This window comes from Oerskovia rustica (genome assembly GCF_014836555.1).
GTDB classification, from domain to species: Bacteria; Actinomycetota; Actinomycetes; order Actinomycetales; family Cellulomonadaceae; genus Oerskovia; species Oerskovia rustica.
The window spans coordinates 72,110-167,710 of record NZ_JACSQQ010000005.1 but is presented as its reverse complement, the minus strand read 5'-3'; the positions used below and the strand labels follow the sequence as shown (position 1 = coordinate 167,710).

Annotated in this window: 76 protein-coding genes and 2 tRNA genes; 28 read left to right on the top strand and 50 right to left on the bottom strand. The window is 73.2% G+C overall.

Translation table 11 applies throughout. The annotated features are described in order from the left end of the window. Window positions 1-42 precede the first annotated feature (42 nt). Both H9652_RS04730 and H9652_RS20210 read right to left on the bottom strand, forming a co-directional pair. Complete coding sequence (locus H9652_RS04730; protein WP_191795131.1) at window positions 43-807, bottom strand: DUF6882 domain-containing protein; 765 nt, start codon at window positions 805-807, stop codon at window positions 43-45. Between the two features lie 106 nt (window positions 808-913). Then, a complete protein-coding gene (locus H9652_RS20210; RefSeq protein WP_191795130.1) occupies window positions 914-1,351 on the bottom strand; it encodes a helix-turn-helix domain-containing protein in 438 nt (145 codons plus the stop codon). A 155-nt stretch (window positions 1,352-1,506) separates the two neighbouring features. On the opposite strand from H9652_RS20210, the gene H9652_RS04720 reads away from it, so the two are divergent. Continuing rightward, window positions 1,507-1,902, top strand: a complete 396-nt coding sequence (locus H9652_RS04720; RefSeq protein ID WP_191795128.1) for a VOC family protein — start codon at window positions 1,507-1,509, stop codon at window positions 1,900-1,902. 16 nt (window positions 1,903-1,918) lie between these two features. Here H9652_RS04720 and H9652_RS04715 read toward each other — a convergent pair. The 5 genes from H9652_RS04715 to H9652_RS04695 form a co-directional block, all read right to left on the bottom strand. Beyond that, a tRNA-Leu gene (locus H9652_RS04715) sits at window positions 1,919-1,992 on the bottom strand. 93 nt (window positions 1,993-2,085) lie between these two features. After that, the gene (locus H9652_RS04710) at window positions 2,086-2,943 is read right to left on the bottom strand and encodes an oxygenase MpaB family protein (protein WP_191795126.1); all 858 of its coding nucleotides are present in this window, start codon (window positions 2,941-2,943) and stop codon (window positions 2,086-2,088) included. A gap of 162 nt (window positions 2,944-3,105) precedes the next feature. Next, the gene (locus H9652_RS04705; protein ID WP_191795124.1) at window positions 3,106-4,665 is read right to left on the bottom strand and encodes an NAD(P)/FAD-dependent oxidoreductase; all 1,560 of its coding nucleotides are present in this window, start codon (window positions 4,663-4,665) and stop codon (window positions 3,106-3,108) included. 175 nt (window positions 4,666-4,840) lie between these two features. Continuing rightward, window positions 4,841-5,446, bottom strand: coding sequence for a hypothetical protein (locus H9652_RS04700; protein WP_191795122.1), 606 nt, complete (start codon window positions 5,444-5,446; stop codon window positions 4,841-4,843). 333 nt (window positions 5,447-5,779) lie between these two features. Then, on the bottom strand, window positions 5,780-6,112 hold the full coding sequence (locus H9652_RS04695) for a PadR family transcriptional regulator (RefSeq protein WP_138823190.1): 333 nt from the start codon (window positions 6,110-6,112) through the stop codon (window positions 5,780-5,782). 280 nt (window positions 6,113-6,392) lie between these two features. Between H9652_RS04695 and H9652_RS04690 the strand changes: the two genes are divergently transcribed. Next, entirely contained in the window at window positions 6,393-7,295 is a 903-nt protein-coding gene (locus tag H9652_RS04690; protein ID WP_191795120.1) for an endonuclease domain-containing protein, read from the top strand. Window positions 7,296-7,353: 58 nt separating this feature from the next. Here the strand turns inward: H9652_RS04690 and H9652_RS04685 are convergent, their stop codons facing one another. From H9652_RS04685 to H9652_RS04640, 10 genes are all read right to left on the bottom strand, one after another. Next, complete coding sequence (locus H9652_RS04685) at window positions 7,354-8,307, bottom strand: Ppx/GppA phosphatase family protein (RefSeq protein ID WP_191795118.1); 954 nt, start codon at window positions 8,305-8,307, stop codon at window positions 7,354-7,356. Window positions 8,308-8,421: 114 nt separating this feature from the next. Continuing rightward, a complete protein-coding gene (locus tag H9652_RS04680; protein ID WP_225227738.1) occupies window positions 8,422-8,877 on the bottom strand; it encodes a DUF501 domain-containing protein in 456 nt (151 codons plus the stop codon). 360 nt (window positions 8,878-9,237) lie between these two features. After that, entirely contained in the window at window positions 9,238-10,149 is a 912-nt protein-coding gene (locus H9652_RS04675; RefSeq protein WP_191795116.1) for an FtsB family cell division protein, read from the bottom strand. A 220-nt stretch (window positions 10,150-10,369) separates the two neighbouring features. Next, window positions 10,370-11,650: a phosphopyruvate hydratase gene (gene eno, locus H9652_RS04670; RefSeq protein WP_191795114.1), complete on the bottom strand. Its 1,281-nt coding sequence runs from the start codon at window positions 11,648-11,650 to the stop codon at window positions 10,370-10,372. A 224-nt stretch (window positions 11,651-11,874) separates the two neighbouring features. Then, window positions 11,875-12,651, bottom strand: a complete 777-nt coding sequence (locus H9652_RS04665) for a MazG family protein (protein WP_191795113.1) — start codon at window positions 12,649-12,651, stop codon at window positions 11,875-11,877. A gap of 255 nt (window positions 12,652-12,906) precedes the next feature. Then, entirely contained in the window at window positions 12,907-13,761 is an 855-nt protein-coding gene (locus tag H9652_RS04660) for an ABC transporter ATP-binding protein (RefSeq protein ID WP_191795112.1), read from the bottom strand. Then, window positions 13,758-14,594: an ATP-binding cassette domain-containing protein gene (locus H9652_RS04655; RefSeq protein ID WP_191795110.1), complete on the bottom strand. Its 837-nt coding sequence runs from the start codon at window positions 14,592-14,594 to the stop codon at window positions 13,758-13,760. The genes H9652_RS04660 and H9652_RS04655 overlap by 4 nt, the downstream gene beginning before the upstream one ends. After that, on the bottom strand, window positions 14,591-15,532 hold the full coding sequence (locus H9652_RS04650; protein ID WP_191795108.1) for an ABC transporter permease: 942 nt from the start codon (window positions 15,530-15,532) through the stop codon (window positions 14,591-14,593). The genes H9652_RS04655 and H9652_RS04650 overlap by 4 nt, the downstream gene beginning before the upstream one ends. Continuing rightward, window positions 15,529-16,497, bottom strand: coding sequence for an ABC transporter permease (locus tag H9652_RS04645; RefSeq protein WP_191795106.1), 969 nt, complete (start codon window positions 16,495-16,497; stop codon window positions 15,529-15,531). Before H9652_RS04645 ends, H9652_RS04650 begins: the two co-directional genes overlap by 4 nt. Before the next feature lie 10 nt (window positions 16,498-16,507). Beyond that, the gene (locus tag H9652_RS04640; RefSeq protein ID WP_191795105.1) at window positions 16,508-18,010 is read right to left on the bottom strand and encodes an ABC transporter substrate-binding protein; all 1,503 of its coding nucleotides are present in this window, start codon (window positions 18,008-18,010) and stop codon (window positions 16,508-16,510) included. Window positions 18,011-18,534: 524 nt separating this feature from the next. Between H9652_RS04640 and H9652_RS04635 the strand changes: the two genes are divergently transcribed. Then, window positions 18,535-19,281: a hypothetical protein gene (locus H9652_RS04635; protein ID WP_191795103.1), complete on the top strand. Its 747-nt coding sequence runs from the start codon at window positions 18,535-18,537 to the stop codon at window positions 19,279-19,281. Window positions 19,282-19,356: 75 nt separating this feature from the next. Beyond that, a complete protein-coding gene (locus H9652_RS04630; protein ID WP_191795101.1) occupies window positions 19,357-20,448 on the top strand; it encodes an acyltransferase family protein in 1,092 nt (363 codons plus the stop codon). Here the strand turns inward: H9652_RS04630 and mfd are convergent. The 3 genes from mfd to H9652_RS04615 form a co-directional block, all read right to left on the bottom strand. Then, on the bottom strand, window positions 20,411-24,115 hold the full coding sequence (gene mfd / locus H9652_RS04625) for a transcription-repair coupling factor (RefSeq protein ID WP_191795099.1): 3,705 nt from the start codon (window positions 24,113-24,115) through the stop codon (window positions 20,411-20,413). The two genes, H9652_RS04630 and mfd, sit on opposite strands and share 38 nt — an antisense overlap. A gap of 168 nt (window positions 24,116-24,283) precedes the next feature. After that, complete coding sequence (locus H9652_RS04620) at window positions 24,284-25,486, bottom strand: GNAT family N-acetyltransferase (RefSeq protein WP_191795097.1); 1,203 nt, start codon at window positions 25,484-25,486, stop codon at window positions 24,284-24,286. A gap of 68 nt (window positions 25,487-25,554) precedes the next feature. After that, window positions 25,555-26,685, bottom strand: coding sequence for a GNAT family N-acetyltransferase (locus H9652_RS04615; RefSeq protein WP_191795096.1), 1,131 nt, complete (start codon window positions 26,683-26,685; stop codon window positions 25,555-25,557). A 251-nt stretch (window positions 26,686-26,936) separates the two neighbouring features. On the opposite strand from H9652_RS04615, the gene H9652_RS20205 reads away from it, so the two are divergent. Continuing rightward, window positions 26,937-27,602, top strand: a complete 666-nt coding sequence (locus H9652_RS20205; protein ID WP_191795094.1) for a phosphatase PAP2 family protein — start codon at window positions 26,937-26,939, stop codon at window positions 27,600-27,602. 32 nt (window positions 27,603-27,634) lie between these two features. Here H9652_RS20205 and H9652_RS04605 read toward each other — a convergent pair whose 3' ends face one another. Next, window positions 27,635-28,840, bottom strand: coding sequence for a glycosyltransferase family 4 protein (locus tag H9652_RS04605; protein WP_191795092.1), 1,206 nt, complete (start codon window positions 28,838-28,840; stop codon window positions 27,635-27,637). A gap of 84 nt (window positions 28,841-28,924) precedes the next feature. Here H9652_RS04605 and H9652_RS04600 point away from each other — a divergent pair, with 84 nt between their 5' ends. Further along, window positions 28,925-30,028, top strand: a complete 1,104-nt coding sequence (locus H9652_RS04600; protein ID WP_191795091.1) for a glycosyltransferase family 4 protein — start codon at window positions 28,925-28,927, stop codon at window positions 30,026-30,028. A 6-nt stretch (window positions 30,029-30,034) separates the two neighbouring features. On the opposite strand, the gene H9652_RS04595 is transcribed toward H9652_RS04600, so the two are convergent. Next, entirely contained in the window at window positions 30,035-33,406 is a 3,372-nt protein-coding gene (locus tag H9652_RS04595; RefSeq protein ID WP_191795089.1) for a hypothetical protein, read from the bottom strand. A 106-nt stretch (window positions 33,407-33,512) separates the two neighbouring features. Here H9652_RS04595 and H9652_RS04590 point away from each other — a divergent pair, with 106 nt between their 5' ends. The 7 genes from H9652_RS04590 to H9652_RS04560 all read left to right on the top strand — a co-directional run bounded on the left by H9652_RS04590 (window position 33,513) and on the right by H9652_RS04560 (window position 40,738). Continuing rightward, window positions 33,513-34,637 carry a glycosyltransferase family 4 protein gene (locus H9652_RS04590; RefSeq protein WP_191795088.1) on the top strand — a complete coding sequence of 375 codons (1,125 nt, stop codon included), beginning with the start codon at window positions 33,513-33,515 and terminating at the stop codon, window positions 34,635-34,637. A gap of 119 nt (window positions 34,638-34,756) precedes the next feature. Next, window positions 34,757-35,965 (top strand): ABC transporter ATP-binding protein, encoded by a 1,209-nt coding sequence (locus tag H9652_RS04585; protein ID WP_191795086.1) that lies wholly within the window; start codon window positions 34,757-34,759, stop codon window positions 35,963-35,965. A 2-nt stretch (window positions 35,966-35,967) separates the two neighbouring features. Beyond that, on the top strand, window positions 35,968-36,786 hold the full coding sequence (locus H9652_RS04580; protein WP_056764177.1) for an ABC transporter permease: 819 nt from the start codon (window positions 35,968-35,970) through the stop codon (window positions 36,784-36,786). A gap of 20 nt (window positions 36,787-36,806) precedes the next feature. After that, a complete protein-coding gene (locus H9652_RS04575; RefSeq protein WP_191795084.1) occupies window positions 36,807-38,003 on the top strand; it encodes a glycosyltransferase family 4 protein in 1,197 nt (398 codons plus the stop codon). Continuing rightward, window positions 38,000-39,160, top strand: a complete 1,161-nt coding sequence (locus H9652_RS20200; RefSeq protein WP_191795082.1) for a GNAT family N-acetyltransferase — start codon at window positions 38,000-38,002, stop codon at window positions 39,158-39,160. The genes H9652_RS04575 and H9652_RS20200 overlap by 4 nt, the downstream gene beginning before the upstream one ends. A 29-nt stretch (window positions 39,161-39,189) precedes the next feature. Then, a complete protein-coding gene (locus H9652_RS04565; protein WP_191795080.1) occupies window positions 39,190-39,378 on the top strand; it encodes a hypothetical protein in 189 nt (62 codons plus the stop codon). Window positions 39,379-39,505: 127 nt separating this feature from the next. Then, the gene (locus tag H9652_RS04560) at window positions 39,506-40,738 is read left to right on the top strand and encodes a GNAT family N-acetyltransferase (protein WP_191795078.1); all 1,233 of its coding nucleotides are present in this window, start codon (window positions 39,506-39,508) and stop codon (window positions 40,736-40,738) included. On the opposite strand, the gene H9652_RS04555 is transcribed toward H9652_RS04560, so the two are convergent. Then, window positions 40,710-45,122, bottom strand: coding sequence for a LamG-like jellyroll fold domain-containing protein (locus tag H9652_RS04555; RefSeq protein ID WP_191795077.1), 4,413 nt, complete (start codon window positions 45,120-45,122; stop codon window positions 40,710-40,712). The two genes, H9652_RS04560 and H9652_RS04555, sit on opposite strands and share 29 nt — an antisense overlap. Before the next feature lie 208 nt (window positions 45,123-45,330). On the opposite strand from H9652_RS04555, the gene H9652_RS04550 reads away from it, so the two are divergent. From H9652_RS04550 to H9652_RS04535, 4 genes are all read left to right on the top strand, one after another. Continuing rightward, on the top strand, window positions 45,331-46,689 hold the full coding sequence (locus tag H9652_RS04550) for a hypothetical protein (protein ID WP_191795075.1): 1,359 nt from the start codon (window positions 45,331-45,333) through the stop codon (window positions 46,687-46,689). 197 nt (window positions 46,690-46,886) lie between these two features. Next, window positions 46,887-47,624 (top strand): BUD32 family EKC/KEOPS complex subunit, encoded by a 738-nt coding sequence (locus H9652_RS04545; RefSeq protein WP_191795074.1) that lies wholly within the window; start codon window positions 46,887-46,889, stop codon window positions 47,622-47,624. A gap of 104 nt (window positions 47,625-47,728) precedes the next feature. Then, on the top strand, window positions 47,729-48,571 hold the full coding sequence (locus H9652_RS04540; protein ID WP_191795073.1) for a polysaccharide deacetylase family protein: 843 nt from the start codon (window positions 47,729-47,731) through the stop codon (window positions 48,569-48,571). After that, window positions 48,568-49,614, top strand: coding sequence for a glycosyltransferase (locus H9652_RS04535; protein WP_191795072.1), 1,047 nt, complete (start codon window positions 48,568-48,570; stop codon window positions 49,612-49,614). The genes H9652_RS04540 and H9652_RS04535 overlap by 4 nt, the downstream gene beginning before the upstream one ends. On the opposite strand, the gene H9652_RS04530 is transcribed toward H9652_RS04535, so the two are convergent. After that, entirely contained in the window at window positions 49,611-50,636 is a 1,026-nt protein-coding gene (locus tag H9652_RS04530; protein ID WP_191795071.1) for a glycosyltransferase family 2 protein, read from the bottom strand. The two genes, H9652_RS04535 and H9652_RS04530, sit on opposite strands and share 4 nt — an antisense overlap. A gap of 78 nt (window positions 50,637-50,714) precedes the next feature. Here H9652_RS04530 and H9652_RS04525 point away from each other — a divergent pair, with 78 nt between their 5' ends. The 4 genes from H9652_RS04525 to H9652_RS20190 are packed head-to-tail and all read left to right on the top strand — an operon-like array spanning window position 50,715 to window position 56,519. Continuing rightward, window positions 50,715-52,862: a glycosyltransferase gene (locus H9652_RS04525; RefSeq protein WP_191795070.1), complete on the top strand. Its 2,148-nt coding sequence runs from the start codon at window positions 50,715-50,717 to the stop codon at window positions 52,860-52,862. After that, a complete protein-coding gene (locus H9652_RS20195; protein WP_191795069.1) occupies window positions 52,859-54,283 on the top strand; it encodes an O-antigen ligase family protein in 1,425 nt (474 codons plus the stop codon). The genes H9652_RS04525 and H9652_RS20195 overlap by 4 nt, the downstream gene beginning before the upstream one ends. Next, the gene (locus H9652_RS04515; protein WP_191795068.1) at window positions 54,280-55,353 is read left to right on the top strand and encodes a glycosyltransferase family 4 protein; all 1,074 of its coding nucleotides are present in this window, start codon (window positions 54,280-54,282) and stop codon (window positions 55,351-55,353) included. The genes H9652_RS20195 and H9652_RS04515 overlap by 4 nt, the downstream gene beginning before the upstream one ends. Then, complete coding sequence (locus H9652_RS20190) at window positions 55,350-56,519, top strand: glycosyltransferase (protein WP_318243977.1); 1,170 nt, start codon at window positions 55,350-55,352, stop codon at window positions 56,517-56,519. Before H9652_RS04515 ends, H9652_RS20190 begins: the two co-directional genes overlap by 4 nt. On the opposite strand, the gene H9652_RS04505 is transcribed toward H9652_RS20190, so the two are convergent. The 10 genes from H9652_RS04505 to H9652_RS04460 all read right to left on the bottom strand — a co-directional run bounded on the left by H9652_RS04505 (window position 56,479) and on the right by H9652_RS04460 (window position 66,967). Then, the gene (locus H9652_RS04505; RefSeq protein WP_191795067.1) at window positions 56,479-57,681 is read right to left on the bottom strand and encodes a glycosyltransferase; all 1,203 of its coding nucleotides are present in this window, start codon (window positions 57,679-57,681) and stop codon (window positions 56,479-56,481) included. The two genes, H9652_RS20190 and H9652_RS04505, sit on opposite strands and share 41 nt — an antisense overlap. Beyond that, complete coding sequence (locus tag H9652_RS04500) at window positions 57,678-59,585, bottom strand: polysaccharide biosynthesis tyrosine autokinase (protein ID WP_191795066.1); 1,908 nt, start codon at window positions 59,583-59,585, stop codon at window positions 57,678-57,680. Before H9652_RS04500 ends, H9652_RS04505 begins: the two co-directional genes overlap by 4 nt. Continuing rightward, window positions 59,582-60,787: a glycosyltransferase gene (locus tag H9652_RS04495; protein ID WP_191795065.1), complete on the bottom strand. Its 1,206-nt coding sequence runs from the start codon at window positions 60,785-60,787 to the stop codon at window positions 59,582-59,584. Before H9652_RS04495 ends, H9652_RS04500 begins: the two co-directional genes overlap by 4 nt. Before the next feature lie 176 nt (window positions 60,788-60,963). Next, entirely contained in the window at window positions 60,964-61,563 is a 600-nt protein-coding gene (gene pth / locus H9652_RS04490) for an aminoacyl-tRNA hydrolase (protein WP_138823097.1), read from the bottom strand. Between the two features lie 144 nt (window positions 61,564-61,707). Beyond that, window positions 61,708-62,310 (bottom strand): 50S ribosomal protein L25/general stress protein Ctc, encoded by a 603-nt coding sequence (locus tag H9652_RS04485; RefSeq protein WP_191795064.1) that lies wholly within the window; start codon window positions 62,308-62,310, stop codon window positions 61,708-61,710. 290 nt (window positions 62,311-62,600) lie between these two features. Continuing rightward, the gene (locus H9652_RS04480; RefSeq protein WP_191795063.1) at window positions 62,601-63,296 is read right to left on the bottom strand and encodes a GOLPH3/VPS74 family protein; all 696 of its coding nucleotides are present in this window, start codon (window positions 63,294-63,296) and stop codon (window positions 62,601-62,603) included. Window positions 63,297-63,358: 62 nt separating this feature from the next. After that, window positions 63,359-64,051: an SIMPL domain-containing protein gene (locus H9652_RS04475; RefSeq protein WP_318243976.1), complete on the bottom strand. Its 693-nt coding sequence runs from the start codon at window positions 64,049-64,051 to the stop codon at window positions 63,359-63,361. Window positions 64,052-64,202: 151 nt separating this feature from the next. Further along, window positions 64,203-65,186, bottom strand: coding sequence for a ribose-phosphate diphosphokinase (locus H9652_RS04470; protein ID WP_138823089.1), 984 nt, complete (start codon window positions 65,184-65,186; stop codon window positions 64,203-64,205). Beyond that, a complete protein-coding gene (gene glmU / locus H9652_RS04465; protein ID WP_191795157.1) occupies window positions 65,183-66,853 on the bottom strand; it encodes a bifunctional UDP-N-acetylglucosamine diphosphorylase/glucosamine-1-phosphate N-acetyltransferase GlmU in 1,671 nt (556 codons plus the stop codon). The genes H9652_RS04470 and glmU overlap by 4 nt, the downstream gene beginning before the upstream one ends. 42 nt (window positions 66,854-66,895) lie before the next feature. Beyond that, window positions 66,896-66,967 (bottom strand) — tRNA-Gln (locus H9652_RS04460). A 255-nt stretch (window positions 66,968-67,222) separates the two neighbouring features. Here H9652_RS04460 and H9652_RS04455 point away from each other — a divergent pair. The 4 genes from H9652_RS04455 to H9652_RS04440 all read left to right on the top strand — a co-directional run bounded on the left by H9652_RS04455 (window position 67,223) and on the right by H9652_RS04440 (window position 70,717). Further along, window positions 67,223-67,834, top strand: coding sequence for a TetR/AcrR family transcriptional regulator (locus H9652_RS04455; protein ID WP_191795061.1), 612 nt, complete (start codon window positions 67,223-67,225; stop codon window positions 67,832-67,834). 86 nt (window positions 67,835-67,920) lie between these two features. After that, window positions 67,921-68,904, top strand: coding sequence for an ABC transporter ATP-binding protein (locus H9652_RS04450; protein ID WP_191795060.1), 984 nt, complete (start codon window positions 67,921-67,923; stop codon window positions 68,902-68,904). After that, entirely contained in the window at window positions 68,901-70,145 is a 1,245-nt protein-coding gene (locus H9652_RS04445) for an ABC transporter permease (RefSeq protein ID WP_191795059.1), read from the top strand. The genes H9652_RS04450 and H9652_RS04445 overlap by 4 nt, the downstream gene beginning before the upstream one ends. 71 nt (window positions 70,146-70,216) lie before the next feature. Then, window positions 70,217-70,717, top strand: coding sequence for a MarR family winged helix-turn-helix transcriptional regulator (locus H9652_RS04440; protein WP_030153375.1), 501 nt, complete (start codon window positions 70,217-70,219; stop codon window positions 70,715-70,717). A 12-nt stretch (window positions 70,718-70,729) separates the two neighbouring features. Here H9652_RS04440 and H9652_RS04435 read toward each other — a convergent pair whose 3' ends face one another. The 12 genes from H9652_RS04435 to H9652_RS04380 form a co-directional block, all read right to left on the bottom strand. Continuing rightward, on the bottom strand, window positions 70,730-72,613 hold the full coding sequence (locus tag H9652_RS04435; protein ID WP_191795058.1) for an ABC-F family ATP-binding cassette domain-containing protein: 1,884 nt from the start codon (window positions 72,611-72,613) through the stop codon (window positions 70,730-70,732). Between the two features lie 89 nt (window positions 72,614-72,702). Continuing rightward, window positions 72,703-73,641 (bottom strand): 4-(cytidine 5'-diphospho)-2-C-methyl-D-erythritol kinase, encoded by a 939-nt coding sequence (locus H9652_RS04430; RefSeq protein ID WP_191795057.1) that lies wholly within the window; start codon window positions 73,639-73,641, stop codon window positions 72,703-72,705. Next, a complete protein-coding gene (rsmA, locus tag H9652_RS04425) occupies window positions 73,638-74,558 on the bottom strand; it encodes a 16S rRNA (adenine(1518)-N(6)/adenine(1519)-N(6))-dimethyltransferase RsmA (protein ID WP_191795056.1) in 921 nt (306 codons plus the stop codon). Before rsmA ends, H9652_RS04430 begins: the two co-directional genes overlap by 4 nt. Window positions 74,559-74,627: 69 nt before the next feature. Continuing rightward, window positions 74,628-75,764, bottom strand: a complete 1,137-nt coding sequence (locus tag H9652_RS04420; RefSeq protein ID WP_225227713.1) for an aggregation-promoting factor C-terminal-like domain-containing protein — start codon at window positions 75,762-75,764, stop codon at window positions 74,628-74,630. Window positions 75,765-76,389: 625 nt separating this feature from the next. Next, complete coding sequence (locus tag H9652_RS20185; RefSeq protein ID WP_318243975.1) at window positions 76,390-77,544, bottom strand: transglycosylase family protein; 1,155 nt, start codon at window positions 77,542-77,544, stop codon at window positions 76,390-76,392. Between the two features lie 587 nt (window positions 77,545-78,131). Beyond that, entirely contained in the window at window positions 78,132-79,319 is a 1,188-nt protein-coding gene (locus tag H9652_RS04410; RefSeq protein ID WP_191795053.1) for an aggregation-promoting factor C-terminal-like domain-containing protein, read from the bottom strand. A 130-nt stretch (window positions 79,320-79,449) separates the two neighbouring features. Next, window positions 79,450-80,379: a TatD family hydrolase gene (locus H9652_RS04405; RefSeq protein ID WP_191795052.1), complete on the bottom strand. Its 930-nt coding sequence runs from the start codon at window positions 80,377-80,379 to the stop codon at window positions 79,450-79,452. 2 nt (window positions 80,380-80,381) lie between these two features. Beyond that, window positions 80,382-82,019 carry a methionine--tRNA ligase gene (gene metG, locus H9652_RS04400; RefSeq protein ID WP_191795051.1) on the bottom strand — a complete coding sequence of 546 codons (1,638 nt, stop codon included), beginning with the start codon at window positions 82,017-82,019 and terminating at the stop codon, window positions 80,382-80,384. Window positions 82,020-82,115: 96 nt separating this feature from the next. Then, entirely contained in the window at window positions 82,116-83,213 is a 1,098-nt protein-coding gene (locus tag H9652_RS04395) for a PQQ-dependent sugar dehydrogenase (protein WP_318243974.1), read from the bottom strand. A gap of 248 nt (window positions 83,214-83,461) precedes the next feature. Next, complete coding sequence (locus tag H9652_RS04390; protein WP_225227711.1) at window positions 83,462-84,658, bottom strand: aminotransferase class I/II-fold pyridoxal phosphate-dependent enzyme; 1,197 nt, start codon at window positions 84,656-84,658, stop codon at window positions 83,462-83,464. A 65-nt stretch (window positions 84,659-84,723) separates the two neighbouring features. After that, entirely contained in the window at window positions 84,724-85,926 is a 1,203-nt protein-coding gene (locus H9652_RS04385; RefSeq protein ID WP_191795049.1) for a DsbA family protein, read from the bottom strand. A gap of 205 nt (window positions 85,927-86,131) precedes the next feature. After that, window positions 86,132-86,659, bottom strand: a complete 528-nt coding sequence (locus H9652_RS04380) for a hypothetical protein (protein WP_191795048.1) — start codon at window positions 86,657-86,659, stop codon at window positions 86,132-86,134. 198 nt (window positions 86,660-86,857) lie between these two features. Between H9652_RS04380 and H9652_RS04375 the strand changes: the two genes are divergently transcribed. Continuing rightward, on the top strand, window positions 86,858-87,463 hold the full coding sequence (locus tag H9652_RS04375; RefSeq protein ID WP_191795047.1) for an isochorismatase family protein: 606 nt from the start codon (window positions 86,858-86,860) through the stop codon (window positions 87,461-87,463). Between the two features lie 76 nt (window positions 87,464-87,539). On the opposite strand, the gene rsmI is transcribed toward H9652_RS04375, so the two are convergent. Continuing rightward, window positions 87,540-88,604, bottom strand: coding sequence for a 16S rRNA (cytidine(1402)-2'-O)-methyltransferase (gene rsmI, locus H9652_RS04370; RefSeq protein ID WP_318243973.1), 1,065 nt, complete (start codon window positions 88,602-88,604; stop codon window positions 87,540-87,542). Between the two features lie 25 nt (window positions 88,605-88,629). Here rsmI and H9652_RS04365 point away from each other — a divergent pair, with 25 nt between their 5' ends. After that, window positions 88,630-90,318 (top strand): dolichyl-phosphate-mannose--protein mannosyltransferase, encoded by a 1,689-nt coding sequence (locus H9652_RS04365; RefSeq protein WP_191795046.1) that lies wholly within the window; start codon window positions 88,630-88,632, stop codon window positions 90,316-90,318. A gap of 36 nt (window positions 90,319-90,354) precedes the next feature. Here H9652_RS04365 and H9652_RS04360 read toward each other — a convergent pair whose 3' ends face one another. The 3 genes from H9652_RS04360 to H9652_RS04350 form a co-directional block, all read right to left on the bottom strand. Then, window positions 90,355-91,818, bottom strand: coding sequence for a family 20 glycosylhydrolase (locus H9652_RS04360; protein ID WP_225227710.1), 1,464 nt, complete (start codon window positions 91,816-91,818; stop codon window positions 90,355-90,357). A 124-nt stretch (window positions 91,819-91,942) separates the two neighbouring features. Continuing rightward, complete coding sequence (locus H9652_RS04355; RefSeq protein ID WP_191795044.1) at window positions 91,943-93,604, bottom strand: hypothetical protein; 1,662 nt, start codon at window positions 93,602-93,604, stop codon at window positions 91,943-91,945. A 108-nt stretch (window positions 93,605-93,712) separates the two neighbouring features. Next, window positions 93,713-94,801, bottom strand: coding sequence for a fatty acid desaturase family protein (locus tag H9652_RS04350; protein WP_225227709.1), 1,089 nt, complete (start codon window positions 94,799-94,801; stop codon window positions 93,713-93,715). Between the two features lie 270 nt (window positions 94,802-95,071). Between H9652_RS04350 and H9652_RS04345 the strand changes: the two genes are divergently transcribed. Continuing rightward, a complete protein-coding gene (locus tag H9652_RS04345; protein ID WP_191795043.1) occupies window positions 95,072-95,560 on the top strand; it encodes a DUF4190 domain-containing protein in 489 nt (162 codons plus the stop codon). Window positions 95,561-95,601: the final 41 nt, after the last annotated feature.

Here is a 95,601-nt window from a genome sequence, read left to right as displayed (position 1 = left end):
CCCCCCCCCCGCCGCCGCTCACCTCCCGTACCCGGGTGCGCCCTACTTCTTGCGGCCGAACCAGCCGCGGCGCTCGGGCTGCTCAGGCGCGGGCGGCGGCGCAGGGACCGGCTCCGGCGCGGCCGCGAGCGACACCGACAGGTCCCTCAGGCGACCGCGCTCGTCGAACGACACGGTCACCTCGCCGTCGCTCGCGCCCACGAGCGCGGTCTGCTCGTCCTGCCACCGGATGTCGAGCCCGCGCAGGACCGCGTAGGCCCGCACGGCCCGGCGGTGGTCGGCCACGGCCGTGCTGCCGATCCCCTCCGGGACCACGCGCGCGACCCGCGCGACCGTCGCGGGCGGCAGCTCGAACCGTGGGTGCGTCACGAGGAACCACGCGCACGTGCCACCGCCCGTCGGACCCGCGAAGTGCGTGAAGTGCCCCGTCACGGCCTTGGCCGCGAGCGCGAGCCGGTACGGGACGGCGTCCGTCAGGAGGATCTCCGGCGTGCTCAGCTCGAAGATGCCGCCCGTCACCCCCCGCTGGTGGACGTGCTCGGCCGCCGCGACGACACCCTCCGGGAAGTGGTTCACGTTGTGCCAGCCCCACAGCCAGCTCTGCGTCGCGGGTGCTGCCGTCCCCAGGAAGTGCGCCCCGCACACGAGCGGGATCTCGCTGTGGAACGTCAGCGTGCCCGCCTCGAGGTCCGCGTCCCACGCCGACTCGCCGCCCAGGTCGGCGAAGTGCGCCTGGTGCTCGGCGGACAGGATCACGGCGCGGTCGACGAGGTCCTGGAGGGTGGGCGCCGGGTTCGTCTGCGACATCCTGACAGCACACCACCGACGGGCGCGCGGCGCGCGGCGAAACGGACAGATCGCCGCCGTGAGCGCAGGGATTCACCCTGGGCGGAACCCAGGGCCGACCGGCCGCTCAGGCAGCGAGCAGCAGGACCGTCGTCGTGGGCGTACCGCTGGTCACGGAGCGGGCCGGTGGAGCGGACCGCCGCGGCGACGCGGCGAGCGCATGCAGCTCGCGCACGGCCCGCGGCTGCGCCGAGCGGCTGCGGCGCTCGGCGCCCGCCCGGCGGTTCGCCTCTGCGTCGAACTCGTCCTGGCTGCGCGCGAGGAGGTCCACCACCCGCAGGCCGAGCGCACGACAGATCGCGGCCAGGACCTCGGACGACGCCTCCTTGCGACCGCGCTCGACCTCCGAGAGGTACGCCGTCGAGACCTGCGCCGCGAGGGCGACGTCGAGGAGCGTGCGCGCCTGCTCGGTGCGCTCGGCACGCAGGATCCCGCCGACGACGTGCCGCAGCAACGGCTCGGCGGTCCGGCGCTCGAAGAGCACCACCTGGCCTGCGGCTGCCATCGCGTGCTCCCTCGTCGCGGGTCGTGGGGCGCGGGTGCGCCGGCCCCTCAAACTAGCGCCGCCCGCGCCCACGGACGCCAGCGGAAGAGGCTCGTCTGCTGCTGGCGTAACGTGGGAACGGCTCCGAGGAGACCTTCGCGAGAGGCGGCCCACCGATGTTCCGCACGCTCTTCCCCATCCTCACCACGACCGACCTCGACCGGTCGCTCGTCTTCTACCGCGACCTCCTGCGCGGCACCGTGACGTACCAGTTCCCCGACGACGGCCCACCCGTCTACGTCTCGGTCGCCGTGGGCGACGCGTCGCTCGGGATCGGGGTCGACCGCGAGAGCCCCGACGTCGGGCACACGCACCTGTGGGTCACGGTCGACGACTGCGACCAGGCCGTCTCCCACCTGGCCGCAGCCGGGGTCGTCGTGGTGTCGCCGCCCGCCGACCAGCCGTGGGGCGAACGCGTCGCCCGCGTGCTCGACCCCGACGGGAACCAGGTGTCGCTCGGGCAGGAAGCAGCCGAGGACCCGGAGCCGGACGGGCCGACGGGGTTGTCGTAGGGCCCCCACGTCGCGGTGCCCCCACTGGGACTCGAACCCAGACTGCGCCGATTTTAAGTCGGATGCCTCTGCCGATTGGGCTATGGGGGCCGGGGGTGAGGATATCCCGGCCGAGGTCGGGCCGACAGGCGGGACCAGGATGCCGGTCCCTGTCTTCGACGCTCTGGGTAGTGCCCCGGGCCCCTACCGCGACCCCGCCAGCGCCCAGCGGATCGCCTTCGTGACCGTCCGACCGCCGGCCCGCACCAGCACCGACTCGCCCCGCATCGGCCACCGCACCGGGATCATGCGCCGCGACCACGGCGGCAGCGACGCGACCGAGGCCGCCCCCAACGCCGCGTACGGGCCCCGGGCGAGGAACGGGAGAGGCGGCTCGGACAGCAGGAAGCGAGCGACGTCGTCGGACTCGGTGGTCCTCGCGAGCTGCGGGCGGAACTCCTCGAAAGCCCTCGCCAGCTCGGCACGCGACCGCGGCGGGTCCACCGCCCCGAGCCGGTGCGCGATCGTCGCGGCCTGGGCCAGGTACTCGTCGCAGCCCGCGGCGTCGAGCGGTCGCTCGCCGTAGCGCTGGTGCGCGGCGAGGAAGCTGTCGGCCTCGGCGACGTGGACCCAGCGCAGCAGCCAGGGGTCGTCGGCCGCGTACGGGCGCCCGTCGGAGGCCGTGCCGCGCACGCGGACGTGCACCGAACGGACGACGTCGATCGCCCGCTGCGCGTGCTCGACCGTGCCGAAGGTGGTGACCGCGAGGAACGTGCTCGTGCGGGCCAGGCGCCCCCACGGGTCGCCGCGGTACCCCGAGTGGGCCGCGACCGCAGCCATCGCGAGCGGGTGCAACGACTGGAGCAGCAGGGCGCGCAGGCCGCCGACGAACATCGACGCGTCGCCGTGCACGCGCGCGATCGCGGAGTCGGGCGCGAACCAGCGCGGACCCGGGGTGTCGTGGATGCGGGACCGCTCGGCGGGGCCGTCGGGGCCCGCGACGCGCTCGAACAGGGCTCGGCCCGCCCGGGACCGCAGGTCGTCGACCACGCGAGTGCTCATCCGTCCATTGTGCGCCGCGGAGGATTCACGTGAAACGGGTGGTCGTCACGGGGTGCCCTCTCGCGGGTCACGCCACGTCGGCCCCGCCGCGAACAGCAGAACGCCGTGCGGGCGGCCCCGTCGGGGACCGCCCTCACGGCGTGCACAGAGCTGCGATCAGGCTCAGGCCTTGGTCGCGGCCTTCTTGGTCGTCTTCTTGGCAGGACCGTGGTTCGCGTCGGCGCCCGCGGCCTCAGCCGGAGCAGCCTTGTCGGCACCGTCCTCGGCACCACCGTGCTCGGCCTCGGCGGCCGAGGACACGGCCTCCTGCTTGACCTTCTCGCCCGCTGCGGCCGGCGGCACGGACGCCTGGCGGAACTCCGCGCGCGGGTCGTGCAGCGAACCGAGCGAGATGATCTCGCGGCCCATCAGGAACTGGCCCATCCAGCCGATCGCGATGCGGATCTTGCGGTTGCCCGTGGGCATCGCCATCACGTGGTAGCTGCGGTGCATGGCCCAGGCGAGGAAGCCCTTGAGCTTGAAGATGCCGAACAGCTCCGCGACACCCTTGTACAGGCCGAGCGAGGCGACCGTACCGACGCTCTTGTGCTTGTACTCGACGGGCTCGTCGCTGTGCAGGATCGCGACCAGGTTGTCGGCGAGGCGCGTGGCCTCACGGATCGCGTGCTGCGCGTTCGGCGGGCAGAACTTGCCGGGGTTCAGCAGGTCCGGGACGGCGGCGCAGTCGCCCGCGGCCCAGGCGTCGGGGACGACGTTGCCGTCCTCGTCCGCGACCTGGAGCGTCGGGAGCACGATGACGCGGCCGAGCTTGTCGACGGGCAGGTCCGAGCTCTCCTTGAGGACCGGGTTCGCCTTGACGCCCGCGGTCCACACGATGGTGTCGGTGTCGAACTCGACGCCCGTCGAGGTCACGACGTGGCCGTCGACGCACGACGACAGGAACGTGTTGAGGTGGAACTCGATGCCGCGCTTCTTGAGCTCCTCGAGCGCGTACTGGCCCATGGGCTCGGAGACCTCGGGCAGGATGCGCCCGGAGCCCTCGATCATCACGAAGCGCAGGTCCTCGGGCTCGATCGTCGGGTAGTTGCGGGCCGCGTAGCGCGCCATGTCCTCGATCTCGGCGATCGCCTCCATGCCGGCGAAGCCGCCGCCGATGAACGCGAACGTGAGCATGCGCTTGCGCAGGTCCTGGTCCCAGGTGGACGACGCGACGTCCATCCGGTTGATGACGTGGTTGCGGACCGCGATGGCCTCTTCGACGTTCTTGAAGCCGATCGCGTTCTCCGCCAGGCCCGGGATGGGCAGCGTGCGCGAGACCGAGCCGAGGCCGACGATCAGGTGGTCGTAGGAGACCGAGTAGTCGTCACCCTCCTCGGGGCGGATCGTGATGCTGCGGCCGGCGTGGTTGATCTCCACGACCTTGCCCTGCAGCACGTCGACGCCCTTGAGGGCGCGACGGTGAGGGGCGACGACGTCGCGTGCGTCGATCGAGCCCGCGGCGGCTTCCGGCAGGAAGGGCGCGTACGTCATGTACGGGCGCGGGTCGACGACCACGATGGCCGCTTCGCGCTTGCCGAGCTTCTTGCGGAGGCGGCGAGCCGAGTAGAGACCGACAGAGCCGCCACCCAGGACGATGATGCGGGGAACCTTGCGGGGACGCGGCGACGCAGCGCTGTCCGCGTTCTGGGCAGGGGCGACCGAGGTCTGGTCATTCAGAGGCATGAAACCAGAGTATTACTGTCTTCAACTTCTTGGTGAAAATCTGTCCGATTGGTGGGCGTGACAACCTTCACAAGCGCCCCGTAGGTCGCCTTTTTGGGGTGTTCCTGCGGTTTGGGAGGTGCTGGACCCGAGGGGGGCCGGGGCGCCTGGCCCCCCTCGGGTCTGGGAGAAACGGTCAGCCGCCCGACGGCGCAGCTCCCGTCGAGGCCTCGAGCACCGGCGTCGCGGTGGCCGGGGAGGGCGTCCCCGGGACGCGCGCGGAGGGTGCGGTCGTGCCGTCGACCGCCTGGTCCGCGGGTGGCTCGTCGCCCGTCGGAGCCTGCGGGGTGGTCGGCGCCCCGGGGCCGGCCGGGGCCGTTCCTGCGTCCGGTGCCGCGTCGGGCGCGGGAGCCGGCGTGCCGCCGGTCGTCGAGGGCACCAGGAGCGGCTGCGCCTGGAGGAAGGGCGACGGCATGGACCGCGGCTGCTCGCCCTCGAGCGGGACGGGACGCTCGGAGCCGTCCCACTCGACCGCATCCTCGGGCAGACCGCGCAACGGGTAGACGTTCCAGCGCTCGCGACCGTCGGTCGAGAACGACGGCTGGAAGTACCACCCCTGCTCGACGTCCGGCAGCGTCCAGGGCTGCGTGGCGCCCTCGGCCGTGATGGTCCGGACGGGGCGCCCCTGGTCGTCGAAGATCTGGACGTCCTGGAGGGCACGGCCGCTCGCGTCGTACACGAACAGGTTGCTGACCGGCGAGCCGTCGACGAACACACCGCTCCCGGACCCGCCCGCGCTCACGCCGCTCGCGCCGTAGCCGTTCGAGGCATCGCTGACGCCCTGCTTCCAGGCCCGCGGCCGACCGGAGCTCGGCGGCGTACTCGCCGGCCGGACCGAAGCGCGCGGCGACGTCGAGGAGGGCGGTCGCACCGCCGTCGGGCACCTTGCTTCCCTGCGGGAGGGGGCGCAGCGTGCCCGGCATGTCGGCGAGCGCCTCCGCGAGGTCCGCCTCGAGGCCGTCGGTGAGGTCGTCGACCTGCTCGGGCGAGAGGTCGGCGAGGTGTGCGCGGACGTCCGCGGCGTAGCGGCGGACCTGGTCGAGGATCACGGCCTCGGGGCTCAGGGTCGTGGACATCACGCAGCTCCTTCCGAGGTCATGAGGAGGCCGGTCAGCGTGCCGGAGAACTCCTGCCACTCCTTGCGCTGGGTGTCGAGCATGGCCCGGCCCTGAGCGTTGATGCCGTAGTACTTGCGGTGCGGGCCCTCGTCCGAGGGGACGACGTAGCTCGTGAGCATCCCGCCCGCGTACAGGCGGCGCAGCGTGCCGTAGACCGACGCGTCGCCGACCTCCTGGAGGCCTGCGGCCCGCAGGCGTCGCACGACGTCGTAGCCGTACCCGTCCTCGTCCGCGACGACGGCGAGGACCGCCGCGTCGAGGACGCCCTTCAACAGCTGTGTGGTGTCCACCCTGACTCCCTGCTCGCCCTGCTCCTGTGCGCCAGACACTACTACGCAACCCGCACTACCGGCCAGAGTGAGCTACCGCGTGTCGTACCTCTGCCGAGCCGCATCGGCCGAGCGCGTCCGCCGAGAAGTGACCTGACGCCCCTCATGCGTGCGATTCAGGGGCGTGAACTCACTTCTCTGCGGGACACGGCGAGTGTCCACAGGTGCGCCGCAGGCGCCCGTGTCCACAGCTCGCGCGCTTCAGCCCCCGCACCCACTCCCGTCGCGGCACAGTGCCCGCATGCGCACCGACGAGCCCTTCACCCTGGCCGAGGGCCAAGCCTCCGGGCTCTCCCCGAAGGCGCTGCGGCACCGGCGCCTCGCGATCCCGACCCGCGGCCTGCGCGTCGCGGCAGAGCAGGCCGACGCTCTCCCGGTCCGGGCCGCCGCCATCTTGCGATGCGCGCCCACAGGCTCCGCGATCAGTCACGGCAGTGCGCTTCGTCTCCACGGCGTCGACCTTCCCTGGCAGGTCACACGCGATGATCGCGTGCACCTGAGCGTCCCCGGCAGCGCCGTCGTCCCACGTCGCACCGGATACGTGGCCCACACGTACGGCGCCGACCAGCTGCCGGTGCGGCTCCTGAACGGGCTGCTGGTCGTCACCCCCGAGCACGCGTGGCGACAGCTCGCCGGAACCCTGCCTCGCGACGAGCTGATCGTGCTCGGGGACTCGCTGCTGCGTCGCAAGTCCCCTGCCTCGACGCTCGGGCAGCTGCGGGAGACCGTGCGTGGCACGCCGGCTGGTGCACGCGGAGTCGCACGGATGCGGACCGCCCTTGACGACCTCCGCACCGGGACCGACTCGCCCATGGAGACGCGAACCAGGCTCGTGCTCGTCCGCGCGGGCCTGCCGTGCCCGCAGGTCAACGTCCCGGTCCTCGACGAGGACGGCCGTTTTGTCGCCCTGTCGGACATGGTCTACGTCGCCGAGAGAGTCGCGATCGAGTACGACGGCGACGTGCACCGCACCGACGCACGGACCTGGCGCCGGGACGTCGCGAAGAGGCAGTGGCTCGAGGACCTCGGGTGGCGGACCGTGGTGGCGACGGCCGACGACGTCTATCGCCACCCATCGCGTCTCGTGGCGCGCGTTGCCGCCCTGCTCAGGTCACGCGCAGTCCCGGGCCGTGCCGAGAAGTGAGTTCACGCCCCTGATTCGTGCGATTCAGGGGCGTGAACTCACTTCTCGGCGACGACGATCACGCGATAGACAGCGCGATCCCGTCGAGGATGTCGTGCTCGCTCGTCACGACCGACGTGAGCTCGCCGCCCGCGGCCGCGACGTCGTCGCGCACCCGGCGCACGACCTCGGCCCACACGAGCGCGCCCGCCCCGATCACGTCGATCCGGCCCGGGTGCATGAAGCCCAGCGCCTCGCGCTCGGCCCGCGTGCGGCCCAGCAGGTCCTCGCACGCGGCCAGCGTCTGGTCGACCGACAGCACCGCGCCGTCGATCCGGTCGCGGTCGTAGCGCTCGAGACCCAGCGCGTGCGCCGTCACGGTCGTCACGGAACCCGCGAGCCCGACGAGCGTCGCCGCCTTGCCGAGAGGGACCGTGAGCGACGCCGTGTCGAGCGCGGCCCGCACGTCGGCCCGGGCCGCCGCGATCTCCTCGCCGGTCGGCGGGTCCGAGCGCAGGTGGCGCTCGGTCATGCGCACGCAGCCCACGTCCATCGACCACGCGGCCTCCGGGGCGTCGGTGCCCAGCACGAGCTCGGTCGACCCTCCCCCGAGGTCCACGACCACGAACGGGCCGGGGTGGTTCGCCGCGACCACGCCCGTCGCGCCACGGAACGACAGCTCGGCCTCCTCCGTCCCCGAGACGACCTCGGGCTCGACACCCAGGCGGGCCAGGACGCCCTCGACGAACTCGCCGCGGTTCTCCGCGTCACGGGTGGCCGACGTCGCCACGAACCGGGTGCGCGTCGCACCGAGCTCCTCGATCACCCGGGCGTACTCGGCCGCCTGGTCGAGCGTGCGCGCGAGCGCCTCCGGGGCCAGCCGGCCCGTCCGGTCCACTCCCTGACCGAGGCGCACGACCTCCATGCGGCGGTCGAGCTCGGTGAGGACGCCCGTCGTGGGGTCGACGTCGGCGACGAGGAGTCGGATCGAGTTGGTGCCGCAGTCGATCGCGGCGACGCGAGAAGAAGTCATGACATCAAGGGTGCCACCCGTCGCCGCCGCGGCGGGCGCGGACGCCGCCCGTGGACGGTCGGCGTCACGAGGGTCACACCGCGACGGCCGCGAGCCCGCCCGCGGGGCGACGGCTCAGCAGGTGCAGCGGTTCGCGCGCCACGACCCCGAGATCATCACGAGCGCCTCGTCACCCAGCGGGTTCACGCCCGGTCCGGCCGCGAGCGCGTGGCCCACGAGGACGTGCAGGCACTTGACGCGCACGGGCATGCCGCCCGCGGAGATGCCCGCGATCTCCTCGACGTGCCCGAGCGACTCGCGCGCCGCGAGGTAGTGCTCGTGCGCGCGGGCGTAGGCGGCGGCGAGGTCCTCGTCCTGGGTCAGGCGCTCCGACATCTCCTTCATCACGCCGTTCGCCTCGAGCGTCGAGGCGCCCGCGACCGCCCCCGGGCTCGTCAGGTAGTACGTCGTGGGGAACGGGGTGCCGTCCGGCAGGCGCGGCGCGGTGTGCACCACGAGGGGGCGACCGCACACGCAGCGCGCCGCGATCCCGACGACGCCGCGGGCCGGGCGGCCGAGCTGCTCGTGCAGGACCTCGAGATCCTCCGGCGTGACCTCGGGGCGCGAACGGTCCGCCTCCGGGACGGCCGGGGCGTCGGCGCTGCGCGCGGGACCACGGTCGGTCACCGGTGCCGCGTCACGGGCTGCGGCGTCGGCTGCGCCATCGCGGTCCGCGGAGTCCGGGGAGGAGGGGGTCGAGTCGTTCACGAGAGTTTCCGTTCTGCGGCGTGCGGTGCTGGTCCGGCGCCGGGAGCCGGCGCCCACCCATTGTCCCCGGTCGAGCGCCCGGATCGGCAATCGGTCCTCCGAGGGGCTCTCCGAGGACGCTGAGGCCGTGACGACCCGAGCGAGGGCGTGGTGCGGGCTCGCCGGGCGGGTGCGGCGGGGGACCTACGGCGTCGGGGCGTCCGTGGCCGGGGGCTCGTCGCCCCCCGGGTCGGCCGGTGCGTCGCCGGGAGCAGGCTGCTCCCCGGCAAGCTGTACCGACCGCCAGAGAGAGGTGTACCAGGGTGCGCCGTCGTTCCCCTCGACGCCGACCGGCCCCTCGGTGACCTTCCGGCCCGTCTCGGGGTCGAGGTCGTCGACGACGATCTCCGGGTCGATGACCCGCCACGCGCGTTCGCCCGGCATCACGTAGCTCAGCCGGTCGCGCGCCTGCGCGATCACGTACGCGTCGTCGTCCCAGCGCCCGAGCTGGACCTGGAGGTCCTCGCGCTCGGCCTCGGCCGCCGCGACCTCGGCACGCAGGGCGCGCAGCTCGCCCGTCTGGTTCACGTAGGCGCGCAGGGTCGGCAGCAGCAGGATGACCGCGAGGAGCACGACGACGGCGATCACCAGCGAACGGACGGTCACCACCTCGGGCAGCAGGAACCCGTTGCGGCTGCGCCGGCGGTCCGCGAGCGCCGGGGCCCGCGTCGAGGTGCTCGGTCGCGGGGTTCGCGGCGTCGAGGACGCCCGGGAGGTCGAGGCGGTGGACCGTCCGCCCGTGCCCGACCCTGCCGCCGAGGTGCTCGAGGGCTTGCGCGGCGCCGCAGGCTTGCGCCCCGCGCCGGTCGCCGGGCTCGAGGCCTTGGCAGCGCTCGCGTCCTTCGACGCCCCCTTCGAGGGACCGGCCTTCGGGGTGCCCGAGCCGGCCCCGGACCTGCCGGACGTGCCCGCGTCCGAGCGCGATGTCGTCGGGCCGGAGGCGCCCCGTGCGCGGCTGGTCGACGAACGACCGTCCCCGCGCGATCCTCCCCCGCTGCGTCCGCCCCCAGGGCGCGGCGAGGCGCCGGGCGTGGACGGGCGACGGTTCGTGGGCATGGAGCCGATTGTGCCGCCCCGCGCCGCTGGTCGGGCGCAGGGTCCACGGCGTGCCGGGGCAACGTGGCCGGATCCACACCAAGCGTTCACAACCCCGCGCGTGTCGGGTGCCTGTGGTGGACGCACGGACGCCCGGTGGTTCCGAGGAACCACCGGGCGTCCGGGTGCCGGCGCCGGTCGGACCCGAGGGTCAGACCGTGCTCAGCGGGGATGCGTCAGCTCACGCCTTCCAGCGCGGGAACGCCGAGGCGCCGGCGTAGCGAGCCGCGTCGTCCAGGGCCTCCTCGATGCGCAGGAGCTGGTTGTACTTGTTGATGCGCTCGCCACGGGCGGGAGCACCGGTCTTGATCTGGCCGGCGTTGACCGCGACGGACAGGTCCGCGATCGTCGTGTCCTCGGTCTCGCCCGAGCGGTGCGAGACCATCGCGGTGAAGCCGTTGCGCTGGGCGAGCTCGACGGCGTCGAGCGTCTCCGTGAGCGTGCCGATCTGGTTGAGCTTCACGAGCAGCGAGTTCGCCGACTTGAGCTCGATGCCCTTGGCGAGACGCTCCGGGTTGGTGACGAACAGGTCGTCGCCGACGATCTGGACCTTGTCGCCGACCTCGGCCACGAGCTGCGACCAGGCGCTCCACTCGTCCTCGGACAGCGGGTCCTCGATCGAGACCAGCGGGTAGTCCGCCACGAGCTGCTTGTAGTAGGCGATGATGTCGTCCGAGCTCGTCGCCTTGCCCTCGAACTGGTACGCGCCGTCCTTGAAGAACTCGGTCGCGGCGACGTCGAGCGCGAGGCCCACGTCGACGCCCGGCTTGAAGCCGGCCTGCTCGATCGCGACGAGGATCAGGTCGAGAGCGTCACGGTTGCTCGGCAGGTTGGGGGCGAAGCCACCCTCGTCGCCGAGGCCCGTCGCGAGGCCCTTGCTCTTGAGCACGGACTTCAGGGAGTGGTAGACCTCTGCACCGGTGCGCAGCGCCTCACGGAACGACGTGGCGCCGATCGGGGCGACCATGAACTCCTGGATGTCGACGTTGGAGTCGGCGTGCGACCCACCGTTGAGGATGTTCATCATCGGGACGGGCAGGACGTGCGCGTTCGGGCCACCGACGTAGCGGTACAGGTCCAGGCCCGAGCTCTTCGCGGCAGCCTTCGCGACCGCGAGCGAGACGCCGAGGATGGCGTTCGCGCCGAGCTTGCCCTTGTTCGGCGTGCCGTCGAGCTCGATCAGCGCCTGGTCGATGAGGCGCTGGTCCTCGGCCTCGAAGCCGAGCAGCTCCGGGGCGATCTCGTCGATGACGGCGTTGACCGCACCCTCGACACCCTTGCCCAGGTAGCGGGACTTGTCGCCGTCACGGCGCTCGACGGCCTCGAAAGCGCCGGTCGAGGCGCCCGAGGGGACGCCGGCGCGGGCAAAGGTACCGTCGTCGAGCACGACCTCGACCTCGACGGTGGGGTTTCCGCGCGAGTCGAGAATCTCGCGTGCTCCAACGGCTTCGATGCTTGCCACGGTTGCTCCTTCAGCTGCTTCCAGGTCCGGAGCGCAGGGCAGGCGACGATGGCGGTCGGGCGCGTCCGGGGTTGTCGCAACCCAGCCTAGTGGTCGGGAACACATAGTGCTTCGGACGTCGCCTCGTGGACACGATCGCCCGCATGTCGGCCGTGGTGCACGCCGGGGGTGACGTGCTGCGGTGCCGAGGGTGACGCCTCGGTCAGCCTCCGCGGGCGTGTCCGTCACCCCCGGCGGGCGGCCACGTCACCCTCGGCGGAGACGATCGCCCGCTCGACCTCGCGCAGCGCGACCCGCAGCGCCGTCTCGGCGTCCACCCCGTCGGCCTGGGCGCGGCGCACGACGTCGAGCAGCTCGTGCCCGTACGCCCGTTCCAGCGCGTCGCCCGGCGTGCCCGACGACGTCGCTCCCCTCCCGTCCCCCGCCTCGCCCGGGGCGACGGGAGGGACCGACGCGACGACCGCCGTCGGGCCGGGACCCGCGACGGCCTCCCCCAGTCCCGCGCGCTGCGCGCGGGACAGGACCTTCTGCGCGCGGGCCAGCGCGCCCTGCGCGAGCGGGATCCCCTCGAGGACCGACTCGCGCTGCTTCTCCTGCTGCTTGATCTCGTCCCACTGCGCGTACAGGGCCGCGTGGCCGTCGCCCGTGGTGACGGCGGTGTCCGCGAACACGTGCGGGTGACGCCTGACGAGCTTGGCCACGAGGTCGGCCGCGACGTCGTCGACCGTGAACGGGGCGACCGGGTCCTCGCTCGCGATGCGCGCATGGAACAGGACCTGGAGCAGCAGGTCACCGAGCTCCTCGCGCATGCCCGCGCGGTCGCCCGTCTCGATGGCCTCGGCGAGCTCGTGCGCCTCCTCGAGGAGGTAGCGGACCAGGGTCTCGTGCGTCTGCTCGCGGTCCCACGGGCACCCGCCGGGCGAGTAGAGCCTGTCCATGACGGTGACGGACTCGCGCAGGGGGTCGACGGGACCGGGGTGGTTCGGCTCGCTCGTGGTCATGCGCCCATCGTAAGGAGGCGACGTCCGTCGCCGGAGGCACGCGAGATGCTGCTCGTCGTGGGCCGGGGGTCGAGGGAATCCACGAGAGAGATCAGATGCCCAAAGAACGTGCGCGCCGACGGAGCGCCGAGAACCGCTGGCGGTTCCTCGCCACCGAAGACCTCATCAGCGCGTACGAGAGCGAAGAAGACCCGGCAAGCGTCCTCGTTGCGACGTCGCTCCGCCGGATCTGCTGGACCTGCCGAGCCTCAACCGTCACGGCAGCGTCGGCACCGCCGCGAGCAGCTCACGCGTGTACGCGGCCGTAGGCCGGGTCAGCACCTCGCGCGTGGGGCCGGCCTCGACGACCTCTCCCCCGCGCAGCACTACGGTCTCCTCGCACAGCTGCCCGACGATCGCCATGTCGTGGCTGACCAGGACGAGCGTGAGCCCGAGCTCGCTCTGGAGCCGGCGCAGCAGGTCCATGACCTGCTCGCGGACCGACACGTCGAGCGCACTCACGGGCTCGTCGCCCACCAGGACCGACGGCGAGGGCGCGAGGGCACGGGCGATCGCGATGCGCTGGCGCTGGCCGCCCGAGAACTGGGCCGGGTACTTCGTCCGGGCGTCGGGGTCGAGGCCGACCCATCCCAGCACCTCGTCGACGCGCGCCGACACGTCGCCGCCGATCTTGAGCGAGCGCAGCGGCTCGGCGACGATCCGGGCGACCGTCATGCGTGGGTCGAGCGACGTGCGCGGGTCCTGGAGGACGACCTGCACCTCGCGCCGGTACCGTCGCATGAGCGCGCGGTCCCGGCGGTCCAGGGGCGCGCCGCGGTAGGAGACCGTGCCGCGCGTCGGGCTGTCGAGCCCGAGCAGCAGGCGCAGCAGCGTCGACTTCCCGGCGCCCGACTCCCCCACGATCCCCACGCTGCGGCCTGACCGGACCGCGAGGTCGACGCCTGCGAGCGCCGCCGTCGGGGGCGTGCGGCGCGATCCGCCGAACTCGCGCCACACCCCGTCGAGCGCGACGAACGGTGGGGCGTCACCCTCGGCCGGGTTCCGGTCACCCTCGGCCGGGTTCCGGTCACCCCCGGCAAGGGCGTCGCCCCCGGCGGCCTGGTCGCTCATCGGTCCTCCTGGGTGGTCGGGTGCAGGGTCGGCAGGTGGGTCACGGCGCGCGCGGCGGCGAGCAGCGTCCGGGTGTACGGGTCCTCGGGGGCGTCGAGGGCACGGGCGACGCTCGTGGCCTCGACGACCTTGCCGTGCCGCATGACGACGAGGTCGCGCGTGACGCGGGCGACGACCGGCAGGTCGTGCGACACGAACACCAGGGCGGTCCCGGTGCGCTCGATGAGGTCGTCGAGCAGGTCGAGGATCTCGGCCTGGACGGTCACGTCGAGGGCCGTGGTGGGCTCGTCGGCGATGAGCACGTCGGGCTCGCACGCGAGCGCCATGGCGAGGCACGCGCGCTGGCGCTGGCCGCCCGAGAGCTGCCAGGGGTAGGACCCGAGGATGCGTTCGGCGTCGTCGAGTCGCACGAGGCGGCACAGGTCGGCGGCGAGCTCTGCGGCGCGTGCACGCGAGACCTTGCGGTGCAGGCGCAGCGGCCCGGCGATCTGCCGACCGATCGTCATGAGGGGGTCGAGCGCCGTGAGGGGCTCCTGGAAGACCATGGCGATGCGCGCCCCGCGCACGCGGCGCAGCGCTCGTTCGCCGAGCGTGAGCAGGTCGGTCCCGTCGAGCAGGACCTGCCCGGTGGCGGTCATGCCGTCGGGCAGCAGCCCGAGGATCGCGGCCGCGGTGAGCGACTTGCCCGAGCCGGACTCGCCGATCACCCCCAGGCGCTCGCCGGGCGCGACGTGCCAGCTCACGTGGTCGAGCAGCACCCGGCCCGACGACGTCGCCACCGTCAGGTCGCGCACCTCGAGCCCGGTGGTGCTCGTCGTGGGAGTCACGGTCATCGGTCCCCTCGCAGGCTCGGGTCGGTCCGTTCGCGGATGCCGTCACCCAGGAGGTTCAGGCCGAGCACGGTCCACGCGATGAGCAGCCCGGGCAGGATCGCCCCGAGCGGCTGGACCGCGACGGACTTCTGGGCGGCGCTGAGCAGCCGCCCCCAGGACAGGGCGGTCGGCGAGCCGAGCCCCAGGTAGGACAGCGACGCCTCGGCGAGGATCGCGCCGCCCGCGAGCAGCATGAGCTGCACCAGCAGGGTGGGGGCCACGTTGGGCAGGACGTGGCGCAGGATCGTCCCCCACCACCCGGTGCCCGACGCCGTCGCGGCCGTCACGTAGTCCTCGCGCAGCACGCGCGCGGCGTTGACCCGCGTGACGCGCGCGATCACCGCGGCCCCGGAGATGCCGATCGCGACGACGGCCGAGGTCAGCGACGCGCCGCGAACGGTCACGATCAGCATGGCCAGCAGCAGGGTCGGGAAGGCGATCATCAGGTCGACGACGTTGAGGAGCGCGACGTCGGGGGGGGGGGGGGGGGCGGCGCCCCCCACGCCGATCGTGATGCCCAGCAGGCCCGCGATGACGACCGAGGCGATCGCCACGGTCATCGCGACCGTGGCCCCGCCCATGAGCTGGCTCAGCAGGTCGCGCCCCAGGCGGTCGGTGCCCGCCCAGAACTGCGCGCTCGGTCCCTCGAGCCGCCCGCCCGTGCCGGCCGCGCCCACGCCCACGTCGTACGGCGTCCAGAAGACCGCGACGACACCGACGAGCGCGACGAGGCCGACCATGACGAGACCCGCGACGAACGACGGGCTGACGCTCCGCCGTCGGGCGCGCGGGGCACCACCGTCCCCGGTCGCGGGCGCGAGCACGCCCTCCTCCCGCGCCGGGGCCAGGCGCCCGGATCCTTCGACGACGGGGATCTCCCCGCCCAGGTCGATGCTCATCGTGCGCCTCCGAGGGCAGAACCGGCACGCAGCCGGGGGTCGATGCCGCGCTGGGCGAGGTCGACCAGGAAGTTCGTGACGAGGACGAGGGCCGTCAGGCCCAGGACGAGGGCCTGCACGACGGGCAGGTCGCGCCCCGCGACCGACGACACCAGGAGCGTGCCGAGGCCCGGGAGCGCGAAGACGTTCTCCACGACCACGGCCCCCAGGAGCGAGGTCGCGAGCTCGATGCCGAGGATCGCGACGACCGGGACCGCTCCGTTGCGCAGCCCGTGACGTGCCAGGGCGTGCCAGCGGCCGTAGCCGAGCGATCGGGCGGTGCGGACGTAGTCCTGGTCCAGGACGTCGAGCGTCGCCGACCGCACGTAGCGCACCATGACGGACGACATCGCGACGGCCACGGTCGCCACGGGAAGCACGAGCGAGCGGACGGCCGCCGCGGGGTCCTCCCAGCCCTGGCGCGGGAACCCGCCGGGCGGCAGGACCCCCGCCTCGAGCGCGAAGACCCACACCAGGATCACGCCGACCCAGAAGACCGGCACCGCGACACCGAGCTGGGACACGGCCGAGACCGCGACCCCCACGACGCCGCGGCGCCGGACCGCTGCGACCACTCCGAGGGGCACCGACACGAGCACCGAGACCGCGAAGGCCGCGAGGCTCAGCGGCAGCGTGATCGGCAGCTTGCTCGCGATCAGCTCCCCCACGGGCAGGCGCGAGACGAACGACGTCCCCGCGCTGCCCGAGAACAGTCCCGCGACCCACTGCCCGTACTGCGTCCACAGGGGCTGGTCGGTGCCGAGGTCGGCACGCAGCTGGTCGAGCTGGTCGCTCGTGGTGCCCACGCCGAGCGACGTGCCCGCGCTGTCGCCCGGCAGGAACCGGAGGACGGCGAAGACCACGACGCTCGCGAGGACCAACGACAGCAGCAGCGTGCCGACGCGCGTCAGGAGGTAGCGGGACATGGGTGCTCGGTCAGCCTTCCCGCACGATGTCGGCGACGTAGAAGCTCTCCGTCACCTGGTTCACCGGGAAGCCCGTGATCTCGGCGCGCGCGACCCGGATCTGCGGGTCGAGGTACAGCCAGGCGCTCGCCGCCTCCTGCCCGATGGTCTCGTTGACCTGGGTCAGCAAGGCCGTCTGCTCGTCGGTCGTGGCCGCCTGGTCGGCGTCCGCGACCCACTGCTGGACGTCCTTGTTGTCGTACCCCCAGTAGAAGTCCGGGTTCGCGTACCAGACGACGTCGCGCGGGTTCACGTGGCCCATGAGCGTGGTCTGGAAGTCGTGGTCCGTGTAGATCTTCTGGTACCAGGTGGCGTCGTCGATCGGGTTGAGCGTGAGCGTGACGCCTACGGCCTTCAGGTCCGCCTGGAGGAGCTGGGCGATGGTCTCGGACGGGTCGCCCGCGACGTAGTCGACCGCGATGCTCAGGTCGCTCACGCCGGCCTGCGCGAGCAGGTCCTTCGCGGCCTGCGGGTCGTAGGCGTGGACGTCGGCCTGGTCGACGAACCACGGGTCGGTCGGCGGGACCATCGAGCCGATGACCTGGCCACGCCCGTCCCACACGGCGTCGAGGATCTTCTCGCGGTCGATCGCCGTGTAGAGCGCCTGGCGGACACGGACGTCGTCGAACGGCGCGACGCGGTCGTTGAAGGCCCAGATCTGCTTGGTCGTCGAGGTGCCCTCGGTGATGGTGAACTCGTCGTTCCCCTCGAACTGCAGGAGCTGGTCCGGGGAGTCCTCCGCGATGACCAGGTCGAGGTCGCCGGTCAGGAGTGCGTTGTTGAGCGCGGTCGTGTCCTGGAAGAAGCGGAACGTGACCCCCGAGTTCTTGGCGGGCTCTCCCCAGTAGTCGTCGTTGCGCTCGATCGTGAGGTGGTCGCCCTGCGTCCACTCGACGAAGCGGTACGGGCCCGTGCCGTTCTCGCTCGTCAGCTCGGTGTCACCGTCCTGCACGATCGTCACGGACGCGAGGTAGAAGGGCAGCGACTGGCTGCGGCGCGACAGGTCGAGCTGGACCGTGGCGTCGTCGGGGGCCGTGATCGCGGAGATGACCGACAGGTCGTTCTTGCGCGCGCTCTTGGACTCGGGTGCGATGGTCTGCGAGATGCTCCACACGACGTCCTGCGCGCTCAGCGCGGACCCGTCGTGGAACGTCACGCCCGGCTGCAGGTGGAACGTGTAGACGAGGCCGTCCTCGGACACGTCCCAGTCCTTCGCGAGCGTCGGGACCACCTCGCCGTCGACGTCGACCGAGGTCAGGCCCTCGAACACGTTGCGCGTCATGGTCTGCGAGACGCCCGAGCTGCCGCCGACGTTGCGGACCAGCCCGGTGGGCTCGTTGGTCGAGCCGATGACGATCTCGGCGTCCGCGCCTGCCGCGGCACTGCTGCTCGCGCTGCCGGACCCGCCCGAGCCGCACGCGGCGAGCAGGAGGGTCGTCGCCAGGACCGCGGCGGCTGCCTTGAGGGTTCTCATGGGGGTTCTTCCGTTCCGGAGGGTGCAGCGGGGCTGCACGGGGACCACCTCGCTCCCGGGACCTGGGTCACGGGACGAGGTGGTGAGGGGTTCGTGGAGCACGGTCGTCCGACGGGTGGCGGGGGCCGGGCGGCGGAGACCGGGAGGGGCTCGGGGCGTCACGAGCGCGGCCGACGGTGCGGGGCGCTGCGATCACCGGGCACGACGACGCGTGCGACGGGAGAGCCGGAGGATCAGACCTGTGCGTCAGGGGCGGTCACGTCGGGGAGCACCCGCGACGGACGCCGCCTGTCAGCGGCTGTTCAGAGACAGCGACAACAGCGGGCGGCGCTCGTCGAGCCGTGCCGTCCGGTGCTGGGGGTGCGCGTGGAAGCGCTCAGGTCGAGAAACATGATGCGACAACTATCTCACCGACCAGGCGGTATGGATGCGCACCGCAGGTGTGGCGGTCGTCACGTCCCCGCCTCCGCTGCTAGGGTCGGCGAGCCGAGCGTGAGCTCGCCTGGGTCGTCGATGGAGCACTCATGCTGCGTGTCACCGTGCCTGTCCGGGTCCTCGTCCGCCGCCTCGCGCTGGCGATCGCGATCCTGGCCGTCCTGCACCTCCTGGCCAACTTCCTCGAGAAGGGCGCCGACCTGCACGGCGGCGTGATCGAGCCGCTCGTCCACTACTTCAGCATGGACGAGGAGGTCAACGTCCCCACCTGGTTCACCGTGGTCCTGCTGGCCTCGACGGGCCTCGTCACGGGGGACCTGCTGCACGTCGAGCCCGTCCCCGCCCGACGGTGGGCCTGGGGGCTCGTCGCGTTCGTGCTCCTCTACCTGTCGATCGACGAGATGACGAGCTTCCACGAGCACCTGGGCACCTCGCTCGAGGAGCACTTCCGGAGCATCGCGGACCTGCCCTTCAACGGCTGGATCGCGTTCTACGGCCCGCTCGCGCTCGTCGTGGCCGCGATCGTCGTCCCGCTCCTGTGGGGACTGCCGAGCAGGTTCCTGCGCCCCATGGCGCTCGCCGGGGTCCTCTACGTGGCCGGCGCCGTCGGCTTCGAGGCGATCGCGGGGCTGCTGGAGGACCAGGGCTTCGACCGGGCGATGTTCGTCGGGCAGCTCGCGGTGCTCGGCGAGGAGAGCCTCGAGATGATCGCGGTGCTCGTGTTCCTCGTGGCCGTCGTGCGGTACCGCGACGCCCTCGACGGAGGCCTCGCCGCCGTCGAGGCGACCTCGACCTCGGCGGGGACGTCCGACGACGGGACCACACTTCATCCTTGACCCCCTCCCGCCCGGGCGCCCACGATGCAAGAGCGGCCTCTCGACGGGGCCGCGCACCAGCGGCAGGGGACCTCGATGACGACTCCGGCGGAGACGGGCAGCGCCCCGCGCCAGCTCCCCTCCCTGACGGCGATCCGCGCGGTCGCCGCCGCGGCGGTCCTGGTGTTCCACCTGGACTACTGGCAGGTGCTCGACATCCCCGGGGCGTACTACGGCAGCACCGGGGTCGCGCTGTTCTTCGTGCTCTCGGGCTTCATCCTGACGTGGACCGCCAACCCCGCGCTCCCCCGCCGCGGCTTCTACCTGCGCCGCGTCGCGCGGATCTACCCCGACCACCTCGTGACGCTGGTCGCGGCCCTCGTCATCGCCCTCGTCCTGGGCAGCCCGCCCGTGACCGGGCGCATCATCGGCGCCAACGTCCTGCTGCTCCAGGCCTGGTCCCTGGACCCGACGGTCGTGTACGGGCTCAACGGCGTCGCGTGGTCGCTGTCGTGCGAGCTCGCGTTCTACCTCGCCTTCCCGTTCCTCCTGCCGCTGCTGCGGCGCTGGACGACCCGGACCCGGCTGGTCGTGACCCTCGTGGCGCTCGCGATCCCGCTCGTCGCGACGGTCGTGGCCCCCGCGACGTACCAGGTGCTCTACCACTTCCCCCTCGCCCGGTTCCCCGAGTTCGTGCTGGGCGTCGTCGCAGGGCTCGCGTTCGTCGAGGGCCACCGGTCACGGGTCCCGTGGGCCGGGGTGCTCGGGATCCTCGCCGCGGTGCTCGTCGCGGCCGAGCTCACGCACGCGACCGAGGCCGTGGCCCGGGTCGCGCTCGTCCTGCCGTTCGCGCTGTTCCTCATGCTCTGCGCCGAGCGCGACCTGCGCGGCCGGCGGTCCGTGCTGACGCACCGCGTCCTGATCGTCGCGGGCTCGGCCTCGTACGCGTTCTACCTGGTGCACGAGCTCGTGATCCGTCGCGTGCTCGACACCCCTCTGACCGGGGTGCTCGCCGCGGCCGTCATCACGGTCGCCGCCGCGGTGCTGGCCTACGCGCTCTACCGGTTCGTCGAGGAGCCCGCCCGCCACCTGATCGTGAACCGCTGGGGGCGGCGGCGCGCCCCGGCCCCCACCGCCGCACCGGCGACGGCTACCGCTTCGACGTCCCCACCGTCGCCGCCGCGCTGACGTCGCCCGTGATGACCGCGTCGATGAGCTGGCGCGCCCAGGCGAGCACCTCCATGCCCCGCAGCGGACGGCCTCCGATGCGCGCCGTCGTCGGGAAGGGGACGAGGAACGCGCGGATCGCGGGCTTGAGCATGGTGCCCGGGTAGAGGCGCTTGAGGCGCAGCTCCGCGGACTCCGGGAGATCGACGGGCGCGAAGCGCACGAACTTGCCCTGCGCCGTGACGTCCGCGAGGCCTGCGCGGCGCGCGTGGTTGCGGAAGTCCGCGACGGCGAACAGTGCCTCGACGACCTCCGGGAGCGCGCCGTAGCGGTCGACGAGCTCGGCCCGCACCTCGGCGAGCGCGGGCTCGTCCTGGGCCGCCGCGATCTTGCGGTACGCCTCGAGGCGCAGGCGCTCGTGCGCGATGTAGTCGTGCGGGATGTGCGCGTCGACCGGGAGCTCGATCGAGACCTCGGGGGCTTCCTCCTCGACCTCGCCCTTGAACGACGCCACGGCCTCCCCGACCATGCGCACGTACAGGTCGAACCCGACGCCCGCGATGTGCCCCGACTGCTCGCCGCCCAGCAGGTTGCCCGCGCCGCGGATCTCGAGGTCCTTCATGGCGATCTGCATGCCCGCGCCCAGGTCCGTGTTGGCGGCCATGGTCGCGAGGCGGTCGTGCGCGGTGTCGGTCAGCGGGCGCTCGGGCGGGTACAGGAAGTACGCGTACGCGCGCTCGCGCCCACGGCCCACGCGGCCACGGAGCTGGTGGAGCTGGGACAGGCCCAGCATGTCGGCGCGCTCCAGGATGAGGGTGTTGGCGTTGGAGATGTCGAGGCCGGTCTCGATGATCGTGGTGCAGACCAGGACGTCGAGCTCCTTCTCCCAGAACGCCGTGATCGTCTGGTCGAGCTGGGCCTCGCTCATCTTGCCGTGCGCGACGCCGATGCGGGCCTCGGGGACGAGCTCGCGCAGGCGCTGGGCCGTGCGGTCGATCGTCTCGACCTTGTTGTGCACGTAGAACACCTGGCCCTCGCGCAGCAGCTCGCGGCGGATCGACGCCGAGATCTGCTTCTCCTCGTACGCGCCCACGTACGTGAGCACAGGGTGCCGCTCCTCGGGCGGGGTCGCGAGCGTCGACATCTCGCGGATGCCCGTGACGGCCATCTCGAGCGTGCGCGGGATGGGGGTCGCGCTCATCGCGAGCACGTCGACGTTGGTCCGGAGCTGCTTGAGCGTCTCCTTGTGCTCGACGCCGAACCGCTGCTCCTCGTCGATGATGACCAGGCCCAGGTCCTTGAACTTGATGGCCCCGGAGATGATGCGGTGCGTGCCGATCACGACGTCGACCGAGCCGTCCTTGAGCCCCTCGACCGTCTCCTTGGACTCGGCCTCGGTCTGGAAGCGCGAGAGCGCCTTGACCGTCACGGGGAACGCCGAGTAGCGCTCGGCGAACGTCTGGAAGTGCTGCTGGACCAGGAGCGTCGTGGGCACGAGGACCGCGACCTGCTTGCCGTCCTGCACGGCCTTGAACGCCGCGCGGACCGCGATCTCGGTCTTGCCGTACCCGACGTCGCCGCACACGAGCCGGTCCATGGGGACGGCCTTCTCCATGTCGGCCTTGACCTCGTCGATCGTGACGAGCTGGTCGGGCGTCTCGACGTACGCGAAGGCGTCCTCGAGCTCGCGCTGCCACGGGGTGTCGGGCCCGAAAGCGTGCCCCTGGGTGGCCATGCGCGCGCTGTAGAGGCGGATGAGCTCGCCCGCGATCTCCTTGACGTGCTTGCGCGCCTGGCTCTTGGTCTTGGCCCAGTCCGAGCCGCCCATCTTGTTCAGGCTGGGCGACTCGCCGCCCGTGTACTTGGTGACCTGGTCGAGCTGGTCCGACGGCACGAACAGGCGGTCGCCCGGCTGGCCGCGCTTGCTGCTCGCGTACTCGATGACGAGGTACTCGCGTGTCGCGGCGTTGCCGCCCGTGCCGAGCGTGCGCTGCACGAGCTCGACGAACTTCCCGACGCCGTGCTGCTCGTGCACCACGTAGTCGCCCGCGCGCAGTGCGAGGGGGTCGACGACGTTGCGCCGCCGCGAGGGCATCTTGCGCATGTCGCGCGTGCTCGACCCCTGGCGTCCCGTGAGGTCCGACTCGCTGAACACCGCGAGCTTGAGCTCTGGCGCGACGAAGCCCGGCCCCACGGGCGCGGGCGTCACGAGCACGACGCCGCCCTCGGGCTCGGTGTCGATCGACGCGACGAGGCGCGCGGCCGTGTCGACCGCGGAGAGCTGCTCGGTCATGCGTCGGGCGGGGCCGTGGCCCTCGGTCGTCAGGACCAGGCGCCAGCCCGCGTGCTGGAGCGAGCGCAGGTCGTCGAGCGCACGCTCGACGTCCCCGCGGTAGGACTCGACGTTGCGCGCGGGCACGGTGAAGGTGGTCACGCCGCCTCCGTACGCCACCTGCCCGGCGGCCGCTCCTTCGCCTCCCGGGAGCGCCTCGCCCGGGTGCGCCTCGCCGTCGGGGGTGGTGCCCTCGTCGAGGCCGAACGGGCTGAGCGTCCACCACCCGAGGCCGCGACGCTCAGCGACGTCGTGGACGTCGGCGAACGTCTCGAACGACGCGGCCGAGAGATTGATCGGGGTCGAGCCGCCCGCCGCGGCGCCGGTCCAGGCTGCGGCGAGGAACTCCTCGGTCGTCGCGACGAGGTCGTGCGCGCGGCGGCGCACGCGCTCGGGGTCGTTGATGACGAGCAGGGAGTCGTCGGGCACGAGCTCCAGGACGGGCAGCATGCGGTCCACGAGGACCGGCGCGAGGGACTCCATGCCCTCGACGGCGATGCCGGCGGCGAGCTTGTCGAGCATGTCGGTCGCGCCGGGGAGCGTCTCGATCAGCTCCGCGGCGCGGGCGCGGACCGCGTCCGTCAGGAGGATCTCGCGGCACGGCGGCGCCCACACGCCGTGGTCCGCGATCTCCAGGCTGCGCTGGTCCGCGACCGCGAACCAGCGGATCTCGGTGACCTCGTCGCCCCAGAACTCGACGCGCAGGGGGTGGTCCTCGGTCGGGGGGAAGACGTCGAGGATGCCGCCGCGCACCGCGAACTCGCCGCGCCGCTCGACCATGTCCACGCGTTGGTAGGCCGCCGCGCTCAGGCGCTCGGCGACGTCGGTGAGGTCGGCCGTCTCACCCGTGCTGAGCTCGACCGGTTCCAGGTCACCCAGGCCCTCGACGACCGGCTGGAGCAGCGCGCGCACCGGCATGACGAGGACGCGTACCGGGCCCGACTGGCTGATCTCGCTGGTCGGGTGCGCGAGGCGCCGGAACACGGCGAGCCGCTTGGCGACCGTGTCGCTGCGCGGCGACAGGCGCTCGTGCGGCAGCGTCTCCCACGCGGGCAGGACAGCGACCAGGTCACCCAGCTCGTCGGGCAGGTACGCGCGCACGCTCGCCGCGAGCTCGTCGGCCTCACGGCCCGTCGCGGTGACGACGACGAGGGGGCGGGAGCCCTGGGCGGGCTCTCCCTGTGCGGCCCCGGCGGCTTCCCCGGTCGCGGTCGCCCCCGCCATCGCGGCGAGCAACGGCGGACGCACACCCACCGGTCCGACGACGTCGACCGCGCCCCGCAGGCGCACGTGCTCGACGACGGCGCGCGCGGTCGGGTCGGCCAGGAGGGCGGGCAGGATTCCGGTGAGGTTCATGAGTTCCTTCGAGCAGGGTCACCGACGGCGTAGGCGTCCACGGGCGCAGGCCCGGGCAGGTGTGGACGTCGTTCGACGCGACCCGCAGCGAGGCGCGGGCGCGCCGGAACAGCACGAGCGGCCCGGACCGAGGTGAAGACGGTCCGGGCTGAGGGTGCGAGCACCAGGTTACGCCGAGGGGGTGACAGGGGGCGCGGTGGTTCGCCCACGGCGGCGCGGCCCCTCGGCCCGCCGCTCCCGCAGCCACCTACGGCCCCGCCCCGCCGCCACGATCGCTGACAGAAGTACGCGCGACGGCCAGCTCCCCACGGCGCACGTGACCGAGACCAGGTCCACGCGGTCGGGGTAGAGCAGCGTCTCGTCGGGGTACCGGCGCGGGTCGATGCAGCTGTCCACGAGCACGGTCCCCGGCACCTCGGCCAGCAGCCGCATCCCGAGCAGTCGTCCCCACGCCCCGGGTGAGTGCGCCGACCAGGCCGGGTCGTAGGCGTCGGAGATCGAGAAGACCACGCCGCCGCGCCGGACGCGCACCGCGAGGTACACCGGTGCCCCGGACGGGCCGACCCGCAGCACGTGCGCCTCACCTCGCTCGCGGTACGCCTCGACCAGCCCCGCGAACCACTCCGCGGCGCCGGGCACCACGCGCCGGGCCTCACCGCCCTTGGCCCGGTCGCCCTTCCAGCCCGCGGCCTCCAGGTCGAGGAACTGCTCGACGATCCCCGGTTCCGCGGTCGCGTCGACGATCCGCAGCTCCTGCCCGAGCTCCTCGACGAGGTGTCGCCGGCCGCGGCGGAGGTTCTTGCGCCGCGAGGCGGACAGCTGCGGACCGAGCACGTCGCCCGCCTCCGCCTCCTGGCCTGGCCCCGGCCCCGGCCCCGGCCCCGGCCCCGGCCCCGGCACGAGCGCACCCCGCGAGATCCGGTCCCACTCCCGCACCGGCATGCCCGCACGCGCGAAGGCCTCCAGCAGCAGCGTCGTCGTCTCCCCCGACGCCCTCAGCAACGGGAGGTCGACCGCCTGGCCGAGCGCTCGCCGTCGGGCATGGAGCGCCGCGACCAGCGACGCGACCGCCAGCCGCGGGCGGGCCGCGTCCACGAGCGGCGCACGCAGCGCCGCGAACCGCTCGACGAACGGCCCGTCGAGGCTCGCGTGCCGCGCGGGCCACAACCGGTCGCGGCCCACCGTCTCGAACGGGAGGAACGCGAGCCAGCCCGACCCGTCGGACACGACGAGCGCCCTGACCGCGCGCCCGCCCCCCATCCCGCGCGCGGCCGCCCCCAGGACGGCGGGCTCGAAGTAGGGGTTGGGTTCGAGCGAGGAGTCCGCCAGGCGCTGCCAGGCCGCGAGGTCCTCGCCGCCCAGGTCGGCCACGCGCACGATCCTGCTCGTCACACCAGCCCCCGTCGCCCGGGCCCGGCCCGGGGCGCCCGCAAAGGTCGTCACCGGACGCGCCGCACCACGCGCGCCGCCGCGCGCATGACCCGCATGGTCAGGCGCGCGACCACGCTCCCCGTGACGACGGTCGACGAGACCATCGTGAGCCGGTCGGGGAACAGGTCCGTCGCGTCCTTGTAGAGCGAGGGGTTCATCGAGCTGTCGAACACCTCGACGTCGGAGTTCTCGTCGAGCCACGACAACGCCATCACGCGCCCGATCGCGCCCGGCCCGTACCGCGCCCACTCCTCGCTGTACACGTCGAAGTAGCCGAACGCCGTGGACCCCGTGCACACGATCACGGCCATGTGCAGCAGGACCCCGCCGGCGACGAGCGCGAACACGTGCGCCCGCCCGGTCTCGGCGAAGCCGGCGAGCATCTGCGTGAACCACTCCTGCCCGCCGCGACGGCTCCGGAACCCCATGCCGCCGCGCGACGCGTCGCCCTTCCACCCCTGCTGCTCGAAGTCGAGGAACGCCTTCGCGATCTCGGGGTCGTCCCCCCTGTCCTCCAGGACCAGGGTCTCGCCCACCGCGCGCTCGAGGCGCCGGCGACCGCGCGCGAGCGACTTGCCGCGAGGCATGCGCTCGGCCCAGCTCCCCGACTCCCCCTCGTCGAACCGGACCGCGCCCCGGGGGTCGCCGCCCCACGAGTGCACGGGGATGCCGCGCTCCCGGCACACCTCCTCGAGGCGCTGGTTGGCCCGCCCGTCGCGGGACAGCAGGTGCAGGTCGATCGCCTGCCCGAGCTCGCGGCGTCGCTCGTGGAACGCGTCGACCAGCGCCTCGACGGCCTCGTCGACGCGCGCGCCGTCGACCAGCGGTGTGCCCAGCGGGCAGTACAGCGCCAGGAAGTCCGACCCGGTCGAGGCGTGCCGCCACGGCCAGTGCTTGTCGCCCGGGACCATCTCGAACGGGAGCGCGGCCCACCAGCCGCCGGGTTCGACACCGCTGAGGTCGCCCTCGACGACCAGGAGCCGCAGGTCGGACCCGCCGCTGAGCTCGCGCACCGCGGGCACCAGCATCTCGGGCTCGAAGTACGGGTTGGGCTCGGCGGCGCGGGCTGCGAGCGCCCGCCACGCCTCGATCTCCTGATCCGTCAGGTCGATGATGCTCAGCACACGGCTCCGTGCCATGAAGGACCCTCTGTCGTCGGGCGATCGCTTTCCCCGGACCTCGCGAGATCGGTGCCCGGGGCATCTGCAGTACGACGGTAGACACCGAACGACGCCGGGGCCACAGTGGGAGCACTGATTTCACCCGACCGGATTCCCCACGCCGCGCCGCCGTCGTCCGACAGTGCCCGTCGGGTGTCCGTGGACGCTCGTCAGCCACCCGTCAGGCGCTCCCCAGGCGCCGCCCGACGCACTCCCAGGAAGGCCTGCCCGTGACCACGGACGCGCTGCACGACGTCGGCACCCGCCTCGGGCGGTCGGCCCGCGTCCCGCTCCTGCTCGCCGGGGCGCTGGTGCTCGGCGCGGTGTTCACCGTGACCTACGTCGTGACCGTCCGCACGCTCGCGGGGCAGCAGCTCGACAACGGCGCGTTCGTCTCGTGGCAGCAGCTCAACCCGTTCCTCGGGTCGTTCGCGCAGGTCCTGCGACCGGCCCTGCCCGTGGCGCTCGGGGTCGTGTGCGCGGTCCTCGGGGTGCTCGCGCTGCGGGCCCGCCGGTGGCGGGACGCCGCGCGTGCCGTGGCCGTCGTGGCCGTCACGGTCCCGCTCGCCCGCTGGCTCCGCGACGGGGCGCTCGACCGGCCGGACCTCGCCGACCTGGCCTACCCCCAGAACACCCTGCCCTCGGGGCACGTCGCGGTGACGGCCGCGCTGTGCGTCGCGGTCCTGTTCCTCTGGCCCCGTCGCTCGGGGGCTCTCGTGGCGTGGGCCGTGGTCGTGAGCCTCGTGGCGTGCGTCGCCTCGCTGCTCGAGCACGCGCACCGCCCGAGCGACGTCGTCGCGTCCCTCGCGCTCGTGGGGGCGCTCACGTGTCTGGTGCTCGCGCTCACGCAGCGCCAGCGCGTGGCTCGCGAGGTAGAACGTCCTGCGTCGAGGTAGTACCCGCAGGGGTCTACCTCGTGCAGGAGGTTCTACCTCGGCGCGCGCGCTCGCCGGGCCGCACGGGATCTCAGGACACGCTCGTAGACGTCGTCGTACCGGTCCACGACGGCCTCCCAGGTGTAGCCCTCGACCTCGCGGCGGCCCGCGGCCCCGAGCGCGGCCGCGACGTCGGGTGCGTCGAGCAGCGACCCGATCGCCCCTGCGAGCGCCGCGGCGTCCCGGGGGTCGACGAGCAGGCCCTCCACACCGTCGGTGAGGAGCGTGCGAGGCCCCCCGAGCACGGTGCCCACCACGGGGCGCCCGGCCCGCCAGGCCTCGAGGACCACGATCGACGCGGCCTCCTTGCGGCTCGGCACGACCACGACCGTGGCCGCCGCGAGCGCCTCGGCGACGGCGTCCGGCCCCAGCATCCCGGGGAAGGACACGCGGTCCTCGACCCCGAGAGCCCGCGCCCGACGCCGCAGCTCCGCGAGCTCCGAGCCGTCGCCCACGATCGTGAGCCGGGCCCGGTCCTTGAGGTCCGACGCCGCGAAGGCTTCGAGCAGCAGGTCGAAGCCCTTGACGTGCTCGACGCGGCCGACCGCGAGCAGCACGGGAGGCCCGACGGCGTCGGGCGGGTCCGCGGGTCCCGTGCGGGGAGCCGGGGGGCGCGCCGGGTCCGTGGCCGGCGCCCCGAGCTCCACCCCGTTCGGCACGACGACGGCGCCCTCGTACCCGAAGCGTTCGGCCAGGTCCTCGGTGACGATCGTCGAGCAGCCCGTCACGGCGTCCGCGCGGGCGAGGGCCGCGCCGAACCAGGTGCGCATCCACCAGGACGTGCCGAGCGCGTCGTGGTCGTCGGCGAACGTCTCACCGTGCGAGCTGACGACGAGCGGCGTGCGGGTGACGCGCCCCAGGGCCGTGGCGTAGACGCCGTTGGGGCCGAAGCACTGCACGTGCAGGACGTCCGGGCGCAGCGAGCGGTACGCGCGGGACCATCGCCAGGCGGCCGCGGGCCAGCGGACCGCGAAGGACAGGACGCCGCGAGCGCCGCGCGAGGGCTGGGGGGTCGGCAGGTAGCGGACCGTGACGCCGTCGAGCACGCGGGTCCCGAGGTGCTCGCCCTGGTCGACGGCCCACACCTCGACCGTCTCGCCGCGGGCGGCGAGCACGCGCGCGACGTGCTGGACGTGGGTCTCGACGCCGCCCGTGCGGGGCGCGTAGGAGCTGGTGACCAGCGCGGTGCGGGGACTCATTTCGCCCCCTGGAGACCGTGGTCGGGGCGCCGCGCGCCGCTAGAGTGGGGCTCTTCCCGTGCCGCGAGAGAACGGACTCCCCGCATGCCGCAGCTGGTGATCGCGACCGTCGCGGTTGAGGTGCCCATGGGCGCGCAAGTTTATCAGGAGGAGGTCGCCACCCGGGCGGCCCGAGCCCTCTCCGCACCCTCCTCGGGCACGGTTTCACCCACCGCGACACAGGCTCCCGCAGGGGCCGAGGACTGGACCGTGCGGCGCACCGTCGCCCGCTCCCTGCGCTCGCCCCTGCCCGGCACGCTCCGCCTCCCGCTCTCCCGCCTCGGCACCGCCTCACCCGCGCTGCGCCGGGCCGCGGGCCGGGTCGTCTACCCCCGCGGCGCCGTCGTGCACCGCGTCGGGCTCGAGCTGCCCCCGCACCCGACGCGCGACGTGGTGACCATCCAGGACGTGGTGTCCTGGCGGTTCGACGACGAGTCCCGCCCGGTGCGCGCAGCCGCCGAGGAGGCCCGGCGCGCTGCAGCCGTCGTCACCGTCTCCGAGTTCAGCGCCGACGAGATCGCCGAGCTGCTCGGCGTCGAGCGCCCGCACGTCGCCTACAACGGGGTCGACGAGCGTTACTTCCACACCCCGCCCCTCGACGCCGCGGCGCTCGACGCGCTGGGCATCACCGGCCCGTACGTGCTGCACGCGGGCGGCGCCTCGCGGCGCAAGAACCTGGAGAGCCTCGCCGCGGCGTGGCCGCTGGTCCACAGCGCCCGCCCGGACCTGACGCTCGTCATGAGCGGTCCGCGAAACGCCCGGCGCGACGCGCTGTTCGGTGCGCTCGCGGGCACGCGCCTCGTGGGCCGCCTGCCCGACGACGTCATGCCGGGTCTGGTCGCGGGCGCCGCCGTCGTCGTGGTCCCCTCGCACTACGAGGGCTTCGGTCTGCCCGCGCTCGAGGGCATGGCCGCGGGGGTGCCCGTGGTCGCGGCACGCACGAGCTCGCTGCCCGAGGTCGTGGGCGACGGCGGGCTGCTCGTGGACCCGACGCCCGACGAGATCGCCCAGGCGACCCTGTTCGCGCTCTCGGACGACCCGGAGGTCGCGGCCATGGTCGAGCGCGGCCGGGTCCGCTCGGCCGACTTCACGTGGGAGCGCAGCGCGGCGCAGCACGCGGCCGTGTGGCGGAGCGTGGCCGCGCGCTGACGCGGGTCAGGCTCCTGGGCCCCAGGCCTGGAGCGCGCTCACGGTCGCGACGTAGGCGCTCTCGGTGGTGAGCGGCAGGAACGACGGGTGCAGCCCGCCCACGACGCCCGAGTAGTTCGCCGCGAGCACGGGCACTCCCCGCTCGGTCGTCATGGGCACCGAGACGCGCACCGCGGTGACCTCGACCGGGTCGATCTCGAACACGGCGACCCGGTCCGCGAACTGGTCCTTCTGCTGGGCGACGTCCTGCCAGGTGCCGTCGGGCAGCTGGACCGAGACCGTGTAGTCCCGCAGACCCATGCTGCAGCACCGGATCCCGGCCGTCGCGACACCGATGCGGTCGATCGTCTGCGGCCCGTCGGTCGTCACGGTCACCGACGGGTTCTCGTCGACGACGTCGTCCGCGAGGCGACCGGAGCGCCACGGGTCACGCACGTCGAACGTCCCGGACGTCACGACCTGGGCGTCGGCCTCCTCGTGGGTCGAGGTGGCCGTGACGGGCCGCCCGGCCAGGAGGGCGGGGCCGAACGGCCGGGTGGCCTCGACCGCGAGCGCCTGGCCCGGCGCACCCACGAGGAAGACGGGCGCTCCCGTGACCGGGAGGTCGGCACCGTCCGCACCGACCTCGACGCTCGTCTCGGCCCCGTACTGGTCGACCATCCGCAGCGTGCCCGGTCCGCCGTCGGCCGTGACGCGCAGCGTGGTCGACAGGTCGTCGCCCCAGACCGCGAGCAGCTTCTCGCCCGCCGGTCCCACGGCCGAGGCCGCGAACGTGCCGGGCGCGCCCGTCTCGACGAAAGTGGGCGCCCCATAAGGGGCGAGCAGGGCCGAGGTCGCGGCGAACGCCGCCCCGGACGGCTTGACGTAGCTGCCGTACTGGACGAGCGACCACGAGTTGCCCGACTCCCCGAAGCCACCCTCGGAGAAGAAGTACGTCCACTCGTCGATCCCCTCGGACCCGTACCAGAGCAGCTTGCGCGCGACGTCCGAGCCGCCCGCCCAGAAGTTCGCGACGCCGTCGGACCACCAGCCGGACTCGGTGTCCCAGACGGGCAGGTCCCCGCACGGGGCGAGGGCCTCGCGCAGCGCGTCCAGGTCGTCGCCCGGCTGCGAGAACCCCTGCTCCTCCCACGAGCGGTTGAGGCCCGTGTAGGGGTGGATCCCGACGACGTCCATCGAGGCGCACCCGCCGGCCTCGACGAGCGCGGCCCACCAGTCGGGCACGATGCCCAGGGTGTTCCCGCCGACGATCCGGACGCCCGGGAACGCCGCGCGCGCCCCGGCCGCGAAGGGCGCACCGATCTGCTCCTCGTACTGCGCGCCGTCGTCGAAGCCCGTGTTGTTGGGCTCGTTCCACGGCTGCCAGGCCACGATCCCCGGCGCCTCCTGAGCGATCGCCGCGACGATCTCGCGTGACCAGCCCTCCCAGGTGCCCGCGTCGACAGCGGCCCGCTCGGCCTCGCCGCCGGACCCGAGCTGCAGCGTCAGCGTGACGCCGGTGGCCTCCGCGAGCGCCGCAGCGGCCTTGAGCTCGGCGAACGGGTCGGGCTCGGCCCCTTCCTCGGGCTCGGGCATGCCGGCGCTCGGGAGCGAGTCCCAGACCAACCCTTCGGCGCTCGGGGTGCCGGTCGGGTCGGCGACGATCGCCCCGAAGTCGAGCTGCCAGCGGAAGCTGCCCACGCCGAGCTGGTCGGCGAGCTGCACCCCGCGCAGGACGGAGGCCCCGCCCCAGTCGGCGCCGTCGGCCAGGCCGGCGAGGTCGAGCGGGGCGCCGGGGGCCCCGACCGTGTAGCGCAGGCACGTCCCCGAGACCGGGTCACCGCTCTCGCGGTCGACCAGCGCCGCGTCGACCTCGTAGACCCCGGGCCGCGTGGCGGGCAGCGTCACGGGCACGTCCCCGCCGTCGGCAGGGAGGTCGACGACCTGCTCGTCACCCACGACCGGGTCGAACACCCGCGGGTCTCCGCGCACCTGGAAGCGCAGCTCGTACCGGTCGGCCCAGCGTCCCCACGAGTCGTCGAGGCTCAGGCGGACCGCGGGCTCCTCGCCCGGCGGGAAGTAGTTGTAGACCTCGTCCGTCACGAGCCCGGCCCCCGCGCCCATGACCGAGAGGAACCCGTCGTTGATCGCGTTGTACTTCACGGGTGCGCCGAGCTGGTAGGCCATGCGGTCGGTCGTGACGGCGGTGAGCGCGACGGCCCCCTCGCTCGTCGTCAGCGCGTAGTACGTGCCGTCGTCGAGCACGAGGGGCGACCCGTCGAGGAGCGTGAAGTCCGCGTCGAGGTCGGCGCGCGCGTCGGGCCACACGCCGCGGCGGACGCCGTCCGCGCCCACGTGCTCGAACCCGAGACCGTCCTCGATCACCACGAGCCCGTCGCCGTCGGGGGCCGGCGCGACGCCGACCACGGAGTCGAACCAGTGCTGCGACGGCTTGGCGAACGCCCACCTGCCGTTCGCGGTCGCACCGAGGTGCAGCTCCTCGGCACCGTCCTGGTCGAGGACCGTCAGGTCGTCGGTGGCCCCCGCGTCCGACTTCCCCGACGACTCGAGCACCAGCCCGCCGTCCGGGAGCTGTCCCAGCACCTGGCCCGGGAAGTCGTCCCGCGTGCCGACGATCTTCCCGTCGGTCCCCACGAGGTGCAGGGTGCGCTCGGTCTCGTGCACCCCGATCACGGGCCGCCCGTCGAGGTCGTCCCACATCGCCATGCCGTACAGGTCGAGGACCCCGCCCTCGGTCTGGTCGCCCTCGGGCAGGTGCGTCGTCCAGGACCGGGTGCCGTCGGGCTCGAAGCGGACCAGGTCACGGCGCTGCATGAGCGTGTCGAGGAAGTAGATCCCGCCGTCGGCGTCGACCTCGAACTGCTCGGGGCTGAACGCCTCGTTGCCCTCGTCGAGCTGCAGCTCGAAGTCCGTCGTGCCCTTCGCCTCGCCCGTCGTCACGTCGTAGCGGGTCACGCGGTAGGCGTTCGACCTGTCCCACTCCAGGACGTAGGCGAGCCCGTCACGGACCCGCATCGAGAGCACCGTGCCGTCCGTCAGGGTCGCGACGTCGTCGACGACGTCCCGGCGACCGCCCAGGTCGGCCGGGTCGACGCCGTCGTGCGTGATCTTGTCGACCACGGGGAACCCGCACACCGGGGCCGCCCCAGGCTCGCTCGCACTGACGACCGTGGGCATGGGCGCCCCGGACGCCCCGGGGTCCGCGGCCGCTCCGTCACCGACCGCGCGGACGACCAGCGCCGCCGCCGTGACGACCACGACCGTCCCCGCGACGCCGACCACCCAGGCCCGGCGTCGTCGGTACCAGGGGGTGGGGTCGATCTGTGCTGGCGGGTCGGTCACGTCGGTGCTCCCGTCGGGCCCGGAAGGGTGGGCCAAGGGTCGATCGTACGTCCGGCACCCCCGTCGGGCGGGGCGATCCCCCGCGGATTTCACCCCCACCGCGGAACCGTCCGGGCAGGGGGCCATCCCCTACGCTGACCGCATGGACACGGACCCGCCCGACGCCGCCCGTGCCCGGGGCTCGGTCCTGTGGCTCAGCAACGAGACCCCCGACCGCGACGGTCAGGGCGGCCAACGACGCCAGTACTTCCAGATCCGTGCCCTGGTCCGCGCGGGCTGGTCGGTCCACGTCATGACGCTCGCCGGGGACCAGGACGACACGACCCTGCGGGAGATCGCGACCGTCGAGCGCTTCGCGCCGTTCCTCCACAAGCGCCTCCCCCACCCGACCCGCTACTTCCTCGCGCGCCGTCGCGCGCGCTCGGGTCGGTACGACCAGGTGATCGTGGCCCACCTCGAGTCCTGGGCGCTGCTGCGCGGAGCAGGGCGCAGGCTCGGCGTCCCCGTCCTGGTCGACGTCCACAACGTCATGAGCCCCTGGCTGTCCCGGTACGGCAGGACCCGTGAGGCCGCCACGTTCCGCCAGATCGAGGACCGCGTCCTGCGCGACGCGTCGGCCGTGTCCGTCTGCTCGCCCGCCGAGCTCGACCGCCTGCCGGACGGCGGGACCGCGCAGCGGATCGTCGCCCCGCACGGGATCGACGAGTCCGAGTGGCCGCGGCCCCCTGCCGCCGCGCCGCCGCCCGTCGTCGGCATGTTCGGCAACTGGTCCTGGACCCCGAACACCGCCGGGATCGCGTGGTTCGCCAAGGACGTGTGGCCCCGCGTGCGCGAGGCCGTGCCCGACGCCGAGTGGCACGTCGCGGGGAACGGCACCCCCGCGCGGTTCGCCGAGATCGAGGGCTTCCGCGCGCTCGGGCGCGTCCCCGCGCTGTCCGACCTCACGGCGGTCTCGCGCGTGGTCGGGGTCCCCGTGCGCGCGGGGGTCGGCGCCCCCGTCAAGTTCGGCGAGGCCCTCGCGACCGGGCGCCCCGTGATCGCCACGACCGACGGTGCGAGCGCGCACCCGGGCTCCCCCGCGCGCGTCACGAACGACACCGACGAGTGGGTCGCCTGGCTCGTCGAACGGCTGGGGCCCGACCCGGCGCTCGCCGACGACGAGGGACGACGAACCTACCGCTGGGCGATGGACGAGCTGCCGTGGGAACGCACGACCGCACCGATCGTCGCGTGGCTGTCGGAGAATTCCACCCGCTCCAGGCCCTGATACGGCGCGCGCCCGCTGATAGTGTGCCCGTGTCGCAGACGGCCCGGTTCTCACCGGTCGAGACGCCTCCGACCACCACTCGATCCGCATCGCGCGGACACCATGCCGAAGGGGACACCGTGGCGGATCCCGCTGTTGCCGTGAAGGGCCTGGGCAAGTCCTACCGCATCGCGAAGAGCGGCTTCCGGCCGACGACCGCTGCCGAGGCAGTGATCAACCGGGTCAAGCACCCGCTGCACAAGCCCGAGTTCGAGGACTTCGAGGCGCTCAAGGACGTCGACTTCGAGGTCCCGTGGGGCGAGGCGCTGGGCATCATCGGGCGCAACGGTGCGGGCAAGAGCACGCTCCTCAAGCTCCTGACCCGGATCACCGCACCGTCGGCGGGCCGCATCGAGCTGGGCGGGCGGGTCGGCAGCCTGCTCGAGGTCGGCACCGGCTTCCACCCCGAGCTCACAGGTCGGGAGAACGTCTACCTCAACGGCACGCTCCTGGGCATGCGGCGCAAGGAGATCCAGCGTCGCTTCGACGAGATCGTGGACTTCTCGGGCGTCGAGAAGTTCCTCGAGACCCCGGTCAAGCGCTACTCGTCGGGCATGTACGTGCGCCTCGCGTTCGCCGTGGCGGCGCACCTCGAGACCGAGATCCTCGCGATCGACGAGGTCCTCGCGGTCGGCGACGCCGAGTTCCAGGCCAAGTCGCTCGCCAAGATGCGCGACGTCGCGCGCGACGGTCGCACGGTGCTGTACGTGAGCCACCAGGCGCAGACCGTCTCCGCGTTGTGCACCCGGGCGATCTACCTCGACCAGGGCAAGCTCACCTACGCGGGCAACGTCGAGGACGCGCTCGCGGAGTACCGCAACAGCTTCACGAGCTTCCACGTCGCCCAGCAGGACGCGTCCCGGCGCGCCGGCACCGGCGAGCTCCGCTTCACCGAGGCGACCATCGCCGAGGAGACCATGGAGCCCACCGAGGACAAGGTCATCGAGTTCGCGGTGGGCGCCAACCCGGACCTGGTCGGCAGCTACTTCGTCTCGTGCCACGTCAACGACATGAACGGGAACATCGTCGTCCAGTGCGACTCCCGCCTCGTCGGCCTGTGGCTCGACCCGAGCGTCCCCCAGCGCGGCGCGCTGACCATCAAGGACCTGTGGCTCAAGCCGGGCAAGTACACGTACGACCTGTACGTCTGCAAGACCGGCATCCTCGACGCCTGGGAGGGCGCGGGAGCCTTCGAGATCCTGCCCAACCCGCCGTACCCCGAGGTCACGTCCGACGAGGCGCTGACCCACGGCATGGTCCTGGCCGACTTCCAGTACGAGAGGTGGTGACGATGAGCAAGACCGTGATCACCCCGCCCGGGCGGTGGGACCTGCCGTCGGTCAAGGAGCTGTGGGAGGCCCGCGAGGTCCTGATCAGCTTCGGTCGGCGCGACGTCCTGCTGCGCTACCGGCAGACCGTGATCGGTGTCGCCTGGGTCATCCTGCAGCCGCTCGCCGCGGCCGGGATCTTCGCGATCGTGTTCGGTCAGGTCGCGGACCTGCCGAGCAACGGCGTCCCCTACTTCATCTTCGCCTTCGCGGGCCAGCTCGCGTGGAACGTGTTCAGCGGCGTCGCGAGCCGCTCGTCGTCGTCGCTCGTGGCGAACCAGTCGCTCGTGTCGAAGGTCTTCTTCCCGCGCATGCTCGTGCCGCTCTCGACGATCCTCGCGGTCCTCGTCGACTACGCCGTCGCGTTCGGGCTGTTCGTGATCCTGCTGTTCGTCTACGGGATCAACCCCGGGTGGCCCATCCTGCTCCTGCCGTTCTGGACGCTGCTGGCCGTGCTGCTGGGCGCTGCGATCGGGGTCGCGAGCTCGGCCGTCATGGTCAAGTACCGCGACGTCGGGTACGCCCTGCCCTGGGTCGTCCAGATCCTCATGTACGCGACCCCCGTCGCCTACTCGTTGGAGGCCGTCCCGGCGAACCTGCTGTGGATCTTCAACATCAACCCGCTCACGTGGCTGCTCGAGGGCTTCCGCTGGTCGCTGCTCGGGCAGGCGGCCCCCGAGGCGTGGCAGGTCGTCGCCCTGGTCGTGGTGTCGGGGCTCGCCTTCACGGGTGGCGCACTGATCTTCCAGAAGCTCGAGCGTGGCTTCGCCGACGTGATCTGACCCGGTCAGGAGGGGTCCCGATGAAGTGGTCCGACCAGACGCCGCCCGAGCGCGGGCACGTCCATGTCCTGACCCCCGGCGACCACTACTCCCCGCGGACCGGGAGCGCGGTGCCGACGGTCGTCGACGGCCTGGTGCAGGGGGCGTCCCCGAGCTCCGCGCCGTCGTCGGTCGTCGTGGCGCGCGGCACCTACCCCGACCGCTACGACGGCGCGCACGTCGTCGAGTACCCGCAGGCCTCGGCGCGAGGTTGGGAGCGCTACACCGACGCGGCCGCCTCACGCGTGGGGCTGCCCCGTCACGGCGCCCGGCGCGCATTCGCGGCGACCGTCCGCGACCAGGCCGCCTGGCCGCCGTCGTACGTGTTCGCGCACAACGCCCCCCAGCTCGTCCCGCTCGTCGACGCCGACCGGCACCTGCCCGTGCTGTACGCGCACAACCAGCTCCTGCGCACCTACGGCCACCGCGAGCTGGCCCGCACGCTCGGGCCGGTCCACCGCATCGTGTGCGTGAGCGCGTTCCTGGCCGACGAGACGACGGCGCTGCTCCCGCCCGGTCTCCGGGACCGCGTGGTCGTGGTCCACAACGGGGTCGACGCGCCGACCGGCGACGCGCCCTCGGCGGGCCGTTCGGAGCGCGGCGGCGCCCTGCACGTGGTGTTCGTCGGTCGCGCCATCCCGGACAAGGGGGTGGACGTCGTCGTGGACGCGGTCCGGCGCCTCGCGCGCGCCGACGTGCGGCTCACCGTGGTCGGTGCGGCGGGCTTCGACGCCGCGGACCCCCTGACGCCCTACGAGCGCGACCTGCGCCGACGCTCCGCGGGGACGACCGTGCCGACGACCTTCACGGGTTTCCTCCCCCGCGGCGAGGTGCGTGAGGTCCTGCGCACCGCCGACGTCGTCGTGGTCCCCTCGCGCTGGGCCGAGCCCTTCGCCCTGACGGCGCTCGAGGGCATGGCCGCGGGCGCTGCCGTCGTCGCCTCCGACATCGGCGGGATCCCCGAGGCCGTCGGCACCGCCGGGATCCTCGTGCCCCCCGGCGACGTCGCCGCCCTCGCCGAGACCCTCGCCGCGCTCGCCGACGACGAGTCCCTGCTCGTCCGCGCCCAGGAGGCCGGGCGCGCGCACGCGGCCGAGATGGACTGGTCTCACGCCCGCGCCCGGCTCGACCAGGCCCTCGGTGGCGCCCGGGCCCACAGCCCCGGGTGGCCGGCGTGAACCCGGCCGGCGCCGTGCGCGCCAGGACGCTGCGCCTGGGCGAGGTGACGCCCGTCGAGGCAGAGCGCTGGGCCGACCTCGTGGACCGCGCGCTCGAACCCAACCCGTTCCTGTCCCCCGCCTACCTGCTCTCGGCGTCCCGGTGGCTCGCACGGACCACCGGCATCGTGCTGCTCGTCGTCGAGCGCGACGACCGGATGATCGCGCTCCTGCCCCTCAGCCGTGACGAGCGGTTCCACGGCACACCGCTGCGGTACGCGACGACCGCGGGCGCCTTCCTCAAGGACGACGCACCGCTGTGCGCACCCCTCGTCGACACGGAGCACGCGGCGACCGCGCTCGACCACCTGCTCGGCTACCTCGCAGACCGGCGCAACGGCTTCCCACCCCTCGTCGAGCTCACCCTGCTGCCCGGCGACGGCGCGTTGAGCGACGCCCTCCATGACGCGTGCCACCGCGCCGGCGTCCCGATGCTCGAACGATCGCGCTTCGAGCGGGCGTTCCTGGACCGTGCGAGCGACGCGCCCGCCCCCCGGGACGCCCTGAGCCGCTCCAAGCGCAAGCAGGTCGAGCGGCTGACCCGCCGCCTCGAGGAGTCGGCCGGACGGCCGCTCGTCATGGAGGACCGCGGGGCGGACCCGCGAGCCTTCGAGGACTTCGTCGCCCTCGAGGCCTCGGGCTGGAAGGGCGACGTCGACCAGGACGGCGGTGCGCTCGACGTGACCCCGGGAGCCGTCGAGTGGTTCACCGACGTGACCGACGGCCTGCGCGACCGCAAGAACCTCCACCTGCTCACGCTCGTCGCGGGCGACGACGTGGTGTACATGTCGATGCTCCTGGGCGCCGGCGGGACGCTGTACTCCCTCATGGACACGTACGACGAGCGCTTCGCGAGGTTCAGCCCCGGCGTGATCGGGCGTGTCGTGGAGCAGGAGTTCGTCCTGGGGAGCACGACCGCGGACCGGTTCGACCCGTGCCTGCACCCCAAGAACGTCGGCCCGAGCGGCCTCTACCGGGACCGCCGGACGCTTGTCGGGGTCGTGCTCGCGACGCGCGGTCTCCTCCCGCGCCTCCTCGTGCGCTCGGTGCCGACCCTGCGCCGACTGCGCGACCGCGTCGTGGGCACGCCGCGCGAGACTGCCGAGGACGCGTCATGATCGGGACGACACCCGGTGGGGGGCGAGCGATGGCATGGAACGACCGCGGCATCCTCGCCGCGACGCTCGGGCACACGGGCAGGGCGTGGACCGACGCGTCCTCCGACCCCGCACCGGCCGCCCCCGTGTACCTCCACCGCACGACCTACCGTGGCCCTGAGCTCGGCCTCCTGCACCCCGGTGAGGGCCCTCCGTCGGGCCTCCCGACGGTTCGCTGACACCTCCTCTCCTCCCCCTCCGGGTCGATCGAGGATCTTCTCTCGCCCCCGCCGCTCCCCCGTGCAGCCCGCAAGGGCTCGCTCCGCCGTGCGGCACGTCGTGCCGCCTCCCCTCGAACGGGAACCCATGCCTTCGAACGACTCGCCCCGCCTGTCCGTCCGCCTCGTCGCGGTCTCCACCCTCGGTCCCGAGGACGTCTCCCGCTGGAGGGACCTCGCCGATCACGCCGCCGAGCCCAACGTGTTCTACGGGCCCCACTTCCTGGTCCCGACCGCCGCGCACTTCGACCCGGACCGCACCCTGCGCCTGGTGGTCGTCGAGTCGGGCGGCTCGTGGCTCGCGCTCATGCCCTACGAGATGGTCCCGGCGAACCGCCGCTGGCCGCACCGGCACGCGTCCAACGACGGGCCGATCCTCAACCAGTTCACCTCGCTCGGCGTCCCGCTCCTGCGAGCGGACGACCCCCGGCGCGCCGCGACCGGCCTCGTGCGGGCGTTCCGGCGGTTCTCGCACGAGCTCGGCGGGAGCATCGAGATGGCGTTCGTCTCGGGCGACGGCCCGGGCGGTGCCGCGCTCCAGCGGGCCTTCGCGGACGAGGGCTCGACGCTCCACGTCTGGGGCGGCGACGAACGCGCCGCGGTGCGCTTCGCCGAGGTCGAGGCCCCGGGGAGCTTCGGCTACCTCCCGAGGTCGCGCGCCAAGGCCGTCCGCCGTCGGGCCCGCCGCCTCACGGAGGCCGCGGGCGTCCCGGCCGAGCTCGACACGCTGACGCTCGAGGTCGTCGAGGACCCGGCCGAGTTCCTCCGGTTCGAGCTCGAGACCTGGAAGGCCGACCCCGACCGCAACGGGGTCGGCTTCTCCCGGCTGCGCGAGGGACCCGAGTGGTTCGTGGACGTCTTCCGGGCGCACGCCGCTGCGGGGCGCGCGACGCTCCTTGCCCTGCGGCCTGCGGGCGAGACCCTCTACATGGCCGCGTTCCTGCGGTCCGGAGGCACCCTGTTCGCCTGGTACGACGAGTACGCCGAGAAGTGGGCGCAGCACGCGCCCGGGGTGCTCGGCCGCCTGCTGACCGTCAAGCGGTTCGCCGCCCAGGGCGACCTCGACCTGCTCGACTCGTGCATGCACCCGTCGCTGTACCCCGACCAGAACGAGCTCTACCCCTCGCGGCTGCGCACGGTGTCCTTCACGGCCGCCCTCGGCCGCTGGCCGGGTCAGCTGCTGCTCCGGGAGATCGTGGCCCTGGGCCACGGCCGACGGGTGCTCGCGAGCCGGGTCCGCGCGGCCCGGGACGAGCGTCGCTCCCGGGCCGAGCGTCCCCCGACCCGGGACGTCAGGCAGGCGGCGGAGTCTGCGTCCTGAGCGTGGCGACCTCGGCAGCGCTCAGCGCCCGGTCGTAGAGCCGCACGCCGTCGACGGCCCCCTTGAGCGGGAGCGTGCCGCCGGGCTGCCCGCCCAGGAGGAGCGGGAGCGTGTTGACCCCGACCGACGCGGGGCCCGCGACGTTCCCCTGCTCGACACCGTCGACGTACAGGCGCATCCGCTGCCCGTCGTAGGTGCCCACGAGGTGCACCCACGTGGTGCCGTCGGACGGGTAGGTCGACGTGGCGTTGACGCGGAAGGTGTCGCCCGACGTCGCCTGGTTGAGCCGCAGGAACGCCTTGCCCGCGCTCGACAGGCCGAGCTCGAACCCGTCGGTCGCGCTCGGTGCGGCCTTCTTGACGACGTACTGCGTCGCGACCTGCTCGGACCGCACCCAGGCGGCGACCGTCAGCGCGGTCGAGACGTCGAGGGCGTTCGCGTCAGGGATCGTGACCTTGCCCGTCGCGCCGTCGAACCGCACGGCGGACCGGCCACCGGCCGTGACCCACGTCGTCCCGCCCGAGAGTGCCCCCGCGTTGCCCCAGCCCGACGAGTCGGCCGCCGCGAGGCCGATGCCCTCGTCGAGGTCCCACGCGCCGCGGAGGCCGCCCGCGGGTGCGACCTGGACGGACGCCGTCGCGACGTTCGACCAGAGCCCGTTCGCGCCCACGCGGAAGGTGAAGCTCGTCGACCCGACGAAGCCCGCGGCGGGCGTGTAGGTGAACGCGCCCGTGGCGGGGTTCGTCACCGTCACCGTGCCCGACGACGGAGCGGCCACCACCTCGAACGTCAACGTCCCCCCGCTCGGTGAGCTGCCCGCGAGCGTGCCCGTGACGGGCGTCCCGCTCACGGTCGACGCGACCACGTCCTGCGCGACGGGCGGGGCGGCCGGCGGCTGGACGGCCTGGACGAGCTCGGCGACCTGGGCCGCGGTGAGCGCCCGGTCGTACAGCCGGGCCTGGTCGACCGCGCCCTGGAAGGGGTACAGGCCGTCGGGCTGCGCGCCGATCGTCAGCGGGAGCGTGTTGACGCCCACCGACGCAGGACCGGCGACGTTCCCCTGCTCGACGCCGTCGACGTAGATCCGCAGGCGCTGCCCGTCGTACGTCCCCGCGAGGTGCACCCAGGTCGTCCCGTTCGTCGGGAGCACCGAGGTGGCGTTGACCCGGAACGTGTCACCGGACGTCTTCTGGTTGACCCGCAGGAACGGCTTCCCGGCGCTCGAGATGCCCAGCTCGTAACCGTCGGCGGACCCCGACACCGCCTTCTTCACCACGTACTGCGTCGCGTGGCGCTCGGGGCGCACCCACGCCGACACCGTCAGCGCCGACGACACGTCCAACCCGTCCGCGTCCGGCACGGACACCGTGCCCGTCGACCCGTCGAGGCGCACGGCCTTGCCGTCGACCCCGGTCACCCACGTGATGCCGCCTGACAGTGTTCCGTTCTGACCCCAGCCCGACGAGTCGGCGGTCGTGGTCCCGGTCCCCTCGTCGAGGCCCCACAGGCCGCGGATCCCCGCGACCGAGGTCACGCGCACGGTCTGCGTCGCGACGTTCGACCACGTCGTCCCGGCCTTGACCCGGAACGTGAAGCTCGTCGTCCCGACGAAGCCTGCGGCGGGCGTGTAGGTGAACGCCCCCGTGGCGGGGTTCGTCACGGCCACCGTGCCCGACGACGGAGCGGCGACCACCTCGAACGTCAGCGCACCGCCGCTCGGCGAGCTGCCCGCGAGCGTGCCCGTGACCGCGGTGCCGGTCGTCGTGGTGGAGGCCCCGTCGGTCGCGACCGGGGTCATGGGCACGGGGCCGCTGCCCTGGACGAGCTCGGCGACCTGGGCCGCGGTGAGCGCCCGGTCGGACAGGCGCACCGAGTCGACCGCACCCTGGAAGGGGTACAGGCCGTCAGGCTGCGCGCCGATCGTCAGCGGCAGCGTGTTCACGCCCACCGACGAGGGGCCGGCGATCGACCCCTGCTCGACGCCGTCGACGTAGATGCGCAGGCGCTGCCCGTCATAGGTTCCCGCGAGGTGCACCCACGTGGTCCCGTTCGTCGGGAGCACCGACGTCGCATTGACCCGGAACGTGTCACCGGACGTCTTCTGGTTGACCCGCAGGAACGGCTTCCCGGCGCTCGAGATGCCCAGCTCGTAACCGTCGGCAGACCCCGACACCGCCTTCTTCACCACGTACTGCGTCGCCGACCGCTCCGGACGCACCCACGCCGACACCGTCAGCGCCGACGACACGTCCAACCCGTCCGCGTCCGGCACGGACACCTTGCCCGTCGACCCGTCGAGACGCACGGCCTTGCCCGCCTTGCCCGTGACCCAGCTCGTCCCCCCGGTCAGCGTGCCCTGGAACCCCCAGCCCGAGGAGTCCGCCGTGAGCACGCCCGCGCCCTCGTCGAGCTCCCACGTGCCCCGGGCCCCGGCCACCGCGGTGACTCGCACGCTCTGGGTCGCGACGTTCGACCACGTCGCCCCAGCCTTGACCCGGAACGTGAAGCTCGTCGCCCCCACGAAGCCCTCGGCGGGCGTGTAGGTGAACGCCCCCGTGGCGGGGTTCGTCACCGTCACCGTGCCCGACGACGGAGCGGCCACCACCTCGAACGTCAGCGCACCGCCCACGGGAGACGACCCCTTGAGGGTCCCGGTCGCGGCGACCCCGACGGACGTCGCGGTGAGACCAGCCGTCGCGACGGGCCCGCGCGGGTCGATCCACGGCAGCCGGGCCGTGCCCGCGGTCGAGCTCGACGCCGCCATGACGAGCGTCGCGCCCTGCACGTTCTGCTTGGCGCCCGTGACGTTGTTGTACGTCCCGTCGAGCACCGTCCTGGCGCTCTGGGAGAAGCTGATCGACGCGAGCGGCGTCACCTTCTCGATGATGTCGTCGAGGACCTCGCTGTGCGTGTAGACGACGCGCAGGAGGCCCGTGACCTCGTCGATCTCGACGATCGGGCGCGTGCCCAGCCGGTCGACCTCGTAGATCGGGTCCCACGTGCCGTTCGGGCGGCGGACGAGGAGTCCGATCACCGTGGCCCCCTGGGAGTCGTACGACGTCTTGACCGCGGCGTAGAGGGTGCCGTCGGACGCGACCGCGACGTTCATGTGGTCGTCGGCCATGCCGTCGCCGAGGTTCAGCGCCGAGGACTGCGCGGGCTTCTCGTCGGCCGTCCACGTCGCGGGAGCGGCACCGTCGACGTGCGTGCGGAAGCCGAATCGCTCGGTGCTCTGGTTGGACCAGAGCACTCCGATCTTCCCGCCCGGCAGCGCCGTGACCATGCCGATGTCGTCGTCGAGGACACCCGAGGCCACCGTGACGGGGGCCGAGAACGACGTGTACGGGGAGTCGGCGTAGCGCGCCTGGATGCTCGTGCTCGTGTCGGAGACCAGCCACAGCCGGCCCGTCGTGTCGACGTCGATCGTGCCCGTCTCGCTGCCCGGCAGCGAGACCGCGGTCGCGGTCTGGCGCTGGGACCACGGCTGGTAGGAGTTCGAGGAGGCGACGTACTCGACCGAGACGAGCGCCGTCGTCGGGCCGTGGAGCAGGACGTGCGCGACGTCCCCCACGACCTTGACGTCCGCGCGCACGTCGGTGCGGTCCGAGATCCGCACGACGTTCGTCCAGGTCCCAGCGGTCTGGTCGTAGCGCCAGACCCACGTCCCCGCGGGGGTCGTGCTCGTCGACGCGAGTGCGGCCCACCACGTGTCGTGCGCGAACCACAGCTTGGACTGCGGCTTCTCCCCCGTGTTGCCGCTCAGCGGGACCGCCGTCGTCGTGAGGGCGGTCTCGGCCAGGGCGCTCGGCCCGCTCGGCGCCGCGTCGAGCGACGGGGCCGGCTCCTGCCAGGCCAGCGTCACGAGGCCCGGCTCGCCGGCCTTGGTGCCGACCTCGACGAGGTACTCCTCGCCCTCGACCGCGTCGAACGTCACCCGGGAGGTCGAGACGTCGCCGTCGTCGTCGTTGGTCGCGACCACGGTCCGGGGTGCCGAGGCCCGGCGCACCGCGACCGTCGTGTCGAGCTCGCTGCCGCTCGTCGAGAAGCTGATGGGGCCCGACGCCGGAGCAGTCCATCGCCACCAGAGCGACTTCGCCACGGTCGACGGCGTCTCGGGGCCGGCGCCGTCGGCCGAGAAGTTGGGCGCGACGTCCTGCCCGACCGTGCCGCCGATGGCGCGGCCCTCCGACCGGCTGTCGCCCTGGACCGCGGTGACCGGGACGGGCGTGGGCGCCGACGCGGACGCAGGCCCCACGTCCCCGGTGACGACCGAACCGGCCGTGGCGAGGACGAGCCCGGCGACCACGAGGGGCGCCACGACGCGCGCGATCCTGCGGCGGGCGGTCGTCGGTCGACGGGGCGGGCCGTCGGGGCGTGCCGTCATGATCGATCCTGTCCGGAGTCACTGGTGGTGGATCCGTACGCGGCGAGCGACGGCTCGCGACGTACCCCCGGAGCGGCCACCACGTCCCATCGAACCATCGGCGCGGAATCCTGCGGAAGGTCGACCGCCAAAGTTCACCCGGGCGAGAGCCCCCTCCCAGCGCGTCGCAGCCCGGCGCCACGCACGAGGTGTGCGTTACTGTCGCGCCATGAACCGTCCCGGCAGCGACCTCGACCCTGCGCGGACCGAGCCCCCTGCCCGGACGCCCGTCTCCTCGTACGACCCCGCGGACCTGACCTACCGGTGGTCACCCGAGGTCGGCGCGTTCGCCCACCAGTACGACCGCGACCTCCAGCTCCTGGTCGTGTGGTCCGGGGGCCGGGCGCACGAGACCGAGATCCTCGAGCGCGTCGCGGCCGACTTCACGATCCTCGCGCAGGTCGAGGTCCGGTGGAGCGCCGAGAAGATGGTCAACGACTTCGAGCGGCTCTACGGGCAGACCCTGTGGGGCACGTCCCCCAAGCACGAGGAGGTGGGCGCCGGCCCGTTCCTCCTGCTGATCCTGGAGGACCACGCCCCGGCCTACTCCTACCGGCAGAACGTCACGGGCTACGTCGAGCTCACCAACGTCAACGTCGCGCGCGTCAAGGCCGCGGCCCGCGCGCTCACGGGTGGGTACCGCATCCACTCGAGCAACAACATCCGCGAGTTCTTCCGCGACGCGACGCTCGTCCTGGGTCCCGAGCGCCTGCGCGAGATCATCGCGCAGGAGGGGCCGGCCGAGGGCGCGTCCGTGCTCGCGGAGGACATCGTGGGCAGCCGCGGGTGGGACAGCCTCGACCAGGTGTTCCGCACCCTGCGCTGGACCTCCCGGTACGTCGTGCTGCGCAACTTCGACGACCTCCCCGGCTCCCTCGAGGACGACCACGAGATCGACGTGCTGTGCGACGACCAGACGGACCTCGCGGCCGTCCTCAACGCCACCGAGGTGTACCCGGGGCCCGAGGGCGCACAGTTCCGGACCCTGGTCGGGGGCGAGGAGGTCTTCTTCGACACCCGGTACGTGGGCGACGGCTACCTCGACACCGAGTGGCAGCGCGAGATCCTCGCGCGCCGCGAGTGGCGGGACGGCCAGGTCGCGGTGCCCCGGCACGACGACCACCTCTTCTCGTTGCTCTACCACGCCAAGGTGCAGAAACCGGCCGTCAAGCCCGCCTACGTCGGGCGGCTCACGCAGCTCGCTCTCGACGTCGGGCTGCCGGAGCAGGTCGCCCGCACCCTGACGCAGGACGAGGTCGCGGCCTCCCAGCTCGACGGGTACCTCGCGGGACACGGGTTCACGGTGCCGCTGCCCGTCGATCCCGCGGTGCACCGCAACGCCGAGTTCCTCGCGCTCTTCCGGCTCACGCCGATGGCCGACCCGCCCCTCAAGGTCGCGACGGCCGAGCTGTGGCAGTCCGCGAAGCGCAGCCCGGTGGCACGGGCCCTGGGCAGGTCCCGCGTGGTGCGGGGCGCGTACCACCGGCTGCGTTCCGCCGTCCACGCGCTCAAGGACCGCCGGGCCTGACGAGGCGTCGCACGCGCCCGCGGTCGGCCTCGCGCACGCCCGCGGCGCGGACCGTCGACACCGACGCCACGCTCGCCCGTGCCGATTTCGCCCGCTCCCGCGGCGTCCTGCCATGGACCCGCCGCAGCGCTCACCGCTACCGTGGCCGGATCGATCGTGGGGGTCCGCGACCGCACACCACCAGTCGAGGAGTCGTCATGAGCATGCCTGCCGTCCAGGCGGAGGGGCCGCCCCGCTCGCTGGTCCGCAGGGTCGTGGACCGGGCGCGGATGGTCTACATCTTCGGCAGCCCCGTCGGCGCGACCTTCGTCAAGGCCACCGACCGCTCGGTGACCGTCTACACCACGACCGGCGGGCGACCCACCGTCTCGAAGTACTTCGCCCGCACCCGGGTCGGCAAGGACGCGTTCCTCGCCGAGAAGGCCACGGGTGACCTCTTCGGCGACCGGCCGTGGCGCATGCCCGTGGTCCGGTGGCACCGCCGCGGGTTCACGGTCCCGCGCCTGCCGGACGAGTCCCGGCTCGACGTCGCCGGGCAGCAGCTCTCGCGGGAGGACCGCGTGGACATGGGGGCGTGGACCCTGGAGGTCCTGCTCGAGATCTACCTCACGGGCAACCTGCACGGCGACCTGCAGCCGCACAACATCTGGATGCTCGACGGCAGGCCCGTCGTGACCGACTTCGAGACCTTCGGGCCGCGGACCCCGGGCATCCCGTTCCTCGACTCGGGGGACATCACGGGCAACGACCCGCGCCCGCGCGACCGGAGCCTCGACCCGGCGTTCGACCCCGAGGACGACTGGTCCTTCCACCACATGCTCGGAGTGAGCCTGCAGGACGCGGTCGACGCCCTCCGGCCCCGGCTCGTGGCCGCGAGCGCCGAGGACCCCGCGGCCCTCGCGAGGCTCGAGGCGCTCGACGGTGTCCGCACCTAGGCGGGACGTGCACGCGCCCGCCCCGTCTCACCCGTAGCATCTGCACCACCCGCCCGGCCGGTCCGGCGCGGGCCCCGTCCCGGACGACCAGAGAGGGTCAGCCGATGTCCGAGTCCCTGCCCGGCGGATCCCGCACCACGGACCGTCGCGCTCCCCGCGGGATCGTGGTCCGTCGCCGCGACATCGAGAGCAGGCCAGCGCCCGTGGGGGGCGGGTTCGCGGAGGTCGCGTACACGCGCCTCCCGCTACCCCGCGCCCTGACGCGCGCGCTCGGCACGTTCTGCGTCAACACGTCGGACCGGGTCGTGTCGATCACGTACGACGACGGCCCGCACCCCGAGCACACGCCTCGCCTGCTCGACCTGCTCGCCGCACGCGGCGAGACCGCGACGTTCTTCGCGCTCGCCCGGCAGGTCCGGGCGCACCCGGAGATCGCCCGCCGGATCCTCGCCGAGGGCCACGAGCTCGCGCTCCACGGGCAGGACCACCGGTCGCTGCTGACGATGGGCGATAGCGAGGCGGTCCGGTACGTGCGGGACGCGAAGGACGAGGTCGAGTCGATCGTCTCGGCGCCCCTCGTCTCGTTCCGGCCCCCGTACGGCGCGCACACGGTCCGTCAGGCGCACGGCATCGCGGGGCTGGGCATGGACGTGCTCATCTGGTCGGGCGACGCGTTCGACTGGGTCGACGACGAGGAGGAGCGGATCGCCGAGCGTGCCCTGTCGACGATCTTCCCCGGGAGCATGCTCCTGCTCCACGACGACCGGGGCGACCCGGAGACGCTCGCTGCCGACGAGGTGTTCCCGGCCTTCGACCGGGCCCGGGTCCTGGGCCTGCTGCTCGATCGTCTCGTGGCCGACGGCTACCGGACCGTGACCGCCCACGACCTGGTGACGACGTACCAGCCCGTCATGAGCATGGCCCGCGAGAGGATGCGTCAGACATGAGCACACCCACCGGTGCGCAGGCCCGCCCGGAGCTCTCGGTGATCATCCCGGCGTACGACGCGGAGGCGACCCTCGGGGTCCAGCTCGGCGCGCTGCTCGCGCAGCGTCCCGCGTGGCCCTGGGAGGTGATCGTGAGCGACAACGGGTCGAGCGACGGGACCCGTCGGCTCGTCCAGGAGTGGACCGGTCGCATGCCCGAGCTCCGGCTCGTCGACGCCTCGGCCCGTCGCGGACCCAGCGCGGCCCGCAACATCGCGGTCGCGCAGGCGAGGTCGCGGGCCCTGGCGTTCTGCGACGCGGACGACATGGTCGCGGACGGCTGGGTCGAGGCGATGCACCGCGCCCTGGCCGAGCACGAGTTCGTCGCGGGCCCGTTCGAGGGGTCCCGGCTCAACGCCGACCTGACGTCGTCGGTCACGTGGACGGCCCAGACGGACCGGTTGACGGTCAAGCCCGGGCTGGAGCAGTTCGTCACGGCGGGCTCGGGCAACATGGGCGTGCGCACGGCGGTCTTCGACGAGGTCGGGGGCTTCTACGAGGGGGCCCGGACCGCGGAGGACGACGACTTCTGCATCCGGGTCCAGCTCGCGGGCCACGACCTGGTGTTCGACCCGGACATCGTGCTGCACGTCCGGCGCCGCGACGGTCTGCGGAACATCGCCCGGCAGTCCTTCGCGTACGGCGCGGGCGAGCGCTGGCTGAGCCACCGGTACGCGCTGCTGTACGCGCAGGCTCCGCGCACGACGGGCGACGACGAGCCGACGGGCGACCACGCACGAGCGGACTCCGCACCGGGGGAGGACACGCTGCCCGCGGGCGTCGTGGGCCGCCTCAGGGGGCTCGCCCGGCGCGGCCGGGTGTTCGCCGTCCGTGGTGGTTCGTTCGTCCGGAAGGCGTTCCGCAAGGCGTCCACGATCCGGCGCCCGGGGGATCTCTCCGACCTGGTGTGGCGGCTGAGCTGGAGCGCCGGGTGGAAGTTCGGGCGGGTCCCGGCGGCTCCGCCGATCGTCCCTCCGCCGAGCTGGCGGCAGGACGCGTCCTAGTCGTTCGTCTCGCCGGGGCCTGCACCCGTCGCCCTGCCTGTCGTCCTGCCAGTCACCCTGCCGACGAGCCGTCGCCCCCGTTCGCGGGCCCAGTCGAGGGGCGCGAGCGGTGCGAACCGCGCAGCCCAGGCGACGTGACCGAGCGCGGCGCGGACCTGACGCTCGGAGAGGTCGGCCCGCGCGGCCCGGGCGGCGCTCCACGCGGCGAAGCGGTCGTTGGCGCGCAGCCGGTCACGGTAGGCCGGGTCGAGATCGGCACGGCCGGCCCGGCCCGCGCTTTCCGCCCGGCGAGCCACGCGGGCCTGCGAGCGCCGCTCGCGCAGGATCACCCGGATGCCCGCGGCGAGGTCGCGGTAGGCCCGCGTCGTGTTGCCGGGGTGGTACCGGTAGTCGACGAGGACCTCGTCGACGAAGACGAACGGCCCGAGCGTCGCGGCCGCGAGGACCAGGTCGAGGTCCTCGCCCTGCCGGTACGCGGGGTCGAACCCGCCCACGGCGTCGAAGGCACCGCGGCGGATCACGAGGTTGGGCAGCATGATCCCCGTCAGGCCGCGGACCACGTCCCGTGCGTCGCGGGCCGGGCGCTGGTCGGCGGCCACGAGCTCCTCGCCCGCCGGGTCGACCGTGCGCATCGCGCAGTAGGAGATCACGGCGTCGGGTCGGGCGGACAGCGCGTCGACCGCGAGGCGCAGCCGGTCGGGATGCCACCGGTCGTCGTCGTCGAGGAACGCGAGGAGCTCGCCGCGGGTGTGCCGGACACCGGTGTTGCGCGCGGTGGAGACGCCCGACGGGTCGAGGCGCAGCACCGTCCCGACGCCAGCCTCCTCGACGAGGCCGCGGATCACGGCCGGGTCGGGCGAGCCGTCGTCGACCACGACCAGCTCGACGTGCGGGTACGTCTGCGCCGCGACCGAGGCCAGCGCCTCGGCCAGGAACGGCCCGCCCCGGTTGGTGGCGACGACGACGCTCACGAGCGGTTCGGCGACGGTCGCGCCCGCGGCGTCAGGACCTCGGTCGGGCACGGCGCTCCTCGGTTCGGTCGGGGTGAATTCGGTGAGATCGCGGGGGCAGGGACCCCTCGCTGGTGGACAATCTCCCACATGAGGATCCTCCGCGTCTCGCACAGCGCCGTGGTCGACGCGTGGCGAGAGCGGGAGCGCGAGCTCCGGGCGACCGGGCTCGACGTCGGACTCCTGTCGGCGCGGGCGTGGGACGAGGGCGGCACGACGGTCCAGCTGACGCCCCGGGCGGGCGAACCCGTCGAGGGCGTCCGGACGTTCGGTTCGCACCCCGCGCTGTTCGTCTACGCCCCGGGCCCGCTCTGGCGCGCCCTGGGCCAGGGGTGGGACGTCCTGGACCTGCACGAGGAGCCGTTCGCGCTCGCGACGGCGGAGATCCTGGCTCTGCGACGGCTCCGCGCCCTCCTGCCGGGACGTCGCCGCCGCCCGGCGCCCCCCTACGTCCTGTACTCGGCGCAGAACATCCCCAAGCGCTACCCCTGGCCGTTCCGTGCCTTCGAGGCCGCGGCCCTGCGTGGCGCGGCCGCTGTGTCGGTCTGCAACGAGGCCGCAGCACGCATCGTCCGCGCGAAGGGCGCGCGGGGCGCGGTCGAGGTGGTCCCGCTGGGCGTGGACCTGTCGGTCTTCTCCCCGGGCGAGGCCGTCTCCCCCGGCCTGTCCGCCCTCCTGCCCGACGGCGTCGCACCCGTCCCCGGTCCGGGTCGCCCCGGGACCGGGCCGGCCGGGGGGCCGGTGCACGTCGGCTACGCGGGGCGCCTCGCCCCGCACAAGGGCGTGGACGTCCTGCTCGCAGCGGCCCGGGACGACGACCGCCTGCACGTGACGCTCGCGGGCGACGGCCCGTCGGCCCGCACGCTCCGCGACCGGGCACGGCCGCTGGGCGACCGGGTCCGGTTCGTCGGACCGCTCGCGGGCGACGACCTGGTCGCGTTCTACCGTTCGCTCGACGTCCTGGCCGTCCCGTCCCTCGACACCCCTGGCTGGATCGAGCAGTTCGGTCGGGTCGCGGTCGAGGCCATGGCGTGCGGCACGCCCGTGGTGGCGAGCGACTCGGGCGCCCTGCCCGACGTCGTGGGCGGCGCGGGCCTGCTCGTGCCCCCCGGTGACGCCGGGGCGCTGCGCGAGGCGCTCGTCCGGGTCGTCGACGAGCCCGGCCTGGCCGAGGCGCTCCGTGCGCAGGGCCTGACGCGCGCCGCCTCGTGCGCCTGGCCCGAGGTCGCACGCCGCTACCTCGCCCTGTACGAGCACGCGACGGCGCACCCCGCGCCCACGACCCCCGCCGGGAACCCGACCCGTGCAGGCGGCGAGCACACCCCGGGAACCGGTGCTCCGCCGTCGGGCGGCGGGCGGCTGCCGCCCGAGGTGGTCCTCGTCGCGTACGGCTCCCCCGACCTGGTGCGCGACGCGCTGGCACCCCTCGTCGGCAAGCTTCCCCTGACCGTCGTGGACAACTCGTCGCTGCCGGAGATCCGGGAGGTCGCCGAGCTCGCGGGCGCCCGCTACCTCGACCCCGGGCGCAACGGCGGGTTCGCCGCGGGCGTCAACCACGCGCTGCGCCACCGCCAGACCCCCGGCTCGGACGTCCTCCTGCTCAACCCGGACGCCGTCGTGAGCCCCGAGGACGTCCTGACCCTCCAGGCCCGGCTCCACGAGGCACCGGACCTCGCGAGCGTAGGCCCGGCGCAGGTGGACGGCGACGGCGAGGCCGCGCGCGTCGTCTGGCCCTACCCGTCCCCGGCCGGGACCTGGATCGAGGCCGTGGGGCTCGGCTCGCTGCGCCGCACCCCGGCCGACCGGTCGTTCGTCATCGGGTCCGTGCTGATGCTCCGGGCCGACGCGCTCGAGCAGGTCGGGCCGTTCGACGAGAGCTTCTTCCTCTACGCCGAGGAGACCGACTGGGCCTACCGGGCGACCCTCCTCGGCAGGCGCCACCTGGCCGTGCCCGAGGTACAGGCGCTGCACCTCGGAGGCGCCACGAGCGGTGACCCGACCCGCCGCGAGACGCACTTCCACGCCTCCCAGGAGCGGTACCTGCGCAAGCACTTCGGCGCGACGGGCTGGCACGCGGCACGCGCGGGTGTCCTCGCGGGCTCGGCCGCGCGAGCCGTCGCGCTCCGGGGCACCGGACGCGACCTGGCCCTGCTCCGGCTCCGGCTGTACGCGCGCGGCCCCCTGTCCGCCGAGGCGGAGATGCTCGCCCGCCCCACCAACCCGGGCCCCACGACGTGATCCGCCGGTCCCTCGCCTGGGCCGCGGGATCGGTCGCGGTCGCCGTGGTCCTGGTCGGGATCGGCCTCCTGGTGCCCGAGTACACCGCGATCTCGGTCGCGGTCGCCGCGCTGGTCCTCGTCGTCGGGATGACGATCTACGAGCCGGCCGCCATGCCGATCCTCGCGATGCCCGCGATGGTGATCGTCCAGCGCGTCGGCGGTGACGCCGTCAACCTCTCGTTGAGCGACTTCGCGCTCTTCGGGGCGTTCTGGTTCGCGCTCTTCTTCACGCAGCGGCCCCTCTCGCGCCCCATGCGCTCGCTCCTGTGGCTCTCGGCGTTCTACCAGGTCGCCACGCTCTTCACCGTCATCGCCAACCCGTACACCGCGAACACCGTCGAGTGGTTCCACGCCTGGCTCTCGGTCGGCGGCGCACTGCTCGTCGGGTGGGCCGTGGGCCGGGCGGGGCGCGCGCGGCTCGGCCTGACGCTGTTCATGATCCCGTGCCTGATCATCGCGGCCCTGACGTGCTTCACGGCCCTGCAGCAGCTCGCCGCCGGCAACACCGGTCCCGTGTACCTGCAGATCCCGTTCCCCATGCACAAGAACTTCGTCGGGTGCGTCCTCGGGAGCGCGGCCCTGCTGGCCTACGCCCGTCCCTGGTGGGTGGGGTGGCCCAAGGCCTTCACCTACCCCGCGTTCTGGCTCTTCGGCCTCGCGATCCTCGCGTCGCAGTCGCGCCAGGCCCTGATCGGTCTCGCGATCGGCGTCGTCCTCATCACCCTGCGCGCGGACCCCGACCGCAAGCGCTCCAAGCTCATCCTGCTCGCCGCGATCCCCGCGGTGTACTTCGTGTGGGCCGCCGTCCAGGAGCAGCTCGCGACCAACGACCAGTTCAACTCGGCCTACCAGCGGCTCACCTGGTACGAGCAGGCCATCGACGTCTGGGAACGCAGCCCGTGGGTCGGCGTCGGGCTGCGCTGGTGGGTCGCGAACCGCACCGAGTACACCTTCCAGCCGCCCAACGCCGAGCTCGAGGTGCTCACGTCGGCCGGGATCGTCGGGCTCGCCGCGTTCATCGTGCTGTTCTTCGGCTCGCTCGTCGTGCTGTGGCGCCTCAACCCGCGCTTCGGGACCCTCGCGTTCTCGGTGCTCCTCATGCGCTTCATCCAAGGACAGTTCGACCTCTTCTGGGTCTCGGTCCAGGTGTCCGTGCCGTTCCTCATCGTGGGGGTCTGCGTGGGCGCCGACGCCTACGCCGAGTCCCGCCGCGCCGCGCGCGAGGAGACCGGCGACACGTTGCCCGTCGACGACCTCCGGTCGGTCGAGGAGATGATCGACGCCACGGGTCCCTCGAAGCACCTGGTGCTCACCCCGTCCGCGATCCCCGCCCCCCAGCCCGAGCCCGTGGGCCGCCACCGGAAGGACCCCACCACGTGAGAGTGCTCCACGTCGTGCACTCCGACGCCTTCGCGGGCGTCGAACGGCACGTCGCCCGGCTGGCGCGCGCACAGTCCGCGCACGGTGACCAGGTCGTCGTGGTCGGCGGCGACGTGCCCCGCATGCGGGCCACCGTCGACGACCCGACCGTGCGGGTCCTGCCTGCGGGATCGCTCGCGCAGGTCGTGCGCACGATCCGCACGACCGCGACGGGTGCCGACGTCCTGCACGCTCACATGACGTCGGCCGAGATCGCGGCCTCGCTCGCGGGCGCGACGCTCCGACGCATGCCGCCCGTCGTCGCCACGCGCCACTTCGCACGGACCCGGGGCAGCGGCCCGGCCGCCGGGCTGACCGCCGCGGTCGCCCGCCGACCGGTGCGCGCGCAGATCTCCATCAGCCGGTACGTCGCCGACCACGTCGACGGCGACAGCGTCGTCGTCCACCCCGGGATCGACGACCGCCCCAGCGCCCCGGTCGCGGCCGGCCGCGACGGGGCCGTCCTGCTCGTCCAGCGCCTCGAACCCGAGAAGCGCACCGACCTGGGCGTGCTCGCCTTCGCCGCGTCCCGCCTGCACGACGACGGCTGGCAGCTCCTCGTCGCGGGCGACGGTTCGCAGCGTGCCGTCCTCGAGGCCCTCGTCGCCCGCGAGGGTCTCGCCGGGCACGTCCGGTTCCTCGGCGCCCGGTCCGACGTCGACGACCTCATGCAGCGCGCGGCGGTCCTCCTGGCACCCTGCCCGGTCGAGGGCCTCGGACTCAGCGTCCTGGAAGCCATGTCCAACGCGCTGCCGGTCGTGGCCGCCGGGGCCGGTGGCCACCTGGAGACGCTCGCCGGGCTCGACCCGCTCGCCCTCTACCCGTCGACCGACGTCGACCGGGCGGGCGAGAACCTCGCGGCCCTGGCCCGGTCCGCGTCCCGGCGCGACGCGTTCGGCGAGGCCGCGCGCACGATCCAGCGGACCCGTTTCACCCCCGAGGCCCAGGTCCAGGGGACGGCAGCGGTGTACCGCGGCGTCGTCCGGCCGGGGGCCAGCCCGCACGACGAGCATCGGAGCCCCACGCCGTGAGAGACCTTCCCCCTGCGGTGCACGAGCTCGTGGTCGTCTCGCTCGAGTCGTGGGACCTCGTGTGGCGACGCAACCAGTACCTCGTGACCGAGCTGCTGCGGGCCGACCCGTCGCTCGTGGTCCTGTTCGTCGAGCCCGCCGCCGACCCGCTGCACGAGGCCCGCCGCGGCTTCCGCCCCCGGGCCGGGCACGGGCTCCGGCGAGCGGAGCCCGTCGAGGGCGTCGGCCCCGACCAGCTGTGGCTCTACCAGCCCACCAAGATCCTGCCGCGCCGCGTCGATCCCCGGGTCGACGCCCGCCTCGCGTCGCTCGTGCGCCGCGCCGCGCGCCGGGTCGGGCTCACGCGCCCCGTGCTGTGGGTCAACGACCCCGCCGCGTCGACCCTGGTCCGGGACACCGACTGGCCGTCGCTGTACGACGTGACCGACGACTGGGTCGCGGCCGACCGCCCGCCCGAGATCCGTCGTCGGCTCCTCGCGGACGAGGCGCACCTCCTCGAGGCGTGCGACGAGGTGACCGTGTGCTCGCCCCACCTCGCCGCGAGCAAGGGCGCGGAACGGGCCGTCACCCTCCTCACCAACGGCGTCGACGTCGACCGCTACCGGCAGCCCAGGGAACGCCCCGCGGACCTGCCCGCCGGACCCGTGGCCCTCTACCTGGGCACCGTCCACCGCGACCGCTTCGACCTCGACCTGGTCGCCCGGACCGCCACGACGACGGCCGAGGCAGGGACGGTCGTGGTCGTCGGGCCCGTGCTCGACCTGACGAGCCAGGAGTACGACGACCTCACCGCCGCGGGCGTTCGGCTCCTCGGCGCGCGCCCCTGGACCGAGGTGCCCGCCTACCTCCAGCACGCGACCGCGCTCCTCGTCCCCCACCTGGTCGACGACTTCACGGACAGCCTCGACCCGCTCAAGCTCTACGAGTACCGGGCCGTGGGGCGACCGGTCGTCGCGACCCCGGTCGCGGGCTTCCGCGACGCCGACGACCCCCGGGTCACGGTCGCCGGGCCCGCGGACTATCCGCAGGCCGTGCGCGACGCGCTCACCGCACCGGCCGCGACCGACACCCACCAGGACGACGACATCCCCACGTGGGACACCCAGGGCCGCGCGATGCGCGACGTCATCGAGCGGGCCTGGCGGCTCGCCGCCACACCTCGCTGACGACCTCCGCGGTGCGCGTCGCCGCGAACCGGTCCTGGGCGACGTCCGCGGCGCGGCGCGCCCTGTCCGCCGCGGCCTCCGGGTCGGCGAGCACTGCCGAGATCCCCCGGGCCAACGACTCGACGTCCCCCGGCTCGACGAGCTCGCCCAGCGGGGCCGGGTCGCCCGGCGTCCCCGCGAGGATCTCCACGACGCCCCCCGCCCGGGTCGCGACGACCGGGACCTCGCGGACCATCGCCTCGACCACGACCTGGCCGAACGGCTCGGGGACGGGAGAGGCGTGCACGCACACGTCGAAACCGTCGAGCTCTGCCGACGGGTCCACGACGAACCCCGCCCAGACGACGCGCTCGGCCACACCGAGCCGCAGCGCCTCGGCGCGGACCTGCTCCGCGTACTCCTGCGCACCGAAGCTCGGCGCGCCCACGACCCGGAAGGTCGCGTCCGGGTGCTCGTCCAGCACGCCGCGCGCCGCGCGCACGAGCTCGAGCTGCCCCTTCGTGGGGCTGATCCTGCCGACCATGCCCACGACCGGCGACCGACCGGCCGACGGGCGCCCGTCCGTGCGCACCTGATCGGCCGCGAACCCCGGATACGCCACGGTCGACGGGCCGGGGAGCGTCGACGCGGTGGCGCGGGAGTTCACGACGACCTCCGCGGGGAACCGCGTCGAGGCCCAGCGGAAAGCCCTCGCGACCGGCGCCGGGAGGTAGTCGTCGGCGATGCGGTCGTGGACGTGCCAGACGAGCGCGGCCCGCGCGACCCTCGCGGGCACCACGCCGAGCACGTCGGCCTTGAGCGACGTCGTGTGCACGACGTCCGGCCGCAGCGCGCGAACCCGGCGCGAGAGCCGCCACGTGAACGGGACGAGCCGCGCCAGCGAGACGAGCTGGGCGAGCCCCGCCCGCCCCAGCGCGCTCCGCGACGTGGACGCCGTCCCGGGGTCGAGCGGCAGGACCTCGACGACCGCCCCCGCCGCACGCAGCCGAGAGACCAGCGGGCCGTCGGAGAACAGCAGCACGCGCACGTCGACGTCCGGGCCCAGCACCTCGAGGAGCCGGACCAGAGCCAGCTCGGCACCTCCGAGCTCACCCGTGTGGTCGAGGACCAGGACGCGCACCGGTCGGCCGGGCTGCGATCCGCCCGGGCGCCCGGACGTCACCAACGGAACGGCAGCCTGCGCCCTGCGCTGCTACCGCCCTGCTCCGACTCGTCGTTCTTGCGGGCCGGGGCCGTGCGGGGACGCGCCTCGCCCTGCCCTCCGGGAACGGTCGTGATCTTTCCCCACTCCGGTGACAGCAGCGGTCCCTGTCGGGCGCCCGCATCCCGCCGGGACGCTGGGGTCGCCCCAGGCTCGGCGCCCTGCCCGGCGACCGCGCCGTCGGGGGTCGCCGACCGGGACCCTGTCCGCGCGTCGGACGAGACGTCCGTGACGACGGCCGCCGCCCGCTCCCGGGCTGCGCGCCGGGGCTCGTCGACCTGCTCGACGCCGCCGTCCCCCGGGGTTCCCGCGTCGGGGCGCTCGGCGGCGAGCGCGGGGGCCTGTGCGACCGCGTCGCCTCCCGCCGACCGGGTGCCCTGTCCGTCGTCCTGACGGTCCGGGTCGCCGTAGGTCGAGGCGTAGAGCATGCGCCGGTCGCTCTTGACGCCCGCGAGCGCGATGCCGACGAGGGGCACGTTGTTGATGCGGAGTCGTTCGGAGGCCTCGGCGAGGACGGCCCGGTCGGTCTTTCCCGCGGAGGCGATGAGCACCACGCCCGTCGCGTAGCGTCCGAGGATCGTCGCGTCCGCGGCGGCGAGCACGGGCGGGGCATCGATCACGACCACCTCGGCGTCGTCGCTCAGGTCGGCGATGAGCGTTCCCGCGCGGGTCGTCGCGAGGAAGTCCGCCGGGTCCATCTCCTCCTCGGGGACGGGGAAGACGCCCAGGTTGGGGATGGTCGTGGGGCGCAGCGTGTGCGGGTCGCCCGACCAGCCCTCGGGCGGCGGAAGGACCCGGTCGAGCTGAGGGCGGCGGAGGTCGCCCGAGACCGCGATGGTCCGTCGGCCGCTCAGCGCGAACGACGCCGCGAGGTTGGCCGCGATGAACGTGCGGGGCGCGTGCGGGTCCGCGGCCGTGACGACCACGACGACGCGGTCCGCCTCCGCGAGGGAGACCTGGACGGCGGTCCTGAGCTCGCGGATCGACTCGGTGAAGGGGGTGGCGACCTTGCGCGAGACGGGCAGCGTGTGCGAGTGGCTGTAGTCACGGTCCGACGACTTGACACCGTAGAGCTCAGCCAGCACGGGGGTCTGCGCGAGGCGGGCCGCGTCGGCCGCACCACGCACCCGGACGTCGAGGCCACGACGCGCGAAGGCCAGCCCGATGCCCGCGACGAGCCCGGCCAGGGCCGCGAGGGCGAGCACCGTGCTCCGCCCCAGCCCCAGCGCCTCGGCGCTCGTGGCGGGCGTCTCGACCTCACCGGGGACGGTGATCGCCCGGAGCGTGTTCGCCTGGACCGTGAGCGACGTGTAGTCGGTGACGATGGTCTCCTTCTCGGCGAGAGCGAGCGGGTCGTCCGTGACGACCGAGAGCCGGGCCGTGACGCCCGCGAGCTGCGCGGCGAGCGCCTGCCTCCTCGCGTCGAGCGCCGCGATCTGCGCGTCGCGGAGGACCGTGAGCTGGGCGACGTAGGCGTCGGCGAACGCGTTGGCGACGTCCTGGGACTCCTGCGGGTCGAGGGTCTTCGCACTGATGGCGATCAGGCTCTGGCTCTCGCCGGGGTAGTCGGCCGAGACCTGCGCGGCGAGCGTCGCGGGGTCGCCCGTGTAGCCGAGCGTGGTCGCCGCGGCCTGCACGACGGGGTCGGACGTGACGTCGCTCAGGTCGGTGTCGACCGTGACCTCGACGACCTGCTCCCCGCCCTGCGCCGACTGCACGCCGACGAGCCGCACGGTCGCGGTCGCCTTGTAGACGGTCTCCTGCTGGTTGAGGTAGACGAACGCCCCGCCCACGACCACGAGGACGGCCGCCAGCACGTAGTACTTGCCGGCCCACACCGTGCGGACGAACTCCCGGACTGTCATGAGTCCCTCTCCCCTGAGGTGCTGGCACCGGCGTGCACGAGGCCTCGTTGCTCTTCGACGACCTCGCGGAGCCGCGCGACGAAGCGCGGGAGCGCGAAGGTCTCGACGTGCGAGGTCAGGACGTCATCCTCCCACGGGACGACCGAGGCGTCCTGGACTGCCCGCGCGACGAGCTCGGGCTCGGGGGCGTCGAAGAACGCCCCGGTCACCCCTTCGACGACCGTGTCGAGGTACCCGCCGTCCCGCAGGACCACGGAAGGCCGCCCGAACGCACCCGCCTCGAGCGGGGACAGCCCGTAGTCCTCGTACGAGGCGGCGACGAGCATCGAGCAGCTCCGGTAGAGCCAGCGCAGCTCGGGGTCGTCGACCCGTCCGAGCAGCGTGGTCCCGCCGCCCGTGCCCGACGGCGTGCCCCACCTCCCGGAGACGGGGCGCCCGCGCGCGGCGAGGCCTTCGAGGCGTGCCCGGTCCGGACCGTCCCCCACGATCACGAGGTGGCGTCCGGCGAGGCGGGCCGCCTCGACCAGGACGTCGACGTTCTTGTACGGCAGGAGCCGCGCGACGCACAGCAGGAACCCCGGCTCGATCCCGGGGACCTCGCGCTCGGGCCCGGCGGGCAGCATCGCGGGGGGCGGGGGCAGGATCTCGGCCTCGATGCCGTAGGCCTCGCGGACCGCTCGCTGGGTGACGGTCGAGTTGGCGAGGTAGACGTCGGCGCGTCCTGCGGCCCGCCGGTCCCAGCCGCGCAGGGCCGGGCTCAGCGCGGCGAGCGCCGCGGACGCGACGCCGCTGCGGAGCCGGTCCCCGGTGCTCGCTCCGTCCCGGCCTCCGAGGTAGCGGTCCCGCTGGTAGAGCCACCGGGCCGGCGCGTGGCAGTAGACGACCGTCCGGCGTGCTCCACGGTATCCGTGGGCCCAGCCCGTCGAGCTCGCGAGCAGGACGTCGGCGTCGACCCGCTGCGCCGAGACCGCGGGAGCGAGGAGGGGCAGCGCGAGCCGGTGGTGGCGGCGCAGCGCGCCGACGCGGTCGAGCGCGGACGTCCTCAGGTCGAGCCGGGAGAACTCGGGGAACGTGCCCGCCTGGTCGTAGAGGGTCGTGTACATCGGCGAGCCGGGGAAGGCCTCGGCCAACCACAGGGCCACCCGTTCGGCGCCCCCGCGCTGCGTCGCGTAGTCGTGCGCGAGCGCCACACCCTCGGTCATCGTGCCTCCGTCGTGGGGCAGGAGACGGCCGCCCGCCCAGGTTGGATATCGATCCAGCCTAGGGCGCACGTCCCGGCCACAACGGATGAACCGGACACATCACCCGGGTGAAGTCCGGGCTCGCGGACCACGGCCGCCGGCCCGATGTCGACCGGCAGCGTGCGGCGGCCCGGAGGTCAGGCCTTGGTGTGGAACTTCCCCTGGGCCGCGAGCAGCCCCTCGGTGAGGACCATCTCGACGGCGTCCGCGGCGTCGTCGAGCAGGAACGGCAGCTCCTTGGCCTCCGCACCGGAGAAGTTCTTCAGGACGTAGTCCGCGGTGTCCATGCGCCCCGGGGGGCGACCGACGCCCGCGCGGACGCGGACGTAGTCGCGGGTCCCGAGCGCCTTGGTGATGTCGCGCAGGCCGTTGTGGCCCCCCTCGCCGCCACCGGACTTGAGCTTGATGTCGCCGAACGGGATGTCCACCTCGTCGTGGACGACGATCACGTGGTCGGGGTCGATCCCGAAGTACTGGGCGAGGCCCGCGACAGGACCACCCGACGTGTTCATGTACGTCGACGGCTTGGCCAGGAGCACCCGGGGCCCCGGGGCTCCGCCCGGCAGCACACCGAGGCGCGCCTCGGCCACGGCGGCGCGCGCCTTGTGCGCGCTGAAGGTCGCGCCGGCCCGCCCGGCCAGGACGTCGAGCACCATGTGGCCGACGTTGTGACGGTTGCCCGCGTAGGTGGGTCCGGGATTCCCGAGCCCGACGACGAGCCACGGCTGGTCGGTCATGTCACCTGGTCCTTCATCGACTTCTGAGGGGCAACGTGCGCGGCGCCCGGCGCCGTACGCCACCGGACGCCTCGAACGTACGTGTCCTGCGGTCCTGCGGACCGGACCCGGCGGAGCGGGGACCGACCCTCAGGAGGGTGAGGCTCAGGCCTCGGCGGGAGCCTCGTCGGCTGCCTCGGCGGCCTCGGCCTCTGCCTCGGCAGCGACCTCGCTGCGCGGCTCGGTGATCGCGACGACCGCGAGCTCGGCGTCGCCGTGGAACACGGAGCCCTTGGGCAGCGTGATCTCGCCGGCGCGGACGATGTGCCCGGCCTCGAGGCCCTCGATCGAGACCTCGACGGCCTCCGGCAGGTGCGTGGCCTCGGCCTCGAGGAGGAGCGTCTGCGACTCGACGACGTGGATCGTGCCGGGAGCGGACTCGCCGACGACGTGCACGTTGACCTCGACCTCGACCTTCTCGCCCTTCTTCACGATGAGGAGGTCGATGTGCTCGACGACGTCCTTGACCGGGTCGCGCTGGACGTCCTTGGCGATCGCGAGGACGGGCTTGCCGTCGAGCTCGATCGAGAAGAGCGCGTTGGACTGCTTGAGGGCCAGCGTCGTCACGTGCCCGGGGAGCGCGATGTGGACGGGGTCCGTGCCGTGCCCGTACAGGACGGCAGGGATCTGGGAAGCGCGACGGATGCGACGGGCGGCACCCTTGCCGAACTCGGTGCGGGCCTCTGCGACAAGCTTGATCTCGGACACGTGAACTCCTGAAGAACGGTTGCGGGCCGACCACCAGTGGGAAGCGATCGGCTGTCCGGCCGGCTGGTTGGCACCGGAGGACGGGGCGGCTGCGTCGGCGCGGGACACATGACGGGCGCACGAGGACGACCGCCCAGTCGATTACGGGGACCCTTCAGGATCCTGCTGACCTTCCGGTGTCTCACCGGCCGTCAGACGTCCCTCGCCGAGGCAACCGAACTACTGTACCCGGGCGCGCCTCGTCAAGGGAAACCCGCGAGTGTCGCAGCTCGTCGGCGGGACGCGCACGGTCAGGACTGCGCGCCCGCGATGACCATCGTCGTGGTGAGCGCCGCGGTCGTGGCCGCCGTGATCTCCTCGACGTAGCGTCGCGTCGCCCCCGCCGCCCAGCTCCCCTCGGCGAGCTCCTTCGCGCGGTGGTCGATCTCGCGCCGCTCGGTCGCCGAGAGCTCGGCACCGGCGGCCATGACCCGACCGGCCTGCTTCGTGGCCGCGAGCATCGCGACGAGCGCGCCCGTCCGCTCGTCGGGGGCGACGCCGTCGCGCAGGACGCGCGTGAGGGTGCGCCGCACCTCGCCCTCGTGGCGCGAGTCCGCGGCGGGCCAGCGCGTCGTCGGGAAGATGCCCAGGATGCGCCCCTCCTCGCGACGCAGCAGGCCGCGCTCGACGAGGCCGTCGAGCGCGGAGTCCGCGGGCTTGGACCGCGACAGCACCTCGACCAGGCTCTTGGGCTTGGAGCCCTCCTTCGACTTGACCGTCGCCAGCGCGTCGTCGAGCAGCGTGCTCCCGGTCGGCGACTGGTCGCGGACCACGACGCGTCCCGAGCGCCACCCCGACGTGTCGCCCGCGAGGTCGACGCGTCCCTTCAGCGCGAGCTCGACGAGCAGCGCACCGGCCGCCACCTGCTGGAGGTACGAGGCGTCACCGACGGGGCGGCCCGTGACGTCGTCCAGCACGAGCAGGAGGTAGTCCTCGATGATGAGCATGCATCCAACCTAGCGGCGCCCAGGGGTCGCAGTCCCTGAGAAATGTCACGATCCTGCGGCGATCAGTCCGCCCACGCCCAGCGCACGGTCACGCTCGCGTCGACCTGCTCGCGCCCCGGGTCGACGGCCATCGCGTCGTACGCGCCCGCCTTGGCGGACATCATGCGGGGCATCGGTGCGGCCCCGCCGCCCTGCTCGCTCACCTCGACGACGGGTCCGAGCGTGCGCCCCGCGAGCACCGCGTACTGCTCGGCCCGCGCCCGCGCGTCGGCGAACGCCTCCTCGCGTGCGGCGACCGCGAGCGGCGCGGGGTCGCTCACCGCGAAGCGCATCGAGTCGAGCCTCGCGACAGCGCCGGCAGCACCGAGCGCGGCCCGCACGAGCTCCCCCGACGACAGGACGTCGCGCACGGTGACCCGCAGCGTCAGGCGAGCGGTGACGGAGAGCGTCGCGGCGCCGTCGGGCTGCTGGGACGACTGCGTCCAGGTGGACGTCTGCGCGGTGCGCAGGTCCTCGGCCGCGACCCCGCCGGCGAGCAGCGCCTCGCGCGCCGCGCGCACCCCGGCGTTCGCGGCGTCGAGCGCCACCTGGACGTCGGCGCCGGACGCCTCGGCGCCGAGCTCGACCACCACGACGTCGGGTACCGCGGACGCGGCCCCCTGCCCGGTGGTGGTCACCCCGGCGCGCGGGTCGAGGAGGGGCTGGGTCGGCTGGGTCGGCTGGGTCGGCTGGGTCGGCTGGGTCGGCTGGGTCACAGCAGACATGCTGCCAGCCCGACGGCGCCGCCGCCCGGGTGGGACGCGCCCCGGCCGGCGCGCCTCCTCGTGCGACGGCCCGGCGACGACGGCGGCCCGCCCCTTCCGACCAGGTCGGTGGGGCGGGCCGTCGTACCGCGCGGGACGAGCCTCAGCTGTTGCCGTCGAACAGCGACGTGACCGATCCGTCGTCGAAGACCTCGCGGATCGCGCGCGCCAGGAGCGGCGCGATCGACAGGACCGTGAGCTGCGGGAAGTGCTTCTCCGCGGAGATCGGCAGGGTGTCGGTCACGACGACCTCGCTCGCACCGCACTCGGACAGGCGCTGCGCCGCCGGGTCGGACAGGACGCCGTGCGTCGCCGCGACGATGACGGACTTGGCGCCTGCCGCGAGGCAGACCTTGACGGCTTCCGCGATGGTGCCGCCCGTGTCGATCAGGTCGTCGACGAGGACGCAGTCGCGCCCTTCGACGTCACCCACGACGCGGTTCGCGACGGCCTGGTTGGGGCGCGTGATGTCGCGCGTCTTGTGGACGAACGCGAGCGGTCCGCCACCGAGCTTCGCGGCCCACTGCTCGGCGACGCGGATACGGCCCGCGTCGGGCGAGACGACCGTGACGTTCGACGTGTCGACGCGCGAGCGGACGTAGTCCGTGAGGATCGGCATGGCCCACAGGTGGTCCACGGGGCCGTCGAAGAAGCCCTGGGTCTGCGCGGCGTGCAGGTCGACGCTCATGAGACGGTCGGCGCCGGCCGTGCGGAACAGGTCCGCGATGAGACGGGCCGAGATCGGCTCGCGACCGCGGTGCTTCTTGTCCTGACGGCCGTAGCCGTAGAACGGCTGGACGACCGTGATGGTCTTGGCCGAGGCACGCTTGGCCGCGTCGACCATGAGCAGCTGCTCCATGATCCACTGGTTGATCGGCGCCGTGTGGCTCTGCAGGAGGAAGATGTCCGCGCCGCGGACGCTCTCCCCGAAACGGACGTAGATCTCGCCGTTGGCGAAGTCGTACGCGGTCGTCGGGAGCAGGTCGATGCCCAGCTCCCGCGCGACGTCCTTGGCGAGCTCGGGGTGCGCGCGCCCGGACGCGAGGACGAGGGACTTGTCCCCGTTGCCGGCGATCGTGCTGCTCATCGTGGGGAAGGCCCTTCGTTCGTGCTGCTGGTCGTGGTGCTGGATCCGTCGGGGACGGTGGGGACACCCGGGCTCGCAGGCACCGGGGTCGGTCGGGGGGCCGGGGTCGCCGCGGTGGCCTCGGCGAGCTGCGCCTGGGCCTGGGCTCCCAGCGGAGGGGGCGTGTCGTCGTCGTTCTCGTGGGCCCGCGCGGCGGCGTCGGCGGCGGCCGTGCCCGGGCGGCGGCGGGCGACCCAGCCGTCGACGTTGCGCTGCGGGGCGCCGCTCACGCCGAGCGCACCGGCCGGCACGTCGCGGCGGATCACGGAGCCTGCGGCCGTGTACGCGCCGTCGCCCACCGTGACGGGGGCGACGAACATGTTGTCCGCACCGGTCCGGGCGTGCGAGCCGATGACGGTGCGGTGCTTGGAGACGCCGTCGTAGTTGACCGTGACGCTCGCGGCACCGATGTTGGTGTGCTCGCCGATCGTCGCGTCGCCCACGTAGGACAGGTGCGGCACCTTGGAGCCGGTGCCGATCGTCGCGTTCTTGGTCTCGACGAACGTGCCGATCTTGCCCTTGGCCCCGAGGTCCGTGCCGGGGCGCAGGTAGGCGAACGGCCCGACGCTCGCTCCGTCGCCGACGACCGACAGGCTGCCGTGCGTGCGGGTCACGGTGGCGCCCACGCCGACCTCCATGTCGGTGAGCGTCGTGTCCGGGCCGATGGTCGAGCCCGCCCCGATCGTCGTCGCACCGTGGAGCTGGGTGCCGGGGAGCAGCGTCACGTCGTGCCCGAGGTCCACGTCGACGTCGACCCAGGTCGTCGCCGGGTCGATCACCGTGACCCCCTCGAGCATCCAGCGGGTGAGGATGCGGCGGTTGAGCTCGGCGCGCAGCGTCGCGAGCTGGGCACGGTCGTTCGCCCCCTCGACGAGGAGCGGGTCGGCGACCCGGAGCGCACCGACGCGCCCCCCGCCCTCGCGGGCGATCTGGAGCACGTCGGTCAGGTAGACCTCGCCCTGCGCGTTCTCCTGGGTGACCTGCTGGAGGGCGCCGCGCAGGACACCTGCGTCGAAGACGTAGACCGAGGAGTTGATCTCCCGGATCGCACGCTGCTCGTCCGTCGCGTCCTTGTGCTCGACGATGCTCAGGACTCCCCCGGCGTCGTCGCGGACGATCCGGCCGTAGCCGGTCGCGTCGTCGACCTCGGTCGTCAGGACCGTCACGGCGTTGCCGCCCGAGCGGTGCGCGTCGAGCAGATCGGCCAGCGTCGCCGCGTCCAGCAGCGGGATGTCCCCCGCGAGGACGACGACCGACCCGTCGAGACCGTCGACGGCGCCCCGCCCCTCGTGCCCGATCGGCACCCCGTGGGCGGCGGTCTCGGCCTGCGCCCGCACGTCGAGCGCCTCGAGCGCGCACTGCACGGCACGACCGGTGCCCGGTACGTCGTCCTGGTCGACCACGAGGGCCGACGGGACGACCTCGAGGGCTGCGGCCGCCACGAGGTCGCGCTCGTGCCGGACCACGACGGCGATCCGCAGCGGAGACAGGTCACGGGCCGCGACCATCGCGTGGCCGAGCAGGCTGCGTCCGGCGAGGGGATGGAGGACCTTCGGCGTCGCGGACTTCATCCGTGTCCCCGCACCAGCGGCGAGGACGATGACTGCGGCTGGCGGTGAGTCGGGCACAGCGTCGGTCACTGGGGCTTCCCATCTGGTTGGTGGCACGAGCTCCGCCCCCAGGACTCGAACCTGGACTAAAGGCACCAAAAACCCTTGTGCTGCCGATTACACCAAGGCGGAACGGACTGGACACGGCGCGCCGTCCGGGGGTGAACCCGCGGTCGCGCGCACCATCGCTCGTCCGGAGAACAGTCTGCCAGGTCTCGCGCCGTGCTCGGGGCCCGAACGGTGTCCAGACGTGGAGAAAACGTGTGAGGAGGCAGTCACTCGGGGCTCGTCCCGCGAGGCGAACCATCTCATCCCGGCCCCCCGGACGGCCCGGCACGGCATGATGGTGCCGTGCCCGCAGACTCCAGACGTCCTCCCAGATCCCGCATGACCGCGAGCCAGCGCCGTGAACAGCTCCTCACGGTGAGCCGTGTCCTGTTCGCGGAGAAGGGGTTCGAAGGGACGAGCGTCGAGGAGATCGCGGCACGCGCCGAGGTGTCCAAGCCCGTGGTGTACGAGCACTTCGGCGGCAAGGAAGGCATCTACGCGGTCATCGTGGACCGCGAGATCCAGGGCCTGACCAGCGCGCTCACCGGAGCCCTCTCGATGGGCGGCCACCCCAAGGTGCTGCTCGAGCGCACGGCCCTCGCGCTGCTGACGTACATCGAGACCTCCGAGGACGGGTTCCGGATCCTCGTGCGCGACTCCCCCGTCGCCCAGGCGACGGGGACGTTCTCCAGCCTCATCGGGGACGTCGCGACCCAGGTCGAGCACCTGCTCGCGGAACAGTTCAAACGCCGCGGCCTGGACCCTCGGGTCTCGCCCATCTACGCCCAGATGCTCGTCGGCATGGTCGCGCTGACGGGTCAGTACTGGCTCGACGTCCGCAGCCCCAAGAAGGCCGACGTCGCGGCGCACCTGGTCAACCTGGCGTGGAACGGCCTGTCCGGCATGGAGAAGAAGCCGTCGCTCACGACCAAGGACCGCGCCGCCGACTGACCGCCGGCCGGACGCCGACCCACGGGGCCTCGAACCCGTGACATTCCGCCCGTGACGGCGGCCGCGTCGCATGGTTTCGTTGACCCATGGCGACTCTCGAGATCGACAGGCTGAACAAGACGTACGGGACGGTGCGCGCGCTGCGCGACATGTCCTTCACGGTCGGCGCCGGCGAGATCTTCGGCTTCGTCGGCTCGAACGGTGCCGGCAAGACGACCACCATGCGCATCGCGCTCGGGGTGCTCGCGCCCGACTCGGGCGAGGTCCGGTGGGACGGCCGACCGCTCGACCTGGCCATGCGCCGTCGGATCGGCTACATGCCCGAGGAGCGCGGGCTCTACCCCAGGATGAAGGTCGGCGACCAGCTCGAGTACCTGGCCAGGCTGCACGGGCTGAGCACGAGCGCGGCGCGCGCCGCGACGGAGCAGTGGACCCAGGTCCTCGGGATCGACTCGCGTCGTGGCGACGAGGTCCAGAAGCTCTCGCTCGGCAACCAGCAGCGCGTCCAGCTCGCGGCCGCGCTCGTGCACGACCCGGACATCCTGGTGCTCGACGAGCCGTTCTCCGGGCTGGACCCGGTCGCGGTCGACGTCATGAGCGGCGTGCTGCGCGACCGCGCCGCCGCGGGCGTCCCCGTCGTCTTCTCGTCGCACCAGCTCGACCTGGTCGAGCGGCTGTGCGACCGCGTGGGGATCGTCAAGGCGGGCGAGATGGTCGAGGTCGGCGGGATCGAGGAGCTGCGCGCGACGCAGCGCCCCCAGTGGGTCGTCGACGCCCCGCAGGCGCCGCCCGGGTGGGCGGCCGAGCTCCCGGGCGTCCACGTCGTGCGGTACGACGGCGCCAGGACCTTCCTCGAGGTCGACTCGCCCCAGGACGGGGCCGAGCAGGTGATCCTGCGCGCGGCCCTGGCCACGGGCCCGGTACGGGAGTTCACACCGCAGCGCCCCTCCCTGACCGAGCTCTTCCGCCACGTCGTGAGCAGCGACGACGCGGCCGCCCCCGCGGCGGGCGCCGACGCGTCGGGCGACGACCCCACGCCCCCCACGACCCGTCAGGAGGTCTCGGCATGAGCGCCGACCGCCGGCCCCCGGCCCCGCCGACCAGGACGCAGCACGACTCCCCCGTCAGCACGTGGGGCGCGGTGTCCCTCGTGGCGGGACGGGAGATCTCGACCCGCATCCGCTCCAAGGCGTTCGTCTGGACCACGGTCGCCCTGCTCGTCGGTGTGGTGCTGGGCGGGTTCCTGCTGAGCCTGGTCGGCGACCAGGGCCCCGCCGCCCAGAAGGTCGGCGTCACGTCGGAGGCCGAGGCCCTCGGCCCCCAGCTCACCGCTGCGGGCTCGGCGGTCGGGACCGAGATCGAGGTCACCGAGGTCTCGGAGTCCGAGGGTCGGACCCAGGTCGCCGACGGGGACCTCGACGCACTGGTCACCGGCAGCCCCGAGTCGTTCACGGTCGTCGTGCGGGAGGAGCTGGGTACGACCCTGTCGCCCGTCTTCACGGGGCTCGCCCAGCAGGCGGCCCTGTCCGGGGCCGTCACCGACCTCGGCGGCGACCCGTCCGCCGTCGCGCAGGAGATCGCGACCGCCGCGCCCACGGTCGAGACGCTCGAACCCGCCGAGGAGCGCGACCCCGCGCAGATCGTCACCGGCATGGTCGGCGGGATCCTCATCTTCATCGCGCTCATGACCTGCGGGCAGCTCGTAGCGCAGGGCGTCGTGGAGGAGAAGACGAGCCGCGTGGTCGAGCTGCTGCTCGCGACGATCCGGCCCTGGCAGCTCATGGCGGGCAAGGTCCTGGGCATCGGCGTGATCGGCCTCATGCAGCTCGTGGTGGTCGTGGGGGGCGGCGTCGGGACGGCGTTCGCCCTGGGGCTCGTCGACGCGAGCAGCGTGAACCTCGGGGCGACCGCGGCCTGGGTGCTCGTGTGGTTCGTGATCGGCTTCGTCATGTACTCGCTGGCCCTGGCCGCGCTCGCGGCGCTCGTCTCGCGGCAGGAGGACGTGGGTTCGGTCATCACACCGGTCCTGACGCTCATGATGATCCCGTACATCATCGGGATCTCGATCGGCCCGTGGGACCCCGAGAACCCGCTCGTCGTGTGGCTGTCCTACATCCCGTTCTGCTCGCCCCTGCTCATGCCGATCCGGATCGCACTGGGCACTGTCGAGACGTGGGAGATCCTGCTCGCGGTCGGGCTCTCGCTCGCGCTCGTGCCCGTCCTGGTGTGGCTCGCGGGCAAGATCTACTCGAACGCGGTGCTGCGCACGGGCGGCCGGATCAAGCTCAAGGACGCCCTGCGTGCGAGCTGACCGGTCCCGTCCGGGGCGGGTCGACCCGTCAAGACTCTTGATGTCGAGGAATGTCGAGTAATCTCGCGTTCATGCAGCACCCGCACCCGGACGAGGTCGACCGCATCGTCGACGCCTGGCAGCGCGAGCGTCCGGACCTGGACGTCGAGCCGCTCACCGTGTTCTCCCGCGTCAGCAGGCTGGCCCGCCACCTGGACCTCGCGCGCCGCAGCGCGTTCGCGCGCGGGCACCTCGAGACCTGGGAGTTCGACGTGCTGTCCGCGCTGCGCCGGGCGGGCGAGCCGTACCGCCTGTCCCCCGGGGCGCTCATCACGCAGACGCTCGTCACGAGCGGCACCATGACCAACCGGATCGACCGCCTCGAGGCGCGCGGGCTCGTGCAGCGTCACCGCTCGCCCGACGACCGCCGCGGTGTGCTCGTCGAGCTCACGCCCGAGGGCCTCGAGCGCGTCGACGCCGCCATGAGCGACCTCCTGGCCGTCGAGCGCGAGGTCCTCGCGGCCCTCGCGCCCGCCGAGCGGCTGCAGCTCGCGAACCTGCTGCGCACCGTCGTGGGGCAGTTCGAGGCCTGACCAGCACGGCGTTCAGTCGAGCAGCTCGGCCGCTTCCATCCACTCGGCCTCGAGCGTGTCCTTCTCGTCGGCGAGCTCGCGGAGCTGCTTGTCGAGGTCGAGGATCGCGGCATGGTCGGTCGCCTGGGCCGCCATCTTGTCGTGCAGGCGCGCCTCCAGCTCCGCGATCTTGGACAGGCGTCGTTCGATGCGCCCGATCTCCTTCTTCGCGGCCCGCACGTCCGCGCCGGACGGGGCCGCCTGAGCGCCTGCGTTCCCGGTGCCGTCGGGGCTCCCCGTGCCCGACGACGTCGCACCGGCCCCGGCGCTCGTCGCACCGGTGCGTGACCCGGCGGAGGCCGCCGCGATCGCGGCCTTGCGCAGCGCGAGGTACTCCTCGACGCCGCCCGGCAGGTCACGGATCGTGCCGTCGCCCAGCAGCGCGACCTCGCGGTCGCAGACACGCTCGAGCAGGTAGCGGTCGTGCGAGACGACGACGAGCGTCCCGGGCCAGCCGTCGAGGAGGTCCTCGATGGCCGCGAGCGTGTCGGTGTCGAGGTCGTTGGTGGGCTCGTCGAGCAGCAGCACGTTGGGCTCTCCGACGAGCAGGCGCAGAAGCTGCAGGCGCCGGCGCTCACCACCCGACAGATCGCGGACCAGCGTCTGGGAGCGCTCGCGCGTGAAGCCGAGGCGCTCGACGAGCTGGGCCGCCGTGAGCTCCTTGCCGTCGACCGCTACCGTGCGCTTCTCCTGCTCGATGACCTCGACGACCCGCAGGCCGCCGATCTCGTCGAGCTCGTCGACGTCCTGGGTCAGCTCGGCGACGTGGATCGTCTTGCCGCGCTTGACCGTGCCCGCTGTGGGGGCGAGCCGCCCGGCCAGGAGCCGCAGGAGCGTCGTCTTGCCCGCGCCGTTGACCCCGACCACGCCGTAGCGGTCCCCCGGGCCGAGGCGCCAGGTGACGTCGTCGAACAGGACCTTCTCCGCCGCCTCGGTATCACCGTCACGTGCCGGCATCCGGACCGTCACGCCCTCGAGGTCCAGCACGTCCTTGCCGAGGCGGCGCGTGGCCATGCGCGTGAGCTCGAGCGAGTCACGGGGGTTCGGCTCGTCGGCGATGAGCGCGGCCGCGGCGTCGAGCCGGAACTTGGGCTTCGACGTGCGGGCCGGGGCGCCGCGACGGAGCCAGGCGAGCTCCTTGCGGAGCAGGTTGTTGCGCTTCTCGGCCGTGACGGCCGCTGTGCGGGCGCGCTCGGCGCGGGCCAGGACGTACGCCGCGTACCCGCCCTCGTACCCCTCGACCGAGCCCGATCCGTCGCCCGTGACCTCCCACATGCGCGTGCAGACCGCATCGAGGAACCAGCGGTCGTGCGTCACGACCACGAGCGCGCCGCGGGCACCGGGACGCGCGTACCGCGCCTGGAGGTGCTCGGCGAGCCACGCGACCCCCTCGACGTCGAGGTGGTTGGTGGGCTCGTCGAGGAACAGCACGTCGTGCTCCGCGACCAGCAGCGCCGCGAGCGCGACGCGGCGTCGTTGACCACCCGACAGCGTCGACGCCGGGGCCTCCAGGTCCAGGTCCTCGAGCAGGCCCGCGTGCACCGCACGGATGCCCGCGTCGCCCGCCCACGTGTGCTCGGCCGACTCCCCGTGGACCAGGTCTCGGATCGTGGTGCCCTCGGGCGACTCGTCGCGCTGGTCGAGCATCCCGATCCGCAGCCCACCCACCCGGGTGACGCGTCCGGCGTCGGGCACCGCGGTCCCCGCGAGGAGACGCAGCAGCGTGGACTTGCCGGCGCCGTTGGGGCCGACGACGCCCACGCGGTCGCCGTCGTCGAGGCCCAGGCTCACGCCGTCGAGCAGGGTGCGGGTGCCGACGACGAGGCGGATGTCGTCGGCGCCGAGGAGGTGTGCCATGAGTTCCTTCGGGAGGGGGGAGGTGCCCTAGCGAGGATACGCGTCGGCACGCGGGCGCCAGGACGTGGCGGACCCGGGGAGTGCGTGCGTCAGGAGGGCAGGACGCGGGCGCCCGCCGCCGGGCCCGTGGCGCAGTGCACCGAGTCCGCGACGCCCGCCGCCGTCCAGGAGGCCGCGATCGCGAGCGCGTGCTGCCGGCTGCGGGCGAGGGCGGCGATCGTCGGGCCCGAGCCCGAGACGATCACCCCGAGAGCCCCGACCTCGTGCGCGACCTCCAAGGTCCGGGCCAGCTCGGGCGCCAGGGCGAGCGTCGCGGCCTGCAGGTCGTTGTGCAGCGCCCGACCGAGCCCCACGGGATCCCCGGCACGCAGCGCCTGCATGAGCTCGGTGTCGTCCGACAGCTCGACGTCGGGGGTCCCGCCCACGACCTCGTCGAACGTCTGGAACACCTTGGCCGTCGACAGCCCCTCGTCGCGCACCGCGAAGGCCCAGTGGAACTCGCCACGGGACATCGCCGGGGTCAGGAGATGACCCCGTCCGGTGCCCACCGCAGTGTGCCCGACCAGGCCGAACGGCACGTCCGAGCCGAGCCCCGCCGCGAGGTCAGCCATCTCGCCCCGCGAGAGCCCGGTCTCCCACAGCAGGTCGCACGCGACGAGCGTGGCCGCCGCGTCGGCGGACCCACCGGCCATGCCGCCCGCGACGGGCACGCCCTTGCGGATGTGCAGCCGGACGTCGGGATCCACCCCGGTGTAGCGGGCGAGCGACTCCGCGGCACGCCACGCGAGGTTGGACCCGTCGACCGGGACACGCTCGGCCTGCGCCCCGGAGACCGTCAGCGAGATGCCCTCGCCGGGCGTCACCAGGGTCGCCTCGACCTCCTCGACCAGCGAGACCGCCTGGAAGATCGTGACCAGCGGGTGGTAGCCGTCCTCCTGGCACGCCCCGACCCGCAGCGACAGGTTGACCTTCCCGGGCGCCCGCACCCGCACGGCGACGGGAGGCGCAGCGGACAGGTGGGAGCTCACGCGTCCACTGTGCCAGGTCGGTCCGGGTGCTCGCCTGCGGAAGCCGCCGCCTCGGCCCGCACGAGCGGGAGCTGCTCCGCGATGCGCGCGAACTCCTCGACCGTCAGCCGCTCACCACGCGCCGTCGGGTCGACACCCGCGCGCTCGAGCGCCTCGACCGCCGCGGCCGACGACCCCGCGATCCCGGCCAGGGCCGAGCGGAGCATCTTGCGGCGCTGGGCGAAGGCCGCGTCGACGACCGCGAAGACCTCCTCGCGGGTCGCCGTCGTGCTGGGAGGCGCGCGCCGGTCGAGCGCGACGAGCGCCGAGTCCACGTTCGGCACGGGCCAGAACACGCTGCGCCCTACCGTGCCGGCCCGCGAGGCCGAGGCGTACCAGGCCGCCTTGACCGACGGCACCCCGTAGGTCCGGCTGCCGGGCGGCGCCGCGAGCCGGTCCGCGACCTCGGCCTGCACCATGACGAGGACCCGCTGCAACGAGTCGAAGCGCTCGAGGAACGTCAGGAGGACGGGTACCGCGACGTTGTACGGGAGGTTGGCGACCAGCGCAGTGGGTGCCTCGCCCGGGAGCTCGGTGACCTCGAGCGCGTCGGCGGCGACGACCGTGAGGCGGTCGGCCGCGTCCGGCTGGTGCACCGCGACGGTCGCCGCGAGCTGCTGCGCCAGCGGCGGGTCGATCTCGACGGCGACCACGCTCGCACCGACCTCGAGCAGCCCCAGGGTCAGCGACCCGAGCCCCGGGCCGACCTCGACCACGCGGTCCCCGGCCCCGATCCCGGCGGTCCGCACGATCTTGCGGACGGTCCCGCCGTCGTGCACGAAGTTCTGGCCGAGCGTCTTGGTGGGCCGCACACCCAGACGCCCTGCCAGGTCGCGGATCTGTGCCGGACCGAGCAGGGCGCTGGGGGTGTCGTTCATGCAGGGAAGCCTACCGGTTGGCCCGGTACGAACCCCTCCGTCGGGAGGGGGCACGGCGTCCGCGCGGGATCAGTACCAGTTCTTCGCCTGGGAGTGGCCCCACGCCGCGCACGGAGTGCCGTAGCTGCCCGCGATGTAGTTCAGGCCCCAGGTGATCTGGGTCGCCGGGTTGGTCCGCCAGTCGGCACCCGCCGAGGCCATCTTCGAGGCCGGCAGGGACTGCGGGATCCCGAACGCGCCCGACGACCGGTTGGTCGCCGAGGAGTTCCAGTTGCTCTCCTTGGTCCAGAGCTTGTCGAGGCACTGGAACTGGTCGCCGCCCCAGCCGCGGGCCGCGACGAGCTGGCGCCCGATCTCGCGCGCCGACCCGGCAGCTGCCGGGCCGCTCGGGCGCTCCTTGGTGCCCTGCACGACGATCTTGGCGACCGGCTCGGCCGTGACGCCGTCCGAGACGACCTCACGGGACTCCTCGACGCCGTCGACCACGGTGACGCGCTCGACGAGGGTGTGCGCGCCCTCGACACCCTCCTGGGCGACGGTCGACGCCTCGTCCTTGTAGACGTTCGCGTCCTCCTGGACCGTCGTCTCGAACGGGAGGGGGGTCACGGTGGGGACGTCCGTCACGGTGACCCGGTGGACGACGACCGAGACCGCGGGGTCGGCCGTCTCGTCGCGGGCGACCGAGACGCGGTCCTGCTCGCCGAGCACGACGCCCTGCTGCTCGAGCAGCGCGTCGATGCCGATGGAGCCGTCCGGCGCGACGACCGTCTGGCCGTCGACGACCACGTTGACGGGTCCGTTCGCGTCGAGCTTCACGCCGAGCTCGGGGCGGCCGTCTGCGGTGGAGCGGGAGGCGACCAGGCGCACGTCGGCGCCACGACCCGCGAGCGTGTCGAGCGCCTCGTCGGCGTCCAGAGCCGTGACCCACACGTCGCTCTGCTGACCATCGGTCTGCACGGTCACCTGACGCCCATAACGCACGACGACGTCAGCACCGTTCTTGAGCGCGGAATCACCCGCAGGAGCGATCAGGTCCTTGTCGGTGACCCGCACACCCTCCTCGGCCAGGAGACCCTCGACCGAACCGGCAAACGTGCTCACCGTGGTGATCTCACCATCGACGTCGAGCTCGACGGTCTTCTTCGCGGAACCGTACGCGACCGCACCGGTCGCCACGAGCGCGACAGCAGTCGCACCGGCGATCAAGGGCCAACGGCGACGCCGCACAGCAGGGGAAGTGGCGGAGGCCTCAGCCTCGACACCATCAGAAGTCGAAGGGGTGGTTGCGGAGTGACGCGCCGTGCGCTGTGCGTCCACGGTCGTGCGGAAGGGGTTCTTCACTCGAGTCCAGTCGTCGTGCTGTCCGGGCACGGGGGGCCGAGGGCGTGTCGTGGCACTGTCCCCTTCCGCGCCGTGCGCGGGGCGACGAGGTCGCTCCGGGGTCTCGACCAGCCGATCCGGCGGTCCGGGCGCCGCTTCCAGGGCTTCTTCCCGGTCGGCACCACTCGCGGCCATCACACTCTGGTGAACTCTGCACGCGAGACACTCGACCGTAACCGATCCGTTATGGATCACCAAGTCGATCTCGCAGCGTGCGGGACACGTCACAGGACGAAACGGGCCCTCGCCGGCAGACCTCGCACACTGCCCACGGGTACGGGTGGGCGGGGGTGGGGTGAGCGCCGGCACCCGGCGGGCGCAGGCGGCACACCGGTGGCCGCAGCCCTTGTCGCACCGCAGACGCGGGAGAGGGTGCGACCCGCAGCTCTCGCTGTGGATCGCACCCTCTCCGTCCGACGGCCCCAGCGGGACCGTCAGGCCGTCCTGCTGCTCAGCGCAGGCCCAGCTTCTTGGTGCACGCGGGCCACTGGCCCCAGCCCGACCGCGCCTGAAGCATCTGGGCGCGCATCGTCTGCTCCTCGGCGGACGCGTCCGACGGGAGGCCGGAGCCGCCCATGGCCCTCCAGGTGCTGGCGGAGAACTGGTACAGGCCGTAGTAGCCGTTGCCGGTGTTCGTCGCGGGGTTGCCGCCCGACTCGCACTTCGCGAGAGCGGCCCAGACGTCACCGCCGACGGTGCTCGGCGCCGCGGGAGCGGCCGCCGACCCACTCGCCTTGGGGGCCGCCGCGGCGGCCTGGGGTGCGGCCTTGGGCGCCGGAGCCGCCTTCGGGCGCTCCTTGGTGCCCTGCACGACGATCTTGGCGACCGGCTCGGCCGTGACGCCATCCGAGACGAGCACGCGGGACTCCTCGACACCGTCGACCGTCGTGACGGTCTCGACCTTGGTCGAGGCGCCCTCGACGCCCTCCTGCTTGACGACCGGGTCCTGGTCCGCGAAGCGGTTCGCGTCCTGCTCGGTGACCGTCTCGAAGGGGATCGGCGTGACGGTGGGGACGTCGCTCACGGCGACGCGCTGCACCACGAGGGAGATCGCGGGGTCCGCAGCCTCGTCGCGGGCGACCGAGACGCGGTCCTGCTCGCCGAGCACGACGCCCTGCTGGTCGAGGATCGAGTTGACGCCGATCGACCCGTCGGGGGCCGTCTTGGTCTGGCCGTCGGCCACGACGCTCACGGGCCCGTTCGCGTCGAGACGCAGCGGCAGGGCCGCACGCCCGTCGGCACCGGCGCGGGAGGCGACCAGGCGCACGTCGGCGCCACGACCCGCGAGCGTGTCGAGCGCCTCGTCGGCGTCCAGAGCCGTGACCCACACGTCGCTCTGCTGACCATCGGTCTGCACGGTCACCTGACGCCCATAACGCACGACGACGTCAGCACCGTTCTTGAGCGCGGAATCACCCGCAGGAGCGATCAGGTCCTTGTCGGTGACCCGCACACCCTCCTCGGCCAGGAGACCCTCGACCGAACCGGCAAACGTGCTCACCGTGGTGATCTCACCATCGACGTCGAGCTCGACGGTCTTCTTCGCGGAACCGTACGCGACCGCACCGGTCGCCACGAGCGCGACAGCAGTCGCACCGGCGATCAAGGGCCAACGGCGACGCCGCACAGCAGGGGAAGTGGCGGAGGCCTCAGCCTCGACACCATCAGAAGTCGAAGAAACGGGGGCAGTGGCGCTGGCCGCGTGTGCGGTCCGGTTCAGGGGGTTCTTCACTCGAGTCCAGTCGTCGAGCCTCCCGGGCACGGAGTTCGGGCGGCGCGGTGCGCCACCGACGGTCCCGGCGCTCGAAGGAGCGTCGGAGCGGGTCGCCCGAGGGCGTCCCACCGCTGGTTCCGAAAGACCGATCCGGCTGTCGTTTTCCGCCGACGGCCCGATGCTCAGGACCACAGCAGGACGCGCACCCTCCGGTCCTGGGCACCCGGCGATGAGCGGGAGACGCACCCGGCGATGAGCGGGTGAACACAGGACGGGCAGCAGCGCGCGACAGTTGACCGTAACCGATCCGTTATCCGCTGCCAACCGTGCGACCCGCATCCGGGGGCGCTTCTGTCCGCATTTCTCCACCTATGTCAGGGGCGTGATACGCGCTTCGCGGGTGAAACCTTCACAGGTCCCGGAGACGGGCGACACATCACCGTGGTCACGAGAGCCCCCGCACAGGCGTCCGAGAGGTGTCAGTACCAGCCCTTGGCCTGCGAGTGGCTCCATGCCCCGCACGGCGTGCCGTAGCGGCCCTCGATGTACCCCAGGCCCCAGGTGATCTGGGTCGCCGGGTTGGTCCGCCAGTCGGCGCCAGCGCTGGCCATCTTGGAACCGGGGAGAGCCTGCGGGATGCCGTAGGCACCGCTCGACCGGTTCTCCGCGGTCGCGTTCCACTTGCTCTCCTTCATCCAGAGCAGGTCGAGGCACGCGAACTGGTCGTCGCCCCACCCTCGCTGGGCGGCGAGGGACTTGGCGATCGCCTTGGAGGATCCCGGGTCGACCTTGATCGTCGACGGGTCGAGCGTGCCGACCACGACGACCTCGGTACGCGGCTCACGGGTGACCGTGCGCTCGAGGACGGTCCGCGAGACCTCGGCCCCTCCGACCGTCTGGATCTCGTAGGTCGTGACCGCCTCGCCGACCTTGCCGGAGGTCCTGACGTTGCGCTGCCCCTGGGGGAGATAGGGATCCTTGACCTCTTCCGTGGCGAAGGGCAGCGACTCCGTGACCGTCGCCGCCCCCTGCGCCGCACGGGTGACCAGGACGAGCATGCCGTCGACGGCCGCGGCGCCGAGCGGGACCGAGACCGCGTCCCCCTCCGACAGCACGATCCCCGCGTGGTCGAGGACACCCTGGACCGAGGCCTCCGCCGTGGTGGCCGAGACGACCCCGCCGTCGACCGCGACGTGGACGGTCTTGAGCGTCGAGACGCGGATCTGCTCCCGTCCGATCGACTGGGAGCGCGACGCCGAGGTCTTGGCACCCTCCGCGCGCGGGCCCAGAGCGCTGATGAGCTCGCCCACCGTGCTCGCGGTCGTCACGAAGGTCTGCGGCTCGCCGTCGACCTCCAGGGAGACCTCGCGGCTCGTCCGCACGACGATCGTGCCTCCGTCGCTCGCGGCGGCCGAGGCGGCGGGCTCGACGAGGTCGCTGTCCTTGACCGTGATCTTCTGGAACGCCAGCAGCTCGCCGACCGTGGAACCGTAGGCGCTCACGGTGCGGACCTCGCCGTCGAGGTCGATCGTCACGGACTTGTGGGCGAGCGCGAAGACCCCGGTCGCACCGACCACGGTCGCCAGGATCGCCGCCTGCGCGACGAGCCGCCGCCTGCCCGTCAGGGAGTCCCTGAGGGCGCCCGCGCGACCGACCACGTGATCCATCCGTTCTTCTCGCATCCCGGCCCGCGATGCACCGGGCATCACGGACATGCAGACCGTAATGGATACGTGACCTCCGGGGGAAGTCCGTCCGGCGCGTCGCGGCCGGCGCACCGGCCCCGACGGCCCCGGCTCACCAGGGGCCGTAGACCTGCTCGGCCGTCGTGCTCAGCCGGGCGCAGACCTCGACGAGCGGAACGCCCGTGACCTCGGCGACCTTGCGCACCGTGTGCGGCAGCAGATAGGGGGCGTTGGGACGCCCCCTGTACGGGTGCGGCGTGAGATAGGGCGCGTCGGTCTCGACGAGCACCTGGGCGAGCGGGACCGCCGCGAGGGCCGCACGCAGCTCGTCGTTCGCGCCGAACGTCACGGGGCCCGCGAACGACAGGTACCAGCCCTGCGCCGCGCACAACCGGGCCATCTCGACGTCGCCCGAGAAGCAGTGGAAGACGGTCCGTTCGGGCGCGCCGTCCGCGAGGAGCACCTCGACGACCTCGGCGTGCGCGTCCCGGTCGTGGATCTGGAGCGGGAGCCCGAGCTCCTTCGCGAGCGCGACGTGCGCCCGGAACGACTCGCGCTGGACCGCCGCGCCCTGTGATCCGGTGCGGAACAGGTCCATGCCCGTCTCGCCGATCGCGCGGATGCGGTCGTTGCCGCGCGCAAGGGCGGCGATCTCCGCGATCGCGTCGTCGAGCCCGACGGCGTGACGCGCCTCGGGCGCCGGCGTCAGGCCGTCGGGGCCCACCTCCGTGACGCCCGCGTGCAGGGTCGCCTCGTTGGGGTGGATCGCGATCGCGCCGAGGAGCGCCCGGTGCTCACGTACCAGGACGTCGGTCAACCGGGCGGAGGGCAGGTCGCAGCCGACCTGCACCATCCGGTCCACACCCGCCCGGGCCGCGTCCTCGAGGTGCTGCTCGACCGTCGGGACGGGGACCGCTCGCCCCTCCTCGTCGACGTCGGGCAGGACGCCCGCGATCGACTCGAGGTGCGTGTGATCGTCGACCACGGGCAGCGGCAGCGCCTCGGGGGCGGGCGGCCACCCGCGCTCGCGCTTGCGCGCCACGGTCAGGCGCCCTCGACGACCGGGTCCTCGAGGCGCGGGAACAGCGACGCGCCCTTGGTGACCGTGGTGCCGGCGGGCAGCGCACCGAAGCGCGCGGCGCCGTCGACCGGCTGGACCGCGAGCGTGCCGAGCGGCGCCTCGGCGCCGAGCGACTCCCAGAGCGCCTGGGCGGCCTTCGGGGTGATCGGGTGGAGCAGGACGGCGAGCGAGCGCAGCGCCTCGGCGGCCGTGACGAGGATCGTGGCGAGGCGGCCCTCCTGGACCGAGACGGCGTCGGCCGTCTTCTCCTCGTCGAGCTTCGCGACCTTCCACGGCTCCTGCTCCGTGAGGTACAGGTTCGTGGCGTCGACGAGCGTCCACACCGCGTTGATGGCCTCGTGGATCGCGAGCGCGTCGATCGCCCTCTCGGCGGCCGCGACCGCCTGGGCGGCGACCTGCTCGAGCGCCTGCTCGGCCGGCCCGGCGGGGCCCGCCTGCGGGAGCACGCCCCCGTAGTACTTGCCGACCATGGCCGCGACGCGCGACGCGAGGTTGCCGAACCCGTTCGCGAGCTCCGCGTTGTAGCGGGCCGAGAGGTCCTCCCACGAGAACGACCCGTCCTGGCCGAACGCGATGGCACGCATGAAGTAGTAGCGGAACGCGTCGGACCCGAAGTGGTCGATGATCTGGCTCGGGGCGATGCCCGTGAGCTTCGACTTGCTCATCTTCTCGCCGCCGACCAGGAGCCAGCCGTGCGCGAACACCGTCCTGGGCAGGGGCAGTCCCGCGGCCATGAGCATCGCGGGCCAGATCACCGCGTGGAAGCGCAGGATGTCCTTGCCGACGAGGTGCACGCTCGCGGGCCACGTGGCCGCGAACCTGGCCTGCTGCTCGGGGTCGTCGCTGTCCAGCCCGACGGCGGTCGCGTAGTTGAGCAGCGCGTCGAACCACACGTAGAGCACGTGCGTGGTGTCCCACGGGATGGGGATGCCCCAGTCGAACGTGTTGCGCGAGATCGACAGGTCCTGCAGGCCGCCCTTGACGAACGCGAGCACCTCGTTGCGGGCGCTGGCCGGCTGGACGAACTCGGGGTGCGCCTCGTAGAGCGCGAGCAGGCGGTCCTGGTACGCGCTCATCTTGAAGAAGTAGTTCTGCTCGGAGAGCATCTCGACGGGCTTGCCGTGGATGGGGCAGAGCTTCTGACCCTCGTACTCGCCCGTGCCGTCGACCAGGTCGCCCGGGAGCTTGTACTCCTCGCAGCCCACGCAGTACGGGCCCTCGTACGAGCCCGCGTAGATCTCGCCCTTGTTGTACAGGTCCTGGATGAACGCCTGTACACGGTCGGTGTGGCGCGGCTGGGTCGTGCGGATGAAGTCGTCGTTGAGCGCGTCGAGCGTGTGCAGGACGGGCTTCCACGAGCTCTCGACCAGGCGGTCCGCCCACTCCTGGGGGGTCACGCCGTTGGCCTCGGCCGTGCGCATGACCTTCTGACCGTGCTCGTCCGTCCCCGTCAGGAACCAGACCGGCTCCTGGCGCTGGCGGTGCCAGCGGGTGACGACGTCGGCCGCGACCGTCGTGTACGCGTGCCCGATGTGCGGGGCGTCGTTCACGTAGTAGATCGGGGTCGTGAGATAGAAGGTCTCCGGGGCTGCGTCAGGCATGGTCCTCATCGTAGTTGGCTCGGCCCCGCTGCTGCGCCGCCGTCCGCGGACCACGCCGACGGTGACGTACCCGCCCGCCGACGGTGACGCGCCCGCTCAGCCCGTCCCGAAGCCGACCCGCAGCAGGTGGTCGTCGCCCGCGGACGGGCTCCCCCGCCCGTCCGTCTCGTTCGTCAGCACGAGCAGCGCCCACGGCCGGTCCGTGTCCGTGGCCCGGAAGGGGAACGGGACCACGGCACGCAGCCGCCCCCACTCCCCCGTGAGCAGCGCCTGCGGCTCGCCGAACGCCGAGGGCGAGCCTCCGCCGTCGGGCGACTGGTCCGGGGCCCACGCGAACGGGATGCGCCACAGGCGCTCACCGCGCAGCCCCGCGACGTACACGGCGTCACGCAGGACCGCGAGGCCGCTCGGACTCGCCTCCGACGTGGGCCAGGTCGCGACCGGGTCGACGAAGGCCGTCCCGTCAGGGGCGGTGGCGGCACCGAGAGTGCCCTCGCGCTCGGGCCAGCCGTAGTTGCCGCCCGGGACGATCACGTTGACCTCGTCGAGGGTGTTCTGGCCGAACTCGCTCGCGAACATCCGTCCCGTCGCGTCCCACCCCAGCCCCTGCACGTTGCGGTGCCCCAGGCTCCACACGCGCGAGCCGCCCGGGTTGCCCGGCGCCGCCTGGCCGTCGAGGGCGACCCGCAGGATCTTGCCCGCGAGCGAGTCCGGGTCCTGCGCTGCCCCCGACTCGGTCGCGTCACCCGTCGCGACGTACAGGAAGCCGTCCGGCCCGAACGCGACCTGGCCGCCGTTGTGGTTGCTCGCCTTCGGGATGCCGTCCACGACCGTCGTCAGCTCGCCGAGCACCGCCGTGCCCGGGTCGAAGGTTCCGCGCAGCACCTCGTTGCCGTCCGCGCCGGTCCGATAGACCACGACCGTGCCGTCGGTCGCGAAGGTCGGCGAGACCGCGACCCCCAGCAGCCCGCCCTCGCCTCCGTGGTCGGTGCCGGACGCGAGATCGTCGGCGCCCGGGCCGGTGACCCGGGTCACGGTCCCTGCCGCTGGGTCCAGGACGCTCACCGTCCCCTCGTCGCGCGAGGTGCTCAGCACCCGCTCGTCGGGGAGCGCGGCGAGGCCCCAGGGTGAGGGCAGGTCGTCGATCAGGGACCTCGCCGCCGCGGTGACCGACGGGACGACGGACAACGGCACCGTGGGGGTCGGCGCCGGACTCGGCGCCGGCGCAGCGGTCCCGGACGGTTCCCCGGGTGGTGTCACCGTGGGACCGAGACCGTCAGACGCCTCATCCGAGCACGCCGCCAGGGCCAGGAGCGTGGCCGCGGCCAGCATCCGCGGCGATCGTCGCCACACCTGCATGGCCGCCTCCCAGCATCCGTCCGGCACCCGACCGGCACCCGACCGGCACCGTCGTCGCAGCCAATCGTCGCAGGCGCGCCGCGCTACTGCAGCCGCGTCAGCCCCTTCTTGAGGTTGCGGATCGCCTGCGCGGTGCGCTGCTCGTTCTCGATAAGGGCGAACCGCACGAACCCGTCGCCCCCGGGCCCGAACCCGACCCCGGGCGAGACCGCGACGTCGCACTCCTCGATCACGTGGGTCGCGAACTCGATCGACCCCATCTCGCGGTACGGCTCGGGGATGCGAGCCCACGCGAACATGGTGCCCTTCGGCCGGTGGATGTCCCACCCGATGCGGTCGAGCCCGTCGCACAGCGTGTTGCGGCGCGACTCGTACACCGCCGAGACCTCGGTCGGGAAGTCGAGCGCCTCGTTGAGCGTCACGGTCGCCGCGATCTGGATGGGCTGGAACGTGCCGTAGTCGAGGTACGACTTGAGCTTCGCGAGCGCCCCCACGACGTCCGGGCGCCCTACGAGGAACGCCACGCGCCAGCCCGCCATCGAGTACGACTTGGTCATCGAGTAGAGCTCGACCGCGACCTCCTTGGCCCCGTCGCACTCCATGATCGACGGCGGGCGCCAGCCGTCGAACGTCATGTCGGCATAGGCGAGGTCGTGCACCAGGACCACGTCGCGCTCGCGCGCCCAGTCGACCAGGCGCTGCAGGTCCTCCTTGGTCGCGATCGTCGTGGTCGGGTTGTGCGGGAAGGACAGGACCACGACGCGGGCCTTGGGCCACCCGTACTCCCACGACTCCATCACGCGGTCGATGTACCCGGCCGCGTCCGTGCCGTCACCGATCGCGACCTGGCGGGCGTCGGCCCCCGCGAAGTACGGACCCCAGATGTGGATGGGGTAGCTGGGCGTCGGCACGATCGCGGCGTCGCCCGGCTGGAGCAGGACCCACATGAGGTGGCTGAACCCCTCCTTGGCGCCGATGGTCGAGATGATCTCGGTGTCCGGGTCGAGCGTCACGCCGAACCGGCGCTGGTACATGTCCGCCGCCGCCTGCCGCAGCTTGGGGATGCCGCGCGACGCCGAGTAGCGGTGGTTGCGCGTGTTGTGGACCGCCTCCGCGAGCTTGTCGACCGCGACCTGCGGGCTCGGCAGGTCGGGGTTGCCGAAGCCCAGGTCGATCACGTCGCGCCCGGCGCGGCGTGCCTCGAGCTTGAGCGAGTCGATGATCGTGAAGACGTACGGGGGCAGGCCGGGGATCCGGCGGAACTCCATCTCGCGTGGCATGCATGGCAGGGTACGCCTGCCCCGCGCACGAGCGCCGTCCGGTCCGCAGGGGTCGGACGGCCGGTTCAGACGGACTCGCCCTCGACCGCCCGCGGGAGCGCCTGCGGGTCGGTCCAGTCCCCTTCCCACCGTTCGCCGTCGATCACGATGGTCGGCGTGCCGAAGCCGCGTGGGCCTTCGAGCGCAGGGTCGCCCGTCGCGGTGCCGGTCGCCGCGGCGACCCAGCCCGCGAACTGCGACGCACCCCCGTCGGCGATCTCGGCGGCGACGTCCGCGGGCACTCCTGCCGCGCGGGCGACGTCCGCGATCTGCTCGTCGCTCAGTCCTGCCGTCCCCTCCTCCGGCTGGCCCGCGAGGAGTCCGGCGTGGAAGTCCTGGAACGTGTCGGGGGCCCGGTCGGCCACGAAGGCCGCCGACGCGGCCGCGCGCGTCGAGTACTGCGAACCCTGCGAGTACCGGTCGAGGATCGCGATGGGATGGACGACCACGCGGGCGCTCCCGTCGTCCCGCAGGGCTGCGAGCCCCGCGCCGTTGATCTCCTCGAACTGCCCGCAGACGGGGCACATGTAGTCGACGTAGACCTCGATGGTCACCGGGGCCGCCGGGTCCCCCGCCCCGGCGAGGAGGCCGTGGTCGGGCGTCGCGTTCGCGGGCGCGTCCGACGTGGAGCCCTGCTCGGGTGCAGGCGAGGTGCCGGGCGAGGCGCCCTGGCCCTGCTCGGTCCCGGTCGCGGGGGCGGCGGAGGGCGTTCCGCCGGTCGTGGCCAGGAACACGACGAGCGCCACGAGGAGCACCAGGACCAGGCCGGCGAGCACGGCGAGCAGGGTCACGCGCGCCCGCCGTGGGGAGGAGGGCCGGGGCCCGTGGACCGCGGCGACCTGCGGCCCGACGGCGTAGGCCGCCCCGCCCGGGTACGTCGCGGCGCGAGATGGTGCGGCCAGGTACGCCGTCCCCGGGGCCGGCGCAGCGGGGTACGTCGAGGCGGGGTACGCAAAAGGCTGCCCGACCTCCGACGGACCCGCGACGGCGCGTGGTGCGTAGGGCGAGGCGAACCGGGGCGCGTCGGCCTCCTCCCGTGCACGGGCCGCGAGCGCCGCGTCGACGGCCGGGTCGCCCCAGGCAGCGAGCCAGGAGAGCAGCTCGGGGTAGGCGCCGGGGTGCACGGCGACGTGGGGGCGCAGGTCGGGGTGCTCGGCCGCGACCTGGGCGAGCACGGTCGGTGGCGCTGCCGGGTCCTGGACGGCGCGAAGGGCCTCGTCGTGAAGCATGTCGGTCCTCGGTGTCTCGTGGGCGGCAGGGGCGCGCGGGCGGCGGGTGCGACCGGCGCCGTCGGGCGGGGCTGGTCTCCAGACGCGGCTCGCGCCGTCAGGGTACGCGGTTCCCTTGCCCCGGGCGCCGTTGCCCACAGCGGCCGCCCGAGCGGGCTCGACAGCCCGGAGATCGCGCCGGGGTCGTCCCCGCCGTCCCCCGCTCTCAGGCCCCCGGTGCCCATCCGAGGTTGCGGGCCATCTGCTCGAGCGTCGCGATCGTCCGGTCGTACTGCTCGCGCGTGATGCCCTCGGCGAGCCGCTCACGCGTGATCGAGACGGCGTCGAGCAGGTCGTGGTAGGCGTGCTGGCCCGCGACCGTCACCTCCCAGCCCGATCCTCCCTGCGCGATCCAGCCCCTGGTCCGCAGGTCGGAGATCTCGGCGGACACCCCGGCCGCCTGGCCTGGGGAACCACCGGCACCGCCCGCGGGCGCGAACGGTGACAGGACGCTGTCGACCGTCGTGGCGTCCGAGACGCCGTCGCGGATCATGTTGAGGACCTGCCAGTGGCGGCGGGTGAGGCCGGTGCGCAGGAAGACGTCGTCGAAGCTCTGGTCGATCAGCCGGTCGACGAGCTTGAGCCAGTACCCGATGGGCCGCTCCCCCGGCGCGTGACCGGCGGAGGGAGCGGTCGCCGGCCCGGTCTCGTGCTCGGTCGGGCTCGGGCGGTCGGTCGCGCCTGTGGTGCTCATCCTCGGGCTCCTTCGCTCGGACCGTCCGACGAGGCCCGCCGGCGGATCTCGACCCAGCCTACGAACGACGGGCCCGGCGCGCGCCGCCAACGCCCGCCACCATCGCCGACGCCGATGCCCGCACCCCGGCACCCCGCCCGTGGACCCGGACCGACCCCGCGCGTTCCCCGCCCCGCCGGGCGGTGGCAGAGTGGTGCCATGACCAGCACCGACACCCCGGCCACGGGCCGTGCCCTGATCGTCGTCGACGTCCAGCCCACGTTCTGCGAGGGCGGTGAGCTCGCGGTCGAGGGCGGCAACGCGGTCGCCGAGGCCATCGCGGTCTTCGCCGCCGAGCGCCGCGCGGGCTACGACCTCGTCGTGACGACCCAGGACTGGCACGTCGACCCGGGCCACCACTTCGCGACAGCCCCCGAGGTTCCCGACTTCGTCGACACGTGGCCGCCGCACGGCCTCGCGGGCACGCCGAACGCCGAGCTGCACCCGGCCCTCGCGGACCTCGCTCCCGATGCGAGCGTCAAGAAGGGCGAGTACCAGGCGGCGTACTCGGGCTTCGAGGGGGTCGACGGCGAGGGCCGCTCCCTCGCACAGGTCCTCCAGGAGGCGGGGGTCTCCTCGGCCGACGTCGTCGGGATCGCGGAGTCGCACTGCGTCCGGGCGACCGCGCTGGACGCGCACGCGCTGGGGCTCGCGACCCGGGTCCTGACGGATCTCACGGTCCCGGTCTCGGCCGAGCTCGGGGAGGCTGCCCGGATCGAGCTCGCGGCGGCGGGCGTCGAGCTGGTGCGCTCGACCGAGGCGTGAGGCTCGTCAGGACGAGCGTGGCCTCGGGTCCTCGCTCGTCCTGACGGGCAGCCCCGCCCGCCGGCCGGTGAGCCCGTCAGGCCTTGCGCGCCGCGAGCGCCGCCGCGTACAGGTCGCGCTTGGGCACGCCCGCGGCGGTCGCGACCTCGGCGACGGCCTCCTTGAGGCGCTCCCCGGCGGCGACCCTGGCCAGGACCTCCGCGACGAGCTCCTCGACGGACACGGCCTCGCGCGCGGGCGCCCCGGCCACGACGACGCAGATCTCTCCCCGGAGCTGACGGTCGGCGGCCTCGGCAGCGAGCTCGCCGAGCGTGCCGCGCAGCACCTCCTCGTACGTCTTGGTCAGCTCGCGGCACACGGCCGCGGGGCGGTCGGCCCCGAAGCCCTCGGCCATCGCGGCGAGCGTGTCGTCGATGCGGTGCGGGGCCTCGAAGAAGACCATGGTCCGGGGTTCGCGCGCGAGGGCCTCGAACGTGCGGGCGCGCTCGCCGGGCTTGCGGGGCGGGAAGCCCTCGAAGCAGAAGCGGTCGGTCGGCAGGCCGGACAGCGCGAGCGCGGTCAGGACCGCGCTCGGGCCGGGGGCCGAGGTGATGGGCAGGTCACGCTCGACCGCCCGTGTCACGACCCGGTAGCCGGGGTCCGAGACGGACGGCATGCCGGCGTCGGTCACGATCACGACCGTGCCACCGCCCTCGACGACGTCGAGCAGCTCGTCGGCGCGCTCGACCTCGTTGTGCTCGTGATAGCTCACGACGCGTCCGCCGATCGACACGCCCATGCGCGCGGCGAGGGCGTGCAGGCGGCGGGTGTCCTCGGCCGCGACGACCGCGGACTCCGTCAGGAGGCGTCGCAACCGCGGGCTCGCGTCCTCGACGTTGCCGATGGGCGTCGCGGCCAGGACCAGGTGCCCGTCGTCCTTGGCGCCGCGCCCGGCGGGCAGGCCCTCGTCCGAGGTCTCGTGGTCGCTCGCCGTGGAGGTCCCGTCCTCCGGCCCGACGACGTCGCTCGCCTCAGGCGCCTCGCCTCCCACCTGCTCGCCCGCCTCGGCGAGGTGCCCTGCGGCCCGGACCGGTGCGGCGCCGTCGGGCAGGGGGACGGACGACTCAGGAGTGGGCGCGGGCGCGGGGCGGGCGGTGCTCATACCCCCTAGCGTTCCACGTCCTACGATGGCCGACGTGCCCCAGCCTTCCTCGGACCCGACGCCGGCCGTCCCTGCCCCCGCGACCGACGACCCGTTCCCGACACCCCGGGCCGAGACGGTCGAGGCGCCGGACCCGGCGCTGCCGGCCCGGGACCGCCTGCTGCTGACGCTGCTCGGCGCGCGCCGCCTCGCGCTCGGGGCGACGTCGAAGGACCGGCTGTGGAGCTGGCTGGGCCCCGGGCTCGTCGCGCTGCTCGCCGGCGTGCTGCGGCTGTGGGACCTGGGCCGCCCCAGCACCCTGGTCTTCGACGAGACGTACTACGTCAAGCAGGCGTACACGCTGCTGCGGGTCGGGTTCGAGGCGAAGTGGCCCGAGGAGCCCAATCCCGCGTTCGAGGCGGGAAACGTCGACACGTTCCTGAACCTGCCCGACTACGTGGTGCACCCTCCCCTGGGAAAGTGGATGATCGCGGGCGGCATGCAGCTCTTCGGGGGCGCCGAGAACCCGTGGTCGTGGCGCATCTCGACCGCGGTGGTCGGCGTGCTCGCCGTGTTCCTCCTGGCCCGGATCGCGCGCCGCCTGTTCGCGTCGACCGCGATGGGCGTCCTCGCGGGCGGGCTGCTGGCGATCGACGGCATGGCGATCGTGCACTCGCGCACGGGGCTGCTCGACAACTTCCTCATGTTCTGGGTGCTCGTCGCGTTCGGCTTCCTGCTGCTGGACCGGGAGCAGGCGAGGCGGCGGCTCGCCGACAAGGTGGGGGCGATCCTCGACGCGGGCCAGGAGATCGGCCGGTACGGGCCGTGGCTCGGGTGGAGGTGGTGGCGCTTCGCGGCGGCCGTCTCGCTCGGCCTCGCGTGCGGGGTCAAGTGGTCCGGCCTGTACTTCCTCGCCGTGTTCGCGCTGCTGTCGGTGCTGTGGGACGCGAGCGCGCGCCGCGCCGTCGGGATCAAGCGGTGGTGGGAGGACGCGCTCCTGCTCGACGCCGTCCCCGCCGCGCTGATCATGCTGCCCACCGCGGCGCTCACCTACCTGGCCACGTGGTTCTCCTGGTTCCGCTCGCCCAGCGCGTACATGCGGGACTGGGCCGCGGAGCACCCCGGCGAGGGTGTGCAGTGGCTCCCCGAGTCGTTGCGGTCGCTGTGGGCGTACCACCAGAAGATGATGGACTTCCACACCGGGCTCAGCGCCGAGCACGCGTACGCCTCCAAGCCCGTCGGCTGGCTCGTCCAGTGGCGCCCGACGTCGTTCTACTACCGCGACGGGTCCGACGGCGTGACGGGCTGCGGCTACGACGAGTGCGCGCGCGTCGTCACGTCGCTCGGCAACCCGGTCCTGTGGTGGTCGGCGGCCCTCGCGGTCGTCGCGACCGTGGTGCTCCTGGTGTGGCGCAAGGACTGGCGGGCCACGGCCGTCCTCAGCGGCCTCGTCGCCGGCTGGCTCCCCTGGTTCGCGTACCCGGACCGCACGATCTTCACGTTCTACGCGATCGTGTTCACCCCGTGGGTGGTCCTCGCGCTCGTCTACGTCGTGACGGTCCTGCTGGAGCGGACCGAACGGCTCCCCTCGGCCAGGGGCTGGGTGATCTGGGGAGTGACGGCGCTCATGACCGTGATCGTGGTGATGAGCATCTTCTTCTACCCGATCTGGACGGCCATGAACGTCCCCGAGTGGTTCTGGCGCCTGCACATGTGGCTGCCGAGCTGGATCTAGCCGCCCGCCCCGACGCGGCGCCGAGCGTGCGGTCGGCTACGACCAGTCGACCTGCGGCGTCTCGTGGAACGGCAGGCCCTCGCGGCGCCACGTCGCGGCCTCGCTCACGACGCGGCGACGGTAGTCCTCCCAGTCCTTGCGCTCGGGGGCGGTCCAGGCGACCTCCGCTGCGGCGGACAGCCGCGGCAGCAGCATGCCGAACAGCTCCTCCTGGGTCGACAGGGTCTCGGTCCAGATCGCGGCCTCGACGCCCTCGACCTGATCGGCGGGCAGCCCGGGGATGATCTCGGCCGGGTCCCAGTCGTACGCCGTACGCAGCTCGATGAGCCCGGCCCAGTCCTGCCCCAGGGGGTACTCGGCGGTGTACTTCATGTCGAGGTACGCGTGGTTGCCGGGCGACATGATGAAACGTGAACCGCGCTCCGCCGCGGCCAGGAAGGGCGCGACGTCGGTGCGCGTGTCCCAGTACTGGACCAGCGTCTCGGGCCTGGTGTCGGCCTGCGCGGCCTCCTGCCAGGCGATGACCTTCTTGCCCGTGCCGAGCACGATCTCCTCGAGCAGCGCGATGAACTTCGCGTACTCCTCGGCCCCGAGCGTCAGCGCCTCGTCACCGCCGACGTGGAGGTAGTCGCCGTCCGTGATCGCGGCGATGTCGGCGAGGACGTCGCGCAGGAAGGGCTCGGTCGCGGGCAGGTCGTAGGTGAGCTGCGAGAACCCGACCTCGATGCCCTCGTACTTGGCGGTGCGCTGCCCGTCGGCGCGCAGCTCGCCGTAGACCGCGGTCGCGGCGTTGGTGTGCCCGGGCAGGTCGATCTCGGGGACGACGGTCACGAAGCGGTCTGCGGCGTAGTCCTGCAGGCGGCGGAAGTCCGCGAGGCTCAGGTGTCCCCCGGCCTTGCCGCTCGTCGAGGTGTCGGACGAGAGCTTCGCGAGCTCAGGTCGCGACGGGGTCTCGATGCGCCAGCCCTGGTCGTCCGTGAGGTGCAGGTGCAGGACGTTGAGCTTGTACGACGCGAGGACGTCGATCACGAGCTCGAGCTGCTCGAGCGGGAAGAAGTTGCGGGCGACGTCGAACGAGAGGCCGCGCCACGCGTAGCGCGGGGCGTCGCGCACGACGACGGCGCTCACCTCCGCGCCCTGCTCGCCCTCGGTCACGAGCTGGCGGAGGGTCTGCACGGCGTCGAACAGCCCGACGGGCTGGACGGCGGTCAGCACGGCCCCCGACCCGGACACCTCGAGTGTGTGGCGCTCGGGACTCGTCGACCCCGCGGGGCCCGCGTCCTCGGCGAGACGCAGCTCGACCGTGGGGGCGCCGTCGGGCCGGGAGCCCGCGACCGTGACCCGCGTGCCTGCCGCACGCGTCAGGAGCTCGGCGGCGTACGCGGCGACGTGCTGCTCGACGGCGGAGGGACCGGCGACGACGACGGCCCCTTCGAGCGGGAGCGCTTCGCCTCCTGCCGGGGAGTCGACCTGCAGGGGCTGGGGAATGATGGCGACCATCGGAGACCTCGTCGTCGTGGTTGTCTCGACCCGACCCTGTCGAATCGATTCGTCTGTACTGGCCGACATACCGTAACCGGCCCGGCCGACGGGAACAAGAACGCGACCGGGCTGCGCGCCCGACCTACTCGACGACGACGACGAGAGGCGCCGGGGCGACCGGCTCCGTGGTCGCGGCCCGCTCGGGCGTCACCTCGCCCGCGAGGTCTGTACGCCCCCAGCGCAGGGCCGCGGGCGCACCCGCCGTGAGCGCGTCCCAGGCCTTGCTCCGTGCGGAGTACGAGCCTGCGACGTCGGAGTGCACCACGACGACGACCGAGTCGTCGGTCGTGGCGAGAGCACCGAGGTTCGTCACCGACCTCGGCGTCGAGGCGTGCACGACGAGCAACTTCTGCGGGAGCGTCTTCGCCTCCACGAAGCCCGCCAGGTACGAGACGACCTCGTTGATCTCCTCCGCGGGAACCTCCCCGTCCTTCTTCACCGCGCCGCCCGCACGGCGAGCATCGAGGTCGAGCGAGACACCCACCCCGGGCAGCGCGAGCAGGTCCGCGTACCGCTCGACCTGGTCGACGAACGACGCCCGGCCGGGCTGGATCTCGAGCAGCACCTGCTGCCCCGCGTCGAGCGCGGCCTGCACGGCGGGCCTGACGGCCTCCACGGCGAGCTCGGTCGAGTAGTTCCCGTCCTTGCCCGCGGCTCCCGAGGCCTCGGTCACGACGAGCTCCACGGTCGGGACCGTCACCGTCTCGTCGCCCGCGACCGTCGCGACCTCGACGTACGGCTCGGCGCGAGACGCGGCCTTCTCGACCATCTCGGCGACCTTGGCCGGGGTCGACGGGACGGTGGTCGAGGGCAGCACCACGAACCGCTTGCCCTCGGACACGAGCTGCCCGCCCCCGACGAGCTCCACCCCCGTCTCCGCCGCCCGCACACGCGCCGTGAGGTCGTCGACCGTGCCGAAGGACTCGCCGATGCCGACGACGGCCAGCGCCTTGGCCTTGGCCATGGCCTGGACCGATGCGCTGGTCGCCCGCGGGTCGCCCCCGGCCACCGCGAGCGGGACCACTCCGGCGGCCTGCGCCGTCGCGAGCGCGGCCGTCTGACCGGGCGCCTCGTCGACCAGCGCCAGGACCTCCGTGAGAAGTCGGGGCGACGCGGTCTCGGGAAGCTGGTCACGCACTTCGGCCAGGTCGTTCTCGTCGATCTCGGACCCGCCGTCCGCGGTCGCGACGAGTGCGCCCGCGTCCAGCGTGACGGCGTCGAGAGCGGGGTCGATCGCCTCGACGGACTTCCTCGCCTCCTGCTCCAGGTCCTCGCTCGACAGCACCGGCACGGCAGCAGCCCCGGCGGTGACGACCCCGGCCGCGTCGACGTTCGGCGCCCGGTCAGGCGTCACGACCACGGCGGTGACCGCTCCGAGACGCTCGACCTCCTTGGCGAGCCCGCTGTCGGCGATCGCCCCGCCCGTGAGCAGGACCGGCGCGTGGAGATCGAGCGCGGCCGCCGCGGCGGCACCCTGTGCGGTCTCGTCGTCCGCGTCGGCCAGGACCACCACGGGAGCCCGCTCGAAGAACGACTGGCTCGCCGTGAGCGCGAGCTCCGCGGGATCGGTCGAGGTCAGGACGAGCACGGGGGCGATCTTGTCCACCGCCGCGGCACGCAGGTCCTGGGTCGGGTTCTCGGACCCCTCGCCCGACACGTCGCCGCCGCCGCACGCGGCCAGCAGGGACGTCGTCAGCGCGAGCGACGTGGCGACCAGGACAAATCGGACCTTCCGTGAATTCACGTCTCTATCATCCCCTACTGCGTGTGTCGCGCCGAGTCGTCGGCGCGTCGCCGTGGGGCTCCGTCGCCCGATGCCGTCGCTTGCCGTCGGAGTCGACCGCCCGCAGGCTCAGCGTACCGAACGGTACTGCGCCGTGAGGGGGCACTGGAACGGGTCGCGCGCCGCGAGGCCGACCCTGTTCAGGTACCGGACGACGATCCGGTACGAGTCCACGAGGGTCGTCTCGGTGTAGAGGATGCCCCGCTCGGCGCAGAACTCCTTGACGATGGGTCGGACCTTGCGCAGCGAAGGACGCGGCATGCTCGGGAAGAGGTGGTGCTCGATCTGGAAGTTCAGGCCGCCCATCGCGACGTCCACCCAGCGGCCACCCGTGATGTTGCGGGACATGAGCACCTGACGGCGCAGGAAGTCGATCTTGACGTCCGGGGCGACGGTCGGCATGCCCTTGTGGTTCGGCGCGAACGACGCCCCCATGAGCACCCCGAACAGGCCGAGCTGGACGCCGAGGAAGGCGAAGCCCATCCCCACGGGCAGGACAAGGAAGACGGCTGCGAGGTAGCCGCCGAGACGGAGAACGACGAACACGATCTCCACGGTGCGGCGCTTGACCGGCCCCCGGCCGAAGATGGTCTTGATGCCCGAGACGTGCAGGTTGAGGCCCTCGAGGAGCAGCAGGGGGAAGAAGAGGTATCCCTGTCGCGCGGCGAACCACGCGCGCAGCCCGCTCTTGGTCTCGGTGAGGGTCTCGGTCTCCCAGACCAGCACGCCGTTGATCATGTCCGGGTCGCCGCCGCGGGTGTTGGGCTTGGCGTGGTGGCGCGAGTGCTTGTGCTGCCACCAGCCGTAGGACAGCCCGCCCAGGAGGTTGGCGACGACCAGGCTCGCCCAGTCGTTCCAACCGCCCGAACGGAAGATCTGGCGGTGCGCGGCATCGTGCCCCAGGAACGCCGTCTGCGTCAGGAGCACCGCGAGCAGCGCGGCGATGCCCATCTGCCACCAGGACTCGCCGATGAGGACGAACGCGACCCCGGTCGCCGCGAGCAGGGCGAGCAGGACAGAGAACTTGGTCCAGTAGTACCCGTAGCGACGGCGCATGAGGCCGAGCTCCTGGACGGTCCGGGTGAGAGCGGTGAACTCGCTGACCTGGCGTTCACGCGGAGACTGTGCGCGGCCAGGAGCGGTGGCGTCGAGCGTCAAGGGATGGCCTCTCGTGGTCACAGACGCGACGCCCGGGGGCAGCACATCCGACGGGTGGTTTCGTCGCGAACGTGACCGACAGTACCCGCACAACCTACGCAAGCGTAGGTTTGTCCACGACGAGATCGTCGACGCCACGAGACCTTCACAACCGGCCCGCGCGGTGCGAGACCGACGACGTCGCTCCCGACACGTCACGGGCGAGCGTTGTCCGGGGTCACCAGGCACGCCATACTTGGGCCCGATCCCAGCCCGTCCACAAGGAGCGACATGTCCAACTCTGACCAGAACCCGTCCAGCACGCCCGACCCCTACGGCGCGCCCCAGGACCCGGCTGCCGGCCAGGCACCCCAGGCGCCGCAGTACGGCGTCCCGGCCCCCGGCGCACCCCAGGCGCCCCAGTACGGCGCACCGCAGGCGCCCGCCCCCCAGGGGTACGGCGCCGCGGCCCCCGCGACCGACCCCGGCAAGACGCTCGGCATCGTGGGCCTCGTCCTGTCGATCCTCGGCTGCACGTCGCTCATCGGTCTGATCCTCAGCATCGTCGCGCTGAGCAAGTCCAAGAAGGCCGGCTACAAGAACGGCATCGCGCTCGCCGGCATCATCGTGGGCGCTGTGCTGCTGGTCGCCTCGATCATCGGTGGGATCATCTTCCTCACCGCAGGCGGGGCCCTCGTCAACGACCTGCTCGAGACCTGCCAGAACGTCCCCTCGGGCGAGACCGTCGTGTGGCAGGGCGAGACCGTCACCTGCCCGTGACGCCTTGGCTGCGCACCGACCCGTGGGCCCCGACCGTACGC

What these genes read in the sequence shown, in the direction of transcription:
- H9652_RS04480 (WP_191795063.1), bottom strand. Translation starts at nt 63,296, where the DNA reads ATGCTCATCATCGAGGACTACCTCCTGCTCGTGCTGGACGACGTCACG.
- H9652_RS04375 (WP_191795047.1), top strand. Translation starts at nt 86,858, where the DNA reads ATGACCAGCACCGACACCCCGGCCACGGGCCGTGCCCTGATCGTCGTC.
- H9652_RS04560 (WP_191795078.1), top strand. Translation starts at nt 39,506, where the DNA reads ATGCCTTCGAACGACTCGCCCCGCCTGTCCGTCCGCCTCGTCGCGGTC.
- H9652_RS04440 (WP_030153375.1), top strand. Translation starts at nt 70,217, where the DNA reads ATGCAGCACCCGCACCCGGACGAGGTCGACCGCATCGTCGACGCCTGG.
- H9652_RS04500 (WP_191795066.1), bottom strand. Translation starts at nt 59,585, where the DNA reads ATGACAGTCCGGGAGTTCGTCCGCACGGTGTGGGCCGGCAAGTACTAC.
- H9652_RS04675 (WP_191795116.1), bottom strand. Translation starts at nt 10,149, where the DNA reads ATGCCCACGAACCGTCGCCCGTCCACGCCCGGCGCCTCGCCGCGCCCT.
- rsmI (WP_318243973.1), bottom strand. Translation starts at nt 88,604, where the DNA reads ATGAGCACCGCCCGCCCCGCGCCCGCGCCCACTCCTGAGTCGTCCGTC.
- H9652_RS20210 (WP_191795130.1), bottom strand. Translation starts at nt 1,351, where the DNA reads ATGGCAGCCGCAGGCCAGGTGGTGCTCTTCGAGCGCCGGACCGCCGAG.
- H9652_RS04605 (WP_191795092.1), bottom strand. Translation starts at nt 28,840, where the DNA reads ATGAGTCCCCGCACCGCGCTGGTCACCAGCTCCTACGCGCCCCGCACG.
- H9652_RS04360 (WP_225227710.1), bottom strand. Translation starts at nt 91,818, where the DNA reads ATGGTCGCCATCATTCCCCAGCCCCTGCAGGTCGACTCCCCGGCAGGA.
- H9652_RS04730 (WP_191795131.1), bottom strand. Translation starts at nt 807, where the DNA reads ATGTCGCAGACGAACCCGGCGCCCACCCTCCAGGACCTCGTCGACCGC.
- mfd (WP_191795099.1), bottom strand. Translation starts at nt 24,115, where the DNA reads ATGAACCTCACCGGAATCCTGCCCGCCCTCCTGGCCGACCCGACCGCG.
- H9652_RS04665 (WP_191795113.1), bottom strand. Translation starts at nt 12,651, where the DNA reads ATGACCACGAGCGAGCCGAACCACCCCGGTCCCGTCGACCCCCTGCGC.
- H9652_RS04435 (WP_191795058.1), bottom strand. Translation starts at nt 72,613, where the DNA reads ATGGCACACCTCCTCGGCGCCGACGACATCCGCCTCGTCGTCGGCACC.
- H9652_RS04685 (WP_191795118.1), bottom strand. Translation starts at nt 8,307, where the DNA reads ATGACTTCTTCTCGCGTCGCCGCGATCGACTGCGGCACCAACTCGATC.
- H9652_RS04645 (WP_191795106.1), bottom strand. Translation starts at nt 16,497, where the DNA reads ATGTCCCGCTACCTCCTGACGCGCGTCGGCACGCTGCTGCTGTCGTTG.
- pth (WP_138823097.1), bottom strand. Translation starts at nt 61,563, where the DNA reads ATGACCGACCAGCCGTGGCTCGTCGTCGGGCTCGGGAATCCCGGACCC.
- H9652_RS04535 (WP_191795072.1), top strand. Translation starts at nt 48,568, where the DNA reads ATGAGCACACCCACCGGTGCGCAGGCCCGCCCGGAGCTCTCGGTGATC.
- H9652_RS04495 (WP_191795065.1), bottom strand. Translation starts at nt 60,787, where the DNA reads ATGACCGAGGGTGTGGCGCTCGCGCACGACTACGCGACGCAGCGCGGG.
- H9652_RS04550 (WP_191795075.1), top strand. Translation starts at nt 45,331, where the DNA reads ATGAACCGTCCCGGCAGCGACCTCGACCCTGCGCGGACCGAGCCCCCT.
- H9652_RS04345 (WP_191795043.1), top strand. Translation starts at nt 95,072, where the DNA reads ATGTCCAACTCTGACCAGAACCCGTCCAGCACGCCCGACCCCTACGGC.
- H9652_RS04445 (WP_191795059.1), top strand. Translation starts at nt 68,901, where the DNA reads ATGAGCGCCGACCGCCGGCCCCCGGCCCCGCCGACCAGGACGCAGCAC.
- H9652_RS04390 (WP_225227711.1), bottom strand. Translation starts at nt 84,658, where the DNA reads ATGCCACGCGAGATGGAGTTCCGCCGGATCCCCGGCCTGCCCCCGTAC.
- H9652_RS04710 (WP_191795126.1), bottom strand. Translation starts at nt 2,943, where the DNA reads ATGAGCACTCGCGTGGTCGACGACCTGCGGTCCCGGGCGGGCCGAGCC.
- H9652_RS04555 (WP_191795077.1), bottom strand. Translation starts at nt 45,122, where the DNA reads ATGACGGCACGCCCCGACGGCCCGCCCCGTCGACCGACGACCGCCCGC.
- H9652_RS04385 (WP_191795049.1), bottom strand. Translation starts at nt 85,926, where the DNA reads ATGCTTCACGACGAGGCCCTTCGCGCCGTCCAGGACCCGGCAGCGCCA.
- H9652_RS04720 (WP_191795128.1), top strand. Translation starts at nt 1,507, where the DNA reads ATGTTCCGCACGCTCTTCCCCATCCTCACCACGACCGACCTCGACCGG.
- H9652_RS04650 (WP_191795108.1), bottom strand. Translation starts at nt 15,532, where the DNA reads ATGAGCATCGACCTGGGCGGGGAGATCCCCGTCGTCGAAGGATCCGGG.
- H9652_RS04380 (WP_191795048.1), bottom strand. Translation starts at nt 86,659, where the DNA reads ATGAGCACCACAGGCGCGACCGACCGCCCGAGCCCGACCGAGCACGAG.
- H9652_RS04630 (WP_191795101.1), top strand. Translation starts at nt 19,357, where the DNA reads ATGACGACTCCGGCGGAGACGGGCAGCGCCCCGCGCCAGCTCCCCTCC.
- H9652_RS04540 (WP_191795073.1), top strand. Translation starts at nt 47,729, where the DNA reads ATGTCCGAGTCCCTGCCCGGCGGATCCCGCACCACGGACCGTCGCGCT.
- H9652_RS04365 (WP_191795046.1), top strand. Translation starts at nt 88,630, where the DNA reads ATGGCCGACGTGCCCCAGCCTTCCTCGGACCCGACGCCGGCCGTCCCT.
- H9652_RS04690 (WP_191795120.1), top strand. Translation starts at nt 6,393, where the DNA reads ATGCGCACCGACGAGCCCTTCACCCTGGCCGAGGGCCAAGCCTCCGGG.
- H9652_RS04525 (WP_191795070.1), top strand. Translation starts at nt 50,715, where the DNA reads ATGAGGATCCTCCGCGTCTCGCACAGCGCCGTGGTCGACGCGTGGCGA.
- metG (WP_191795051.1), bottom strand. Translation starts at nt 82,019, where the DNA reads ATGCCTGACGCAGCCCCGGAGACCTTCTATCTCACGACCCCGATCTAC.
- H9652_RS04655 (WP_191795110.1), bottom strand. Translation starts at nt 14,594, where the DNA reads ATGACCGTGACTCCCACGACGAGCACCACCGGGCTCGAGGTGCGCGAC.
- H9652_RS04455 (WP_191795061.1), top strand. Translation starts at nt 67,223, where the DNA reads ATGACCGCGAGCCAGCGCCGTGAACAGCTCCTCACGGTGAGCCGTGTC.
- H9652_RS04635 (WP_191795103.1), top strand. Translation starts at nt 18,535, where the DNA reads ATGCTGCGTGTCACCGTGCCTGTCCGGGTCCTCGTCCGCCGCCTCGCG.
- H9652_RS04545 (WP_191795074.1), top strand. Translation starts at nt 46,887, where the DNA reads ATGAGCATGCCTGCCGTCCAGGCGGAGGGGCCGCCCCGCTCGCTGGTC.
- H9652_RS04705 (WP_191795124.1), bottom strand. Translation starts at nt 4,665, where the DNA reads ATGCCTCTGAATGACCAGACCTCGGTCGCCCCTGCCCAGAACGCGGAC.
- H9652_RS04600 (WP_191795091.1), top strand. Translation starts at nt 28,925, where the DNA reads ATGCCGCAGCTGGTGATCGCGACCGTCGCGGTTGAGGTGCCCATGGGC.
- H9652_RS04660 (WP_191795112.1), bottom strand. Translation starts at nt 13,761, where the DNA reads ATGAGCGACCAGGCCGCCGGGGGCGACGCCCTTGCCGGGGGTGACCGG.
- H9652_RS04580 (WP_056764177.1), top strand. Translation starts at nt 35,968, where the DNA reads ATGAGCAAGACCGTGATCACCCCGCCCGGGCGGTGGGACCTGCCGTCG.
- H9652_RS04615 (WP_191795096.1), bottom strand. Translation starts at nt 26,685, where the DNA reads ATGGCACGGAGCCGTGTGCTGAGCATCATCGACCTGACGGATCAGGAG.
- H9652_RS04590 (WP_191795088.1), top strand. Translation starts at nt 33,513, where the DNA reads ATGGACACGGACCCGCCCGACGCCGCCCGTGCCCGGGGCTCGGTCCTG.
- H9652_RS04450 (WP_191795060.1), top strand. Translation starts at nt 67,921, where the DNA reads ATGGCGACTCTCGAGATCGACAGGCTGAACAAGACGTACGGGACGGTG.
- H9652_RS04470 (WP_138823089.1), bottom strand. Translation starts at nt 65,186, where the DNA reads ATGAGCAGCACGATCGCCGGCAACGGGGACAAGTCCCTCGTCCTCGCG.
- rsmA (WP_191795056.1), bottom strand. Translation starts at nt 74,558, where the DNA reads ATGAACGACACCCCCAGCGCCCTGCTCGGTCCGGCACAGATCCGCGAC.
- H9652_RS04565 (WP_191795080.1), top strand. Translation starts at nt 39,190, where the DNA reads ATGGCATGGAACGACCGCGGCATCCTCGCCGCGACGCTCGGGCACACG.
- H9652_RS04640 (WP_191795105.1), bottom strand. Translation starts at nt 18,010, where the DNA reads ATGAGAACCCTCAAGGCAGCCGCCGCGGTCCTGGCGACGACCCTCCTG.
- H9652_RS04410 (WP_191795053.1), bottom strand. Translation starts at nt 79,319, where the DNA reads ATGGATCACGTGGTCGGTCGCGCGGGCGCCCTCAGGGACTCCCTGACG.
- H9652_RS04575 (WP_191795084.1), top strand. Translation starts at nt 36,807, where the DNA reads ATGAAGTGGTCCGACCAGACGCCGCCCGAGCGCGGGCACGTCCATGTC.